Annotated in this window: 86 protein-coding genes and 16 pseudogenes (2 of these 102 running past the window's edge); 68 read left to right on the top strand and 34 right to left on the bottom strand. The window is 59.8% G+C overall.

Annotated elements, in window-relative coordinates; genetic code table 11:
• From JN279_RS35800 to JN279_RS35775, 6 genes are all read left to right on the top strand, one after another.
• A protein-coding gene (locus JN279_RS35800; protein WP_044549143.1) for a NodA family N-acyltransferase crosses the window boundary here: on the top strand, positions 1-343 show its 3' portion. The gene continues 251 nt to the left of window position 1, outside the view; 343 of the gene's 594 nt are visible here — the last part of the coding sequence; the start codon falls outside the window, past its left edge; its stop codon occupies positions 341-343.
• 127 nt (positions 344-470) lie between these two features.
• Complete coding sequence (gene nodC / locus JN279_RS35795; protein ID WP_010913821.1) at positions 471-1,745, top strand: chitooligosaccharide synthase NodC; 1,275 nt, start codon at positions 471-473, stop codon at positions 1,743-1,745.
• Positions 1,746-1,794: 49 nt separating this feature from the next.
• Positions 1,795-2,817, top strand: a complete 1,023-nt coding sequence (nodI, locus tag JN279_RS35790; RefSeq protein ID WP_010913822.1) for a nodulation factor ABC transporter ATP-binding protein NodI — start codon at positions 1,795-1,797, stop codon at positions 2,815-2,817.
• Between the two features lie 3 nt (positions 2,818-2,820).
• Complete coding sequence (locus JN279_RS35785; protein WP_202351507.1) at positions 2,821-3,609, top strand: ABC transporter permease; 789 nt, start codon at positions 2,821-2,823, stop codon at positions 3,607-3,609.
• A 303-nt stretch (positions 3,610-3,912) separates the two neighbouring features.
• Positions 3,913-5,934, top strand: a complete 2,022-nt coding sequence (locus JN279_RS35780; protein ID WP_202351506.1) for a carbamoyltransferase family protein — start codon at positions 3,913-3,915, stop codon at positions 5,932-5,934.
• A gap of 84 nt (positions 5,935-6,018) precedes the next feature.
• Positions 6,019-6,162: a nodulation protein NodZ gene (locus JN279_RS35775; protein WP_446720385.1), complete on the top strand. Its 144-nt coding sequence runs from the start codon at positions 6,019-6,021 to the stop codon at positions 6,160-6,162.
• Here the strand turns inward: JN279_RS35775 and JN279_RS39000 are convergent.
• The gene (locus tag JN279_RS39000; RefSeq protein WP_244748460.1) at positions 6,153-6,389 is read right to left on the bottom strand and encodes a DUF6398 domain-containing protein; all 237 of its coding nucleotides are present in this window, start codon (positions 6,387-6,389) and stop codon (positions 6,153-6,155) included. The two genes, JN279_RS35775 and JN279_RS39000, sit on opposite strands and share 10 nt — an antisense overlap.
• Positions 6,390-6,542, bottom strand: coding sequence for a PLP-dependent transferase (locus tag JN279_RS35770; RefSeq protein ID WP_244846079.1), 153 nt, complete (start codon positions 6,540-6,542; stop codon positions 6,390-6,392).
• A 318-nt stretch (positions 6,543-6,860) separates the two neighbouring features.
• On the opposite strand from JN279_RS35770, the gene pdxR reads away from it, so the two are divergent.
• Complete coding sequence (gene pdxR, locus JN279_RS35765; RefSeq protein ID WP_010913827.1) at positions 6,861-8,330, top strand: MocR-like pyridoxine biosynthesis transcription factor PdxR; 1,470 nt, start codon at positions 6,861-6,863, stop codon at positions 8,328-8,330.
• Positions 8,331-8,352: 22 nt separating this feature from the next.
• Here the strand turns inward: pdxR and JN279_RS35760 are convergent.
• Positions 8,353-8,513 (bottom strand): annotated as a pseudogene (locus tag JN279_RS35760) (LysR family transcriptional regulator); the annotation flags it as partial.
• Positions 8,514-8,842: 329 nt separating this feature from the next.
• Between JN279_RS35760 and nodB the strand changes: the two are divergent.
• The 4 genes from nodB (at position 8,843) to JN279_RS35740 (ending at position 12,369) form a co-directional block, all read left to right on the top strand.
• The gene (gene nodB, locus JN279_RS35755) at positions 8,843-9,502 is read left to right on the top strand and encodes a chitooligosaccharide deacetylase NodB (RefSeq protein WP_010913829.1); all 660 of its coding nucleotides are present in this window, start codon (positions 8,843-8,845) and stop codon (positions 9,500-9,502) included.
• A gap of 489 nt (positions 9,503-9,991) precedes the next feature.
• Positions 9,992-10,615, top strand: coding sequence for an FMN-binding negative transcriptional regulator (locus tag JN279_RS35750; RefSeq protein ID WP_010913831.1), 624 nt, complete (start codon positions 9,992-9,994; stop codon positions 10,613-10,615).
• Between the two features lie 27 nt (positions 10,616-10,642).
• Positions 10,643-11,293, top strand: coding sequence for a LysE family translocator (locus JN279_RS35745; protein WP_010913832.1), 651 nt, complete (start codon positions 10,643-10,645; stop codon positions 11,291-11,293).
• A gap of 263 nt (positions 11,294-11,556) precedes the next feature.
• A complete protein-coding gene (locus JN279_RS35740; RefSeq protein WP_162034361.1) occupies positions 11,557-12,369 on the top strand; it encodes a TIM barrel protein in 813 nt (270 codons plus the stop codon).
• Positions 12,370-12,383: 14 nt separating this feature from the next.
• Here the strand turns inward: JN279_RS35740 and JN279_RS35735 are convergent, their stop codons facing one another.
• Positions 12,384-13,328, bottom strand: coding sequence for a LysR family transcriptional regulator (locus JN279_RS35735; protein WP_010913834.1), 945 nt, complete (start codon positions 13,326-13,328; stop codon positions 12,384-12,386).
• 208 nt (positions 13,329-13,536) lie between these two features.
• Here JN279_RS35735 and JN279_RS35730 point away from each other — a divergent pair.
• Both JN279_RS35730 and nolL read left to right on the top strand, forming a co-directional pair.
• Positions 13,537-14,052: pseudogene (locus JN279_RS35730) on the top strand (hypothetical protein); the annotation flags it as partial.
• Positions 14,045-15,166: a nodulation factor fucose acetyltransferase NolL gene (gene nolL, locus JN279_RS35725; RefSeq protein WP_202351505.1), complete on the top strand. Its 1,122-nt coding sequence runs from the start codon at positions 14,045-14,047 to the stop codon at positions 15,164-15,166. The pseudogene JN279_RS35730 and the gene nolL, both read left to right, overlap by 8 nt.
• 35 nt (positions 15,167-15,201) lie before the next feature.
• On the opposite strand, the gene JN279_RS38475 is transcribed toward nolL, so the two are convergent.
• Positions 15,202-15,357, bottom strand: coding sequence for a hypothetical protein (locus JN279_RS38475; RefSeq protein WP_272481108.1), 156 nt, complete (start codon positions 15,355-15,357; stop codon positions 15,202-15,204).
• Positions 15,358-15,400: 43 nt separating this feature from the next.
• Between JN279_RS38475 and JN279_RS35715 the strand changes: the two genes are divergently transcribed.
• Together JN279_RS35715 and JN279_RS35710 are read left to right on the top strand one after the other, a co-directional pair.
• The gene (locus JN279_RS35715) at positions 15,401-16,306 is read left to right on the top strand and encodes a LysR family transcriptional regulator (RefSeq protein WP_010913836.1); all 906 of its coding nucleotides are present in this window, start codon (positions 15,401-15,403) and stop codon (positions 16,304-16,306) included.
• Between the two features lie 120 nt (positions 16,307-16,426).
• Positions 16,427-16,533, top strand: a pseudogene (locus JN279_RS35710) (nitrogen fixation protein NifQ); the annotation flags it as partial.
• A gap of 506 nt (positions 16,534-17,039) precedes the next feature.
• Here JN279_RS35710 and JN279_RS35705 read toward each other — a convergent pair.
• Together JN279_RS35705 and JN279_RS35700 are read right to left on the bottom strand one after the other, a co-directional pair.
• Positions 17,040-18,266: an MFS transporter gene (locus JN279_RS35705; protein WP_044549158.1), complete on the bottom strand. Its 1,227-nt coding sequence runs from the start codon at positions 18,264-18,266 to the stop codon at positions 17,040-17,042.
• 56 nt (positions 18,267-18,322) lie between these two features.
• Positions 18,323-18,713: pseudogene (locus tag JN279_RS35700) on the bottom strand (RNA polymerase factor sigma-54); the annotation flags it as partial.
• Positions 18,714-20,394: 1,681 nt separating this feature from the next.
• Between JN279_RS35700 and JN279_RS35695 the strand changes: the two are divergent.
• From JN279_RS35695 to rlxS, 5 genes are all read left to right on the top strand, one after another.
• A complete protein-coding gene (locus JN279_RS35695; RefSeq protein WP_202296074.1) occupies positions 20,395-20,718 on the top strand; it encodes a DUF736 domain-containing protein in 324 nt (107 codons plus the stop codon).
• A 162-nt stretch (positions 20,719-20,880) separates the two neighbouring features.
• Positions 20,881-21,150, top strand: coding sequence for a helix-turn-helix transcriptional regulator (locus tag JN279_RS35690; RefSeq protein WP_006328932.1), 270 nt, complete (start codon positions 20,881-20,883; stop codon positions 21,148-21,150).
• On the top strand, positions 21,147-21,695 hold the full coding sequence (locus JN279_RS35685; RefSeq protein WP_010913839.1) for a S26 family signal peptidase: 549 nt from the start codon (positions 21,147-21,149) through the stop codon (positions 21,693-21,695). Before JN279_RS35690 ends, JN279_RS35685 begins: the two co-directional genes overlap by 4 nt.
• Positions 21,683-22,366, top strand: a complete 684-nt coding sequence (locus tag JN279_RS35680) for a lytic transglycosylase domain-containing protein (protein ID WP_010913840.1) — start codon at positions 21,683-21,685, stop codon at positions 22,364-22,366. The genes JN279_RS35685 and JN279_RS35680 overlap by 13 nt, the downstream gene beginning before the upstream one ends.
• Positions 22,367-22,556: 190 nt before the next feature.
• Positions 22,557-24,527: a relaxase/mobilization nuclease RlxS gene (gene rlxS, locus JN279_RS35675; RefSeq protein ID WP_202351504.1), complete on the top strand. Its 1,971-nt coding sequence runs from the start codon at positions 22,557-22,559 to the stop codon at positions 24,525-24,527.
• Between the two features lie 49 nt (positions 24,528-24,576).
• Here rlxS and JN279_RS35670 read toward each other — a convergent pair whose 3' ends face one another.
• From JN279_RS35670 to JN279_RS35655, 4 genes are read right to left on the bottom strand one after another with little or no spacing between them, the layout of a single operon-like run.
• Positions 24,577-26,136, bottom strand: a complete 1,560-nt coding sequence (locus JN279_RS35670) for an E2 ligase fold family C protein (RefSeq protein ID WP_096453868.1) — start codon at positions 26,134-26,136, stop codon at positions 24,577-24,579.
• 3 nt (positions 26,137-26,139) lie between these two features.
• Entirely contained in the window at positions 26,140-26,616 is a 477-nt protein-coding gene (locus JN279_RS35665) for a Mov34/MPN/PAD-1 family protein (RefSeq protein WP_244420607.1), read from the bottom strand.
• An 8-nt stretch (positions 26,617-26,624) separates the two neighbouring features.
• The gene (locus JN279_RS35660) at positions 26,625-27,242 is read right to left on the bottom strand and encodes a putative metal-binding protein (RefSeq protein ID WP_010913845.1); all 618 of its coding nucleotides are present in this window, start codon (positions 27,240-27,242) and stop codon (positions 26,625-26,627) included.
• Positions 27,235-27,519 carry a DUF2604 domain-containing protein gene (locus JN279_RS35655; protein WP_044549170.1) on the bottom strand — a complete coding sequence of 95 codons (285 nt, stop codon included), beginning with the start codon at positions 27,517-27,519 and terminating at the stop codon, positions 27,235-27,237. Before JN279_RS35655 ends, JN279_RS35660 begins: the two co-directional genes overlap by 8 nt.
• 716 nt (positions 27,520-28,235) lie before the next feature.
• Between JN279_RS35655 and JN279_RS35650 the strand changes: the two genes are divergently transcribed.
• The 3 genes from JN279_RS35650 to JN279_RS35640 are packed head-to-tail and all read left to right on the top strand — an operon-like array spanning position 28,236 to position 31,735.
• Positions 28,236-29,834: a Mu transposase C-terminal domain-containing protein gene (locus tag JN279_RS35650; RefSeq protein ID WP_202351503.1), complete on the top strand. Its 1,599-nt coding sequence runs from the start codon at positions 28,236-28,238 to the stop codon at positions 29,832-29,834.
• Positions 29,831-30,709, top strand: a complete 879-nt coding sequence (locus tag JN279_RS35645) for a TniB family NTP-binding protein (RefSeq protein ID WP_202351502.1) — start codon at positions 29,831-29,833, stop codon at positions 30,707-30,709. Before JN279_RS35650 ends, JN279_RS35645 begins: the two co-directional genes overlap by 4 nt.
• 3 nt (positions 30,710-30,712) lie before the next feature.
• Complete coding sequence (locus JN279_RS35640) at positions 30,713-31,735, top strand: TniQ family protein (RefSeq protein WP_342216301.1); 1,023 nt, start codon at positions 30,713-30,715, stop codon at positions 31,733-31,735.
• On the opposite strand, the gene JN279_RS35635 is transcribed toward JN279_RS35640, so the two are convergent.
• The gene (locus JN279_RS35635) at positions 31,671-32,597 is read right to left on the bottom strand and encodes a recombinase family protein (protein WP_202351500.1); all 927 of its coding nucleotides are present in this window, start codon (positions 32,595-32,597) and stop codon (positions 31,671-31,673) included. The genes JN279_RS35640 and JN279_RS35635 overlap by 65 nt on opposite strands.
• A gap of 637 nt (positions 32,598-33,234) precedes the next feature.
• Between JN279_RS35635 and JN279_RS35630 the strand changes: the two genes are divergently transcribed.
• The 10 genes from JN279_RS35630 to JN279_RS35585 all read left to right on the top strand — a co-directional run bounded on the left by JN279_RS35630 (position 33,235) and on the right by JN279_RS35585 (position 42,637).
• Entirely contained in the window at positions 33,235-34,257 is a 1,023-nt protein-coding gene (locus tag JN279_RS35630) for a DUF1403 family protein (RefSeq protein WP_202351499.1), read from the top strand.
• Positions 34,258-34,262: 5 nt separating this feature from the next.
• A complete protein-coding gene (gene scpB, locus JN279_RS35625) occupies positions 34,263-34,970 on the top strand; it encodes an SMC-Scp complex subunit ScpB (RefSeq protein ID WP_202351498.1) in 708 nt (235 codons plus the stop codon).
• A gap of 613 nt (positions 34,971-35,583) precedes the next feature.
• A complete protein-coding gene (locus JN279_RS35620) occupies positions 35,584-38,079 on the top strand; it encodes an N-6 DNA methylase (RefSeq protein ID WP_202351497.1) in 2,496 nt (831 codons plus the stop codon).
• Complete coding sequence (locus JN279_RS35615; RefSeq protein ID WP_202351496.1) at positions 38,079-38,576, top strand: PIN domain-containing protein; 498 nt, start codon at positions 38,079-38,081, stop codon at positions 38,574-38,576. Before JN279_RS35620 ends, JN279_RS35615 begins: the two co-directional genes overlap by 1 nt.
• A gap of 209 nt (positions 38,577-38,785) precedes the next feature.
• A complete protein-coding gene (locus JN279_RS35610; RefSeq protein ID WP_202351495.1) occupies positions 38,786-39,397 on the top strand; it encodes a dTMP kinase in 612 nt (203 codons plus the stop codon).
• A gap of 81 nt (positions 39,398-39,478) precedes the next feature.
• Positions 39,479-39,820, top strand: a complete 342-nt coding sequence (locus tag JN279_RS35605; RefSeq protein ID WP_202351494.1) for a hypothetical protein — start codon at positions 39,479-39,481, stop codon at positions 39,818-39,820.
• Positions 39,817-40,191: a helix-turn-helix domain-containing protein gene (locus tag JN279_RS35600; RefSeq protein WP_202351493.1), complete on the top strand. Its 375-nt coding sequence runs from the start codon at positions 39,817-39,819 to the stop codon at positions 40,189-40,191. Before JN279_RS35605 ends, JN279_RS35600 begins: the two co-directional genes overlap by 4 nt.
• A 1-nt stretch (position 40,192) precedes the next feature.
• Positions 40,193-41,212 (top strand): protease inhibitor I42 family protein, encoded by a 1,020-nt coding sequence (locus JN279_RS35595; RefSeq protein WP_202351492.1) that lies wholly within the window; start codon positions 40,193-40,195, stop codon positions 41,210-41,212.
• Positions 41,212-41,889 (top strand): C1 family peptidase, encoded by a 678-nt coding sequence (locus tag JN279_RS35590; RefSeq protein ID WP_202351491.1) that lies wholly within the window; start codon positions 41,212-41,214, stop codon positions 41,887-41,889. The genes JN279_RS35595 and JN279_RS35590 overlap by 1 nt, the downstream gene beginning before the upstream one ends.
• Positions 41,861-42,637 (top strand): hypothetical protein, encoded by a 777-nt coding sequence (locus JN279_RS35585; protein WP_202351490.1) that lies wholly within the window; start codon positions 41,861-41,863, stop codon positions 42,635-42,637. Before JN279_RS35590 ends, JN279_RS35585 begins: the two co-directional genes overlap by 29 nt.
• On the opposite strand, the gene JN279_RS35580 is transcribed toward JN279_RS35585, so the two are convergent.
• Together JN279_RS35580 and JN279_RS35575 are read right to left on the bottom strand one after the other, a co-directional pair.
• Positions 42,638-43,306: a uracil-DNA glycosylase gene (locus tag JN279_RS35580; protein ID WP_202351489.1), complete on the bottom strand. Its 669-nt coding sequence runs from the start codon at positions 43,304-43,306 to the stop codon at positions 42,638-42,640.
• Positions 43,303-44,451, bottom strand: coding sequence for a nucleoside triphosphate pyrophosphohydrolase family protein (locus JN279_RS35575; RefSeq protein WP_202351488.1), 1,149 nt, complete (start codon positions 44,449-44,451; stop codon positions 43,303-43,305). The genes JN279_RS35580 and JN279_RS35575 overlap by 4 nt, the downstream gene beginning before the upstream one ends.
• A 129-nt stretch (positions 44,452-44,580) precedes the next feature.
• Here JN279_RS35575 and JN279_RS35570 point away from each other — a divergent pair, with 129 nt between their 5' ends.
• The 3 genes from JN279_RS35570 to JN279_RS35560 are packed head-to-tail and all read left to right on the top strand — an operon-like array spanning position 44,581 to position 48,187.
• Positions 44,581-45,714 carry a hypothetical protein gene (locus JN279_RS35570; RefSeq protein WP_202351487.1) on the top strand — a complete coding sequence of 378 codons (1,134 nt, stop codon included), beginning with the start codon at positions 44,581-44,583 and terminating at the stop codon, positions 45,712-45,714.
• Positions 45,711-46,856, top strand: a complete 1,146-nt coding sequence (locus tag JN279_RS35565; protein WP_202351486.1) for a caspase family protein — start codon at positions 45,711-45,713, stop codon at positions 46,854-46,856. The genes JN279_RS35570 and JN279_RS35565 overlap by 4 nt, the downstream gene beginning before the upstream one ends.
• Positions 46,853-48,187: a hypothetical protein gene (locus JN279_RS35560; RefSeq protein WP_202351485.1), complete on the top strand. Its 1,335-nt coding sequence runs from the start codon at positions 46,853-46,855 to the stop codon at positions 48,185-48,187. Before JN279_RS35565 ends, JN279_RS35560 begins: the two co-directional genes overlap by 4 nt.
• A gap of 554 nt (positions 48,188-48,741) precedes the next feature.
• Here JN279_RS35560 and JN279_RS35555 read toward each other — a convergent pair.
• The 8 genes and pseudogenes from JN279_RS35555 to JN279_RS35520 form a co-directional block, all read right to left on the bottom strand.
• A pseudogene (locus tag JN279_RS35555) lies at positions 48,742-48,918 on the bottom strand (transketolase family protein); the annotation flags it as partial.
• Positions 48,919-48,997: 79 nt separating this feature from the next.
• Positions 48,998-49,765, bottom strand: coding sequence for an IS21-like element helper ATPase IstB (istB, locus tag JN279_RS35550; protein ID WP_202351484.1), 768 nt, complete (start codon positions 49,763-49,765; stop codon positions 48,998-49,000).
• Positions 49,743-51,491, bottom strand: coding sequence for an IS21 family transposase (istA, locus tag JN279_RS35545; protein WP_202351483.1), 1,749 nt, complete (start codon positions 51,489-51,491; stop codon positions 49,743-49,745). Before istA ends, istB begins: the two co-directional genes overlap by 23 nt.
• A 143-nt stretch (positions 51,492-51,634) precedes the next feature.
• Positions 51,635-52,090: pseudogene (locus tag JN279_RS35540) on the bottom strand (transketolase family protein); the annotation flags it as partial.
• Positions 52,091-52,180: 90 nt separating this feature from the next.
• Entirely contained in the window at positions 52,181-52,861 is a 681-nt protein-coding gene (locus tag JN279_RS35535) for a plasmid pRiA4b ORF-3 family protein (RefSeq protein WP_096453902.1), read from the bottom strand.
• Between the two features lie 66 nt (positions 52,862-52,927).
• Positions 52,928-53,584 (bottom strand): annotated as a pseudogene (locus JN279_RS35530) (TniB family NTP-binding protein); the annotation flags it as partial.
• Between the two features lies 1 nt (position 53,585).
• A pseudogene (locus tag JN279_RS35525) lies at positions 53,586-55,233 on the bottom strand (transposase).
• A 113-nt stretch (positions 55,234-55,346) separates the two neighbouring features.
• Positions 55,347-55,969, bottom strand: a pseudogene (locus JN279_RS35520) (IS6 family transposase); the annotation flags it as partial.
• 390 nt (positions 55,970-56,359) lie between these two features.
• Between JN279_RS35520 and JN279_RS35515 the strand changes: the two are divergent.
• Positions 56,360-61,570 (top strand): Ulp1 family isopeptidase, encoded by a 5,211-nt coding sequence (locus JN279_RS35515; protein WP_446720439.1) that lies wholly within the window; start codon positions 56,360-56,362, stop codon positions 61,568-61,570.
• A gap of 46 nt (positions 61,571-61,616) precedes the next feature.
• Here JN279_RS35515 and JN279_RS35510 read toward each other — a convergent pair.
• Positions 61,617-62,182: pseudogene (locus JN279_RS35510) on the bottom strand (ISKra4 family transposase); the annotation flags it as partial.
• 6 nt (positions 62,183-62,188) lie between these two features.
• A pseudogene (locus JN279_RS35505) lies at positions 62,189-63,047 on the bottom strand (transposase); the annotation flags it as partial.
• 116 nt (positions 63,048-63,163) lie between these two features.
• Between JN279_RS35505 and JN279_RS35500 the strand changes: the two are divergent.
• The 10 genes from JN279_RS35500 (at position 63,164) to xopAD (ending at position 77,252) form a co-directional block, all read left to right on the top strand.
• Positions 63,164-63,439 (top strand): DUF4158 domain-containing protein, encoded by a 276-nt coding sequence (locus tag JN279_RS35500; RefSeq protein ID WP_010913953.1) that lies wholly within the window; start codon positions 63,164-63,166, stop codon positions 63,437-63,439.
• 99 nt (positions 63,440-63,538) lie between these two features.
• Complete coding sequence (locus tag JN279_RS35495; RefSeq protein ID WP_197535288.1) at positions 63,539-64,069, top strand: hypothetical protein; 531 nt, start codon at positions 63,539-63,541, stop codon at positions 64,067-64,069.
• Positions 63,960-66,020: a Tn3 family transposase gene (locus JN279_RS35490; protein ID WP_202351480.1), complete on the top strand. Its 2,061-nt coding sequence runs from the start codon at positions 63,960-63,962 to the stop codon at positions 66,018-66,020. Before JN279_RS35495 ends, JN279_RS35490 begins: the two co-directional genes overlap by 110 nt.
• Before the next feature lie 41 nt (positions 66,021-66,061).
• Positions 66,062-66,934, top strand: a complete 873-nt coding sequence (locus tag JN279_RS35485) for a tetratricopeptide repeat protein (RefSeq protein ID WP_202351479.1) — start codon at positions 66,062-66,064, stop codon at positions 66,932-66,934.
• Positions 66,935-67,108: 174 nt separating this feature from the next.
• Entirely contained in the window at positions 67,109-67,639 is a 531-nt protein-coding gene (locus JN279_RS35480; protein WP_202351478.1) for a recombinase family protein, read from the top strand.
• 10 nt (positions 67,640-67,649) lie between these two features.
• Positions 67,650-68,576, top strand: coding sequence for a hypothetical protein (locus tag JN279_RS38465; protein WP_010913958.1), 927 nt, complete (start codon positions 67,650-67,652; stop codon positions 68,574-68,576).
• Positions 68,577-68,665: 89 nt separating this feature from the next.
• Positions 68,666-69,013 (top strand): hypothetical protein, encoded by a 348-nt coding sequence (locus JN279_RS38460; protein WP_010913959.1) that lies wholly within the window; start codon positions 68,666-68,668, stop codon positions 69,011-69,013.
• A 23-nt stretch (positions 69,014-69,036) separates the two neighbouring features.
• Positions 69,037-69,363 carry a Ulp1 family isopeptidase gene (locus tag JN279_RS38455; protein WP_052292101.1) on the top strand — a complete coding sequence of 109 codons (327 nt, stop codon included), beginning with the start codon at positions 69,037-69,039 and terminating at the stop codon, positions 69,361-69,363.
• Positions 69,360-69,680 (top strand): helix-turn-helix domain-containing protein, encoded by a 321-nt coding sequence (locus JN279_RS35465; RefSeq protein WP_096453910.1) that lies wholly within the window; start codon positions 69,360-69,362, stop codon positions 69,678-69,680. Before JN279_RS38455 ends, JN279_RS35465 begins: the two co-directional genes overlap by 4 nt.
• A gap of 513 nt (positions 69,681-70,193) precedes the next feature.
• Positions 70,194-77,252 carry a XopAD/skwp family type III secretion system effector gene (gene xopAD, locus JN279_RS35460; RefSeq protein WP_244734301.1) on the top strand — a complete coding sequence of 2,353 codons (7,059 nt, stop codon included), beginning with the start codon at positions 70,194-70,196 and terminating at the stop codon, positions 77,250-77,252.
• 1,198 nt (positions 77,253-78,450) lie between these two features.
• On the opposite strand, the gene JN279_RS35455 is transcribed toward xopAD, so the two are convergent.
• Entirely contained in the window at positions 78,451-79,674 is a 1,224-nt protein-coding gene (locus tag JN279_RS35455; RefSeq protein WP_202351477.1) for an IS256 family transposase, read from the bottom strand.
• Between the two features lie 557 nt (positions 79,675-80,231).
• On the opposite strand from JN279_RS35455, the gene JN279_RS35450 reads away from it, so the two are divergent.
• The 3 genes from JN279_RS35450 to JN279_RS35440 are packed head-to-tail and all read left to right on the top strand — an operon-like array spanning position 80,232 to position 82,959.
• Positions 80,232-80,903 carry a winged helix-turn-helix domain-containing protein gene (locus tag JN279_RS35450; RefSeq protein WP_010913962.1) on the top strand — a complete coding sequence of 224 codons (672 nt, stop codon included), beginning with the start codon at positions 80,232-80,234 and terminating at the stop codon, positions 80,901-80,903.
• 44 nt (positions 80,904-80,947) lie between these two features.
• Positions 80,948-82,390: a type II and III secretion system protein family protein gene (locus tag JN279_RS35445; RefSeq protein WP_044551336.1), complete on the top strand. Its 1,443-nt coding sequence runs from the start codon at positions 80,948-80,950 to the stop codon at positions 82,388-82,390.
• Positions 82,391-82,398: 8 nt separating this feature from the next.
• Positions 82,399-82,959 (top strand): CpaD family pilus assembly lipoprotein, encoded by a 561-nt coding sequence (locus JN279_RS35440; protein ID WP_010913964.1) that lies wholly within the window; start codon positions 82,399-82,401, stop codon positions 82,957-82,959.
• A gap of 606 nt (positions 82,960-83,565) precedes the next feature.
• Here the strand turns inward: JN279_RS35440 and JN279_RS35435 are convergent.
• From JN279_RS35435 to JN279_RS35425, 3 genes and pseudogenes are all read right to left on the bottom strand, one after another.
• Positions 83,566-84,911: pseudogene (locus JN279_RS35435) on the bottom strand (IS5 family transposase).
• A 394-nt stretch (positions 84,912-85,305) separates the two neighbouring features.
• Positions 85,306-87,156 carry an HrpF/NolX family T3SS translocon protein gene (locus JN279_RS35430; RefSeq protein ID WP_202351476.1) on the bottom strand — a complete coding sequence of 617 codons (1,851 nt, stop codon included), beginning with the start codon at positions 87,154-87,156 and terminating at the stop codon, positions 85,306-85,308.
• Positions 87,157-87,353: 197 nt separating this feature from the next.
• The gene (locus tag JN279_RS35425; RefSeq protein WP_063825847.1) at positions 87,354-88,055 is read right to left on the bottom strand and encodes a hypothetical protein; all 702 of its coding nucleotides are present in this window, start codon (positions 88,053-88,055) and stop codon (positions 87,354-87,356) included.
• Between the two features lie 183 nt (positions 88,056-88,238).
• Between JN279_RS35425 and JN279_RS35420 the strand changes: the two genes are divergently transcribed.
• Both JN279_RS35420 and sctJ read left to right on the top strand, forming a co-directional pair.
• Entirely contained in the window at positions 88,239-88,742 is a 504-nt protein-coding gene (locus JN279_RS35420; RefSeq protein WP_010913967.1) for a nodulation protein NolB, read from the top strand.
• A gap of 9 nt (positions 88,743-88,751) precedes the next feature.
• On the top strand, positions 88,752-89,615 hold the full coding sequence (gene sctJ / locus JN279_RS35415) for a type III secretion system inner membrane ring lipoprotein SctJ (protein WP_044549206.1): 864 nt from the start codon (positions 88,752-88,754) through the stop codon (positions 89,613-89,615).
• Between the two features lie 193 nt (positions 89,616-89,808).
• Here sctJ and JN279_RS38775 read toward each other — a convergent pair whose 3' ends face one another.
• Positions 89,809-90,081, bottom strand: coding sequence for a hypothetical protein (locus JN279_RS38775; protein WP_157866081.1), 273 nt, complete (start codon positions 90,079-90,081; stop codon positions 89,809-89,811).
• A 170-nt stretch (positions 90,082-90,251) separates the two neighbouring features.
• On the opposite strand from JN279_RS38775, the gene sctL reads away from it, so the two are divergent.
• From sctL to JN279_RS35350, 12 genes are all read left to right on the top strand, one after another.
• The gene (gene sctL / locus JN279_RS35405; protein WP_010913970.1) at positions 90,252-90,875 is read left to right on the top strand and encodes a type III secretion system stator protein SctL; all 624 of its coding nucleotides are present in this window, start codon (positions 90,252-90,254) and stop codon (positions 90,873-90,875) included.
• Positions 90,872-92,230 (top strand): type III secretion system ATPase SctN, encoded by a 1,359-nt coding sequence (gene sctN, locus JN279_RS35400; RefSeq protein WP_096453929.1) that lies wholly within the window; start codon positions 90,872-90,874, stop codon positions 92,228-92,230. The genes sctL and sctN overlap by 4 nt, the downstream gene beginning before the upstream one ends.
• A complete protein-coding gene (locus tag JN279_RS35395) occupies positions 92,206-92,739 on the top strand; it encodes a hypothetical protein (RefSeq protein ID WP_010913972.1) in 534 nt (177 codons plus the stop codon). Before sctN ends, JN279_RS35395 begins: the two co-directional genes overlap by 25 nt.
• Positions 92,740-92,755: 16 nt before the next feature.
• Positions 92,756-93,832 (top strand): type III secretion system cytoplasmic ring protein SctQ, encoded by a 1,077-nt coding sequence (sctQ, locus tag JN279_RS35390; RefSeq protein WP_096453933.1) that lies wholly within the window; start codon positions 92,756-92,758, stop codon positions 93,830-93,832.
• Positions 93,825-94,490 (top strand): type III secretion system export apparatus subunit SctR, encoded by a 666-nt coding sequence (gene sctR, locus JN279_RS35385; protein WP_202351475.1) that lies wholly within the window; start codon positions 93,825-93,827, stop codon positions 94,488-94,490. Before sctQ ends, sctR begins: the two co-directional genes overlap by 8 nt.
• Before the next feature lie 29 nt (positions 94,491-94,519).
• A complete protein-coding gene (locus JN279_RS35380; protein WP_010913975.1) occupies positions 94,520-94,768 on the top strand; it encodes an EscS/YscS/HrcS family type III secretion system export apparatus protein in 249 nt (82 codons plus the stop codon).
• Positions 94,769-94,776: 8 nt separating this feature from the next.
• Positions 94,777-95,595: a type III secretion system export apparatus subunit SctT gene (gene sctT, locus JN279_RS35375; protein WP_010913976.1), complete on the top strand. Its 819-nt coding sequence runs from the start codon at positions 94,777-94,779 to the stop codon at positions 95,593-95,595.
• Positions 95,592-96,629, top strand: coding sequence for an EscU/YscU/HrcU family type III secretion system export apparatus switch protein (locus JN279_RS35370; RefSeq protein ID WP_010913977.1), 1,038 nt, complete (start codon positions 95,592-95,594; stop codon positions 96,627-96,629). Before sctT ends, JN279_RS35370 begins: the two co-directional genes overlap by 4 nt.
• A gap of 975 nt (positions 96,630-97,604) precedes the next feature.
• A complete protein-coding gene (locus tag JN279_RS35365; RefSeq protein ID WP_044551341.1) occupies positions 97,605-97,925 on the top strand; it encodes a hypothetical protein in 321 nt (106 codons plus the stop codon).
• Positions 97,926-98,317: 392 nt separating this feature from the next.
• The gene (locus JN279_RS35360; RefSeq protein WP_010913978.1) at positions 98,318-99,208 is read left to right on the top strand and encodes a SctD/MshK family protein; all 891 of its coding nucleotides are present in this window, start codon (positions 98,318-98,320) and stop codon (positions 99,206-99,208) included.
• 238 nt (positions 99,209-99,446) lie between these two features.
• The gene (gene sctV, locus JN279_RS35355; protein WP_202351474.1) at positions 99,447-101,492 is read left to right on the top strand and encodes a type III secretion system export apparatus subunit SctV; all 2,046 of its coding nucleotides are present in this window, start codon (positions 99,447-99,449) and stop codon (positions 101,490-101,492) included.
• Positions 101,493-101,552: 60 nt separating this feature from the next.
• Positions 101,553-102,050 (top strand): tetratricopeptide repeat protein, encoded by a 498-nt coding sequence (locus JN279_RS35350; RefSeq protein ID WP_010913980.1) that lies wholly within the window; start codon positions 101,553-101,555, stop codon positions 102,048-102,050.
• A gap of 110 nt (positions 102,051-102,160) precedes the next feature.
• Here the strand turns inward: JN279_RS35350 and JN279_RS35345 are convergent.
• Positions 102,161-102,435: pseudogene (locus JN279_RS35345) on the bottom strand (IS110 family transposase); the annotation flags it as partial.
• Here JN279_RS35345 and JN279_RS38995 point away from each other — a divergent pair.
• Positions 102,436-102,739, top strand: a pseudogene (locus tag JN279_RS38995) (transposase); the annotation flags it as partial. It abuts the pseudogene before it with no gap.
• A gap of 44 nt (positions 102,740-102,783) precedes the next feature.
• Here the strand turns inward: JN279_RS38995 and JN279_RS35335 are convergent.
• The 3 genes and pseudogenes from JN279_RS35335 to JN279_RS35325 form a co-directional block, all read right to left on the bottom strand.
• Positions 102,784-103,494, bottom strand: a complete 711-nt coding sequence (locus tag JN279_RS35335; RefSeq protein WP_202295920.1) for an IS6 family transposase — start codon at positions 103,492-103,494, stop codon at positions 102,784-102,786.
• Positions 103,495-103,642: 148 nt separating this feature from the next.
• A pseudogene (locus tag JN279_RS38990) lies at positions 103,643-103,793 on the bottom strand (IS6 family transposase); the annotation flags it as partial.
• A gap of 53 nt (positions 103,794-103,846) precedes the next feature.
• Positions 103,847-104,956 (bottom strand): annotated as a pseudogene (locus JN279_RS35325) (IS701 family transposase); the annotation flags it as partial.
• 1,352 nt (positions 104,957-106,308) lie between these two features.
• Between JN279_RS35325 and JN279_RS35320 the strand changes: the two are divergent.
• A complete protein-coding gene (locus tag JN279_RS35320; protein ID WP_446720384.1) occupies positions 106,309-108,684 on the top strand; it encodes a hypothetical protein in 2,376 nt (791 codons plus the stop codon).
• A 350-nt stretch (positions 108,685-109,034) separates the two neighbouring features.
• Here the strand turns inward: JN279_RS35320 and JN279_RS35315 are convergent, their stop codons facing one another.
• Complete coding sequence (locus tag JN279_RS35315) at positions 109,035-109,751, bottom strand: IS6 family transposase (protein ID WP_157866082.1); 717 nt, start codon at positions 109,749-109,751, stop codon at positions 109,035-109,037.
• An 806-nt stretch (positions 109,752-110,557) separates the two neighbouring features.
• Between JN279_RS35315 and JN279_RS35310 the strand changes: the two genes are divergently transcribed.
• Both JN279_RS35310 and JN279_RS35305 read left to right on the top strand, forming a co-directional pair.
• On the top strand, positions 110,558-110,836 hold the full coding sequence (locus tag JN279_RS35310; protein ID WP_202351473.1) for a hypothetical protein: 279 nt from the start codon (positions 110,558-110,560) through the stop codon (positions 110,834-110,836).
• On the top strand, positions 110,797-115,343 hold the 5' portion of the coding sequence (locus JN279_RS35305; protein WP_202353873.1) for a shikimate kinase. Its footprint extends 3,961 nt past the window's final position; the window shows 4,547 of its 8,508 coding nt (coding positions 1-4,547); it begins with the start codon at positions 110,797-110,799; the stop codon falls past the right edge of the window. The genes JN279_RS35310 and JN279_RS35305 overlap by 40 nt, the downstream gene beginning before the upstream one ends.

The following is a 115,343-nucleotide window of genomic DNA, read 5'->3' as shown; positions in this document are numbered from 1 at the left end:
TGTCGCTGAACTCGGTCTATACGGGGTGCGTCCGGATCTTGAGGGGCTGGGAATCGCCCATTCGATCAGCGTGATGTATCCGGTGCTGCAGCAGCTTGGCGTTCCATTCGCGTTCGGCTCGGTGCGGCCCGCGCTCCGGAACCATGTTTCGAGGTTCTGCCGCAAAGGCTTGGCGAACATTTTGTCGGGCGTTCGCGTGCGTTCAACCCACCCGGACGTGTACCTCGATCTGCCTCCCACGCGAGTCGACGACAACGTACTCGTCCTTGTGCTCCCAATTGGACGCTCAATGAGCGAGTGGCCGGCCGGCACTTTGATCGATCGGAACGGTCCAGAGCTATGAAGGACACCCGCTACGACGTCAGTCGGCGCGACCCGCCCCCATGGCGTTGATCGAGCTGATTCCAGCATTGGCCGCGGTTTTACTATCCGCCCGCTTCCCTCAAATTCACTGAAAAATCTGACATCTCATGAACCTATTTGCCTCAGCCAGTACTGTTGCCATCTGCTCTTACGCGCTGCTGTCGACCGTCTATAAAACCGCGCAGGTCTTTTATACCCTGCCTACAAACGTACCGCCGACCTCGGGCGACCCGCCCAGCGGTGAGCCTTGGCCGAGCGTCGATGTCATTATCCCGTGCTACAACGAGGCGCCTCGCACCCTCTCGGACTGCCTGGCTTCCATTGCAAGTCAGGACTACGCCGGCAAACTGCAGGTCTATGTTGTTGATGACGGTTCTGCAAACCGCGATGCCCTCGTGGGTGTACACGAGGAATACGCGGGCGACCCGAGGTTCAACTTCGTTGCGCTCCCAAAGAATGTCGGAAAGCGCAAGGCGCAGATTGCCGCCATTCGCCGCTCGTGCGGAGATTTGGTGCTGAATGTAGATTCGGACACGATACTCGCCCCGGACGTCATCACCAGGCTTGCGCTAAAGATGCAAGATCAAGCGGTCGGCGCCGCCATGGGCCAGTTGGCGGCTAGCAATCGCAGTGAAACTTGGCTGACGCGGTTGATCGACATGGAATACTGGCTCGCCTGCAACGAAGAGCGCGCAGCGCAGGCTCGGTTCGGTGCCGTCATGTGTTGCTGCGGTCCGTGTGCCATGTACCGGCGATCCGCGCTTGTTTCGCTGCTGGATCAGTACGAGACGCAGCGCTTTCGAGGGAAGCCGAGCGACTTCGGCGAGGACCGCCACCTTACGATCCTGATGCTGAAAGCAGGCTTTCGAACAGAGTATGTCCCGGAGGCCGTCGCGGCAACAGTCGTTCCCAACAGCATGGGTCCCTATCTGCGCCAACAGCTTCGCTGGGCCCGGAGCACTTTCCGTGACACGTTGCTGGCGTTCCAACTGCTGCGCGGCCTTAATATTTATCTCACATTGGACGTGATTGGCCAGAATATTGGCCCATTATTGCTCTCTTTGTCGATTCTGGCGGGGCTCGCGCAATTCGTAACGACAGGTACTGTGCCTTGGACGGCATGCCTGATGATTGCAGCCATGACTATAGTTCGCTGCAGCGTGGCAGCGTTTCGTGCGCGCCAACTTCGATTTCTCGGGTTCTCGCTCCACACACTCATCAACATCTTTCTCTTGCTACCTTTGAAAGCATACGCGCTGTGTACATTAAGCAACAGCGATTGGTTGTCGCGAAGCTCTGCGGCCAATGTGCAAGACACCGGCGACGCCCTTCCAAAGCCAAACCTGGTGGGATCTGACGCCGCTTACAGCGAACAGCAATAGTTACTTGATCGCAGGTAGAAGAGTTTTGAGCCAGGACCAGAAACATCAAGTGTTGAAGCGTAAGTTGGGCCCAGAGGATTTGCGGCGGCTCGAGACTCCTGCGATCGAACGGGAGTCTCACGGGCAAACAAGCGCGAAAAGCTCCGTGCCTGACTCTGCGTCAACCGTGGCAGTCGATTTTGCCGGCGTAACCAAGTCGTATGGGAACAAGATCGTTGTCGACGAACTGTCGTTCTCCGTTGCGTCGGGAGAGTGTTTCGGCCTCCTCGGACCAAACGGGGCGGGCAAAAGCACGATTGCGCGTATGCTCCTCGGCATGACATGCCCTGACGCGGGCACGATCACGGTGCTTGGCGTCCCGGTGCCGGCGCGCGCTCGGCTGGCACGCAGGGGCATTGGCGTGGTCCCGCAATTCGACAATCTTGACCAGGAATTCACCGTACGCGAGAACCTGCTGGTGTTCGGACGCTACTTCGGCATGAGCACACGTCAGAGCGAAGCGGTCATCCCGTCGCTTCTCGAGTTCGCTCGCCTCGAGCGCAAGGCGGATGCGCGCGTCTCGGAACTGTCCGGCGGCATGAAGCGATGCCTGACAATGGCGCGGGCGTTGATCAACGACCCCCAGCTCATTGTGATGGACGAGCCGACCACCGGCCTCGATCCGCACGCGCGCCACCTGATCTGGGAGCGGCTGCGCGCCCTGTTGGCACGCGGCAAGACGATTATCCTGACGACGCATTTCATGGAAGAGGCTGAGCGATTATGCGATCGGCTGTGCGTGCTCGAAAAGGGCCGCAACATCGCCGAAGGCGGCCCGCAGGCGCTGATCGACGAGCATATCGGATGCCAGGTCATGGAGATTTATGGCGGCGATCCGCACGAGTTGCTTTCGCTGGTCAAGCCACATTCCCAGCGCATCGAGGTCAGCGGCGAAACCCTTTATTGCTATGCGCCAGACCCTGACCAGGTGCGCACGCAACTGCAGGGGCGAGCAGGTCTGCGTCTTCTTCTGCGTCCAGCCAATCTCGAGGATGTTTTCTTGCGGCTGACCGGGCGCGAGATGGAGGAGTGAACGATGATTGAAGGTTTTGCGGCGGCGCTGCCGGCCAATGCGTGGAACTGGGTTGCGGTATGGCGACGCAACTATCTGGCATGGAAGAAAGTCGCACTCGTGTCGCTTCTCGGTAACCTCGCCGATCCTATGATCTACCTTTTCGGCCTAGGCACCGGCCTCGGCATAATGGTCGGCCGCGTCGACGGTGCGTCGTATATCGCCTTTTTGGCGGCCGGCATGGTCGCGGTAAGTGCGATGACCGCCTCTACCCTGGAAACATTGTACGCGGCTTTCGCTCGCATGCATTCTCAACGCACATGGGAAGCCATGTTGTATACGCACGTTACCCTCGGCGACATCGTTCTGGGTGAACTGGCGTGGGCAGCCACCAAGGCCTTCATGGCCGGTACGGCTATTACCATCGTCACCGCAACCTTGGGCTATGCCGCCTGGCCGTCCGTCCTCTATGCGCTGCCAATCATTGCTCTGACAGGGTGCGTATTTGCGAGCCTCGCGATGATCGTCACCGCACTTTCGCCCAGCTACGATTACTTCGTGTTTTACCAGACGCTTGTCCTCACACCTATGCTGTTCCTGTCGGGCGCCGTTTTCCCATTGAACCAGCTGCCTAGCGCCTTTCAGCAGATAGCGCGATGCATGCCGCTGTCACATGCGATCGACCTCATCCGTCCGGTTATGCTTGATCGCCCGATCAGCGGCATCGCCCTGCACGTCGGTGTGCTCGGCCTGTACGCGCTGTTGCCATTCTTCCTCTCGATGGCGCTGTTGCGCCGCCGACTAATGCGCTGACGAAAGAGAGTGAGATAAACAATGCGCTACGGACTTCGTGCTGCAAATAAAAACGACATCGCCAACGCAGATCGGCATCCAACCCAGGGTCTTCGTGGCATCCACTCAATCTCTCAACGTTATGGAACGCCCGGGACCTCGATCACAGGATCTCATGTTGATCCAGGCGTAAGAGAATTTCTTTGAGGTTGGTGATGTCTGACTGGCGTTCGCGGCGGCGAACGACAACGCAGCCTGTGTTTTTGATCAAACGGCCTTGAGACGGGCCAATTCAGTCTTCCTGTACGATAAACGGAGAGCGAGATGCTGTGTCTAGGATTGAGCGGCGGATTAGACAAAGTCTATGAAAACCGATTCCAGATTGCGAATACATTCATGCACGATGGCGCTGCGGTGCTCGTCCGAGACGGACAGGTCATCGCGGCCGTAGAAGAGGAGCGCCTCAATCGGATCAAGCACTCCAACAAGCTCCCAATCAGTTCGGTTCAATACTGTCTTTCAGCCGCTGGGGTTCAGCTCAGCGAAATCGATCATGTGGCGTACTACGCTACCGAAGCCTATTGCAACGCCATGCTCGAAAACATGCTTGCTTCCGAGCCCGACGCCTCCATTCCGTTGGATGCCAAATTTTTGGTGCAGCAGCTGTTGGCGCAGGAGTTCGGTAGCGAGCTCGACCCTTCGCGTATCTCATTCGTAAGTCATCATCAGGCGCACGCCGTGAGTGCTTTTGCAATGTCGGGCTTCGAGCAAAGTCTGATTTTCGCGATTGATGGCTCTGGTGATTTCCAGTCGGGTCTTGTGGCGGTAGGATCTGGTGCTGAAATTTCGCAACTCGCGACTTTCCCAGAGAACAATTCCCTTGGGCTATTTTATCTCGAGGTGATCCGGTATCTCGGCTACGGCTTGTTCGATGAATATAAGGTAATGGGGCTTGCCCCCTACGGCGATCCCGTTCCCTATCGCGAGCTTTTCGAGCAGTTCTATGAACTGTCTGCAAACGGCGAGTATCGCGTCCACCTGGACCGCATCGGTCCGACTTTGCTTCGCACCATTCAGGTCCGGCAAAAGGGAATGCCATTCACTCAGCAGCACAAAGATGTGAGTGCGTCGCTACAGGAAGCACTCGAACGCATCGTGTTTCACATTCTTCGGCATCATCGTGAGGCCACGGGGATGACGCGGCTGTGCCTGGCCGGTGGCGTTGCGCACAATTGCTCCATGAACGGCAAGCTGCTCTATTCAGGCCTTTTCGAAGACATCTTCGTGCAGCCCGCGTCGCATGACGCTGGCTGCGCATTGGGCGCTGCATTAATCGTGTCTGGTGAGCTGGGCCGCCCCGCGCCGCGTGCGCGACTGCAGGAGGTTTATTGGGGGCCGGATCTCGCGAGCGATCATGCTGTGGAAGAGGAACTAAAGGCATGGGCGGGGCACCTGGAGTTTGAACGCACTGAGGAGGTGGCGGATAGGGCAGCCGAGTGGATGGCCGGTGGCGCCGTGATCGGCTGGGTGCAAGGTCGTTCGGAGTTCGGGCCGCGCGCGCTCGGAAATCGCAGCATTCTTGCGGACCCCAGGCCCGCCACAAACAAGGACCGGATCAACGCCATGGTCAAGAAGCGGGAAGGGTATCGCCCGTTCGCCCCATCAGTGCTGGAGGAGGATGCGCGCGAATTTTTCGACCTCCCAGGCAGTGCGTGCGAATTTCCCTTCATGAATTTCGTGGTCCGTGTGCGCGACTCCAAGCGTGGTTTGCTCGGCGCCATCACGCACGTCGACGGTACGGCTCGGCTGCAAACAGTATCGCGCAAGGCCAGTCCGGCCTACTGGGACGTCATCAATGCCTTCAAGCAGCGCACTGGCATCCCAATTCTGCTCAACACGTCCTTTAACAACAATGCCGAGCCGATCGTGGATTCAGTTGCAGACTCGATTGCCACGTTCCTGACGACAGGGTTGGATGGACTTGTGGTCGGGCCGTTCCTCGTCAAAAAACGGGCCGCAACGCTGGAGGATTGGACTGCGCTCGCGGTTTCATTGCCGCCTTATGTATCCCTGTATAAGGTCCGCGCTCACACGGCGCTGGATCGCCAGGAGACCGTCTGCGAAATCCGAACGGATCACTCCAGCCGTGACGGTGTGCGTATTTCACCTGAATTGTTCGATCTGCTGACGCGAATCGAGGGCGAAGCCGTGCTCGCGGATCTCCTCGATACAATTACGCTGGATCAGGCCCAGCGCGAGGCTCTCACAGGAGAACTGCGACGGTTGTGGGAGCAGCGCCGCGTTCGGATGCGTCCCTCGCAAGCTGCTCGCGTCCATCAAAACTGATGCCAAAAGCTGGACGACAGATAACAGTTGCCGAAACACCGTTCTGTCCAAGCATCTTCATATGACTGTGCCCAGGCTGCGAGCATGCATAACGCCTATGGCAGTCGAGGATCAGTAATGGATTTGCTTGCCGGTGGCTCAAGACAGCACCAATTCGTCGTTTCTCGACGGCGGACCCGGTTCGGTGACTGCCTATGGTCTTCGGCATCAGCCTGGTGTTACGCATAGCGGACGGGACGTGCGAGCGGGCTGCGCCGCTCGCGGGATAAGGCGGCGGCCCTACGGCGCGCCAAGCCGGCATATTCGTCGTTGAGATGCTTTTGGCAAAATGCGTTGGTGAGGCGACGATCATGTCTTAGCGCGCCTTGACCCTTCGGCCCCCTCGTTGGCGATGCCCGACATCTCCTTTCGGGCAATCGCCTGATCGGGATGCGAGTCGAAGAAGGGGAGCTCACCTAACCCACGGCCGAATGCCCGTCGCGCACCTGCGCGATCGCAAGCGCCGTGGTGCTGTGCCATTCCATGCGAAGCGTGAGAGTCCTTTTCAGCCCGCGCAGAACCAGGAAGGAGGACATGGTCGAGAGCGCCGCGCCGGTGATGTAGCGCAAGCCCGTTTCGTACAGCGTGTGGAGGCTTCCGCGTCGCCGAGGATTGCGCCGCCAAGGCGGCGGCCTCATTCGCCGCAACACTTTCGATCGTAGGTCGAGCTCAGGAAGACGCGTGGTTGACCGGCATTGGGAAAACCAGCCGGATCGTAGCCGTGATGGATCGCGAGGGTAGCGAAGCCGAATTTGGCATCGTTCGCAGATGTGCCACTTTCCGGTCTTGGATTGCGGTCTCGGGCATCGGCTTCAGACGTGCCTTGGCTTTCGGAAGGAGTGGCTGCAAACTGGTTGATATGGAATGTCCAGTTGGCAGGAAAAGAAATGGTCCAGTCTCCAGGTCCCGGTGCTTCAACCCGCTCGCATGGCATGGGCGCGCGCCAGATCTACGAAGCGCTTCGCGAGCAGATCCTCAGAGGCGTTTACGGCACCGGAAGCCAGCTGCCGTCCTCCCGTGGTCTCGCCGAGGAACTTGGCGTCTCGCGAACGACCGTCACCGTCGCCTACGAGCAGCTGGCCGCGGAAGGTTTCATCGACATCCGTCAAGGCGCGCGCCCTCGTGTCGCATCCTCACTGCTGGGACATGAGCTGACCGCCAATCCCCCAAAACGGTTCGGCCCGGTTCACTTGTCAAGCTATGGCGAACGGCTGCGTGGTACTCCGCGCTGGCCGGATTACCTGCCGAACACGCTGAAGGTTGATTTCCGATATGGCGTCCTGGCGCCCTCAGATTTCCCCGCATCGGTTTGGAAGCGCGCGATGAACGCGGCGATGGCGCAGCGGCCGGCACGGCTCGCCTATGACGATCCGTGCGGTTCGAGCCGGCTCCGCCAAGCGCTTCAGGGCTATCTCTGGCGCGCCCGTACTGTGCGCTGCGACCCCGAGCAGATCGTCATCGTCAATGGTTCGCAGCAGGGCCTCGATCTCTGCGCGCGCCTGCTGCTCGACCCCGGGGACAGCTTCGTCATCGAGGACCCCTGCTACAGGATGGCGCGCCAGGTCTTTGCCAGTACAGGTGCCACGCCCGTTCCCGTCGAGGTTGACGATCACGGCATGCAAACGGAGCAACTGGCGGGGGTCGCGGCCCGGCTGGCCTATGTGACGCCCTCGCATCAGTTTCCGCTCGGCGGCGTCATGCCGATCCCGCGGCGGCATCAGCTTCTGGAATGGGCGCGGGAGCAGGGCGCCTATGTCATCGAGGACGACTACGACAGCGAATATCGCTACGATATCAGCCCCGTTCCCCCGCTGCATAGCCTCGAGGATCATGGGGCCGTCATCTACCTCGGCACCATCTCCAAGACGCTCTCGCCGATGCTGCGGATCGGTTATCTCGTCGTCCCGGCGGAATTCCTGCAGGTTTTCGAAACCGCCAAGCAGCTTGCCGACCGGCATTCTCCGATGGCGGGGCAGGAGTCATTGGCCTCTCTGATCGAGAGCGGTGGCTATGAAAGCCATGTGCGCCGCGTGCGCCGCATCAACGGCGAGCGCCGGGAGGCATTGCTGACCGCCCTGAAGCGGAGTTTTCAAGGTCGGATCGCCGTCCAGGGGGCAGAGGCTGGACTGCACGTCGTCATATGGTTCAACGACCTGCCGCGATCGCGTGAAACGGCGTTGGTCGAAGCTGCCCAATACGCGGGTCTGGGTCTGCACCCGATTTCGCCGCTTTATCATCGGCAGTCGGGAGCAGGCGAAGCCGACCGCGTCGGGCTTGTCATGGGCTATTCCGCCCTGAGCATCCGGCAGATCGAAAAAGGCGTCGAGATGCTGCGCGACGTCGTCGCTCGACTCTGAGACGCTGACGGTTCCGCACGCGGGTTAGAACGCATTCGCGGCCGCTCATCGTAAACAGTTCATCGTTGAAATAGTCGCGCGGCCGGGCGACGGCCGCGCTCATGGCCGGCTGACTAAGGTTGATGCTGCTGCCGCCGCCGTGAGGTTGCACGCGATCCAAGCCTTTGTCTCATCTATCCGCAACGTGGATGCTTGTCATCGAAACAATCGATTTTGCCGATTGTACAGAACGTCCCATAGGAAGAATTCAAGGATGCAGCCCTAAGGAGATTGTCGATGCGTGCGTTGGCTCCGAGGAGCATTTTCTGGTGTGTCCCTCCTGGTCTGCGCCGAACGTCAAGCGAGCCGATCCCCTTTTCGACCAGGTACATCGGTGATCGGCGCAAGCTGCATCGCGTCGGCTCTTCGCGACAAGCTCCCCCCGATAGCGTAGGCCCCTACCTCAAGGATCGGGGTTATGCCGATTGCGAATGGCCGACCGGTACAACAATTGACCGCAAGGGTTCGCAGCTATGAGACGTCTCGATGACAGATGGAAGGTGCAGAGTGAATGCGCTGACGGCACCGGGCGTCGAAGCGTTTATCTGACGTTTGACGACGGTCCCAATCCATGTTTCACACCACAGATACTCGATGTGCTGGCGCAAAATCGGGTGCCAGCGACATTCTTCGTCATTGGTGCTTACGCCGCAGAGCATCCGGAACTCATCCAGCGAATGATCGCAGAAGGGCATGAGGTAGGCAACCACACGATGTCTCATCCGGACCTGTCCAAATGCGGTTTGGGCGAAGTGCAACGTGAAGTATTTGAGGCGAACCAGGCCATCATGCTGGCATGCCCGCAGGCCTCGATCCGCTACATTCGCGCGCCATACGGCGCCTGGAGCGAAGAAGTGTTCACTGCCTCAGAGATCGCGGGGCTGGCGGCCCTTCATTGGTCGATCGACCCAAGAGACTGGTCGCGCCCCGGCACCGACGCGATCGTCGATGCAGTGCTCGCCTCGGTACGCCCCGGCGCAATCGTGCTCTTGCACGACGGATGCCCTCCCGACGAGTCGACACGGAGCACTCAAGCCAGTCTGCGCAACCAGACCGTTATGGCGCTGTCCAATCTGATTCCTGCATTAGATGCCTGCGGATATGAAATTCGCTCGCTTCCAGAACATCACTGAAATGCGAGATCCCACGGACCTGCTTTCCCAGCCAGTACCTGTGTGGTCTCGCTTATGAAGGCTTACAGGCCGTTTGCGCCCTGCGAACAAGCACTTCGTCGACATCGGACAAACTGGTCGGCTCCGACCGGTTGGCAAAGGGTAGTGTTGTCACCTGCTACAGTGAAAACCCGCGCAGGCTCTCGGCATGCCTAGCATCGCCGGTAGGTTCACTTTTCGACGATTGTTTGCATGTATGGTTCACTTTGCGTTGGATCAATTTCATTGGGCTTGCCGCAGGCTCACATAGCGACCAAGCGGGATCGCTGGCTGCGTCCAAAAGGTTTGGCAAGCAATTCGCATACCGTGACCGGCACCGGGGATTCCGGTGCCCTGATCCGGCGCGCGATGCCATCTTTCACCAACTGGACTACCTCAATAGCTTCTGACTGGCTGTTTCCAATAGGCCAGCTTGCCGATACCTGACTTGGTAACGCAAGGAGTTTCGCGATGTACATCCCTCCCGCTTTCCGCGACGACGACAAGGAATGCCTGCGCGCGACCATTCGCGCGGCGCTGCTGGCGAACTTCGTTACCGTCACGGCGGAAGGGCCGCTCGCAACGCCACTGCCCCTCTTCCTTGACGAGAGCGAGGGCGAGCACGGCGTGATCTACGGGCACCTGGCGAAGGCCAATCCCCAGTGCCGTGTTCCGCCGCTGGGCGACGGCTTGGCCATCTTCATGGGGCCGGACGCTTACGTGACGCCGGCATGGTATGCGACCAAGCGGGAAACCGGGAAGGTCGTCCCGACCTGGAATTACGTCGCCGTCCACGCCTATGGCCCGGTCGAGTTCTTCGAGGATGCGGGAAGATTGCTGGACGTCGTGAATCGGCTGACCGACCACCACGAGGGCGAGCGCGCCTCGCCTTGGGCGGTGTCGGACGCGCCGCCGGATTTTATACAGGCGCAACTCCGCGGAATCGTCGGCCTGCGCATGCCAATCACGAGGCTGGAGGGCAAGCGCAAAATGAGCCAGAACCGGAACGCGGCCGACCGCGCTGGCGTGGCGGCGGGCCTTGCGGCGAGCGAGCGGGCATCTGACCGCGACGTCGCCGCTCTCATCCCAAAATAATCATGAACTTCGTCGGAATCGACCATCATGCCAGAACTGACCCCACTCGCCCTGTACCTCGCCGCGGCCTCCGTGCTCGCCATCACCCCCGGTCCGGGCATCTTCTACGTTGCCGCGCGCACGCTCGCCGGTGGTCGTCGGGAAGGTATCGCTTCCAGCTTCGGCACGGGGTTGGGGGGCATGATCCACGTCCTCGCCGCAAGCTTAGGTGTTTCCGCGATCGTGCTCGAGAGCTCGGAACTGTTCTCCGCATTAAAGCTGTTCGGCGCGGTCTACCTCGTCTGGCTCGGCTTTCGCACCTTTCAAGCCGCCCGCCTCAAGGGAGCGACTGGCGGCGATGACGGCGCCGCAGTGGGTCCAGTCGGACCCCGGCGGGCGTTTCGTGAAGGGGTACTGGTCGAGGCGCTCAACCCGAAGACGGCAGTCTTTTTCCTCGCCTTCATTCCGCAGTTCGTGAATCCGAGCGCAGGGCTCGTAGCTCTGCAATTCGTGGTGCTTGGCTCCGTGTCCATTGCGCTCAACACGCTCGCCGACATCGTGGTTGCCGTCGTGGCCAGCGGCATTCAAGACGGCGCGGCAGCGCGTCCCGGGTTGATCCGCCGCCTGAGGGAGGCGTCAGGTGGCGCGATGATCGCGCTGGGCGTCGGCCTCGCTCTGGCGAAACACCCTGCTGCCTGACTTTGGCGGGTACCTTGCGGAAGCAGTTGGATGGCTGCGAGCGAGTTCGGTCATTGCACCTATTTAACCATGTCTCAGGAGGCGCGGCACCGCCGTTTGGGTGAACGTCGGCTCATAAATGAGAGAAAAACATAGCGTGAGAGAAACGTGAGTACGACTGCCTCGCCTCGCTCATGCCCATCATTTCGGACCTCGCGAATCAACGCACGGTAGAAGCCAGTCAGCCGAGAATGACGCCCGTTTCATGGAAGGAAAGCCAAGCCATGCGCGAAGCATCGCCCCGCTTTGCACTCGATTATTTGGCGACGCCCGGACTTGACGTCAGGGCACTTTTCGCTTTTGCCCGCGACCAGGGCCTAACCGATGTCCAGATCCGCAGCCAACCGGGCAGCAATGCTATTGCACGCGGCATGCCGGCGGCGGACGTCCGGTCTGCGGCCGCCGACACAGGCGTTGGGATTATTTCCGTCAATGCCCTCCAGCGCTTCAATGAGTGGACCCCCGCCCGCAGGGCCGAGGCGAGCAAGCTCGCCGATTATGCAGCGGCCTGCGGAGCCAAGACGCTCATGCTGGTGCCGGTCAACGATGGCTCCTGGCCCGCCAATGTCGAGCGCCGGGGCGATCTCCGCGTCGCCTTGAAGGCGCTCAAGCCGATCCTCCAGTCGCGCGGTCTGATCGGTCTCATCGAGCCGCTGGGCTTCCGGACCTGCTCGCTTCGATCGAAGAACGAAGCGGCTAAGGCCATTGCCGCCATTGATGGCCAATCCGTCTTCCGCCTCGTGCACGACACGTTCCACCACACGCTTGCCGGGGAGACGTTCTTCTCCTCCGAGCTGACCGGTCTCGTCCACATTTCAAGCGTGAACGATCCGATCCACTGGATTTACCCGGATCGCGTCTTAGTCGGTTCCGACAATGGCAGCCAGATCCGGGCGCTGCTTGATGGCGGCTATGGGGGGCCCTTCTCATTCGCACCGTTTGTCGATGCAGCCCACCCGCTGGACGACCTCGCAGGCGCACTTGCCGCGAGCGTCGCTCTCTTCCGACACGGGCTATTGACGCGAGTGCCGGCGTGAGACGCGGGAGTAAATTAGGGCTGCCTGGGGCGCCTTTTGGCGTCCCCCGGAGAAGTCATTCGAGACGCCTCCTGTAGCAATATCTCTCGCAGCCAGATGCTTGCCGGATCACTGTTGTGAAGGGCGGGCCATTGAACGGCCTCGGTGAACGTGGGTAGTGGCAGCGGAAGTTCGATGATCCGCAGGGGGAAGGTTTTTTTGAAATGCTGAACCAGCCGGAAGGGCATGGTCGCTATACGAGCTGTGCCTGAGACCATCGGCGGGATCATGCTAAAGGCCTGCACAACGATCTCGACACGTCTCTTGAGACCATGCTCAAGAAAAAACTGTTCCTCGATGGAGGGCTTCAGCGTCCGCCCGAACTTGACCGCAACGTGCCTCATCGACATGTATCTCTCGAATGTAAGCTGCCGTGGCAGCTGCTTGTTCGTGGAGCAGCCCACGCACACGAGCGTCTCGTCGAACAGCGCCGCTCTTGGATGGGCACTTGACATGAACAATTCTGGAAAAATCAGAAAATCGACGTCACCGCGCCGGAGAAGCTCATCGGGGTCGTCGTCGATAGGCAACAATTCGAAGCTGACGGCGGGTGCTTCGCGTGCAACCCGCTCCACGACCTTTTCAAAAAACACGAGTGTGGCGAAATCGGAAAGAATGATCCTGAAACGGCGATCGGATTGAGCCGGATTAAACGGATCCCAAGAGATAATCGAGCACTGGATTTGCAAGAGTGCGCTGCGAACTGCGGGGGCGAGTGTTTCCGCACGCGGGGTTAGAACACGTTCGCGGCCGCTCGTCGTAAACAGTTCATCGTTGAAATAGTCGCGCAGCCGGGCGACGGCCGCGCTCATGGCCGGCTGACTAAGGTTGATGCTGCTTGCCGCCGCCGTGAGGGTCCGCTCGGTCAGCAGTGCGTCGAGCACGACGAGAAGGTTCAGATCAAGGCCCTTGAAGCGCATGGCTTTCACTTATCCATAGCGTGGATGCTCGCGATCTAAACAATCGATTTTACCAAACTTCCAGGGCGCTGCATAGATGACCGCACTTGACATGCGCCCGATCACGCCACTGCTTCTGCAGCGTGTGCTGGGAAATGACTTGTAAGTAGCCGATCATGTCGAACTCTCCGCCTTCTTCCAAAAGGCCTATGGGCGACAGGGGCTTTCAGGCGGTTGTAGCTGGGCCGGTGCGGGGCCGAAGGTTCGCGCAATCGGCTCTGATGTGCACGGCGTAGCAGCTCACTAGGACCCGCTGCGCCATTTCTTCACGGTTGGCGAGGTTGATTTCTTGGTAGGCGAACTCGGACCGTACAGGATGCATCCGGATCTTGAGAGACTCGGAATGAATCATTCTATCCGCGTCATGCGTCCGGTGCTGCAGCAGCGTGGCATTCCATTCGCTTTTGGCATGGTTCGGCACCCGCTGCGAAACCATCTTGAGAGGTTCTGCAGAGACGGCCAGACGACCATAGTGCCGGGCGTTCGCATCGCCACACATGATCGCGACCGCCAATGCGCTCGAGGTTTGCGATCAGGCACTGGGATTTTGTCCGCTCGGTTGCAGCCAATCGGCCCTCCATACCACGCCGCGATCCGCGTGATTTTCGATCCTTTGCACCCCGCTCGCCGTGCCCAGAAACGGCAAGTAGCAACTGCAACAGATAGGCTGGAGTCTGATGCTTGATCACATAAGAGCCGGAGCGAAGGGACGCGGCTCGTGCCCAGCAGGGACAAACAACCGAGACCTAAGCTTTGATTTCGCCAAAGGCATACTCATTATTTTGGTGATAATTGGGCACTTGTTACAATATTTAATCTACCAGGGCACCGACGCTTTCTGGCTGTCGCCGTATTTCAAGTCGATCTACATGTTTCATATGCCTCTCTTTATGGCGATAAGCGGATATCTTTCTTCTGGGGCAATTTTGCGAAAATCGTTCACCCAGGGTGTCGGTGAGCGGGCAATGCAGCTAATACTGCCAATGCTTTTTTGGTGTATGTTGATCTGGACGCTAAAGTTCGTAGTGATTTTTCCTACGAAGAGTTTAACCGACACATTGCTGGACTTGTCGACGGAAGTTATTGGAACCTACTGGTTCATATGGGCGGCATTTATTTCGTTCATTCTGATTAGAGTTCTTACAAATTTCAACCGTCTATCGATATGGATCATAAGCGCATCTGCAATTGCGGTCGCATTCGCACCCATCACGTTATCAATAACCCCGTTGTTAAAATACACCTACCCATTTTATTGTTTAGGGTTCCTGTTTGCCCAGCCGATCGGATGGCAGAATGGCGTCATCTGGCGTTACAAATGGATTTTTGTTGTCTTACTTTCGATAGCGGCTTTCATATGCTTCCTCGGGTGGGGCAAGGAGACTTATGCCTACAATAATCTCGTTTTAATTCATGATGAACAGTCAGCTAAACAAGTTTTTCTGATGTTCTCTGGCTCTTTGGCGGCTTCTGCAGTAGCAATGCAGTCTATGTCCCAATGCTGGAGACTTGTCTATTCGACTAGAGTAGCTCGCTTTGTCGCGGTGCAGCTTGGTCAGAGCACGCTGCTGCTTTACCTGGTCCAGGGTGCCGTGTTTCGCCTCATGGATTTGATACAGTTTGGAGAAGTCTGGAATCTCACGACCAGAATCGCCTTCGCAACTGTGCTTGGAGTGGCGATTGTCGTCATAGCGATGGCAATTCGCAGTATTGCGCGCAACCTCGGATATGTGTCGCGGATCGTTGTCGGAGCGCCGCCACGCCCAAGTCTGCTCAAATCTCAATCTGTAATCAATTAGTCACGTGAAAAATTCGCATCTGTAATCGACATGTTTCATAGCTCCGGACCTATCCGATCGACTGTTGTACCGGTCGGCCATTCGCTCATCGGCCGCGCTATCCCCATAACTACGACGAGCACGTCCTCCACGCGCGCGGGCGGCAGGTCGGGACACAACACCTCTGAGTGGGACCGTAAACGAGCGCCCATAATGGTCACGATGACAAACAACCACGTTACGGACAGATGAGGCATGCGTTTCAAAGGCCTTGATCTGAACCTTCTCGTCGTGCTCGACGCACTGCTGACCGCGCGCAACCTCACGGCCGCGGCAAGCAGCATCAACCTTAGTCAGCCGGCTATGAGCGCGGCCGTCGCCCGGCTGCGCAACTATTTCAACGATGAACTGTTTACGATGAGCGGCCGCGAACGCGTTCTAACCCCGCGTGCGGAAACACTCGCCCCCGCTGTTCGTGGCGCACTCTTGCACATCCAATGCTCGATTATTTCTTGGGATCCGTTTAATCCGGCTCAATCCGATCGCCGCTTCAGGATCATTCTTTCCGATTTCGCCACACTCGTGTTTTTTGAAAAGGTCGTGGAGCGGGTTGCACGCGAAGCACCCGCCGTCAGCTTCGAATTGCGGCCGCTCGACAACGACCCCGATGAGCTTCTCCGGCGCGGTGACGTCGATTTTGTGATTCTTCCGGAATTTTTCATGTCGAGCGCCCATCCAAGAGCGGCGCTGTTCGACGAGACATTCGTGTGCGTGGGCTGCCCCACGAACAAGCAGTTGCCACGTCAGCTTACATTCGAGAGATACGTGTCGATGAAACACATTGCGTTCAGGGTCGGCGGTGCCCAGATGCCATCCATCGAGGAACAGTTTTTGCTTGAGCATGGTCTCAAGAGACGTGTTGAGATCGTCGTACAGGCCTTTAGCATGATCCCGCCGATGGTCTCAGGCACAGCTCGTATAGCGACCATGCCCTTCCGGCTGGTTCAGCATTTCAAAAAAACCTTCCCCTTGCGGATCATCGAACTTCCGCGGCCACTACCCACGTTCACCGAGGCCGTCCAATGGCCCACCCTCCACAACAGTGATCCGGCAAGCATCTGGATGCGGCAGATAATGTTGCAGGAGGCATCCCGCATGTGAAGTCGCGGGCACTCCTGGTCTCAGTCTAGATTTACTCAGCGCCTCATACGGGTGCGAACCGGCGTGCAAAATTGGGTCTGACGCACATTCGATGATTTTGCATGACGGCGTGCCACGTGTTTCCCCATGCTGGCAGCCGGCAACACCAAAAACATGAAGTGGAAGAAGTACTTTTACCGCAAGCTATGCGAGGCTGAAGGTTTTCGCCATGCGCCGCACCGAATTGCGGGGATACTGAGCGTGAGATAACTCGTCTCGTCCTCCTGCCGAATTCCGGTAAGCCGCCTTACCAAGGGCAGGCGGCGCTTGAGATTCCGCCGCTGGAAATCCGTCGCGCGGGGCTGTCGACGTTCAATCGCGGCTGGATCACAGTTGGTGAATACAACTACGATATCGCCGAACCATCCTCTATTTCGGGCCGAATCAGAAGCTGCGGGGCATGTTCGGCCCCGAGCTTCATGTAAGAAATCAGGCGCGCGATCCGCCCGATGCTCGCCGCAAGACAGAGCCGCATAGACCGCGTCGCCATGCCAGAGCGGTCGACGGACGAGGCGGTCCGGTTCGGTCCCGCACTCTTAGGTTCTCTCGTCGGCACCATCATTCGAAACGCCCCCGCCGGTCGAAATCGACCGGACAACAGCGTCCGATCACCCGAAGACGAGGCCTGCAACCGCCAAAAATCGTGCGTAGGATCGCACCGCGCGGCTGATGATTGCATCTTTCCCGCGCTGCGTCAGGTGGTCTGAGGTTCGCGCTTCGGGCCAAGCAAGAACACTGTCAGGGCGCCGAGGAACGAGGCAACGGCGCTGTAGGCAAGGGAACTGGCGACGCCGGCATTGTCCATCAGTAGTCCGCCGAAAATCGCGCCCGCTGCGATGGCTACCTGGAACGTTGCGGCCATCAGCCCACCGGCGCTTTCGGCCTGCTCGGGAGCGGCGTGCAGCACCATCCATGTCTGCAGTCCCACCGGCACCGCGCCGAAGGCAAAGCCCCATACTGTAACCGCAATCGCCGTGGCCCAAGCCGATGCTCCCAGCGTCAGCAGCGAGACAGTGGCCATCGCTATGAACAGGGGAGGCAGGGCCGCGGCTGCCTTGAGGCTGTGCTCGGCCAGGAATCCGCCGGCCAAATTGCCGAAGAAGCCGCCGATGCCAAAGACGAGCAACACCAGCGAGATCGTCTCGATATCAAGCGCGGGAAACTTCTCAAGGAAGGCGCGGATATAGGTGAAGCCGGCGAAGTGCCCGGAAGCGACCAGCAGGACGACCAACATCGCGACTTTGATCATCGGATTCTTGGCCACATCCAGCAGACTGCGGAAGCTGGCCACTCCAATCGGAGGCAGCCTCGGAATGGTTATGAGTTGCACTACCAGCGTAACGGCGCCGACGACCGCAGCGATCATGAAGGCGGTTCGCCATCCCCAGATATCGCCGACATAGGCGCCGATTGGAGCCGCGCAAACGGTAGCGCAGGTAACGCCGGTGAGGATGATCGACATGGCGCGCCGCAGGAGGTGACTTGGAACGAGCCGCATCGCCAGCGCTGCCGAAATCGACCAGAACCCTCCGAGTGCTATGCCGAGCACGACGCGGGCGGCCAGGAGAACCGGCAGCGACCCCGCGACGGCCGATAGAACGTTCGACAGGATCAGCAGCAGCGTCATCGCCCATATGACGATCCTGCGGTCCAGGGGCCTTGTGATGACGGCCATCGTCGGCGCCGAGATCGCCCCCACGATGGCGGTCGTTGTCAGCGCCTGTCCAACTGCACCCTCGGTGATAGAGAGATCATGCGCGAGCGGCGTCAGCACGCTGGCAGGCAGAAACTCTGCCGTCACAAGCCCAAAGGTGCCTAAGGCAAGCGAAATGACTGCACCCCATGCGGGACCAGACCGTTGATCTGGCTGTTTTGGGTCATGCAGAACTCCGTCCATGAAGCCCGTAGCGGATTCGGTCATCAACAGGGTCTCCAGTTTGGATGTGCTGCAAACTCGGGTTGCTGCGTTGACCCGCATTAACGCCAGAAGCGCCATTCCCTGCGGCATTGCACGGACGAGGGGATGTTCATCGCTTCGCGATATTTTGTGACGGTGCGGCGCGCAAATCGATGGCCCTTTCCTTGGGCCGGACGACGATGTCGTCGTCGGAAAGCGCGTCATCTTGCGATTCGTCGGCGATTGTCGCCTTGATCCGATGGCGGACAGCTTCGGGGGGGACCGCGCGTCGCCACCTTGGGAGGACGCGCTCGCGACGGTGAAAAAATACTTCAGTTCGAACACTTCGCGCGGGGTCTGCATGTATGTGTTCGACGTCACCCGGCTTACCGTCGCCTGATGCACTTTGATCGCGTCGGCGACAGTCCTGGGCCCGAGAGGCCGCACTTGGTCGATGCCGTGTTCCAAAAAAGGCATCCTCCTGGCGGAGGCGGGTAAGCGACAATTGGGCGAGCGCCACGGCTCCGTCAGTCTCGAACCAGCCATAGCAAATCAGATACCGGAGGAGGGACGTCTGGAGGGGACGTTCGGCGCAAACGTGCACGGTCTCCTTGGGCGCTTGTATGGAACTTCGCGTTTTTGCCATGGTTCTGTTCATAGCTTTCTACGTGCCTTGGTGGGCTCTAACGGATAACAGCAAGCGCTATGCCATTTCACTTGGGGGCACCGAATCGGACTATCTTTTGCCGAAGCCCTGTCGGCTTGAGCAGGGGCGCCGTGCATTGACCGAGACCGAGCGCGCCGCACAATCGCTTGGTCACCCGGACCGAGCAAAGGTGCTGTACTGTCGGAGTAGTCAGAACTTCCGCGCCGGCAAGGGAAGGCGAAAGCCGTTCCGGACGGGCCGAGCCGATGCATTGCCGCACGCCGGCATCGACCGCGTAAGGCTTTGTCTCTGGCGTGTAATTGCGTGCGCAGGCTGCGATCTGCGAAGACGCGGCCGTCGCGCCTACGATCGCGCTGTTGCTGCTCCCCCTGTCGAGGAAGGCCTTTGACACCTCCGAGCTCTTCAGCACGGCGCGCCGGTCTCCACGCCCTGAGGATCGAGTCCGGCTGGGCGTCACGGCGTTTGCGAGATTGAGATTCCTTGATTTGCTCCCTCGTGCGCGCCTATCCGAAAACATTGTTGTGTCCCGAAGGCTGACAAGAATGTCGCAAGCGCGACCAAAAGATCGCCACGGCCCACAGGGGCAATTGCGACCAGTGGCCTTCTTCGGAAATCGGGGGAGCAATACCCTTTCCTCGTCGACTTCGGACGCGGGCTCAGCCGTGCCCGCCGCGCCGCTAGGAACGACCTAACCTTGGCGGATGGCGGCTGGCCGATCACCCGGGTATGTCCGCGTCGATAAAAGAAAAGCGTCTGGTCTCAGCCAGGCGGACCTCGCGAAGGCCATCGGTATCAATTTGGTCGAATTCCTCGATCACGCCGAGACGATCGGTTTCGCTCCAATGGAACCAGCTGGCGCGGATTCGACCAAGTTCCCAACCGAAAACACACGAAACGCGGCGGCTTCCGACCGCCGATCAATGGGCCGAGGCCCGGTCGCTGTTACCCTCGAATGAGTCCGCCATGCCGAGGCGGCTCGTCGATAGCCGCGGGTTGGCGCCTCTCCGGGGCGCGTTGGCTGCACGTTCCGCCCCTTGGACCCCGCTTCCGGCAACAACATCCGGCCGCCAAAGCTCGCCCTTGTCAGTGCTCGATTACCACGCCGAGATGCCTGCTGGGGCTCCCGGTGCACGGGCACATTTATGATCCGGCACGGTGTTGAGCGTGCGGAACCCGCCGCACGCGTTCCGATCGCTTGTTGTGCTCACCCGATCACGCGACCTGTCCCCACACGTCTTGAGGACATTCCCCTGCGGCTGGCTCATTGACCTATGGGCGGTTCCAGCCCGCCCGAAACCCTCGCCACCAGCTTTTTTCCCCGCCGCATGACGCGGCTTCCTCGCGCCGCTTCGCTTCAAAAAAGCTGCCCGCTCGGGTCCTTCGCTGCCGCTGCGGCCCTGCCGGGTTCGGGCGGTCCGGACGCGCCCATCACGGTCCGCCATCGCAGGGGAATGGTCCCCGGCGACAGCAGAAGGAGACAGGAAAATGACCGCGATCGGTTACGTCAACAAGCAGGAAAACGGCAGCTACAAAGGCCAGCTCAGGACGCTCAGCGTCCGCGCCGACATCGACATCGTGCCCAATCGAAGCAAGTCCGCCGACAACCATCCCGACTTCCGGGTGCTGACGCAGGGCGTGGAGGTCGGCGCCGGCTGGATCCGAACCGGGGAGACTTCCGGCAACGACTATGTGAGCTTGTCCATCGCCGCACCGGAGTTCGGTCCCCGCAAGCTCTACGCCAATCTCGGCCGCGCCGCCGGCCAAGACGATCAAGACACCTACGCCCTCATCTGGAACCCGGCCGACTGACCGGCCGGCTCAAGCCCTCGCGCCGCAACTCGGCGCGGGGGTTCCCGCCGACGCTCGCCCGAAGGGGCGGCGAAAACTCCCACCCGACTCTTCGCCCGTCCCCAGGACGACCTCGCTCGCCGATCCTCGCGGTCGCTTGTCCGAAGCGAAACGAGGACCATCATGGACGACGAAAACGACCGCGCGGCCCGCGCCAAGAAGGGCAGTCCGTTTCTGAACACCGCGCAGGCTGCCTTCTATATCGGCCTGTCCCAGCGCACCCTGGAAAAGATGCGGCTGACCGGCGGCGGCCCGAAATACCGCAAGCACGGCCGCTATGTCCGCTACCACATCGACGAACTCGACGACTGGTCGAAAGGCCGCCCGCCAGAACCCGGCTCCGACGATGACAAGGGCGGGTCCGGCTCAGCCGACGAGGGAGCCCGCTCATGAGCCAGCGGCCTTCCATCCATCTGATCGGCAGCCGTTTGCGGCGCGTTCGGGCGCGCAACGCAATCGCCATCGCCGCGATTGGCCTGAGCCTGACAGGCTTCACGGCGCTCCCAAAGCCGTCTCCCTTGCTGGTCTGGAACGCCTCGGCTAGCGCGCCGGTCGGTCTCTATCGCGTTGGGTCTGGCACGCCTGCGCGCGGCGATCTTGTGCTCGCCCGCCCGCCTGGCTTCGTTGCCTATCTCGCCGACCAACGCGGCTATCTGCCTCGCAATATACCGCTGGTGAAGCGTCTCGCCGCGCTGCCGGACGAGCATGTCTGCGCCTTTAGTAATGCCATCATCATAGGCGGCGAGATCGTCGCCCGTCGGCTCAAAATCGACACGCAAGGCCGTCCGCTGCCCTGGTGGAACGGCTGCCGAGCGCTCGCCCATGACGAGGTTTTCCTGCTCGGCAACGAAAAAAATCACTCCTTCGACAGTCGCTATTTCGGGCCGGTGCCGGCCGAAAACATCATCGGGAGGCTGGTGCCGCTATGGACCGAGTGACCCTCCTGATGCTCGGCATGATCGCCGTCGCGCCATGCGCCTGTTCCGCCTCGACCGGCGCTGAGCCAGCCGTCATCTCCCAAAGTCCGCAGCTGCAACGATGGCAGCACTTCGTATCGGAAGCAAGCGCACGCTTCCACATTCCCCAGGCCTGGATTTGCGCCGTCATCGATGCCGAAAGCCGCGGCAAGACCGTCCTCGATGGCCGTCCCATCACCTCCCGCGCCGGCGCCATGGGTCTTATGCAGGTGATGCCCGGCACCTATCAGGAGATGCGCGTCGAGCACGGTCTGGGAGCCGACCCGCACGATCCGCGCGACAACATCTTGGCCGGAACCGCCTATCTCAGCGCCATGTATAAGCGTTTCGGATTCCCCGGCCTGTTTGCCGCCTACAACGCTGGACCCGAGCGCTATGAAGGCCATTTGAAGCTTCGAAGGCCGCTGCCGAAAGAGACCGTTGCCTATCTGAAACAGCTTGAGGCGACGGGGATTTCGGCGGCCGACATGAACGAATTCAAAGGCCAATCCACAACTTCAAAGGGGCGGAACGCTCCCTCCGGACGCTCTTTGTTCTTCCTTCGCGACGGTGTTCGCGCCGGTGAAACGAATGGCGGCCTTTTCGTGCCGCTCGGCAGGGATCGCGCGCGGAAAAAGAAGCACAATGGCTAGCGATGTTGAGGGCATCCGGGAGGGGCCAGGGACGCTTAAGGCGAGGGGCGCGTAAGGCAAGATAAAGGCACCGCCTCCATGAGGCGGCGAAGCCTTTGTCTGCACATCCTTTTTGCCGGAGGCTGCCGGCGGCGCCAGGAGGGTGGGCCAGCGAGACCCAGGTTTCGCTTGAATTTGCCCGGAGGCTGGTATGCAGGACGATGAGTTCAGGCCGAAGCTCGGCAAGATCGGCTCGCGCGGCTCGAAAGCAGGCAAGCGCTATGCCGGCCAGGTCAAGGCAGCGATCAACCGAGCCGGCGGCCGCCTCCAGCGCGGCGGTCGCTTCACGGGGAGCCGGACAGGCCGCGGCGGGGCGGCGGCCGCGCTGCTCAAGTCACGCGACCGGTATGCCGCCTTCCGGCAGCGGCGGGTGATGGTCAAGGCGCGGATAGTGAAGCTGGCCGGCAAGGGTGCGGACGGAGCGCGTGCGCATCTGCGCTACATCCAGCGCGATGGCGTCACCAGGGAAGGCGAACCCGGCAAACTCTATGGCCCCGGCAGGGATCGCATCGACAGTAAGGCCTTCGTCGATCGCGCGGATAGCGACCGGCATCAATTCCGCTTTATCGTCGCACCGGAAGACAGCATTGAGTATGACGACCTCAAGCCGCTGACGCGGCGGCTCATGGCGCAGATGGAGGAGGATCTCGGCACCAGGCTCGACTGGGTTGCCGTCGACCATTTCAACACCGGCCATCCGCACACCCATATCATTGTCCGCGGCAAGGATGATCGCGGCGAAAACCTCGTCATCGCGCGGGAGTATATTTCGAGCGGCATCCGCGAGCGGGCGGCCGAACTGGTGAGCCTCGACCTCGGTCCCCGTACCGACCGCGAGATTGAACAGCGCTTGCGCCAGGAAATGGAGCAGGAACGCTTCACCAGCATCGACCGGCAGCTGCTGCGCATGCGCGATGAGGACCGACTTGTTTCTACGGACGGCCGCGACGCCTTTCGCCAGGCGCTGCATCAAGGCCGTCTGCGCAAGCTCGAGCGGATGGGCTTAGCCGAGGAGGTCGACCCGGTCCGCTGGCGCCTGGATGATGAGCTGGAAGCCACGCTGCGCCGCACCAGCGAACGCGGCGACATCATCAAGACCATGCACCGCGAGCTGACTGGCAAGGGGCTCGCTCGCAGTGCCGCCGATTACCTTGTCCACGATCGACGTGAAGAGCCCTCCACACCGGTCGTCGGCCGCCTCGTCGCGCGCGGGCTCGCCGACGAAATCAACGATCGGCATTACCTCATCGTCGACGGCGTTGACGGCAAAAGCCATTGGATAGACATCGGCAAAGGCGAGTTGACAGAACCGACGCCCGACGGCTGCATCGTGCGTGTTACGTCTAGGGATACCAAGCCCAGGCAAGTCGACCGTACAATCGCCGACATCGCGACCGCACACGGCGGCCGTTACAGCGTCGATATGCACCTCAAGCATGATGCGTTCGCCACCGAAAGCTTTGCCGAGACGCATATCCGCCGGCTGGAGGCGATCCGGCGCTCCACCGGCGGCGTGGAGCGAGAGCCGAATGGCACCTGGATCATCGCGCCGGATCATCTCGATCGTGTCGCGGAATACGAGCGCCTGCGGGCCAGGGTCGAGCCTGTGATAGTCGAGAAGCTCTCATCAATGCCGCTGGAACGCCAAGTCAGCTTCGAAGGCGCCACCTGGCTCGACCGGAACCTGGTTGCCGAGAGACCGGAGCCGTTGCGCAACTCAGGCTTCGGGCATGAGGTGCGGGAGGCGCATGCCCGTCGGCGGCAGTGGCTGATCGCGCAAGGCCTCGCGCACGAAGAACAGGACCGGGTCGTCTATCGTGCCAACATGATTTCGATCCTGCGCCAGCGCGAGCTGAACCGTGTCGCCGGCCAGCTGTCGGATCAGCTCGGTCTCTCGTATGCCGAAGCGCAGCCTGGAGAACGAATAGAAGGCACGCTGCGCCGATCGGTCGAGCTTGCCAGCGGCAAATATGCCGTGATCGAGAAGTCGCGCGAGTTCACGCTCGTGCCATGGAGGCCGGTGCTTGATCGGTACATCGGAAAGGAGGTTTCCGGTGTGGCGCGTGGGGAGGCTATCTCATGGACCCTCGGACGGCAGAGGAGCGGACATGGGGTTTCGTAGTGGCGCGCACATCGCCGCCCGGCGGCAACGGAGACATTCGCGCGTCTGCTTAGGCGGCGGAGACATCGCTTAGCTGTACGATGCTCTTGCCGTATTTGCGCCTGTAAGCGGCAATGAAATCGTCATCGCTACAGATGCAGCGGCCGCTGGAATCCTTGGCCTTCGGATCGTGCAAGCGGGAGCCAAGTGGGCGCAGAAGATTCACCCGAGTGCTCGTCGTCGGGCCCACGGGAAAACCCGCGCTGTGTTTGACGAGCTCGGCGGCAAGCATAATCCCGGCAAGCGCTGACTGGAAGGCCATCGGAACCACGGTTCGAACGCGGCGACTTCCATCACTGAGCTGGAACACCAGACCGCCGCAGATAGCCTGCTGATAAAAGGAACGCAGGGGCTGGCCAACAAACGGGGCTAGCGGTTCAAACGGCACAGCCATCGCTGTAGCCACCCGAACTACAAAGTCGTTGGGAACTCCGGCATTGGTCTGCAGGAGCGTTTTCACCTGCTCGTGTGCTTCCGGTATTCCGAGTTCCTCGGCAATCAGCTGGTGCTCGTCCTTGGATTTCCCGGACGGCAGGTACATGCAACAAAGGCAAGCTTGGCCGTCATCGAACCCGTGCCGCGAGATGCCGAGGTCGTGCTCCTGCGTCCAGGCATTCGCGATCCATCGGGGCAGAGCACCTTGGACCGCCAGACGGTCGGCGGCGGTGTCAAGCGCCACACCCACTCGGTCGAAGACCCAGTCGCCGTGGCGCGCAACATATTCTGCCCACGTCAGCGGGTGCGCCTCGACCCCAATGGCCGTCGATCTAAGGGCGGTGGCTGCAAGAACCGCCTTGGACATGCCAATCTCCGCCTGGCCGGCCAATACGTAGCGCTGCAGGTTTGAGAGTTCGATTGCTTCGTGATCGATTACATGCAGACGACCCGTGAGACCGGGTTGTCTCGCTAGCGCCCAAAGCGAGCCATGGCCTATCGCACCGAGCCCAACGAGGTGCGTTTCGCCAAGGTCGACAGGTATGTCGATCGGGCCTGCCTCGCCGGCTTTGGTCTTGTCGTAGCTGTATAACGAGAGGTCGATGGTTTCGTCTAACTCGGCGCCGGTCAGCTGGGCGGCGAAGATGGTTCGAAAGACGTTGGCGGCGCCGAAGCAACTGGCGGCGCCAGCTCCATAGGGCAGCAAACTCGAGCCGGAGCCCACCGGGTCCGTACGCGACAGCTTTGCCGCCCAACCGTCCGATCCCATGAAAAAGGTCGGGCACCGGAGTGGTGGGCGCGTCACCCCTGCAACTACGCAGATGGTGGCAGACTTGCCGGAACGCCGGATGCCAACTTTTGGATTTATCGACTTTGCCAAGCGCTCCAGCGCTTGGGCTTGAAAGCTTGCCGCGCTGCCCAGCGGGAGTATCGCCAGAACTGGATAGAGCCTGGCGAGCAACCTCACCGCAAGATCTAGTGTCGCCTGGCCTTCGGCGCAGGAAGCGGCTTGATCGTCAAAGGCGACGGCCACGACCTGCTTTTCAAGAGCTGCTTTAAAGTCCTCCAGATGAAAATCGGCTAGGACCTGAGATGCCGCCGTGGCGGCGCGGTCGATGAAGTTAGCGAGTGCCATTGTTCAACTCGTTATTGTGATCATTCGCGACAGTGCCGCGGAAGGGAGCGCATTCCAGTTGGCTTTTCCGTCGAGCCGATAGGCGGCGACTCGAGCAAAATCGAAAGGCTCGCGGGCGAAATTCGGCACTACCAGCGACAGACACCCAACCGTGGTAGCAACCGCATAAGCATCGTCGGTCGTCGAATGGTAGGCTCGGCCCGGATGGCTATGGATCTGGGCCAAGAGTTTCAGGCCGCTATTGTAGAGCCAGACATTAAGCCGGTGCAGTTCCTCGGCCGGAACCATCACGCAAACACCATCGCCCGTCCGAATGTGACGCTGCGCCGGGAGCACGGTCTCTGTTACGGCAAAATGCTGGTCTTGCTGAACGCCGACCCAGAGCGCCATCCCCTCATTGCCTTCGCGACCAACCGAGCGCAGATGCGCATGCACAGTCGAGATGCAGTGGCGCGGGAGCGTCACGGTCGTTACATCCATCAAAACGCTCATTCCGGGATGGCGGATGGGGGTACTACCATCGCTCCCACTGAGATTTGGAACTGATACTGTATCTGCTCCACGGGGCCGGTCCCGTACTTGATGATCTTGTCCAGGATAAAGGCCAAACAGCCTTCGCCAGAACCCCGGTGGAGAAGCCATGAGTCACCTGAATGGGCTGGATTGTCGTGGTATTCCCGGACGCCTGCCATGCACAGGAATGGCGTATGTTCCGCACTGTTGGCCTGGAGGAAGTCCGCTAGCGACAGAGCTTTCTGCTGCATGAGGACCGAAATCATATCCGGTGGGGTTCCGGGTAGATGCGGTCGTCTGAGCATACTTAGCAGTAAATCCTTGCGGGCAACCGGCCGGCGGGTAAAGGGGTCGACGAAGACTACCGACGGAGGTCGGAGGTCGTAATTGGAGAAGTCGATCTCGACAGCTGCACCGATTATCTGTGGCCTTATCTTGGGCGGTGCGAAGATGAAGAAGGCAGTAGGGAATCTCGCCTCGATCAGGAAACAACCCTGAGCCCGGTAAGCGCCCGCTTGTGTTTGGAACCAGCCGATCTGCCGATCGAATTTCGCTCGCGAGACCGCAGGGTCCACAGTCTGGATTTCAGGCACCTGCTACACCCGCCTTCAGGCTGAGGAACAGGGTCACAATGTTCGCGAAACCGAAATCGCCAACTTTTTTGTCAACGTCGAGCAGGTTGCCGGCCTCATCCTTGAATTCCCAATTCTCGGCCGGCTGGGCGACGTTCTGCGTGTTCTCAAGGGCTTTGGCACGAACGACGTGAAGCGGCTGGTTGGGATTGGCTTCGACCTGCGTGGGCTGGCCGTTCACCACCACCGTGATCTCGATCTTGCCGCCGTGATCGCCCTTACCCGAATCCTTCGACATTTGTCCTACTCCTGTGGCTTGCCAACCGGCCCCAGGCGCTTGTGCCCACCTGCTAGTGAGACCGGCGATCTTCAATCGTCCACTCGGCGCCACGGGCCGCGAGTACGCAAAAGACAGGGGATAAGCTACCGAATCGGTGCTACCTTCTTTTATGCGTGACTTGAGCGGCAAGTAAACGGGCTGAAATTGCGCTTCACAACTATAATCGATTAGAGCAATACGAAAATATTGGCGATACACCTATTTCATGTGCTCTTTCACGCGCCTGCTCCACTGACAGCCCCCGTGCAAGTCCGCCTGCCGGTATGATTTCAGGTTCGATTGGGCGGGCGCTGTGACCGTTTGGCTGCGGCGGCTTCTAGCCGCTGCAATCTTGACGGAGGGTTTATCGAATAGGCAATCACGTGGAGCTTTAGAGCTGGTGATCCGAGCTCGGCCTATTCGAAAGGTGGCTCGGAAGCAGGTCGCCGTGACCAACTCCGGGGACCGGGATAGTCGCGACGAGAAGACGGGACTGTCCGGATTGACGTGAGTGGCTGCACCGAACCGTCGTCCGGGTGTGTTAGCTGACCGTTTTCCGTGAGACTTGCGATCATTTGTTTTCAATGGGTTAGCCGATTCAGATTTGATGAGACCGAGTCGGATTTGTTGAGACGGAACTGTCACGCGATTCAGTTATGGTGAGACTACCTTGATGCACCATTCGCGTGAAGACCATGCGACGCGATCAACTCGACGAACAGGAATGGCAGAATGTGCTCCGGCATGCGGACGTATTGCGGCGGTTGCCGCTGCGGCCCACAGCCGGCGAAGTCTCCGACGCCATGGCGGAACTGTCCATCAGCCGTGCGACCCTGTTCCGCTGGCTGAAGCGATACCGGACAGAGGAGCGCGCTGCCGCGCTTATTAGCCGGCAGTCGGGGCGGCGCAGCGGTATCGACGCCTTTGATCCGGCTCTGAAGACGATCGTCGATCGCAACATCACGACGTTCTACGCGACGCCGGAGAGGCCGACACTAACGCGGCTTTGGAAGCGGATCTCGTCCGATTGCCGGGCAGGACGGATGCCGCCGCCGTCAATCCGGCGGCTCAAGACCTATTTGGGTACGCTTGATGTCGAGGAGCTGACCCGCCGACGCGAGGGCAAGGCGCGGGCCGATGCGCAATTCCTGGCCCTGCCGGGCGAATTCTCCGCGCAGCATCCACTGCAGGTCGTCCAAATCGACCATACGAAGGTCGACGTGACGGTAGTCGATCCGATTGAACGACTACCCATCGGTCGACCGATCCTGACCATCGCGATCGACGTCTGCACGCGGATGGTGCTTGGTTTCTACCTTTCCCTGGAGGCGCCGTCGGTGACGTCGGTGGCGCTTTGCCTGACGCATGCGATCATCGACAAGACCCGCTGGTTGCAGGATCGCGGGATTTCCCTGGAATGGCCGGCAAGCGGCCTGCCGGGGTGCATCCATGTCGACAACGGCGCCGAATTTCACGCGCGCGCCTTCAAGCGTGGTTGCGACGACCACAACATCGTCGTCTCCTACCGGCCGCCGGGAACGCCCCGGTTTGGCGGACACATCGAGCGTCTGATCGGCACGATGATGGGAGCGGTGCATCTGCTGCCAGGCACACACTTCTCCAATGTTCTGGACCGTGGCGATTACGATCCCGAGGCGCGCGCCGTGATGACCATGCGCGAGCTCGAGACGTGGCTGGCGCTGGAAATCATCGCCTACCATTCCGACCTGCACCGTGGCATTGGCCGCCCACCCGTCGCCGCCTGGAACGAAGCCATATCCGCGCGTCCGCCGCGGCATGTGCACGATCCGCTGGCCTTCCTGATCGATTTCCTGCCGTTCGAGCCGCGTGTGCTGCGGCGAACTGGCATCCACCTCAACAACATCTGCTACTGGTCCGACGGTTTTGCGCCCTGGATCGGCCGATGCGACGAAATGGTGCTGGTCAAATATGACCCGCGGGATCTGCACCAGGTCTTCGTCAAGCTGGGCGGGAACTACCTGATGGCACCCACGCGCAATCCGGGACGACCGGCCATCACGTTGTGGGAGCAAAAGGCGGCACTGCGCGTGCAGCGTGCGCGCGGCCGCCGGGAGATCGATGAGGAGACGATCTTCCAGACGATCGCGGCGCAGCGAACTCTGGTCGAACAGGCGACGAAGGAAACCACGCAAACCCGCAGGCTGCGTGCGCGACGTGCCCATCTGCAAGCAAGACCGGAGATCCCGGCAAGCGCGCCGGCGGACGAGCCGGTGATCGCCTTGCCGCATTTCCCGGTGGAGGTATGGGAATGACGGCCTATCCGCACCTCGATCCCGCCGTTCAGGCCCATGCCGACCTACCCGATCGCGAGCGTATCGAGCATATCCGGGTGGACCGGTGGATCGACTATCCACGGGCCCGTCAGGCGCTCGACAAGCTCGAGGAACTGCTCCTGTTTCCCAAGCGCGCCCGCATGCCCAATCTGCTGATCTTCGGCGCCTCGGGGATGGGCAAGACGATGATCATCGAGAAGTTCGTGCGCGCCCATCCGCCCAGCTTCGACGAGAGCAGCGGGATCGATCACCGGCCCGTCATCGTCGTGCAGATGGTCGCTTCTCCCCACGAGGGACGCTTCTATCATCGCCTGCTTTCGGTGATCGGGGCACCGCCGCCGACACGCGCCACGCTCGGGCAGCTCGAAACACAGGCACTGCGACTGCTCCAGGAAATCGCGCCCCGCATGCTGATCATCGACGAGGTCCAGAACCTGATCGCCGGCACCTACCGCGAGCAGCGCCGGATGCTCAATCTGCTGCGCTTCCTCGGCAACGAGCTGCGGATTCCGCTGATCTGCCTCGGCTCGCACGAGGCGCGCGATGCGGTCCGGGGCGATGCCCACCTCAACAGCCGCTTCGAGCCCTACGGGCTGCCGCCCTGGCGTCACGACGCCGATTTCCAAGGGCTGATAGGCGGGCTTCTTTGGTCGTTGCCGCTGCGCCTTCCCTCGGAGCTGACAGACAGCGCGCTCAAGCGTCTCGTCGACGTCAACGGCGGCGTCACGTCATCGATCTTCCGGATGGTGATCGACCTTGCCACGGATGCGATCCTCACCGGAACTGAACGCATCACGCCGGCCGCGATCCTCGACCACCGTGTCGCCGCGCCTGCGACCGTCGCTGCGGCCTGAGCCGTGACAGGGGAGGGGAGGGTCCCTCTGCCGATCGTGCCGCCACCGTTTCAGGACGAGCGACTGAGTTCCTGGATGGAGCGGATCGCCGATGTCTATCAGGTTTCTCTCGACGGCCTGCAGGCCTATGTCGGGTGGGCACGACCCGCCCTGCAGCTCGAGAGCGAGCCCGTGCGGGCTGATATGGAGCGCATCGCAGCCGCGACGCGCAGTTCGGTCGAACGCCTGTTCGCCATGACCTTTCACGACGTGCCGCCGCGCTATCGCACCCTGCTTCGGCCGGCTTCCCGGGAGACTTGCCCTGTCTGCTCGCGCGGCATGCAAAGACCGCAACGGCTGAGAGCCTGGTCCTTCGCGTTTAGCTTCCGCTGCGATCGACACCGTCAGCCGCTATTCGGTTTCGAAACACGTGGGGCCTGCGCTCTGGGCGGTGATGAAGCGTCGGCCCAGCGGGGCGCGGAATTCCTCTATCGATGGGCAATGGGGAGGGATACCGCTGCGGTTCCCGTCGGCTCGGTTCTTTCGCTGCTGCTGTCGCCGTCGCGAAAAGCTTCGTCCCCGGCGCCGTGGGAGCTGGCGCGCCTGCCGCTTGCACATCAGCACGAGCCTTCCATTCTGTCCCGGCCCTGCCGGCGTCCGGCCCTCAGCATCTTGGTGCCGGAATTCGCGCTTGCGGTGCCGATCTATGATCAGCGCCTGCCCTCAACCATCGCCGATTTGCCGAATGCGCCATGGGCGGAGCGATACGCGCTTGCCCTCGGCGTTGCCCGCGTGCTGAAGAATCCGACCGACGCGGTCGTCCGCATCCTGGAGGTTTCCGATGAATTCGGCCGAAAGAAAGTGACGGCGCTGATCCACCGGTGGCCGGCCGCGATCCGCAACGCGGTCGGCCGTGCCGCGCAGCACCCGCGCCACACCAAAGCGAGAGGGGAGGGCAGCGCTACGTCGACGAGCGGCCGCTTCAACCGTCAGCGGGTTCGTGCACCGTCAAACCGAGACGCCTGGCGCGATCGAGCAGATGCTTGACTGACGAGGCCGCCCATTGCCAGCCGCCGCGCGGCGTCCGCTCGCGCATCGCCTCGAGCTGTGCGGCGATCGCCCGCAGACTGAGGTCTGGATCGGCAATCGCAATGCCAGCGACGAGCGTCATCAAGCGGTCTTCCGGCTGTCGTCGCGGCGCGCGCTGGACAAGCGCCGGATCCGCGAGGCCTTCGCGTACCAGGCGGTATACCGACCGGCGAAGGCGTTCCACCGTCCAGCTTTGCCCCTTGTGGTTCAGGACCCGGACGACATCGTCCCAGTTATGCTGCGGACGCAGCCGTCGCACGATAGGCAACCAGCTTTGCGCCGAGGCGATGAGATCGCCGACATAGACGCCGTCCCGGGCCGCGGCGACGGCGCGGATGCTTTCTGGGCGTCGTTCCCGCAGGCCAGGATTGCCAGGCAGTCGACCACGCGCTTTGGCCGCGGCAATTCCAGCCTTCGTGCGCTCGGCGATCAGTGCCCGCTCCAACTGGGCGACCGCGCCGAGCACCTGGAGCGAGAACATCCCCTGCGGCGTCGACGTGTCGATCGGGTCGCGCAGGGAGCGGAAATGCGCGCCGCGCTTTTCGAGCGTCTCGATCACCTCGAGAAGATGGCTGACCGATCGGGCGAGGCGGTCGAGCCTGACGACGACCAGAACGTCGCCGGCGCGGATCTCGCGCATCAGCTTGGTCAGCACCGGCCGCGAGCGCGATGCGCCCGATCCCTGTTCGTGCTGGATGACCGCGCAGCCGGCGTGCCGCAGTTCGTCGGCCTGTGCATCGGTAACCTGGTCCTCCGTCGAGACCCGCGCATAGCCGATGAGGCGGCGCGGTCTGGAAGCAGGGGAGGGGGCTTTGGCCATGGCGGGCTTTCGCGGGGTGTTTCACGGCCATTTGTACAATATCGACGGCTGTTATCAACCGGCCAGTTGCAGACGTGTTTTATCGAGCCTCGTAGACGCCCGCAGAGCGGCATTAGGGGGCTTGGACGCCCCACCGGGCGGAAAAGGTGCAAAATGGCGTCCTGCGCCAACTGAGGGCGAAAGCGCGTCAATTGGGCGGTTTAGGACCGACGCAGCATTCGGAGGCACCCTGGAGCTGGTGAGGTCCGCGGACTTGGCCCCCATTTGCCGCCCTTGGGTGGAGCGGATTTCATGAGACTACCTGCATTTGAATCGGAAATGGTGAGACTACGCGACAAAGCCAGGCGGCCGGCAATGATCATCAATACGGTTGGAAAATCAATTGCTTAAGAGAAAGCTGGTTCGTCGCCATGCAGGTAGTCTCACGAAAACCGATTCAAAAAGGCGGCGAGTCTCACGATTTCCGGTCAGCTGACAATGTAAATCATTAGCCAACTATCTTACTTGGGGTCGACGTCGTGAAAAGTTAAACGATTGATAATGCAACATTATTGTTCGTTTTGATGGCGCGACAAGTGCGGCGGATTCAACGCAAATCGATTGCCAAAAGCGCCGCCTTGATTCATGCTCATTCGCAATGATTCTGCGGCCCCAATCCCTCTCGCGCCATCCTGGTCCGCTCCCTGGAGCGCCAATCGCCACGCCGGCGGTCCTCGTCCCGACCTGGCTGCGCCGCGCCGTGGCCGAGGCGCAAACCGTTGCGGGCAAAGACGTCGCGGATATCGCACTCGTTGCCGGCGCCGCCATCGGCGCGCTCGATGCGGTGGTCCGCCGGCAGGAGCGATGGGCCGGCGCCTGGCGGCAGCGTCTGGCGCTTTCGGCGGCCGCGGCAACAGCGAGGCAGGCAGGCCGCGTCGAGGACGAGGCGGCCCTTCGCGACGCCGTGCTGCTCACCCGCCCGGGCGATTTTTTGTCCGTCGGTCCCGCCGGATCGATGCTGCTGGCTTGGCGCCGGCTGGCCGGCACGCCTGCCGAGAAACTGCTGACCGAGGCCAGCATCGGCGCGGTGCTGGATGACCTCGGTCTCCGCCGCGACGACGACGCAGTCAGCGACCTGGCGGACGATCTTAGACAGCTTTCCGCGGGCATCGGAATGGTCGGCATGCTGACCGGCGCGTTCACGGCTGCCGAAAGATATGGCTTCGCACGAACCTTTGGATACTGGCTCGCCGACGCCCTGCTGGCACAACGGCTCAGTTGGGCACATGCGGTGCCGTTGCTCGGCGCCGAGGCAGCCTTAGGGACAAGCGCCCGCCCGCGTCGATCGGCGGCCAGCTCTCTGGCGACAGGCATTGAGACAGATCCTGAGCGTGCCAAAACTCTGCTTGCCGCGCAGGCGCGGGCCGCGCTGCGCGCGATTGATCTTTCCGCTGAGCTCGAGCGCCGCGCGGACCGGCTGCTTGCGGTTGCGCCGAAACTCAGGGCCAAGGCGGCGGACGTCGTCGTGGAAAAGCTGCTCTCTGACGACGCGATCGTCGCCTCGGAACAAATCGCCGGCATGAGCGATCGCGGCCTGCGCCGCCTGTTCGACCGGCTGGTCGAGCTCGGTGCCGTGCGCGAATTGTCAGGCCGATCGACCTTCCGCATCTACGGGCTGTGAGAACGATGGCCCTGACAACGCGTGCAAACAGAGCGAAAGGCAGAACAGACGAAAGTCTGTTTGACCGGGAACTGGACCATCTGCCGCCGGATGCGCGTTGGCGCGAATGGATGCACCGCGTCGAAGCAACGATTTTTGCGGCCAGTGAACCGGTCGGCCGCGAAACGTTGGCTCGGATCGTCGGCAAGAGCTGCAGCATCGATCTTTTGATCGACGACATTCGCGAGGAATTGCGCGGCCGGCCCTACGACCTCGTCTCTGTCGCCGGCGGCTGGAAACACCTGACCCGGCCGGCCTATGCCGACGCCATCCGCAGTGCATTTGGCACAGCCGGCGGCGGCAACGGGCGTGCCGTAGACCTGACGCAGTCAGACGTGTTGGTGCTGATGTGCATCGCCTATTTCCAGCCGATCACCAGAGCCGAACTGTCGTCCTTCTTCGGCAAGGAAATTTCGCGCGACCTGATCGGCCATCTCCGCGGTGCTGGCCTGATCGCTTCCGGTCCGCGCAGCCCGACGCCCGGCGCGCCCTACACCTACGTGACGACAAAAGCGTTCCTGCTCGAGTTCGCCCTCGACACGCTGCGCGATCTGCCGGATTTCGGGGCATTGGAGGATGCCGGACTGCTGAGCAAGGAGAAGCTGCTGGCTGGTGACATCATGCCCGAGTTTTCCGGGAGCCAGCAGGAAGCCGGGGTTATGGCTGAAGACTAGCGATTGCCACAGCGCTGTGAAACGACGGCAGTGAGCTTTACGGAGCAGGGTCGGGTATGATACCCGTTCTCTAGGTCGGGCATCATACCCATACTTGGAGGCACATGCAGCTGGTTAGGTCTCGGGATGTTCCCGCTCTTACAGGGCTCACTGCCGACCAATTGCGGGAATGGACCGTTCGGCGAGGGCTGGTTCAGCCGGACGAGCCAGCACAGAAGCGGGGTAGAGAGGCGAAGTTTTCCTGGCAGACTCTGCTGGTACTTCGCATCGCCGTTGTGCTGCGCACCCGCTTCCACGTCGAACTCCAGGCCCATCGCGAGCTTCTTGCGTCGGCTCGCAGGTTGTTGGAAGGCTCCTCGTTCCCCGGACTTTGGGGAGGAACGCTCGCCATTTACGGCTTGACACGATGCGAGCTGCTGAACGCACGAACGACACCCTTGTCGGCGGAAGAGGATGCGATCCTACTTCGCCTCAACCGTCACTTAGAGGCACTCTCCCAAGGATTCGGGCTTATTGACCCGGTCTCGCAATTGCCTCTCTTCCCGGCGATTGGCCTCCGAGGTTCAGGCGAAAGCCTGCCCGTCGATCGCCGACGTGCAGAAGGGACACGCCGATGAACGCGCTACTCGCCATCGAGACCGAACTCCGCCAACTCGGTTACGCGTCAGACGCAGTCATCCGGGACTACGTCTTTGCTGACGTCCTCTCGACGGTCGGAGAGTCACGTCGTGTGGAACTGGCAGCGTTTACACAGACGCCCGAATCCTACCGATCTGCAGCCTTCGGGGTTGTAGTCGAAGAGGACGAGACATCATTGCTCGAGCGCCGCGCGCTTGGAGCGCCGATCCTGTTTTCGATCGGTCGGCAAGACATCGGTGTCTGGCGTGTCGGCGCGCAGGGCGCGCCCCGACTGCTCGAACGGGTGAGCTTCGCCGCTATTCCCGAGCTGTTCCAGCGGAATGCCGAGCGCTGGCGGCCGCAGGCCCTACATCGCGCAAAATCATTAGGCCCGACCCAGACGGCCTATCAGCTCGATTTCGTCGACCTTGGTCTACTGCCGGCCATCGAGCACGAAGTCGAAGACAAGCTCGATCGACTGCTGCGCCAGGTTGTAGACGAGCTGATGACTGGCCTGCATGGCGAGACACAAGAGAGAGTGTTCCGCACAACGTTCCGCTTGCTCGCAGCGAAGATCCTGCTCGATCGTGAGCATCCGGCGGCGATCACCTGGCGGGACGTGCCTGTAGATAAAGTCTTGGACGGCATCGAGAGTTACTACGGTCTCGGGCGGTTGCCGTCTGAGCCTCTCGGCGGCCTGCCGCGCCCGCCGACGGAGACGGCCTGGCAAACTCTGCTGCAGGCGATCAGCTTTAGGAACATCTCCTCGGACAGCTTGGCCTTCGTGTATGAGAATACGCTAGTGACCAAAGATACGCGTAGGCGGTTTGGGACGCATAGTACTCCTCGGCAGGTGGCGGAATATGTAATCAGTCGCCTCGACCTTAGCAGCTTCGAGCTTGATGGGCTTACCATCTTCGAACCGTTCACGGGAGCCGGTGCATTTCTTGTCGCAGCGCTACGCCATCTGCGCGACCTTTTACCTGAGGGACTTTCGGCCGAGGAGCGACACGCATTTCTAGTGCCACGGATCCGAGGCGCAGAGATCGATGCGTTCGCTTGCGAGGTGGCAACGCTGTCGCTGATCCTCGCGGACTATCCGAACGCGAACGGCTGGAAGATCGCCAACGAGGACCTGTTCAGGCCGACTGCACTCGCGCAGCAGATCGGATCGGCGAAAATCGTGCTGTGCAACCCGCCTTGGGAGGACTTCGACGGCGAAGAACGCTCCGAATATCCCGAGATGGCTGCGAAGTCCTTCTCGAAGCCAATGGCCGTCCTTCGAACCGTTTTGGACGCCGGGCCGGAAGGGATCGGATTCGTCTTGCCGCAGGGCTTTCTGCGGCAGCAGCAATATGTCCAACTTCGGCAGCTCATCGCTGAGCGTTACCAGCATATCGATCTGACTTCGCTCCCCGACCGCATTTTCCAACGCGCCGGATTCGAGACAGCTATCTTGATTGCCAGCGGACGGCGCGCCGAGGTTGCCCATGGGCCCACACGCTTGGTGTCAAGCGTAGTTTCCGATCGTGGCCGGCTCGACTTCCTAGCAACCGGAAAATTGACTACCGAGCGACGCAGAACCAAGGAAGTTCACTCGGGCGACCTGTGGATCGGAGAGCTCGACGAGCTGTGGGAATTGGCTGATCGCTTTCCGCGATTGGGCAAAATGGCCGAAGTATATCGCGGGCTGCAGTGGTTGAACCAAGGCAGCGCGATCTCCAAGTCGCCGCGCAAGGGTTTCACCCCAGGAGTGTATAAACCGGCAGATTCTCTGGCGCAATATTGCATGCACAACTTCATTTACCTCAACATGAGCCCCGAAGCCGCAATGTACCCGGGGCCACTCGGTCGACCGTGGGACCAACCCAAGGTTTTGGCCAACGTTGCTCGCCTTTCAAGGGGGCCTTGGCGGATGGCGGCCGCCTCCGACAGGTCCGGTCTCGTTGCCTCCCAAGGCTTCTTCGGCATTTGGCCCACGAGCGACAACCTTCCACTTGAAGCGTTGGAGGCCATCCTGAATGGGCCTCTCGCCAATGCTTTTATGACGGAGCGTGCGACCAATCAGCATTTTACCAATGCATCGCTAAAGTCGCTACCGATGCCTAAGAGGGCTCTCGATCAAGTGGTTGAGGCGGTGAAGCGCTATCGTGCGGCCTGCCGGACAGCAGATAAGGAAGTGTTGCGAGCCGTGGAGAGGGATGAACTCTTGAGCAAGCTTTTGATCGAGATTGATGCGGAGGTACTGAGGGCTTACGACCTGCCCCCACGCTTGGAGCGGCGTTTGCTCGAATTCTTCCGCGGTCATGAATACGAACGCCGTGTCGCCCACCCATTCCGAGGATGGCTGCCGGAGGACTTTACGGCGTACATGCCGCTGCATGAATACTTGGGTCCTCTAGTCGAACACAATCGCGGGGCTTGGGCGCTCGAGGCATTCACGCCGGCACCGGACGAGGAAGTAGAGACGCTTAGGCGGTACATCCACTAATGGACACCTATCTCCTCGACACCAACCTCGTGTCCGTCCTCTACGACGTGAGCCGACCGAACCACCAAACTGTTCGCGACGCGCTTGCAACCTTTGACGCCAACGCTCCGCAACTCGTCTCGGTTATTACGATGGGCGAGTTGCGCTTTGGTCTTGCTCTCTCGCGAGCCGCAGGCCGTCCGCTTGGCCATATCGAAGCGTGTATCGAGCGAACCGAGGAACATCCGTTGGCCGAAGTCGGTCGCCATACCGCCGAGGCGTTCGGATATGTTAAGTCGAGCGTCGCTCTCCAGCGTTTAGATATCCAACGGCGGCTGCCGCGTTGGGTCGAAGCTTGGTCGGATCGGGTGACTGGGCAAGTGCTCCAGATTGACGAAAACGACCTGTGGATCGCTGCTCAGGCGGTGGAGCGCAATCTGGTCGTGGTGACGTCCGACCCCGACTTCACTCATGTAATCGCACCTGCTGTACCCGAACTCCGCGTCCAGCTTGTATAACGGAGCTAAAATCACGGGGCCATCCTTCGGTACTCATCACCGCCCAGACCGCTTGACAGTCAAAGCCGCAAATCGCTGTGCCGGGCCATACCATCACCGCTGAGAAGGGAAGCCTCGGCCTGCGATGGTTGGCGTCTTTCCTAGCCTGAAGGTTTAATTAATTAGGACTGATTCTTCATTATCTAGTCGCAAAGTTGTAAGGGGGGCAAATGTCAGGAAAGTTGTTTTTTATCGAGGGTCCCGACGGAGTTGGCAAAACGACGACGATCGAACTCTTGAAGGTCGCCTTAGGGCAACGATCTGGCCGCTTTGAATTCTTGAGCTTTCCGGGGAAAGCTGAAGGCACCCTTGGCGCAGTCGTTTATCGTATTCACCACGACCCGGCGGCATTTAGAATAGGGACAATGAGCGAGCTTTCGAAGCAGGCGCTTCATATTGCCGCTCACCTTGATGCCATCGAACGGCTGATCGTGCCAGCGCTGCAATCCGGGACACATATCATCCTCGATCGTTTCTGGTGGTCGACGGTCGTCTATGGCGCGGCCGCCGGTGTGCATCAAGCCGGCTTGCGAACACTCGTGGAAGCCGAACGACTTGTCTGGGATAAGTTTCAGCCGGCACTCGCCATTCTTCTCGATCGGGATCGGCCAATCGATCGGGATGACGAGATCAGCAGTTGGTTGAAGCTGCGTGACGCTTACCGGAGTCTCGCACTCGAGGAGCGTTCTCATTATCCAGTGGAAATTGTCTCAAATATGCGCACACCCGGAGAAGCAGTTTCGGCGATCGTCGAGCTTATCGAAAGGACGGTGGAGGAATGATGTCCGATTTTCCGACATTGCCTGTTGGAAAAACGGACGAATTATGTTAGGCGTTGGTAACACCTCTTGGAGGACCGCGCCTTGCCAACCGATCCGAGTACCAAAGTCAAAGTTCCCCTCTATCCCCTCGAGCACGTTCAGGAAACGCTGCTTGCTGAGCTCATCAAGTCCGTCAAGGATCTGGCGGAATTTGAAGGGGTTCTTCTTCCAAAATCTCAAAACGAGCTGATCACAAAGGCGATCCATATCGATTCCCACACCGTGGTCGAAATTCTCTGCGTTCTTGATGAGGTGGTCGGCTTCGAGGTTGGGCAGGCAGCTGTACGACCTGGCGGGTATGAATCCATCCAGGAAGCTGTCGATGATGTAACAGCGCGCACGGCCAAGCTCTGGGATAAGCATTTTGATGGGGGGGTGGCATGAAAGACCCCGCCAACCACGAAAAAAAGCCGGACGAGGCCGAGCGCCTGGCCATCGCCGAAAAACTGCGTCAATCTAGGGAATATATCGGGCTTAGCCAGGACGAAGTCGCCAGCCGTCTTAATATTCCGCGGAGCGCTCTTTCCAACATTGAAACCGGCCAACGCAAGGTCGATGTTATTGAGCTTCGAAAACTCGCCACACTTTACCGGAGACCGGTAAGCTACTTCACGAACGACGCCGACCCATCGGACATTTCGGGCCCGGTGCGCCATTTGGCCCGCACTGCATCCAAGCTGTCATCAAACGACCTTGAGGAACTGAGCCGCTTCGCAGACTTTTTGAAGAGCCGCTCTTCGATCGAGGACGAGTAGGATGACAGCAATCGAAAACGCCATTCGAAAAGCGATGGCCGCCGCCGGTCGGCTACAGAACGATCTGGCGATTCGAGACAGGATCGAACGCGCCAACGGTGCTTTGAATGGCCAGATCGACGTTTTTGGCGTCATGGCACATCTCAACCTACCGCTCATCTTTCGCCCTTTGGAAGGTCTGCTCGGAGCATTCATGAGCGAGCCAGTTCCCGGAGTGCTTGTTACCACCAAGCGGCCACTCAGCGTGCAACGGTTCACCGCGGCTCACGAGCTCGGACATTTTTATCTCAAGCACAGGCCAAGCCTTGATGACGATTCGATCCTGCGCCGCAGCCCCTTTGCGGCTTCAAAGAATACAAATCTTCAAGAGGTAGAGGCGGATGCATTCGCCGCGTCATTTCTCCTGCCTCAATGGCTGGCACTCTTTCATTGTAAGCGACACGGCTGGACGAAGCCTGATCTTCCCCATCCTCGAATCGTCTATCAGCTGTCGCTGCGGGCCGGCACGAGCTACTCCGCTACCTGCTGGACGCTTGCCCGCTATAATTTGATCAGCCGTTCAGATGCAAAACGCCTTGCCGACATAGAGCCCAAGAGGATTAAAAAGGGCATCCTCGGCGACGTGGAGCCGACAGCATATTATGGTGATGTCTGGGAGCTAAGCGAGGCAGACAGAGGAGAAGTTCTTCACGGCGGCCCCAACGATCTTTTTGTGATGCGCCTGGAGGAGAACGCCGGCGCCGGCTATCTATGGCGTGTTGACGAGCTGACGCCGGATGCATTCGCGGTCAGGGAAGATGTCCGGGAGGTGACCGGGGAGGAGAACGCAGGGGGGCCTGTCGTTCGAAGGATCGTCGCGCAATCTGTGAGGCAGCAGCAAGGCACGATCCGGATGACGGAAGCGCGGCCTTGGCAGCCTGGCAGCGTTATCAATGACTATACGCTCGACGTAGATCTTAATGGCCCTGAAGTCGCGGGCTGGTCACGGGCGGAACGTCGTTTCCGACTGGAGGCTGCGTAATGTCGAGGCCGTCGCTCGCCCATGACCTGCGCAGCATGTTTGGAGAAGTGCGTGATCAGGGCGTGCGCCCAACATGCTTGGCTTTTGCTGTGAGCGATTGCCATGCGGCGGTTCGCGACGGGTGGGATCCACTTTCGGCCGAATTTGTCTTTTACCACGCGCAGAGGCGTGCAGGCCTGCTGCCGAACCAAGGTGCGCTGCTATTGCACATCCTTGAAGCGATCCGCGACGACGGACAGCCTCCCGAGACAAGCTGGCCCTATCTTGCAGACTTACCTGAGGACCTGAGCCATTGGGGGCCGCCGGTCGTCAAGACTAAATATTTTCGAAACTTCGAGCGCGGTCCGGGGTCTTTTGACGAGATCCTTGCGAATTTGCTGGGAGGATCTCCGACCGTAGTAGTGCTGTACATCGGCGAAGCATTCTACAACCCTGGCGGCCAAGGAATTGTCGCAGGCTATCCTGGCGAGAAAGATGTCACCCGTCATGCCGTTATCGCCGTAGGCGCTGGGATCGTGGGAGGGCGACGGGCTCTGCTCGTGCGCAATTCCTGGGGACTGTTCTGGGGTCTGAATGGCCATGCGTGGGTTACCGAGGATTACGTTTCACAGAGATTGCGCCGGATCGCGGTGCTGAAGGAGGAAGTCGGTGTATCTGCCCATCAAAACGCAGCCTAGCTGTGCGTCTGCTTGGCTCGCGGCCGTCACTGCCGTCAATTCGGCCAGCGGCAGCCACGATGCACAAAACGTTATCGTGGACGTCGCCAACCCGACAGTCATGAGCGACGCCGACCTAGAGGTTATCTCCCTTGTCGATGAGTACCTCCGGGAATACGACAGATATCCTGTAGAGACTGTCGCCAACACTATCTTTCCTCGCTCTCTATTCTTGAGACATAAGGCTCCCGCCTTCTATGACGTTTACCGAACCAAGGTTCTTCCGCGCATCAAAAAGGGCGATTGGGGACGATACTTCGATCGTATGATCACCTTTCCGCTGCAGAAAAAGGGAAAATACCTCAATCCCTTGGACGAAATGGTGACGAAAATGCGCGATCAAGTTGCATCCGGCAGGTGTTTCCGTAACGTCTACGAGATCACTATCTACGATCCCATCCGTGACGCCGGTCCCCTGATGAACAGACAGTGCCTGAGCTTCCTAAGCTTCAAGCTTACGGATGGGCCTGAGCGCAAGCTTCTGCTGACGGCGATGTACCGCAATCACTACTACATCGAACGGCTTCTGGGAAATCTCATAGGCCTCGGCCGCTTGATGAAATTCGTTGCAGACGAGGTGAAAGTCGACGTGGGAAGCCTGACGATCGTTTCGACCCATGCCGTAGTCGACTGCCCGTCGGACAGGGAAAGCCTGAGTGACCTCCTTGATGAGGCTCGAGCGACGGGAAGCCTGAGAGAGGCAGCCTGATCAGAGAAGATGCAGTTGTGTCTGGGGGACCGCTCTACCCCGAACGCTGTAAAACGTCTCCAGTGCACCTATGAATTCATTCTGTCCGCCGTAACTTGGATGCCGTACCGCTGTTGCGGCCAGATCAAGATCCGCGAGGGCGGACTGCGCATCGCGGCCGATTGCAACGAGATGTTTTGGTCTGAGGGCGGCGATCAGACTTTCAAGCAGGGGCTTGCAGGCAAGCCTCTCGCTTTTTGTATGGCAGCGGTTGGTCATCGGATCCCCTGCCGCATGAGGATGGAAAGGAAAGACGTTCCATAAAAAAATCGGCTGCTCGATCGATCTCAGCATCTGCCAGATGACCGTAGCCGTTCTCTCGGCAATCGGAGGTCCTTTCGTTGCTCTGTACAACGGCGCTGTGCCGAGCAAATCTGCGTGCCAATCGAGATGCAATTCATCAGTTAGCGCAAGTCCGGTGCGGCGACCACCTCGATAGCCAAGATCGCGGGCGATCCAGAATGAATGAACACCCCGCGCTAACGCGGCATCCAGAACCGCTTCGAGGTTCCTGCGCCGGATCGCCGGCGCTTCGTCGGTATCGAAATCTGGGCAAGCGTCAACATACGGATTGAACGCGTTTTCAAACCTGTACGAGGCAAGTTCTTCGACAAAGGCTGCAGCTTTCATGGCGCAAGTTCCTGCACGGTCATGCTCCGTTTGTCTAGATCAAGAACCAACCGTCCACGACGATGTTCCTTGAGATAACGGTAGGCCGAATTGCCCGTCAGGATAGCCTGTTCCCAAAGCCACAGAGGGCAAGTTTCGGACTCGAAGCCATGAACAAATCCCTTGACCGTCTTCAGCAAGTTTAGATCGACCTCGTCTCGGTTTTCAAAGAAGCCGTACTCCTTCGCACGCGAAAAAACGTAGGCTGCTACGCCTTCCTCAACGATGATCGCTCGTAGGCCGTCCTCGCCGTCGTCCACCTTGGTTTTGCTTTTCCGTTTCACCTTCAGAAGCGCCCGTGTCACCGGCGACCACCCCAGGACGGCTGCGTAAGCATAGTGGAACGCGTCATGGAAACGATAGAAATCTTCGACGATGTTATTGTCGGTAAGCCGGTCACCAATATTAACGCCGTTGCACCGCTGGTACACATAGGCTTTGTCGCCGCTCGGTCGTTCGAAGATCTCAATCTCCAGATGCCGTGGCAACTGCTCCTCCGGGAGGAAGTCGATGTCGAACAAAGCTGGCGGCGTCCGTTCGAGCGGCCATTTGTCTCGTGCCTTCAGAATATTGCGAACGGCGGCATCGCCCAATGTCACGCCAGCTTCGGTGGCGGCATCAATGAGATTTCGGAAAATGACCGACAACTTGCTGAGAAGTAACGGTCTGTCCGTTTTGGAAACAGCTTCGCCGTGCTCGTTGGCGAGATTTCCAACAGCGTTCGCGAGTTTCAGAAGGGTCCGTGAAACTTCGGGGGTCGGAAATGGGAGTCGAAGGCTAGGCTGCGGCTGTAACTGCGCGAAGGTAAGCGGCCCATCGCGAGAATGAAGGAAGTCCGTTGCCAGCTCTTCGAGCGAAATATCCGCCTGCGCCGCGATGATCGCCAGATACCAAAGCGCATCACCGAACTCCTCGATCACACCGCGTTCATACGAGTCGTATGCGTTAGCGTCTCGCTGCTTTTTCTTTACCTCGCTCAGGAGACTGCCGGTCTCTCCGAACAATCCAAGGATGGGCAAACCCAGACCGGTCGCCTTGCCGTGCGTTTTGTCTGTCGTCTTCGCAGCAGTCTGGTAATCATTCAGCGTAATCGTAGAAGCGTCCATCCCCGAATCCTCCCTATGATACGAGGGTGACAGACTATTCGTGAAATAGGAATCGGAGACTTTGAACTTGTAGGTGCTGTGGCTTGCTGGCCACAGGCTTTCAGGTTAATTGCAAAAGGGGGTGAGAGAATGGTGCAGGTCGTTTTTGTTCACGGCGTTGCCAACAGAAAATCAGACGCCGGTTTCGACGCGAATGTGGCGGTTCGGGATCGCCGGTTCAAGGAACTCGCGTTTTCGTCAGCGGACTTCACAATCCGCAATCCCTATTGGGGCGAGTTTGGCGCCGACCCTCAGTGGAAGTTGGCTTCGGTCCCGAACTTCGATGCCGATTACCAGGCACTTGGTAGTGGTGCCGCCTTGGCCCAAGGCGGTGGCTCTCAAATAGTTGAAGCCGCCCGAATCGATTTTGCCGCGGTGGTAGGGGCACTTTCCGTCGCTGCAATCTCGAACCCAAACGAGGCGCCCGCTCAGGATATTGAACTCTTTTGGATGAGAGTGGCCAGATATGCTGCAGCCCAGCCCAAGCCTGCATGGTTGGGCACCGTGACTGACGACGCACAGTTTTGCGATCGGCTGCGCAAAGAGGCCGAGGCTGGCGCCGCCATTCAAGCGCTGGGATTTCTCGATCAGGTGAAAGCCGCAGCCGACAAAATAAAGGGCAGCGCTTCCAATCTCGTCAACGGCCCGTTCGCCCGGGCTGGCCGGGAAAAGATCACGCCGGGTCTCGCTATCTTTATCGGGGATGTTTTTCGGTACCTGCGAGAAAACGACGCTCGCAATCAGATTCGTAAGACAGTTTCCGAGGCGATTGTTGCCGCGGGCAAACAGAGAAAACCTAACGAGCCATTCGTATTGGTCGGCCACAGCATGGGCGGCGTAATCCTTTATGACCTGCTCTCGAGCAGCGAAACTGTCGAGGGCTTTTCCGCAGCCATTGGGACGAAATTTGCCGTCGATCTCTTTCTTACCGTTGGCTCACAAGTCGCGCTTTTTGAGGAAATGAAGCTCTATGAGGCAAGCCGCTCCGAATTCTCGGGGCAATCCAGATCGGTACCGAGGCCAGAGGCGGTCAAGAACTGGTGGAATGCCTTTGACAAGATGGACGTGCTTTCCTTCATCACATCGCCGATTTTTGAAGGCGCCGAGGATTTCTCCGTTGATACGATCGCAGGCGTGCTTGACGCTCACGGGGCGTATTTTTCCAGCACGATGTTCTACGCCCGGCTCAACGCTCGTCTGAAGAATATAGGGCTTGCGCCGTGACGACAATCTACCTTCGGCTAGCTGACGCACCTCAGACCCACGCATTCATCATCGGATGTGGCCGCTTTCCGAGCCTCAGCGCCAACGGGTCGGCCGACAGGGTGGCGACGACCGCCGGTGCACGCGCTATCGTCCGCTTCCTCCTTGATCGGGCTGACAGCTTGATCGCCCCGCTAGGTTCGATCGAAGTGTTGTTGTCCGATCCGGCTCAACTCGCCGGCCAGGATACGCTCAGCCTGGGCATCGTGGATCACGATCCTCGGGCCGACGACGTCGTTCAGCCAGCCAACGAAGCCAATTATCACACGGCCGGGGATCGCTGGATCGGACGATGCCGCCCAGGCGATCATATGTTTTTTTATATTGCGTCGCACGGCGTGACCGACAGCGATACAACGGCCGTTGCCGTGTTGGAAGATATCCGCTCCATCAATCACAGGCCATGGGCGCAATCGATTAACATCACGCAGCTGGCGTCGGCGTTGCCAACTTTGCAAGCCGACGGCTGTTGGGTCTTTCTGGACGCCTGCCAGGAAGTCATTCCAGCTATATTTCAGCAAATCAACGGAGCGCAAAGCCCAGCTCTGATCACCCCCGATATTACCGCGCTTACTAGACGGCGGACAAGCTCGGTTTCGCTAGCCGGATCTAGGCTCGGCACCAGCGCTTGGGCTCCGACCGATGGAGCGCCGCCTTTCTTCACACAGGCCTTGATCGAAGGCTTAAGTGGAGCGAGCGTCGAATTCTCCAATCCCGACGGCTGGGTGGTGACCGGACAGCAAATCCTATTTACACTAGGCCGTATTGCAAATGCTGCCCTCAACAATACCGATCTGCAAACAGAGTCTCTTACGCAATTCAACAGGGATGTTAAGTTGCTGAGGGTACCACACCCGCAGATTCCCGTCGTCGTACGAACGGCGGTCGAAAGCCACATGATTGCCGCAGTGTCTGTCACGGCGAATGATGGAAACGGGCGGATTTTTACCAAGAACGACGCTGAGATGGCGTGGAGATTTCGTGTCGATCCCGATCTCACTCGTTACACAACCTCCGCGCAATTCCCAGGCGGGAGTCCCTCGTATCAAGATCAAGTCTTCACAGCCGCTCCTCCCGCCCAGATCGTGGAGCTCGTGGAATGATCGACGATCCTGATGTGCACAATGTCCGCATCGTCGGGCCAGCGCATGTCCCGTACCACTTCCGCTTAATTGGCATGAACCGTGAATTAAGCGGGGCAGATCTTCTGAGCAACAAAGACGGAGTTGCAGAGACGCAACTGCAGGCTGGGACATTCTTATGTTACGCGGAAGATCTCACGACAGGGGCCTTGACGACGACCAAAATCGACATTGTCGGCGGCTTGGACCCTTTTATCGTCGAACTAGGCGAGAAGCCGCTACGGACGACAGTAGCCTCTAATTTTCGACCAAGTCGCATTCAAGCGTATGAATCGTTCCGAACGGCCTCTGCGGTGCCAATCGACATCGACGAAGATCTTGTGCCAGTGGTCTCCCCCAACCTGGCTGAATATGCCGCTAAGCAATTTTCGAGCGCCACTACGCCGCTCACTTCACGTTTGGAAAAGCGGTTCTCGATTGGTCTTTCGATCGATCTTACTTCGGCTCGAAGGGGAGGGTGGCGCGCTTTTCAGCGAGTCGAGGGACTCCATCCGCGAAAGGACGGCAACCAGATCATCATCGATTTTGGCTCTCTAGCGTTTCGGCCTAAGGAGCGGCTGCGTTTGAGCGTCGGCATTGAAGGCGACCAAGTCTGGCAAGTTAACGTGCCGCTGTTCGAGACCGGCCTAAACGCAGAAATCGCATTAGTCAAATCCGGCTTCGGTCCAGAGCTTGCGTTGCGCTTGGTTGCACCGGATCCCAGCCTTTCGTTGGTACTTGCTGGTTCGAGCGGATCGTATCCAGGCGGCTTGGAAAGAATTTCCGGTTTCCAGTCGGATCGTCGAGGAAAGCTCGACGCCGACCCGTGGACAGACCTTTCTTGGGCTCTTGCCGATATCAGGGCGGGGGCTGTCCCTCGGCTGCCGGGTGAAGGGCCATGGCCTTGGAACAAATATGACCCGATAAGCGATGGGTATGTTGTGTGGGCATGGATGACTGCAGCAGGCGCCGCCAAAACCTCACTCAGTCTTGATCGGCGCTGCCTTAACACGTTGGTGCAAGCCCGCAAACTTGGGCGGCCCTATTTCTCGGCCACAAGTGAATTGGCGGTCGAAATGTTGGAAGCGCTGGCCCTGTCATCAAGTGATTCTGCAATCCGCGCGAATGCGAAGTACGAAGCCGCAATATGGACCCGCCGAGGAAAGACCAAACTCAAAGCCGGACCATTCTATGCGTGGGAGCGCCCAGAACGAAACCTGCAAGCTGGCAAACTGCCGACTGGGAACTACAGAACATTGGCTTCGGGCCGCCTTCGCAGTGATGCTTTGGAACTCGAAAAGGTTCTGGTATAGTCGAGAGCTGATCGTGGCTTCGGGATGGCGTTTCGAGACCTGATGTTCGAGCGAACGAAGCTCCCTAACTTCTATGGCTTTGAGCAAATGCGCCATATTTCGATGGGCTGCTCGCTGGGTCGTGACTCTAACAAAGAGCCGGGCTCGATGTTCACCGTCTGTGCCTCGAAAGTCGCATAAAAGGGCAGTGTGGAACTTCAGTGCTGCCTCGGCTGCCCTGCGCGCTCGACGATTTGGTCGATCTGTCATCGCCGAACTACAGCGGGGGCGGCCCCGTCCATAGCGTGCTGTCTTGCGATTGGTCGAGCTCGCCAAGAACATGCGAAGGGAGTACAAGACCGGGATGCGCGAGGGGAGCGTTGCTTCACGAGCCATGCTCGCCTGGCTGACGCGCGATCGCTTGCCGGAGAAAGCGTCGCAGGAGCGACGCGTCAGGGAGCATTCCCGGCGCTGACCATGCCGCGGATCGCCTTCACGCTAGAAACCGCGTTTCAGGGGCACATTGGCACCATAGGGTCAGACCCCAAGCCTGGTTACGCGTCAGGACCTCGTATCTATTTCACCCACTTGCGTACGCGGTGCACGATCTCTGATGTTGAGATCCCGTAGCGGTCGTGAAGTGTCGGTAGCGCGCCGGCGTCGAGAAATTCGTCGGGCAGTGCGATCTGGCGGAAGACAGGGGTCACGCCCTCGATCATCAGCAGGCCAGCGACACCTTCGCCCAACCCGCCCCCCGCGGGTCACTTCAAATTCCCCCGGGTAGGGTCAGTCAAACTCCCCCACCCGCAAGACAGGACAGAGGTGGATTTGTTAGTTTGACTTTGTTTCCCGGGCAAGGGCTTCAGCGGCTTCTTTGAGGCGATAGCTGCGTCCATCGAACTCAAGCAGATGGCAATGATGCATCAGCCGATCGAGTATCGTCGTGCTCATGGTGTTGTCTCGCAGATATGTCCCCCAGTCCTGCACGACCCGATTGGAGGTGACGATGACGCTGCGGCGCAGTTTGTAGCGCTGATGAATCAGGGTCTGCAGCCATGCGCCGGCGTCGTCGGGGATGGCGCGTGCGAGGAACAGATCGTCCAGCACGAGGAGATCGCAGTCGATGATTGTTCGCATCCGGGCCTCGCGGTGCGCGGGGGTGTTCAGAGCGTGGCGGTGGAAGAAGTCATCGGTCTCGAGATACTGGACCTTGTGGCTGTACAGGATCGCCTGATAGGCAATCGCCTTGGCGATGTGAGATTTCCCGGTGCCCGGTTTGCCGACCAGCAGCGCGTTCTCGCCGGCGGCAATGAACGCCAGTGTGTGAAGCTGGAAGCAAGTTTGGCGCGGCAATTTGGGATTGAAGGACCAGTCGAATTCGGCGAGCGTCAGTTTTTCATCGAGCCCGGATTGCTGATATCGCCGCTCGATAAGGCGGGATTGGCGACGATCCAGTTCGTCCTGCAGGATCAAGGAGAAGGTCTCGAGGAAGGGTTGGTTTGCGCCCTGCGCCTGCAGCACGCGCGTCTGCAGCGTGTCGCGGACGCCCGACAGGCGCAGCTGTCGCAGGCAGCGTTCAATTTCGGGTATGGTCATCATGGGGTTGGGTCTCCAGTTTGAGGTGAGAAGGGGTAACGGCAGCGCTCGTGGCGTCGAAGCTGGTCGGGGTTGCGCAGGCGCCACGAGCGCGGGTTGCAGAGGCGCGGTCGTCATCAGCCTCGGCCTGCCGGCCATTGTTGCCGGCATCGTGTCGCACAGCACGGCTGAAGAGGTCGCCATATTCCGTGGGGGCGCGGATCAGTGGATGATCCTGGGTGAGCTGCGATGCCGGCTGTGGGGCTTCTTCAACCTGTTGCAGCGCCTGCTCAAACAGCCGCTCGACAGTCGCGCGTACGTGCTTGTAACGGTAGATGCGGTTGCTGATGGCATGAGCACAGGCCTGCTCGACCAGCGGTGTCGGATACTTCCGGCTCAGCCCGACAATGCCCCACATCGCGCGCTGTCCGGGGCGTCCCTCGGCATCGAACATGTGTTGACACAGGGCCTTGGTTTGTGGGCCGATGCGACCCGCGTTCGCCAGCAGCACGGCGGTTTGCCGTGACGGATTGAACGGCCGTTCGTTGATCGGCAGGACGACAGAACCGGGGTGCGTCATCCGGGGATGAATCCGCAGCAGCGCATGGGTGTGGCGATCACGGATCTCGATCGTGGAAGTGTAGATGCGCACGACGACCTGACTGCCGATGGGCGCGGGCCGCGCGGCGTAATAGCTGCTGTCGACGCGTACGGTGGTGTCGTCGCAGACGGTCCGAACGACTTCAGTGAAGATGCGGAAGGGTGCGACAGGCAGCGGTCGCAGATGCGGCTTCTCCTCCTGGAACATGGCCTCGACCTGACGGCGAGTGCTGCCGTGGATGCGCTTGGAAGCCCAGTTCTCCTCCCAATGCCTCAAGAACTCGTTCTGGGCTTCCAGCGTCTCGAAGCGCCGTCCGGCCAGCGCGGTCCCCTGGGTATGTTGAATCGCATTCTCGACGCTCCCCTTCCGATTGGGGTCCGCCACGCGGGCCGGATCGGCGACGACGCCGTAATGAGCCAGCATCGCACTGTAGATCGGATTGAGCTCGGGCTCGTACAGATCGGGCTTGAGGACGCCTTCCTTCAGGTTGTCGAGCACCACATAACTGGCCACCCCGCCAAAATATCGAAATGCCTCTTCGTGAAGCTGCGCCCAGACTTGCTGGCTGGATTGCCAGACCACTCGTCGGAAGCTGCGCCGCGAATAGCGCAGCGTCATCACGAACAGGCGGGGACGACGGTACCGGCCGCTCTTGGGATCGATCGTCGGCGCGCCCTCGCCATAGTCGACCTGAGCCTCCTCGCCGGGGAGGAACTCAAGACGATCAAACTGCTTGGGATCGCTGTGTCGCAACGTGCGCACAAACCGCTTGACGCTTTGGTAGCTGGACGGAAAGCCAAACTGATCGACCAGGTCCTGGTAAATCGCCTGCGCATTTCGCTTCAGGCGGACCTGTTCTTCGATCCACGCCCGATGCAGTTCGCAGGCCGAGCGGGCCAGGCTGCTGGTGACCGTCGCTCCCGACACCCCAAAAGCCGGTGGTCGGGGTGGAGGAATTTGGTCCTCCGCGCTCGCCGAGCCGGTGGTCACTTCCCCGGGGGAATTTGCTTCCGCACCAGCCCGCTGCGCTCCGTAACGCCGAATCGTCTTGCGGTCGACACCCGTCAGCCTTTGAATCTCGCGCTGGCTGGTGTTGCGATCAAGTAATGTTAGTACGGTGCTTTGCAGATGTGCCTTCAAGACGTTCAACTCCCGGTCCCCTCGCTGTATGAGGGGATGAAAATAAACGTCCTGCCTTACCGGCTACCGCTGTTCAGTAGCGCTGCCGGTGATCATCAGGTGGGGGAGTTTCAAGTGACCATACCCGGGGGATTTTGACCGACCCACGGGGCGCCGATCATCGTGTGGTTCTCCGCAACGACCACCATCCGTCCAGCCCGGCGCGCGGCGGCAAGGATTGCGTCCGTATCGAGCGGCTTGATGGTCGGCACGTGCAGCACCGCGCAGTCGATGCGGTTCGCTTCAAGCGCCTTCGCGGCCTCCAGCACGCGCATGGTCATCAGCCCGCTGGAAATGAACAGCACATCCGCACCGTCGCGCAGCAGCCGCGCCTTGCCGATCTGGAATGTGTAATCATATTCGTCGAGCACGACGGGGACCTTGCCCCGCAACAGCCGCATGTAGACCGGCCCCTTGTAGTCCGCGATCGCCTCCGTGGCCTGTTCGATGTCGAGCGCGTCGCATGGATCGATGATCGTCAGGTTCGGCATGCCGCGGAAAATCGCGATGTCTTCCGTCGCCTGGTGGCTGGGGCCGTAGCCGGTGGTCAATCCCGGTAGCTGCGCGATCGGGCCTGCGGCCCCAGCCTTGACCGTCACTGCGCGCGGCAGCCAGAGCGAAATAGGTCGGGACGAGGAGATGGTCGCCAATCGGCCGAACTAGGAGATGGTCGAAATGAAGTAGGAGCTGGCTTGACAATCATCGCCCCATACAAGTGTAGCTCGGCCTTTGATCCGAAACAGCAATTCCTGTAATTCCCAAGCGCGGTCCGGATCATCGAGGACCGCAAGGGACCGGGTGTCGCCGATTTCCGTGATGAATTCCAATGCTGTGGCGAGATCCTCATGGAGGTCAGGCCCGAGCGCCTCGTCCCTCTGCCACATCCAGGCTTCCGGTCCACCACAATCCTCAGGCGGACAGTTGCCGTCGCCGCCCGTACACGCCGGATAGTGAGCTCCGGGTTTGACAGGCCGGCGCTGCTCTAGCCGGACCTCGTGCTCCCAAGGGAAGTTGAGGTCGTACTCGTACAGGAACCGGCTGCCGTTACGCAGTTGCAAATTGCCAAGTGGGATAGCCGGAAAGCGGGCACCCGCCTCCCACGAGCCGTACCGCACCGTGTGAATGACGAACTGGTAAAGGTGTATGCCTTCCCATCCCATCGCGACCTGAAGGACGCCATGAAACTCGCGTAGCGTCATCGTCGAGGGAACCTGAACCCTACGCCACACCATGGGGCTCACGTCCTTCAGCCAGATGCGGAATTGCAGGATGGAAATCTCATCCTCCGAGGCTGCCGCCTCTCCGGCAGTTTTCGTCGCTGCCCGTTTTGCCCTTTTCATATCCGCCGGCCCCGTCAAAATTCAACGGTGACGACATACTTCGTTCCAGCCCGCCCCACAAATCCTCATGCTCCCTTCGAGACTGTCGAGCAGCGCAAGAAGCTCCTCGTCATATTGCCATCGCGGTACTACCTGCAGATCGAAACGGGTCGCCATTTCCGCGGTCTGGTTGATGAAATCGTAGACGGCGACCTCCCCGATCAGAACCGGCGAAATGTCGAACTGGCGGCCGATTCTCCTCAGCAACGAAAGAACCGCCTCGACGTCGCGGGCCCTGCCACGCAGCGCATTGTGGAATTCGTCGAAGATCAGAATCCTCGGTTTCAGGCTGTCGAGCAGGTGGTCGATTTGCGCGGCCTTGCGACCGACATCCCGGCTGCTGCCGGTTGGAGCGCGCAGCGCCTGCAGGATGCTTTCGTAGAAATGGGCCAGGCCGGCGCCCTCGTGCGTCTGCACCACCCACACCCGCTGTTGCTCCGTCGCTCTCAGGTGCCCGACGGCAAACCGTTCGGCGATGATCGTCGTGCCATTGGCGTAGGGCCCGACCAGCATCAGCCCTTTGGTCCGCAGCGCTGGCGGCCGGGCCAGCAACGCGGTAAGACGTTCATGCGCCTGGATAGCAATCTGATGACCGATCCATCGCGGCGCCTGGATATAGGCGATCCGCTCTTCCACGCTGCGGTCGAGATACGGACGGACATGATCGAGCAGATGGTCAGCCACGTCACCAATCCTCGACCGGCAGTCGGCGTTTCCGGCGTGCGGGATGCTCGGCAGGCTCCGATGTCGCCGGACGCATCGCATCATAGGGCTTGGGCGCCTGGGTAGCGTGAGTCTTGCGCACGGCATTGCGCAGCTCGATTCTCGACGGCTTTTGTCGAGCGCCGATCTCCGCGATCTGCCGGCGCAGCGTCACCTTCTCAACATCCGTTCGCGCATTCGCGGCCCGCCGCCGCCAGCGGTCAGCGTCGTGTTCCCACAACGTCGTGGGAGCGACCGTTCCGTCGCGCCGCCCTACGGGTCGGAACTCACGGGTCTCCGGATCCAGGATGTAGATGTGACTGATGTCGCGAGGATCATATCGCAGATCGAGCTTGCCGAGCCGGTCGCGTTGCGGCACCAGTGCTCCCAGCCAGGGCGAGTAGTAGTCGAGCGCGAACATGCTGACACCTTGTGGCGACAGGCGCCTTTCAGATCCAGGCATGAATGACAGCAGGATCCGCAGGGGCTCATCGTCGAAGCAGGCAAGACCGCGCCTGCCGTTCCCATTCTGTCGCGGGTACCGTCAATGTCCGCGCGTTTTCCTGCAGGTTGTGGTCAATCACGGCGAGTGTGATGCATCGCTCGAGATCGGCGAAGCTGAGACGGGCTCGTCGCTCAGCAGGATATTGGTCGCGGTCCGCCACTGAGCGCCCGGTCGAACCGGGCTGCGTTGCAAGAACGGCGTTGAGTTTCCCGAGCAGCCTTTCGACCACGCCGCCCTGGTGGACGCGGCCGCGGTCCCGGTATCGGATGCGAATCCCATAGTCCTCGCACCCACGCCGGAAGGCGCTTCCTTTGAACTCCTTGGCGGAGTCGGTGACAAGCGATCGCGGTCGACCGAACATCGGCCATCCATGTTCGATGTCGCGCGCAGCCAACCACGGTTCCTTCGGACACATGGCCTGCGCCAGGCAGAGCGCGACCGACAGCGCCGACGGTTTTTCCAGGGTTAGGCAGAAGCCGAGAATGCAGCGCGTTGCCACGTCGGTGACGATCGTGAGATATGCCCGGCCGACAAAGGTTCCGTCGTCAACGACCTCCACGAAATTTATGTCGGTCGGCGTGTGATCGATCTGGCAGACATCGAGCGGGCGCGCCGCGTGGATGTATCCCGGCCGCGGCTTGAGCCGATGGAGGTGCTTTGGGTTCGCGGATCGCTTCTTGGCGATCTCCGCAGGACTGAACAGCATGGCTATGCGGCGGGCCATAGTGAGGTAGGACGGAGGAGCCAGGCCTGCCTCCTCGCAGCGGGCGCGGATCTCGGCCACGACAGGGGCGAGCGGCGGAGCCTCCAGCACCAGCCATTGCTTTCGCAGTGTTGCCGCGATGATCTTCTCGATGTCCTGCTCAAGACGCTTCTTCCGCGCTCCGTCGCGCCGGGGCAGAAGCGACGTCACCGTCCGATCGATATGGTAGCGCGCAAGCAGATTGTAGACCTGTCGAGTCGAGAGACGCAGCTCGGCGGCCGCGCGTACGATTGCCGCTCGGCGGAGACCCGACCCGTCGAGAATCCTGTCCAGTTCGCGCGCGATACGACGTGCGGCCAACCATGCTTCATCGGAGTATGACGCGGCGGTAGCCGGTTTTCGGTTGTGCAATAGGTTTGGCAAAATTGAGCAGCAGTGAAATCGTTAGCGAAGAATCGTGCCCTTCGTAGCGTCTAAACCTAAACAACACATGACATTTCGACGTTTGAAATCGGGAAGTAAAAGCGACAATCGTGGCGGGGAACGTTAAACAGGTTGGCGATCGGGTCGTGTACGGAAACGAAAGGCTGAAGATGTCGCGCTGACTTGAAGCGCTTCATGATCCTCTCCCGCCGCGGGCCGGGTTGATGAGAGTTCTCCGCCCGATTGTTCGGGCCCTGTGCGAGCGATGCTCGACGCTTGGCATGATCTCCCGCTTCGCCGCACCGTAGGATCGAAGCTTGTCGGTGATCATCACACGCGGCGAACGGCCTTGGCCTTCAGAAGCTTTCGCATCAAGCGCTTTGCCGCCTTGACATTGCGACGGCTTTGCACCGACACGTCGAGAACAAACCCGTCCTGATCAACGGCGCGCCAAAGCCAGTGTTTCTTTCCACCGATGGTGATGGCAACTTCATCGAGATGCCATGTGGCGCCGAGCTTGCCGGCCGATCACTTCCGGATATCATTTGGCAAAGTGTCTGCCAAATTTTTCAGCCCAAAGTCGCACGGTCTGGCGAGAGACGATGACGCCACGAGCTGCCGGCATATCCTCGACCATCCGCAGGCTGAGCGGAAACCGGAAATAGAGCCAAACGGCACGGGCAATCACCTGCGCCGGAAATCGGTGGCGACGATAATCACGGGAAAATCTGGTCATGCCGCCAGATCCCACATTTTGATCGATGCCCGGTTAACGTTACGGTGCCCGTCAGCTTGTCGTAAGCCAACCAGATGACACTGAAGGTTAAGCGCCCGTCTCGCGTATCCCGTCCCTTGGCGATCAGAAACTCCACTACAGGTGAACGGCTATGGGAATTTGCATCTCCAAATCCTCCGGATCGACTCGACATGCCACATATGACACGGAAGAGTCGCAAGGCAGACAGGCGCCCTCCCGGAGCCGGCACCCTTGACGGAAGCAGAGGAGGGATTCTCCGCAGAATCTCGACTCGATGAGCCGCTGCGCGGATTGGCGCAGGACTTTGACGATACAGTTTGATGCGAGGCTAGTGTGGACCAGCGAAAAATTACATCCCGTGTAACAGCTTTGCCGCAGGTGCAGGACGCCGGCTTGGAAGAGGGGCAAGCGGTCCAGGCCCGGCAAGTGGGCTTTGAGCAGCACCTTGCCGAGGCCCGGAGGCTGTTCGATCAAGCTGACGAGTCGCCAACCAATCCAGAGGAGCTTCTGCGACTGGAACAGGGGTTCCGCGAAGTGCTTCAGCGACGGCAGGATGATCAAGTGGCCCAGGCGCTCCGGCCGCTGTTCGATGATCGAGCTGACGAGCCGCCAGCCAATCCAGAGGAGCTTCTGCGACTGGAACAGGGGTTCCGCGAAGTGCTTCAGCGACGGCAGGATGATCAAGCCGTCTCGTCTTTTTTCAGCGACCCAGGGATGCCCACTGGACCGGGTGACCACAGCAGCATCGTGACGGACGCTTTCGCAGCGGCCGGCTCTGGGCACGCCGGAGTTGAGGCCGCCGCCCCGCCAGTCTTGGCTGCCAGCCAACAGCAGATCCGGCCCTCGCCGGATGCGCTTGACCAGGGCAACCACCTGCCACCCCAGGGGGGCATCATCAACAATGAACATTCGACGGCGCCGTTGCGGCCAGCGAAGAGGCAGAGGGCCGTGGATAGGCCGCAAGCCGTCGCCATTCAGCAGCAGCTGAGCGAAATCGGCAATTCAGGCGGCCGCGTGCCGATACAGCCCCCCACGCAGCAGTTGGGTGAATTGCCATTGCAAGGGGTACCGGTTCAAGGGACAGGGTCCGAACACATCGGAAGGCTGCATGCGGGGGCCGCGCCCTCAGCAAGGTCCGAGGCGCCCCCGGCTGCGATCGAGGACTCCATAAACGTTTCGTTCGCCGTCCCCAAAGGCTTTTCCCATGGGACTCAACGCGTCCCAGACGCGATGCTCCCTTTCTTGGACCGCCCTGGCCCCTTGCCGGATGCTGGCCAAGCGCGGCAAGCGGGCTTTGAGCAGCACGTGGCCGAGCCGCGCCGAGCCGACCCGGTTGCGAGTGGCGCCCGTGCTTCCCGCTATCACCATCTGTCCGACGAACACCGGGACCTTATTGATAGAGCGATCGCCCACTCCCAGGAAAAATATAGCGAGACCACGGCCCGAAAATACACGTTTGCACTTAGCCGGTTGGCGAATGATCTCAGCGCTCGTGGCCAAGCAATCGATCTAAGAAATCACAAATCCCTGGTCGATCACCTCGATGCTTTCTTTCCGAAAGACGTTGATATGAAGAGCGCTTTGAAGGCCCTGCGTGCGTATCATGAGCCGGGCTATTCAGCGACTGCTGGCGGCCCTGCTGCCAGCTATCCCCATCTGTCCGCCGAACACCGGGACGTTATTGACAAGGCGATCGACCGCGCTGCGGCTCAGCAAAACCAGAGCGCGGACACGCTGCGAATATACTCGAATGCGCTTCGCCGATTGGCGAATGATCTCGGCGCTCGTGGCCAAGCGACTGATCTAAAAAATCACCAATCCCTGGTCGATCACCTCGATACTTTCTTTCCGAATGACCAGAACATTAAAACGGCGTTGAACATCCTACGTGCGTATCATGATCCGGGCAATGCAGCGACTGGCTGGTGGCCAGCGGCGGTGCCGTCAAAGGCAGATGCGCGTATCCTGGAAAAATTAAGCAGTGACAGCGGGTTGGCCTTAAGCACCCGTGTCGTCTATGGTCGTCTTCTTCGCAGATTTTCTGAGGAGCTCGAGAGTCGGGGCCAGACGATCTCTGGGCTGGATCACAATTCGCGGACCGAACTCGCCGAGGCGTTGTTTCCAGGCAACAAGAAACTCCGCTTCGCGCTGCAGCGGGTTCACAATGCGGAGGTTCCCGAGGCCTTGCGGCCGCTGTTCGATAATCGAGCTGACAAGCCGCCAACCAATCCAGAGGAGCTTCTGCGACTGGAACAGGGGTTCCGCGAAGTGCTTCAGCAGCGGCAGGGTGATCAAGCCGCCTCGTCTTTGTTCGGCAACCCAGGGATGCCCGCTGGACCGGAGGATCCTAACAGAAGCGTGTCGGACGCTTTCGCAAGCTCTGGGCACGCCGGAGTTGAGGCCGCCGCCCCGCCAGTCTTGGCTGCCAGCCAACAGCAGATCCGGCCCTGGCCGGATGCGTTTGACCAAGGCAACCACCTGCCACCCGAGCGGGTGATCATCAACAATGAACATGACACAGCGCTGTTGCGGCCAGCGGAGAGGCAGAGGGCCCTGAATACGCCGCAAGCAGCCGCCATTCAGCAGCCGCTGAGCGAAATCGGCAATTCAGGCGGCCGCGTGCCGATGCAGCCCCCCACGCAGCAGTTGGGTGAATTGCCATTGGAAGGGGTACCGGTTCAACGGACAGGGTCCGAACACATCGGAAGGCTGCATGCGGAGGCCGCGCCCTCCGCAAGGGCTGAGGCACCCCCCGCTGCCATCGAGAACTCCATAAACGTCTCATTCGCCGTCCCCAAAGGCTTCTCCCATGGGACTCAACGCGTCCCAGACGCGATGCTCTCTTTCTTGGACCGCCCTGGCCCCTTGCCGGATGCTGGCCAAGCGCGGCAAGCGGGTTTTGAGCAGCACGTGGCCGAGCCGCGCCGAGCCGAACCTGTCGCGAGTGGCGCCCGTGCCACCGGCTATCGCCATTTGTCCGACGAACACCGCGACCTTATCGATAAGGCGATCGCCCACGCTGCGGCTCAGCAAAAATATAGCGAGAGCACGGTCCTAAAATACAGGTATGCACTTCGCCGATTGGCAAATGATCTCGGCGCTCGTGGCCAAGCGACTGATCTAAAAAATCACCAATCCCTGGTCGATCACCTCGATGCTTTCTTTCCGAAAAACGATGATATGAAGAGGGCGTTGAACGTCCTGCGTGCCTATCATGAGCCGGGCTATTCAGCGACTGTTGGTGCCCCGGCTAACCGCTATCCCCACTTGTCCGACGAACACCGGGACGTGATTGATAAGGCGATCGCCCATGCTGAGGCTCAGCAACACCATAGCGCGCCGACGCTCCGAATATACTCGAATGCGCTTCGCCGATTGGCGAATGATCTCGGTGCTCGTGGCCAAGCGACTGATCTAAAAAATCACCAATCCCTGGTCGATCACCTCAATACCTTCTTTCCGAAAGACACTGACATAAGGGATATAAGGCCGGCGTTGAACGTCCTGCGTGCGTATCATGAGCCGGGCTATTCAGCGACTGGCCGGTGGCCAGTGACGGTGCCTTCAAAGGCAGATGCGCATGTCTTGGAACAAGTGACCAGTGACAGCAGCTTGGCCCCAAGCACCCGTGTTGTCTATGGTCATAGTCTTCGCAGATTTTCTGAGGCGCTTGACAGGCGGGGCCGGACGATCTCTGGGCTGGATCATGATTCGCGGATCGAATTCGCCGAGGTGTTGTTTCCAGGCAACGATTATCTCCGCTGGGCGCTTGAACGGGTTCGCGATGCGAAGCCTGCGTCAGACAGGATCGTGGCGGACGCTTTGGCAGCGGCCGGCTCTGGGCACGCCGGAGTTGAGGCCGCCGCCCCGCCAGTCTTGGCTGCCAGCCAACAGCAGATCCGGCCCTGGCCGGATGCGCTTGACCAGGGCAACCTCCTGCCACCCGAGCGGTTCATCATCAACAATGAACATTCGACGGCGCCGTTGCGGCCGGCGGAGAGGCAGAGGGCCCTGAATACGCCGCAAGCCGCCGCCATTCAGCAGCAGCCGAGCGAAATCGGCAATTCAGGCGGCCGCATGCCGATGCAGCCCCCCATGCGGCAATTGGGTGAATTGCCATTGCAAGGGGTACCGGTTCAAGGGACAGGGTCCGAACACATCGGAAGGCTGCATGCGGGGGCCGCGCCCTCAGCAAGGTCCGAGGCGCCCCCGGCTGCGATCGAGGACTCCATAAATGTTTCGTTCGCCGTGCCCAAAGGCTTCTCCCATGGGACTCAACGCGTCCCAGAGGCGATGCTCTCTTCCTTGTACCATTATGGCCTCTTGCCGGACGCGGACAAGCCGGAATGGAACTACGAGATTAAAGGCCACGGCTACACCGCCCGGTGGCCAGAGGAGGGCAACGACGTTTGGCTCCTCCATCGCGGAGCGATAAGGGAAGCTGGAGCGGCAGCAGTACCGGCAAGGGCTCCGGGACCCGCCTTGCCAGCGACCGCCAGGCTCTCAGACACCCATCTCGGGGTTCCGTTGGTCGATCTGACCACCTCCTCCGATGCACACATCGAAGCCCTTCCGTCAGGCTCGTCCAATCTCCCCCGGGGGGCGGTGCTCGGGGCCACCCAACTGCTGGGCGACGAACATATCCAGAGGGATTACGAATTCCTCGAGCAGCAGCTGCAGCAGGCCGATCCAGCGCTCGCCGCCCGGACGCGGCTGGTCGATCCGTCGGTCTCCCATCTGCTGCGCCACATGGAGCAGCAAGACGCGCGAGGCACATTGCAGTCGATTTATAATCGAAACGCCGGCCCATCCGACTTCCTGTTCGTGCCAGTGAACGATGGGGTGGGTATTGACCGCGGCACCCATTGGTCGCTGCTCCTCGTAGATCGCCGCGATCCGGAAAGAGCGGTCGCCTATCACTACGACTCCATCCAGCAAAATGAACAGCGATACAACGACGCGCCTGCACGAAAGCTCGCTACAAGACTGGACGCGACCCTGGTAACACCCGACATGGCGCAGCAGAAAAACGCTGTTGACTGCGGCGTCTTCGTGGTGGACGGCACGCGCGAGCTGGTTCGTCGATTGGCGAACGAAGAGCGGCCAGACCAGCAGCTGCCGCTGCACCTCAACTACCTCGTCGCCGATCGGCAGGCGCTGCAAAACCGACTGAGAGAGGGGCGCTTGCCGTACGAGCTTGCCGCAAGCCCTGCCGAAGCTTTGGCAGCACCCGGGTCGCAGGTGCAACACGCCGCCTTGCAAGAGCAGCAAGCCAGACAGGTCGCGCCAGCGCCGTTGGAACGGCACTTGGGCAAGACGCGCGAGGCCGAGGACAAGCTGACGAGTACACTGGACAGGAGCAACCGCGTGAACAGCGGGGGCGTCGTCATCAACACTGAACGTTACACAGCGCCGTTGAGACCGGCGAAAAGGCAGAGGACTGACAATTCGCAAAGCCTCGCCATCGGGCGGCAGCCGAGCGAAGCAAACACAACGTCCATCGGCCAAGCCTCCGATCAAGCCCGAGCGGACCTAATGGCTTCCTCCAGAAGCAGAGAGCGCTCCGACGCGGGACGTTGAGCTCGATGGCTGGGATGAACCAGAACAGCTCTTTGCCGACGGAGAGGCTGATGCGATCTCCGGCCCGGTAGCTCTCGCCGTAATTGATCAGGCTGGCACTGTTGGAAGGCGATGTAGGCCTGGAACTCGCCGATTGGGGGTCAGGAACTTGCGCATGTTCGGCTAGCCTGTGTCGAGACTTTCCGCGTCGAGCTGCAGCTCGGCGATTTCGTCACAGATGCCATTTGATCCTGCGCAAGGTTGCAAGCAGGTCCTGTCCGGTCTGCTCGTCGTGGTTGTCGAGCCCTTGCGCGAACTGGCGAAAAACCGTGATGCGCATGGTGATATGGAACCAGTCGAGGACATGCTCGCGCCGGTGCGATCATTTCCGCGAGCGAGCGGACTTCTTCCCCCCGTCGGTGATTAAGGTAATATCCTGATTGGCCCGGACGCCCTGCTTCTTGAGATGGTCGAGAATGCGCCGTTGCAGCTCGCGATCATAGCCGTGGACGAAACCGATGTAGCGCGGAGCGCCGTCTTCAGGCAGCGAGCGGCCTACGATCAGCTCGAATTTTCTTCCGGTCGTCACGGTGGCGGATGTACTCGGGAACCGGGCAGGTTCATCCAGTCGCGCGGGCTGCCGTACATTGCGCGCTTGAGGGTCTTGAGGCGGTTGATCTGACCTTCGGCCTGTCCGTTGCTCCAGGGCAGCTCGATGGCGTTGTTGTCGGAATGATGTCGGAGTCGATTGCATCGTCGATCTAGGGGGCCAGTGTTTCCGACCTCCTGCTCCGAAGGATACCGTTGAAGCGCATTGCCAAGGCGTCGCATCTCGGCGAATGCGTCAGATCCCTGCTTCAGGGCATCGACTTTCCTTGCTTGTCGAGGCGTCAGCAGGCCTCTTGGCTTTATGTACAGCGCCGCGGCAACAACTGGCGAAATCGCGTGGCCGGTATCCGGATCTCGAACGGGTCCCGAGCTGATCGCCATCGAAGGAACATCATCGGCGCGCACTCTTTCGGCCCGCCGCCAAGCTCCCAGCAGTCGCTCCAGATTGGAGAAGCTGCCGGTGTAGCCGCGCTGCTTGACATCATGAAAAAGATGCCGTCCGCAGCGGTTCCCTTACTTCCAGCATTGGGCAAGGAACGTTTCAAAGCACCATGGTGATGTGGGGTTCAATGCTGCTCGCCGCCTATCTGGTAGGATAGACCCTCCTGGCGTAAGGACTATGCGCGAGACGGGCACGCCGGCGATGTGTCGCAGCGTCGACAATAGCGTCCTCGGACAGGATGGGTCTTGAAGCACGTCCACTAAGGCTCATCTGTTCCTCGATTGCCGTACGAAGATTCTGGACCAGATGAAACCGGTCGGCCACCTGGTGAGCCTGCGGTGCGCCTTCACGGACGGCCTGCGCATACAGGCGGCAGCGGTCTCGGCTGACGACCTCGACGGAGGGATGATTCCGCAGCCACCTGGCTGCGCTATCGACACTCCGATCATGGCCTAATCGGCCCCAAGCTGCGATTTTGGCCAAGTTGTGGAACGTTGCCGGAACAGATTGACCGGTATGGCGTCGGCGCTTGAGAATTCACTCTTGGAAGAGGGAGTGGATGTATGGGTTTGCGCGTTTCGCTCGAGGTGTTGACCGGGGCGTGGAGCCTCTCTTTTGCCGACATCGACTTTTTGAAGGTCAAGGCGGCCGGGTCGAGGCTTGGACTGGCGGTTCAACTGAAGTTCTTCGCCGCGAACGGATATTTCACCACCGCGGCGGCTGAGGCCCCCGATGACGCGGTTTCGTATCTGGCCGAGCAGCTTGGCGTCAGCAAGGCAGATCTCTGCCGGTATGATTTTTCGGGGCGTTCAGGGCGGCGCCATTGCGCCGAGATTTAGCGCCATCTTGGTTTCCGCCGGATGAAGCGGGCGGATCGAGCCGCACTTGCGAGCCGGATAGCGACGGAGCTTTGCCCTGGGGGAGCATCGGTCGCAGCGATGATGGAGGCTGTTTTTCTGTTGTGCCGGGATCGCAAGATTTTCGGTCCGTCGCGAAAGGAGATGGAGCGGATAGTGCGCTCCGAGCGGCAACGCTTTCTGGAATCCTTTCTTGGCGGTGTTGCGGATCGGCTTCGCCCGGAAACGGTCGCGCTGATGCAAACATCGCTGGCCGATCCAGATAGCCCGACCGGGTTCCATACGATCAAAGGAGATGCGGGTGCAGCCACGCTGGACAACATGCTTGCCCTGGCTGATCGGCTTGCCTTCATCAAGAAGCTGGATTTACCGCGGGATCTTCTATCCGCTGCCGGCAAGACCTGGATCGATCAGATCGTTCGGCGGGTCGGCGCCGAAAAAGCGTCGGAGATGCGCCGCCACGCCCCGAGGCGGCAACTGGGGCCTCCATACCGTTTTCCTGATGATGCGGGAAGCACAGATCATCGACGGCATGATCGACCTGCTGGTGGAGACCATCCACAAGATCGGGGTGCGTTCGAAGCGCAAGGTGGTGGGCGGCATCGCGCGTGACATCGAGAAGGTTTACGGCAAGGAGCGGCTGCTGGTCGATATCGCGGGTGCCGCGATCGAGGCGCCGGGTGGCCGGGTCTGCGATGTGATCTTTCCGGTAGCGGGCAAGGAGAAGCTTGCGGCGATCGTCAAGGAGCATCGGGCGAAGGGCACGCTCGAACGGCGCATCTACCAGGTTATGCGTGGATCCTATGCCGGTCACTATCGAAGAATCCTGCCGAAGCTTCTTTCGGTTCTGGAGTTTCGTTCGAACAATGCCGTGCATCGGCCCGTGCTTGGGGCGTTGGACTGGATCAGGCGGGCCTTCGAAACCGGTTGCCGCGTGGTGCCGCGGAACGGGGTGCCGATCGAAGGCGTCATTCCGCCGAAATGCCGCGGCGCGATCATCGGCAAGGACGGACGCATCAACCGGATCAGCTATGAACTGTGCGTGCTCAGTCAGTTGCGCGACCGCATCCGGGCCAAGGAAATCTGGGTGGTCGGGGCGGACCACTATCGCAATCCGGACGACGATCTGCCCAAGGATTTCGAGAGCCGACGGGCGGCCTACTACAACGCGCTCAACCTGACGTCGGATGCGCGAGCTTTCACGCGCAAAATCCAGGCCGAGCTTGAGCGGGAATTGCGGCTGCTGAATGCCGAACTCCCCCGCAACGACAAGGCACGCATTCTCTGGCGCGGCGAGAACCGCATCTCGATCACGCCGTTCCAGCCGCTGCCGGAACCGCAAGGCCTACGATCGGTCAAGGCCGAGATCGGCCGGCGTTGGCCGATGACGGAACTGCTGGATGTGTTGAAGGAGACGGCGCTCGACACCGGCTTTCTGGACGCCTTTGAAACGTCGGCTTCCCGTGTGGCGCTTTCGCGCGGTGCGCTCGACCGGCGTCTGATCCTGTGTCTTTACGGGCTGGGCACGAATGCCGGCCTGAAGCGCGTGGCGGCCGGATGCCCGGATGTCAGCTACGAGGAACTGCTTCATGTTGGCCGGCGCTTCATCCATCGGGATGCGCTGGAGGCGGCCTGCGGACGTGTTGCCAATGCGACGCTGGCAATCCGCAACACCGCCATCTGGGGCGAAGCCGGCACGGCTTGTGCCTCGGATTCCAAGAAATTCGGCGCCTGGGACGGCAACCTTATGACCGAATGGCATGTCCGCTATGGCGGTCACGGCGTGATGATCTACTGGCACGTCGAAAAGGGTTCAACCTGCGTCTTCTCGCAACTCAAGCGGTGCTCGTCCTCGGAAGTTGCTTCGATGATCAAGGGCGTGCTTCGGCATTGCACCGACATGGAGATCCAGCGGCAGTATGTCGACAGCCACGGCCAGAGCTCGATCGGCTTTGCCTTCTGCCATCTGCTCGGGTTTGAACTGGCGCCACGCCTTAAGGCGATCGCCCGGCAGACGCTGGCGCTGCCGCATCCAGGCCTGCGCGCTTGCCCAATCTGCTTCCCATTCTTTCCAGCGTCATCAACTGGGAGGAGATCGAGCAGAATGCACAGCGGGTTAGCCGATCCCGAAGCGATCCTGCGCCGCTTCGCCCGCGCCGAGGTGATGCACCCGACCTATAAGGCACTCGCCGAACTCGGCCGGGCGATCAAGACGATCTTCCTTTGCCGGTATTTGCGCCACGAGAAATTCCGCCGCGAAATCCACGAAGGCCTGAATGTGATCGAGAACTGGAACAGCGCCAACAGCTTCGTCTTCTTCGGCAAGGGTGGCGAGATCGCCTCGAACCGGCTCGATGAGCAGGAGATATCGGTGCTGGCCCTGCATCTGCTGCAGGCGTCGCTTGTCTATGTGAACACGCGCATGATGCAGTCGGTGTTGAGCGAGCCGAAATGGTCGGCGCGGCTAACGCCGGAGGATTATCGCGGCCTGACGCCGCTGATACGGGCACGTCAATCCTTATGGCCGCTTCAACCTCGACCTGAACAGCAGGATCGATTTTGAGCAGAAACAAGCGGCGTGAAGCATCGAAGGGAATGGTAGAAATGCCTGTATCGAAGAAGCCCCGAAAGAAGGCAGTGGCGAAATCCAAGAAGCCGGAAAATGACTATGCTCTGCCTCCGATGCCGGACCGGCGCGGCATGGAGGGGTTCATGGCAGGTCTTTTCGGCGGAGGGCGTGGGAGCGACCCGACGGACGCTGCGCAAGACATCATGTATGAGGCTTGGGAAGCAACCAGTCGCAGCAAGCGTATTACGCTGGCCCGGAAAGCGCTTAAAGTCTCGCCGTTGTGCGCCGACGCCTATGTGCTGTTGGCCGAAGAAGAGGCGGGGTCTGTCGAGGAAGTGCTGGACTATTACCAGAAGGGCGTCGCGGCGGGTGAAGAGGCGCTCGGCCCTGACGGGTTTGAGGAATATGCCGGTCGCTTCTGGGGTTTTCTCGAGACGCGCCCCTACATGCGGGCGCGGGCAGGTCTTGCCGCGGTACTCTGGCGGCTTGGTCAGTACCAGGAGGCCATCGACCATTATCAGTCAATGCTCAAGCTCAATCCGAATGACAATCAGGGCATCCGCTACGTGCTGGCCGGGCATTTGCTGGCGCGCGACGATATCAAGGCCCTGAGGAAGCTTCTCAAACAGCACGAAGACGATGGCGCTGCTGCATGGCTCTACACGCGGGCACTTCTTGCCTTTCGTGAAAACGATCCGGGCGCCGGCAAGCTTGCCGAGGAGGCCTGGCTCGCGCACAGCCATGTGCCTGGCGTCCTTTCCGGCAAGCAGCCTTTGGTTGCTTCCATCGACGGCTATATCACTTTGGGGGGGAGGATGAGGCAGCTGACTACGTCGACGAAAACGGCCAGGCCTGGCAGGCCACGCCCGGTGCAGTCGCGTGGCTGGCGGAGGTTACCAGAAAGCTGAAACCACGACGACGGCGTAACTGACCACCGGAACCGATGGGCGTGTTCTAATTTGGGTATACCCGGCCTGAACACCCCCCATGAACACGTCGCAACCGGAAAGCCTGTATATTTTGGGCTCAATCTTCGTTAATGAACAGAGCATCGCGCCGGCACACCCAAAATGAACAGTTGCATGACCCGCATCGGATACGCCCGCACCTCCACCCCTGACCAGAACCTCGCCGCGCAGATCGTCGCGCTCAAGGCCGCCGGCTGCGAGGTCATTCGCGAGGAGCAGAAGAGCGGCTCTACCCTGGAAGGCCGTCCGCAACTCAACACCATTCTCGACTTCATTCATGCTGGCGAGACGCTTGTCGTCACCCGGATTGACCGCCTGGCCAGATCGCTGCGCGACCTGCAGATGATCGTGGACAAGCTCAAGACGAAGGGCGCGCATCTCTCCGCGACAGAACAACCTGTCGATACGTCGACCGCCGCCGGTAAGGCCTTCTTTGACATGCTTGGTGTCTTTGCCGAGTTCGAGACCAATCTGCGGCGCGAGCGCCAGGCGGAGGGAATCGCTGCCGCCAAGAAGCGCGGCACATACAAGGGCCGGCCGCCGAAAATCGACCGCGACACGATCCAGCAAAGGCTTAAACAGGGTCAGGGCCCAACACAAATCGCCCGCGATCTCGGCGTCTCACGCGGTATGTCTATCAGGTGAGGAAGGGCAAATGACGAAGGGCAGGCTCATAACCCGTCTGACGCCAGCGACATGCGAAGAGATCCAGACCCGCATGCTCGAAGTCTGCCAGAAGATCGCTGAGGACCACGGCCTGGTCATCGAGGGCGCCGGATGGCGCGGCACGGATACCGGCTTCTTCTTCGAGCCCGTGTTCCGCGTCAGCATTCCCGCTTCCGACGGCACCGCATTCAATCTCGAAAAAGACAGGTTCGAGTTCTTGGCAGAGCACTTCGGATTGGCCCCTTCGGACTTCGGACGCGAGTTCCGCACCGGAAGCGAGCGATTCCGGATCACCGGCATCGATCCAAAGCGGCCACGCTACCCGATCTCCGCTGAGCGAATTCCCGACCGCAGAGGGTTCAAATTTGCCGCCGAAAACGTCGAGCAGATGCAAGCTCCCACCCCGTCGTTGTCCGCGCCGCAGCGCGGCGCACAGCCCAGCTCGTCGCAGGAGCTTCCCGCAACCCCAGCTACGCCGAGCTCGGGAGCTTGGGATGGGGACAGGCTTAGGGAGCAGACACAACAACCCGAGTCATCATCGTCAGCCGACGCTGCGGCGTCAAACATGTACGACCGCCTTGACCCAGTGCTTGATCCGAATGCGCTCACAGTGGCTAAGTTGAGCAGCGATGCGCAATCTGTGCTGGCGCCTGGCGTTGCTAGACCGCCTTCGTTCGTTGGGCCAGCAGGCCCCCCCGACCTACAGGACATCGGACCTATCGTCGGCAAGGGCTGGCGCCACGGCTCCCAACCGGCCTCGAAGATCCTGATCGAGGAGCTGGGTAAGATCAATCTGCTGCCGAACCAGTTCGGCCCAGCCCAGTTCGCGATCAACAGAGAGCACTACTCCGCCACGTTGGGTCGGGAGGGCGCAGGGACGTTCGCCTCATCCATCATGCTCGCTCCGGGCAGATAAATGAAGCTGGTCCGTCACGTCAGCCGCCGCGTCTGGAGGCCGGAGCACAGGTACCTGCCGGCTGGAGCACCGCGAGTGTTGGCTATCCGGTGCCATCCACCCCGAAGCTGCATGCTCATTATGCGCCCGCGCTTCCGAGCACATTCTCCGCTGATCAGATCGGGGCGTTGAAAGTCTCGTCCTCCGACCCGAGCGGGCGGACGCTCGGCGCCAGGGAATTCCTGGGCGATCAGCACATCCAAAGGGATTACGAGCTCCTGGGAGAGCAGTTGCAGGCGCGCGATCCAAATCTCGCTGCTCGGACGCGGCTTGTCGATCCCCTCATAGCCCATTATCATCTGCGCCTGGGCGAAGTGAGCGAGGCGCAGCGCGCATTTCGGCGCATCGTCCAAGATCCCAATCGTAATGACACCGCCACTTCCTGTTTCTGCCAGTGAGTGATGCTAGCCGTGCCGATCGTATGGCCCGCGGCACCCATTGGTCGCTGCTGCTCGTTGATCGCCGCAACCGGCAAAGCCCGGTTGCCTATCACTACGACTCCTACGAGGGAGGCAACGACCGCCAAGCTGCGATGCTCGCAACGCGGTTGGGCGCCAACCTGCAACAAGCGAGCATACGTCAGCAGGAGAACAAATTTGATTGTGGCGTTTTCGTCGTGGACGGCACCCGGGCCCTTATTGAACGATTGGTGAAGACGGACGGGCAACACATAGCAGATCTCAACGACCTCGTCCCCGATCGCCGGGATTTGCAAGGCCGACTCAGAAATTTTCCTGGCCGCGGTTGACGGCGACCAGAGCAGCTCTCGCGATCAGCGCTTGTCGCGGCGAGGCGGTCGCACGCAAGCAGGGCCAGCCATCTGGCTCGAAGCTCGACCCGCACGAACGCTTCATTCTTGGCCTGATTGAGGAGACGCCGGACATCACGCTTGCCGAGATCGCCGAGAGACTGGCGTCCGGGCACGGCGTGCGGGTTGTTCCTTCAACGGTGTGGATGTTCCTCGACAAGCGCGGCGTCACGTTCAAGACGTATGCCCGCCCGTCGGCAAGAGGTTTATTTCTGATGGCGGCTGGTCTGCATCAACGTATACGGCGTGTCGGCTGAGGGCCTGGGCCGGTAGCGCGACGCCGTTGCTGCGGAAGAATATTCTACACCGGCGCCCTTCCGAGCGAGAATAGCTTCGCCATCACGAGAAGTCCCGGCGGTACCGCCAGCGGCAAGTTCACGCGCCACTGGCGGGCAATCGCAGCAAAAGCCTTAGCATCTGTCGCCTCACTCTTCAAAGCCAAGCGGCACGGCTCTGCCAACCTTCGTCTTTGCCTCGTCAGAGCATATTCATCGTCACGCATCATCAGCGTGGCTTCGCCGAGGCTTGTCCACAGCGATCTCGCTCACCGCCGCAGCTGGCCCGAGATAGGGGCAGCTCCCGGACGTCTGGCGGAATAGGTGAACGCAATGCGACTCCAGATAGACCCAGGTCAGAGTCACGTCAGGTGAAGGGGATATGTTCGATCCCAGAGCGCGCAGGTTGGGCAGATCCGCGCTTTGCGGGTTGTGGAGGGCGCCGTGTGCGCCACGCATTGTAATCGGCGCGCATTTCTCGCCTGGAGACGGATTATGACGGGAGTTGACCGGCGTTTGAATGCGCCTAGCGGATCAGGCACGCACCGGGCTGAATCGGATCATGGCGGTGGTCAAAAAGGCTCGACCTTCAGTTCTGTCGTTCAGGGCTTGCGCTCTGAAGATCGAGAGTTAGGGGCATCCTCAGCTGAAAGGCCACCTTCGGCCAGCGATGTCCGGCGCCGCACGTCCGGCGATCCCTCCGTCAATAGGTGTGACGGCCAGCCCGTTTTTCGCGACTTGCCGCATCTGGGAGCGACAAATCGGCAAGAAAGTTCGTCGCGTTCCGGTGCAGAAGTCCGCAATGCCGATCAGTCCAGGAGTTCACAACAAAGTGGTCCTTCCTCGCGCAGGCAGCCCGTGTCGGGCCTGGATCGCAGACCAAAAAGGCGGCGCCTGGACGATGTCGCCGCGCAGAGCGTGCAAAGTGCAATCTCAGAAGAACAATCTAACAACGCACTACACGCCATTTGTTTTGCCCGTGACATTGAGGGGTTCTCGCGTGCAGTGGTGGAGCATGACAGACGGCTGCAAGGGGCGGGCGACGAGGTCCATGCAGCCTTCCTGCAAAAGGCCGCCGCCCAGTTCAAAGCTCAATTTGTCACATGCTTCGAGGACAATATCCGCCGCGGGCAATCATGGGGCTACGCCACCGCATGCAATACGGTGAGTCGTGAGGCTGGAGGTCAGGAAGGTGTGGAAGCTTGCAAGGCGATGGCAGCTCGGGTGTCGCAGCTTCCTAGTGCGTTAATGTGCGAAGTAGACCCCAAAGCCTTTTCGCTCTTTTCGGCATCGTTTGGTCGGCATCCGCAGTCGAGAACATGCCGAAATGGAACGATCAGAATCGCCGAATTTTGCCGCGATGAGGGCAGGACACTTGGCGTACTGCAAAGTCAAAGTCTGTCGTTGCTGGTGAACGGTTTCAGCAAGTGGCCGCAGCGGTCGGAAACTCGTGACGGTACGGAAGCCGTCGCCAGTGAGGTCCGTCGTCGCGAGGACCGCCGTTTCGGGCTCTCTGATTTTAGGGAGCAGCACCTGGCTAATCTGGTGAACGGTTTCAGCAAGTGGCCGGAAAAGGAGTGGTCCCGCCAAGCCACCGGAACGATTGCCGGTGAAGTCCTTCGCCGCCGTAACCTCGGGCTCTCAACTTTTAATCACCAGGACTTGGCCAACCTAGTGAACGGTTTCGGAAAGTGTGCCCAAGAGGAGGTCTGTTGCCAAGCCACAGTTGCGATCGCGGGCGAGGTCCTGCGCCGCGACCGCCGTGCCCGGCTCTCCGAATTCACCCACCAGGAACTGGCGAACCTGGTGCAAGGTTTCAGCAAATGGCCGGAAGAGCAGGCGTCCCGCGAAGCCGCCAGTGCGATGGCCGGTGAGGTCCTTGGTCGTAACCGGCGTGCCGGCGTCGCTGATCTTAATCCCCAGCACATGGCGACCCTTGTGAACGGTTTCAGTAAGTGGCCGATAGAGGAGCGGTGTCGCCAAGTCACCGGAGCGATTGCCGATGAGGTAGGTCGCCGCGCCGCCCGCGGCAGGTTCGGGCTCTCTGATTTTAATCATCAGGACTTAGCGAACCTCGTGAACGGTTTTAGGAAATGGCCGGAAGGGGCGGTCTACCGCCAAGCCACAGCCAATATCGCCACAGAAGTCTCTCGCCGCGCCGGCGAGCAAGGGCTGTCTCATTTTACTCCGCAGGAGCTGGCTAACCTAGTGAACGGGTTCGGCAAATGCCCGGACGATGCCGACTATCATCACGCCACAGTCGCGATCGCCAGTGAGGTCATCCGCCGCCGCGCCCAACTCTCTGCTTTCAGTCATCAGCACTTGGCAAACTTGGTGAACGGTTTCAGTAAGTGGCCACAACAGGCGGACTGTCGCGATGCAACACTGGCGATCGCCAGCGAGGTCTTTCAACGCGACGACCAGTTCTCTCATCTTACTCAGCAGGCACTTGCGACATTGGCGAACGGTTTTAGCAAGTGGCCGGAAGAGGCGGCGTCTCGCCAGGCAACAGTCGCCATCGCCGGGGAGGTCACCCGCCGCGCCGGGCGCGGCGAGTTCGGGCTCTCTGATTTCAATGACCAGGACCTGGCGAACCTGGTGAACGGATTCGGCAAGTGGCCGGAAGCGGCGTCGACTCAGCAAGCCACAATCGCTATAGCCAGCGAGGTCCTTCGCCGAGGCACCCGACTCCGTGACTTTACTCACCAGCACCTAGCTAATCTGGTGAACGGTTTCAGCAAGTGGCCGGACGGGGCGGACTGTCGCGACGCCGCGATCGCCATCGCCGGTGAGGTCATTCGCCGCGGCGCCCGACTCTGTGAGTTTAGTCACCAGCACCTATCTAATCTGGTGAACGGTTTCAGCAAGTGGCCGGTCGGGGAGGACTGTCGCAGAGCCGCGATCGCAATCGCCGGGGAAGCCCGTCAGCGCCAGCTCTCCGATTTCGCTCCGCAGGGAGTGGCGACCTTGATGAACGGCTTCACCAAGTGGCCGGAAGAGTCGGCGTGCCAGCAGTCCACGATGGACATCGCGCGCAGATTGGGTGCTCGAGAGCTACGATTCGGTGTGTTCACGACAGCTCAGCTAAGTATTCTCGCCAATGCTTTGTCGCGAATGATCATGAAGGCAGAAGACACTGGGGATATTACGGACGCGGCTCTGCCGAAGGATCGCTTGCACAAGCTCGCTCATTACCTGCACTATGATGATGATCGCCTGGCGCAGGCTGACGTTCTAGACATCACAACCGTTTTCAAGGCACTTGGTAAGGCTCGGCTGTCTGATGATCTCGGTTTGCTCGCACCGACAGGCTTGAACCGCCTCTCGGAATTGCGTCAAGCCCCTGATTTTACGACCCACAACGATCTGGAAACCATGGCTAATCTGTGTGCATCTCTGCTGCCGCTGGCTCGCAGCCCACAGAGGCCGCTGCGCTCGCACCGCACGCAGGCCCTCAATCTGCTCAACGACCTCCAATCCGTGCTCGAGCAGAAGATCGAGGCGCATCTGAACGCAAGCGATGCCGAGCGGACCCGTGGACCGCTTGCCAGCCGCCGCCCCGCTTTATCGATCTATCAGACGCTTAAGGCCCGTGCGGTCCTGGAGAGACTATTCAGGTCACCGTATGTCGAGGGCAAGAGGTCCGACTTGCGGGTGAGGCAGCAAGCGCTGGAGCGCAAGACGAAGGAGATCCTGGACAGCACGCGCGGCCTCATTGAAAGCGACCTTTCCAGCATGAGCTGGAACCTGATCGCGCAGATCGAGGCGGAGAATCCAGTGGATGCGCTGGACTTTTTCATAGAGCAGGATGCGGCGACGATCCAGGGGCAACATCCAGCATCGGTCTTCGACGTGTATCAGGTCCTGCGAACCATGGATCACGAGCCAAGACCGCCGCAGGGTGACGCAGGACTGATGCAGTTGCCGGTAGTTGACATGCAGGGACGGCCGGTGGCCACCGAGCCGGAGAGACGGTATTCGATATTTCAGCGCCTGACTGCCGGGGCTTTGCCAGTCGTTGCGGTCCAGATGCCAGGAACGCCGAGCGCCTTCATGCTGGCGCGTACGGTGAACGTCAACGGTGTGCCATACCGCATGGACCTGTTCGGAGGCAGCAAGTTAAAGCCGCCGCGATTGACCGTGTCTCAGATTGCGGCCCGTGCTCCAGGCGAGCTAGCTAAGCTTTCCGGGGGAAAGCTGCTGGCGATTCCGTATGTCGATACCGCACCGGGCACCGCCTTCGAGCAGCTGTCTCGGACTTGGGCCCCTTTCAAGGAGGCCTATTATTATACCCAGCGCAGGGGTTTTGCGGCGCCACCGGCGATCAAGGGCCTGGGAGTTCACGACTACGCGCTGGAAGGCGCCTTCAAACTGTCGCTGCTGCCGGACCGTCCCGCCAACCAGGAGCATCCCTTCAAGCTGAGGGGGCCGGACGGTCCCATTGCATTGCGACCGCATGACGGCTGCGGTTTCATCAGGGCCTCGCTAGCCAACCTTATGCCAGCTGTATGTCGCGCCGGCGAGCAGGGTCCTGATCAGATGTCTGCCTTTGGTGAGGGAAGGAAATCATCCCTGCCAGTCTCGGCGCTGCAACACTATCCGCGCTGCGACCAAGTGGCGGATGAGGTCCGTGAAAAGGCCACGGCCTGGCTCGAGAGCCAACAAGAGCCAACGTTGACCACCGAAGAGCTGTTTAGAACGGTGACGGCCGGACACATCGATGGTCCCGGCGCGGTTGCCGTACCCTCCAACGATGAGTGTCTCCATGTGCCGACGCTGAAGAGCGAAACATTGACGGGGACGAGCGGCGTGCTGGTCGGGCGCTCGCCCTACGATAAGCCGAACCTGCGCCCGTTTGCCGCCGAGCGGGTCAAGTTGGCCGTCGACGGCGATCCGACCGCTGTATTTCTCGATAACTGCACGGCCATTCAATACAGCTTCAATGTCGCCCAGAAGTCGGGGAGGGAACTGGCCGCCGACGATCCGACTTTCTTTGCCAAAGGCATCCTGATCGTTGTACCGGATAAGATGTGGCCGGCCGCCTACGCCGACCGTGCGCTAATCATGTCTGCCGAGGACGTCAAATGCCATGCGAGCTGGACCACGAGCAAGGACCGCGTCAAGGTGGACACGACGGTCGACTGCCTCGGCATCCTGCAGGCGACCGAGGTGTTTGCCCCGGGCTCGTTGGTTGCCGTCCCAACTGGTGAACAGAAGAAACTTGACGGCGACTTCGACGGAGACAGCCTCGTCATCGTCGGCGACCGGCCACAGCTTTACGAGCATGTCAGGCAATTCGATCAAGAGGAGCAAGCTCGCGGATTGCGCTCGCTCAAGCCGCCAAAGTCGCACACGCCGGCGATTGAGGATGGTCGCTACAAGTTCGGGCGCGCCAGCCAGATCCTCGCCGCCACGCGCAATGTTCTGGAAATCTATACTTGTCTGCAGCGAGACTTTCTCGCTCAATCCCATGAAGCCCGACAGTGGTTTGCCGAGCGTGCCATCTTCGGCACGTACGAAGGCATTCACCAAGAGCTCAAGCGAGACATCCGAGGCGTGTTGGAGCAGGAACAGGTCAGTGCTCAGAACGTCCAGGAGACGCTTGAAAAGGCGCGGCACGACATCCAACTGGCAGACCATCCGGTCGCGCGCGAGATTGCTGAGTTGCTCCACGCTGAGCTCGAGACGTGGGCCGCGAGGCTGGATGAGCAAGCTCTGCCCGAACAACTCCTGCCCGAAACAGTCGTCAGCCTGAGCGAGGCACCACTCGCGATGAGCCAACCGCTTTGCGAGCTGTTCCCGGAGCTGGCGGAGATCTATTCGGCAACGGCTCAGCCACGCGACCGCGTCCAGCTTCTTGTCGACCGTTACCCTACGCGCATTGCCCCGCGACCGGATGGATACAATCCACACGACCTCGTGCGGAGTGCAAAGAATCTCCTGAGCCTCGGTATCAAAGTCGGAACTGACGCATATAAATCGGACACTGGGGCCCACATCTTTATGTTCAAGAGCAGGCAACTTCGGCGCCTGCTGCAACAAACACCAGGCTCGAAATCGGTGCCCTACACCAAGAGCATTGCGGCTACCCTCAACCAGGGTCGGTTTGATGTCGATGCCACATTGCAGGATCTTCAGGACAATCCGACGCTGGCGGCTTCAGTTATGCAAGCTTCGATCAAACTTGCTGCCGAGCGAGGCTTTCTGCCTCAACCCTCGGCTCGAGGGGCTTCTGCCGATGATTCAGCCACGACGATGACCTTGACTCCCGAGCTGGCCGTACAGCGAGCTCAAATGGAGGCTTGCCGCGCCCGAGCCGAAGAGAAGGACATCACCCCGATGGTAATCTCGGTTGCCGAAGCCCTCAGGAGAGCCGATATCAACGTGAAGATGCCCCATCTCGCTGAGCGTTTGAGATCGGAAAGCTCGATGACAGGCCAGCTCACCGGGATACAGGCCCCGTTTGAAGCCGGCGCCCAGCTGATCAACAACGCTGTACGCCACTGCTTCCAACTCCCTGATAGAGATTTTACCCGTGCCTTCAAGAAAGCCATTATAGCCTTCGACGAGAGCGGGCATTCTGAGGTCAGCACGACCAACTGGTTCAGGACGCGATCGCCGACCTTCGTCGGCATCAAGACCGTGCTCGCCACGCCGGGGGGCTACCGCTTCGAGGTGGAGTTCCACACTGCAGACAGCTACAAGACCAAGATTTACAATCACGACACCTACAAGGAGCTGCAGAAGCTGCAGGAGCTGCAGCGAGAGAGCCAAGATCCACTGGATCAGTCTATAGCCGAGCAACTCTTGGAGCGCGTGCGACAGGCCTGCAACAAGGTCATCATCCCTCACGAGGCCATAGAGATCCCCCACTGGGAAGCCCACGCCGATAGCACAGTTGGTGCCAGCCTACGTCGTCGGTTGCAAGTCGCCCCGCCGAGACGAACGGAGCGCTCCCCGATCGCAACAGAGATTCTTGGCGCGTTGGGCGCGCGATCGATCGTGCTCGTCGGCGTGAAAGGCGCAGGGAAATCCAGTTTGGGCCGTGCACTCGCCAAACGACTAGGAATGAGGTTCGTCGATTCCGATAGAAAAATCGAGGCGAAGACCGGCAAGTCCGTAGCTAAGATCGTCGCTGAGGATGGGGAGGCCTATTTCAGAGATCTTGAGGTGAATGAGATCAGGCAGTCACTCGAACTGGGGTCGGCGGTGCTCGCAACCGGCGGTGAAGCGTTCATGATCGAGGAGATCCGGCATTATGTCGGGGAGAAAGCCGTCTCGATCTGGCTCAATACCAGCGAGGACGTGATCAGGCGGAACCTGAGAGATAACATCAGAGGCCCAAAGGTGCAGACCGCCGACCAAGCCCAGACCATCACAGACCTGATGCATGTGCGGAATCCAATCTATACACTTGCCGATCTCACGATTGCCCCGCAGCATGAGCGGGATCTCAAGAACGCGAATGCTTGCCTGACCGCGCTGCACGCCTATGTTTGCGGTGGGGGCAGGGCGGTACCCAAGCTCGTGACCTCATCCGGGGTCGTACCATGACGGCCCCGTTCAACTCGGCCGCGTGCGGAAACGGGAAAGACGCTGATCCAGCAGACCCCTTGGTGATCTCCAGCGCCTCCGCTCACTGAAATCGGCACCGTGGAGCATATGATAGCTGAACGTCCCGGCAAAGATCAGAGGAACCTACCTCAGACACCCGCCCGAAATCGGCGAGCAGATTGTCTGTCAACCCATGGACATCGCGAAAGTCTTGACCAGCTGACTGGTCGGCATGAGCAGCAAACGCCACGTCCGGCCACAAAATCAACGGCGGCCGTCAGAAGGTCGCCGAGTGGATGTGGCACGAACTCGGCGTCATCGACCTGCGCGAATGACCGCTATCGCATTTGTCCCAAGCCCGACCACGGCCGAGATGAAGCCGCGCCACAGGGTTGATGCTAGACGGGCGCCGATCAGTGCCGCAATTCAGCCGGGCAAGCCTGGGCAACGTTTAGGTGCGGCGAGATAATGTCGGATGGGAGCCGTTTGGTTTCCAGCGCATCTTGCGGCCATCCAGTAGGCGAGCGTCTCTCAGCGAGATTATGTGGCGGAGCCGCCCTGGAGCGCGAGGTGTTCTGCGGAGAGGAGAATGGAACCGATACTGATCGGAAACTTTTGGCAACGAGTCTGCACCAATCCGAAATGCCGGCGCGACGCTCCCTTATTTGCCGCACCCGAGTTGGTGCGCGACGAGGCGGTGCGCGGACGGCATCATTCCCCAGCATCTATCATCCCGAGCGGTGATAATCGGCTGCAATTTCGTGGTCAAGAATCGAGGCCAGTGTCAGCAACTCGGCCGTCACCTCCTGATGGCCAAGAAGGGAGATGCTCTCGGCCGCCCACCCAACCGCCGCTATAGGCTTGGCCCTGTCGACCGCCGCAATATCCACAACGTTCTGGATGGGCGTGCAATACGCCGGTGCCTACTCGGTATCGTGCAGCTTTACAACAGGCCGAGTCGAGAACCTGACCAAAAACCGTGTCAGCTTGCTCTTGAGGCCGTTGCACCTGATTGCCAGGGAAAACCGACGGTTGGTTCGATCCGACACTGACCTGTGTGATTGGGGGCTTGGGTTACGAGCCGGTGCCGGACTGAACCGTCTCCGAGGACGACGGTTATCTCGTGGCACATTGGGGCACGTGGCGGCGTGCCAATCGGGACTGTCAGGAATTCCGTGTGCGGGCGGGCTGTTGAACATTATGCAGCCATTGCCCTGATGAAGCGCTCGCCGAAGATGACGGCGAACTGGGCCTTGGCCATGGTCCACTCACGTGGCGGCATTTTCCACTCTTTCTCGGATCGGTTCAAGATCAGATAGAGCAGCTTGGTCGCCGCGTCGTCGCTGGGGAAATGGCCCCTGGCCCTGACAGCCCGTCGAAGTTTCGAGTTCAACGCCTCTATTGAGTTCGTCGTGTAGATGATCCGGCGGACGTCGTCAGGGAACGCGAAGAATGGAATGACCTCGCCCCAGGCGCGCCGCCAGCTCTGGCCGATGGCGGGATAGCGCAGGCCCCAGGGGCCGGCCTCGAACGCCGCCAGCGCCTTTTCGGCGGCATCGGCATCGACGGCGCGGTAGATTTCCTTGAGTGCGCCGGCGAGGCTCTTGCGGTCTTTCCAGGACACGAAGTCCATCGAGTTGCGCAGCAGATGGACTATGCACGTCTGGACGATCGCCTCCGGGAACACAGCGGTGATCGCGTCCGGGAAGCCTTTCAGGCCATCGACGACGGCCAGAAGGATATCCTCCGTGCCGCGGTTCTTGAGTTCGTTCATCACCCGCAGCCAGAACTTGGCGCCTTCATTCTGCTCGAGCCACAGGCCCAGAACCTCCTTTGCACCATCGGCGCGCACGCCCAGGGCGATGTGGATGGCCTTGTTGCGGACCATCCCTTCATCGCGGATCTTGACCCGGATCGCATCGAAGAAGACCAGCGGGTAAATCGGATCGAGCGGCCTTTGCTGCCAAGTGGCGACTTCGTCGAGCACGGCGTCCGTCACCGTTGAGATCAGGTCCGCAGACACATCGATGCCGTACAGATCGCGCAGGTGCCCGGTGATCTCCCGGGTGCTCATGCCGCGCGCGTACATCGATACGATCTTGTCATCAAAGCCGGGAAAACGGCGCTGGTACTTGGCGATCAGCTGCGGATCGAAACTCGACTGGCGGTCACGCGGAACATCGATCTCCAGCTTGCCGGTCTCAGTCGTCACCGTCTTGCGACCATAGCCGTTACGCGTATTGCCAGCGTCTTCGCCGCTGGCAAGGTGATGATCCATCTCCGCGTTCAGCGCGCGCTCGGTCAGAGCCTTCTTCAGCGAATCCAGCAGGCCGCCTTGTTCGAACGCAGCACTGGCTGCCCCGCCTGCCAGCAACTGGTCGAGAAGATCATTCGGTATCGCAGGTTCTTTGCGTCGGGTCATAGTGGGAATCCTTTTTACCCATTATGCCCGCCCGCACACGGAATTCCTGACAGTCCCTGCCAATCGCCCCAGGTGTCGCAGAAGCGGTCAACGATTGCACTTCATGGTCAGGCGGACCTGATTTGAGGCTGAAACCAGGGAGGCGTCGGTACCAAGCATCAGCCTCACAGTGCGATCTGGGGGGTGAATATGCGGACAATCCAGGATGTGGATTGCTTACATCCGAACAATCGATTTGCTCAAGTCGCTTGTCGAAAGCTAACCCCTACGGGTCATGGAATTATGGGCTCTGGAGGGCAATGTCGCTTGGCGAATGCAGGGGCCGCCACATCGGCAGGATGCGCAGACGAATTGAAGGCGGAGTGGCATCTTGGCCTGCCCAAACGACGCTTCAGCCCATCACAGGTTCTACCTCGCCTACTACAGGCGTACGGCTCGCATGATCCTGCGACTAGCCGTCCCAAAGAGGATTACGAACACTGCGACGCGTTGCGCGACTTCTGCTTTCGCCGTCTCAACAGTCTCGGTGACCTGTCCTACCATTAATAGGAGATGAAATGCGAACGCTATTCGTTGACCACCATGCGGATCTTACGCGAGCGGTGGGAGTTGCACTCGGCGATAGCGGTTTCGCCGTTGATGTTGTTCCCACACTGGAACAAGCATCGAGTGCATTTTCTTGCGCCAGCTACGAAATTCTCCTGCTGGAGCTGGTTCTGCCGGATGGCGATGGCTTGGATTGGCTGAAGCAGCTAAGGGGTGAGGGACATTCAGTTCCTGCTCTCATTTTGAGTGACGTCGACGATCTTGAGAAGCGAATTGCGATTTTCAACGGTGGTGCGGACGATTTTCTGCTCAAGCCAGTGTATACTAATGAGCTCATTGCCAGAATGAGAGCCGTTCTGCGGCGGTCGACTCAGATGACTGCCCCGATCATTGTATTTGGCAATCTCCACTTCGATCCGATCGGCCGACAGGTTTCCGTTGCTGGTTATCCACTGACGGTCGCACGCCGTGAATTATGTATTTTAGAGCATCTGCTCAACCGTGCAGGCCGCATCGTGCCGCGTTCGCAGTTGGAAGATCACCTCTATTCGTTCAACGATGAAGTATCGGCCAACGCGCTTGAAGTCGGAATCTATCGCTTACGTCGATATCTGAGCAGTTCAAACGCAACGCCACGGATAAAAACGGTGCGTGGCATTGGTTACATTCTTGAATGTGACTAGCGCGACATTCGTATAGTTGGCTGAATTTGAAAGAAAAGACCGCCTTGAAAATCATTACAACTCATTCTGACACCGATCGGCGGCCCCCGCACATCGTTTGCCCGAGACCTGCTACTGTTTCTCCTTACTTGGGGCGCCTTCTCTGTGCGCTCATTCTGGCATATCCAGTTTCTGCCCCGGCCGAAAACATGCAGGATCAAGGGGCGCCGCGTGCCGCTTCCAATAGCATCGACGGCACGCTGAACCTTTCCTCTTCGCTCGGCAAGACGGTTCATTTGCCCGCGCCTGCCACGACCATCTTTGTTGCTGACCCGACGATCGCTGATTATCAGGCAGCCTCAAATACAACGATCTTCGTCTTCGGGAAGAAATCCGGGCGGACCAGCCTGTTCGCCTTGGACGATAAGGGCGAGGCTCTCGCCGCGCTGCGAATTGTCGTTACGCAACCGATCGAGGAATTGCGCGCCATGTTGATGGATCAGGTTGGCGACTCTTCAATCCAGGTGAGCTATACGCCGCGCGGCGCAATCCTTAGCGGTACAGCGCCCAATGCGGAGGTCGCCGACACCGCAAAAAGGGTCACTGAGCAGTATCTCGGGGACGGTGCGCAAGTCGTCAACAACATTAAGGTCGCTGGGTCCTTACAAGTTAATCTCAGTGTGCGCGTAGCGGAGGTCTCCCGTAGCGCCATGAAGGCACTCGGCGTTAACCTGTCCGCCTTTGGTCAAATCGACAATTTCAGAGTGGGCTTGTTAAGCGGCGGAGGCACTGGCTCTGGTGCAGCGCAGGGTGGTGGCACAGCAGGAATCGGATTCAACAACGGTGCCGTCAACATCGGCGCGGTTCTAGACGCGCTCGCCAAGGAGCACATAGCTTCCGTGTTGGCTGAGCCGAATCTCACCGCGATGTCCGGTGAAACTGCCAGCTTTCTCGCAGGTGGCGAATTTCCCATTCCTGTCCTGCAGGAAAACAAGCAAGTGTCGGTTGAATTCCGTCACTTCGGCGTCAGCCTGGAATTCGTGCCGACCGTTCTCAACAACAACCGGATCAACATTCACGTAAAGCCGGAGGTCAGTGAACTATCGTCCCAAGGTGCCGTTCAAATCAATGGTATTTCCGTGCCGGCAGTTTCCACGCGCCGAGCCGACACAGTCGTCGAACTCGCCAGTGGGCAGAGCTTTGCAATTGGCGGTCTGATCAGGCGCAACGTGAACAATAATGTCAGTGCGTTTCCCTGGCTCGGCGAAATGCCGATTCTTGGCGCTCTGTTTCGTTCCTCCTCGTTTCAAAAAGAAGAATCAGAACTTATAATTCTGGTTACGCCTTACATCGTAAAACCAGGCTCCAGCCCCAACCAGATGAGCGCACCCACGGACCGGATGGCGCCGGCTTTGGACGATCCGCCGGCAGATCCGCCGCGAGGCCGCGCTGCTGCCCGCACCGGCGCGCCCGGGGCCAAGCGCGGTCGCGGCTTCATAATTCAATAGGTGATCGAATGACTTTGCGGATCAAAGTTCTCCTGGTCGCCCTGACAGCCAGCGCAAGTGGCTGCACAAGCACTGTGCCGATCTATGTCGAGCCCCCTGCGCCAATCCTTATCCGGCCGGAGACCACCGTGCTGATATTAAAGAGCCTCCGCGCTTCCGAACGGCAGCGTTTGCGTGTTTTCCTTGACAGGACCAGTAGCGGCCGCCGCGATGCCCTTCACCTCCTTATCTGGGGCTCGTCCCGGCTCAGCGCAGAGGTGGTGCATCAGGCCAGGCAGATGGGTATAGACACTTACAACATCCATTTGCTCGACCAACACGATGGCGGCGCAGTCCAAGTAGAAGCAATTGTGTATCATGCCCGCCCACCTGCCTGTCCGTCGTATTCTTTACTCAGTGACAAATCCTTCGAAAAGCCCCTTGGCTGTTCGACACGACGTAACCTAGCTGCAATGGTCAACGATCCGCGCGATTTGCTCGACAACCAGGCTGTCGAGCCGAGCGATGGCGAGCGTGCGGCCATACCAGTTGCCACATACAGGACGTTCGGGGCGGGCAAAGGTCAATGACATGGGTCGTATGTTTTAGCTTGGTAGAGCACGGCGCCGCCTCCAGTCTGTAACATTGCCGTTGCTTCGGATCTGGTGGTGAGCGCGGCCGTCACAATACACGACCGTGACCTGAACAAGATAGGGGTGTCCCTCACCTCTCCGGGGTGCCCGGTGGCGCTGCGCTCATGACGTTGCCTCGCTGAGCGGCGTTCTTCATTTGCGAGGTTAAAGGCGCACGTCACGCGACGGCGGCGTGGCTCAAGTGGCCAAGCGAGCTTGATCTTGGCGGTCGTGTCGACAAAGCTGGCGGCTGTGTCGCTGCGCTCCACCGGCCCATGTTGCGGCCCGGTGGTCCCTATGACCACCGGAGAAGCAGTGGGGGACGGGCGCTGCGCCAACTGGCCAGCACGACCGCTCTGGGTTGATACTGTTGAAAAAGTCCGGCGCACCGCAAAGTCCCCACCGATATTAGAATCCAGTTCCAACCCGGCGCATTGCATGGAATCAGGATTCAATTTTGGGGTCTCCGCGGAACGCCATCCTACGAAAGCGCCACGGGCGACCGCGACGCGGACTTTTTCAACAATATCGGTTTTTTCTAGTCGACCGTGAACAATCCGGGCCCTAAGCGGCGACCGACTTCGGCCGAAGTTGAAGCAGGGCGATCAAGAGCGACAAAAAATCCTTCAGCCACCTGAGCAGGAGGGAGAAGTTGTAGCCGGCGGCGGCCAGGATGGCGTTGAGGGCGTCGCCCTGGCGGCCGGCGAGGTAATTGCGGCCCATCCGGTGCTCGGCCTTGATGTGGCCGATGACGGGCTCGACCGCCGCCCGCCGCCGCATCTGGCGCTTGATGGCTGGGGTGACGCGGCGCTTCTGGCCGGCGGTGAAGACCCTGAACTTGTGGCTCTGCGGTGCGTTGTGGCCGCGATAGCCGGCGTCGGCGAGGATGCGGCCGATCGCGTTGCCGATGGTCTTTTCCATGTCGGGGATGACGCTTGCCAGCGTGTGGCCGTCATAGGGATTGCCGGCAGTGCTTTTGCATGCAGGGCGAACTTGCCACCCTTGGAGCGCTTCAGCGTGGTGGCCACCGACACCTTCACCCCGAACTCGTAGGGCATATGCGCCTTGCCCTTGCCGATGCATTCTACCTCGTGTGCGTACGGGCTGTAGATCTTGCGGCCGCGCTGGCGCTGGCGTTGCTCGAGAACGGTGGTCGCCTGGTAGAGCGGCCATTTGAAGAGCGCATCCAGTTCCGTATCGCCGGCGATCTGGCGGGAGATGTCGCGAAGGGTCCGGCCGAGATAGGTCTTGAGCCTGCGCAGCGCCTTGTTCGCCCGCTTGAACTGCTTGGCGTGCGCATAACGCTGGTGCTTGATCAGCGCCAGCTTGCCGACCCGCACATAGGTCTGGCGCAAATTGAGACCGGTCTTCTTGGCCAGCCGCACCAGCCGTTCGCGTGCCCGGTGGATGAGCTTGGCGTCGGTCGGGAACATCACGTTCTTCGGCTGCACGGTCGTGTCGACGATGACCTGGCGCGTGTCGGCCGGCTTCATCGCCCCGGTCTTGACCGCTAGGCTGAGGCTCTCCTGCAACAGCGCCACGATCCGCTCTTCGCCCATACGGCTGCGCCAACGCGTCATCGAGGAGCGGTCAAACGGCAGCGTATGGCAAAAGAACGTCTCGCCGGTGAGATACTGGAAGTAAGGGTTCTCCACCCAGCGCTCGCACAGCACCTCATCCGACAGGTTGAAGGTGTGCTTGAGGATCGCCAGCCCCGCCATCAGCCGGGTCGGCAGCGGCGGCATGCCGGAGCCGTCCGAATAGACGGCGCCGAAACGCTCCTCCAGCACCGGCCAGTCGATCGCCTGCGCCAGCCGCACCAGCTCGTGCTTCATGTTGATGATCTGATCGAGCCTGGAGCGGAACAGATCCTGCTCTCTCGTCTCGCGCTTCTCGCGTGGCTTGGACATTCGCCGTCCCCTCGATTCGCCGCCGCCGAACCGAGTGAATCACGCTCCGCAGCACAAGGGAATCGCAAAACCAAATTGCAGGAAAACAGCGCTCATAAACCGCCAATCCTGCAATTCCAAAGCCGCTATCCGCCTCAATCAACATGCCAGATCAATGGCTTGTTGATAGTTCACGGTCGACTTTCTAGCCGTTCTCAGTTCTCACCTTCTCCTCTCAGGCTAAGTGTGAAAACGACCTCAAGGCCGAAGGATGAGCGGATTAAGCCCGGGCCTGCTGCGACCTAACCACGATCCTCAAGGCACGCCTGCCAAATCGCCTTGCGGAAAGGCAAAGGTTCCCCACAAGGTGATTGATAGGCTAGTGAAGCGTGCGAAGGAAGTCGCACATTTGTTGTCAGGCCACTTTCTGGAGTATTGGCACCATCGGGCTGAGGAGGCCGGCCGCTTGCATAGTGTCGGCCGGAAGGCATGCTTGCAGGTTGGACAAATAGTCTTCTGCATAGCTTTTCGCCATGGAAATCGGCAGATCGATCCCGGCCGTGGCGGCCTCTTCCAACGCCGTCTTCACCAGCCCGTTGCGAATCGCAAGCTTGACCTCGGGACCCGCGACAAGGCTGAGCGCCTGCGCTCCGATATTGATGCCAGCGTCTAGCAGCGCCTGCTTCATATTGCCTCCGGTAATGGCTGTGCGGACAAGATTTGCCGCTTGCGCCTCGAACGCGAGCGTCATCGACACGGCATCGGCCACTTGGCCCACGACCGGAATGAAGCTCAACAGACCCACCGCCGTCGCAGCCCAATCAGCCACTGTCGAGGACACCTTGAGCACGTCGTCGACTGTGTGGATGAAGGCCCCGCCGTTCTTTTTGGCCGACTTGGTATCCGGCTGGTCCGCCCGGCCCGTCATCATGTCCGAGACGGCGTCCTGTTCCGCAGCAGTTTCGGGCGCATGGGTCTTTGGCTGCTGAACGGCTCGGTTTGCAGACGACATGCCGTTGTAGAAGTGGCCAAAATCTTTGTTGCTGATATTGCCGGAATCAACCGTGTGTCCGCCGCCGAAATCGAAGAACGAATTGTGGGTCTTGTAGCCCGTAATCGAATTGTTTAGAAGGCTGAAGAGCAGATGATCCGATAACAGCTGCGATGCCGCCTGCTTTACTCTCGGATCTAGGCTCTTGTCTTGCGCCATGCTTGCGAGCTTGTCACGAGTCAGGACACCGCTCCCAAAGAATTTTTGCTGGTTGCTGTTGATCGTCTTAAGGGTATTCAGCTCGGTTTGCGTGAGGCTCATCGAAGATGAAGCGACTTGGAGAAAATCCTCTTTATGGACTTTGTCTATCGAGCCACCGTACAACCGCTTCCATTCATTCGGGTGACTGACAAAGTACTGAGCCGCCGCAATGACCTGTGGCGGACATTTGCCAGTTTTCGCGTCGCCGTCGACGATCTGCTTGAAATAAGTCAGACTCAGGTTCTTGGGCAGGTTTTCGGAGTACCGGTAAAGCTCGCGCATCGCATCGTTCAAGGTCATAACCGACGGCTGCGCACTTCCAGTACTATCGGATGGGATGTAGTTCTGCGCGTAGCTTTGCGCCTGCTGGCCCTGAAATGCGGCAACTTGTGAGTGATGGCGAGAGAACTCGGACAAATCCTTGGCCGTGATCTTACCGCCACAGCGGCCATCGCCCTGCGAGCCGATCGCATAAAAAAGCTCTGGATCCTGCTGCAATCCCTCAATCGCCGCTTTCAGATCCGGTGGCGTAGAGGGATCATTGGCTTTATCCGTCAGCGATTGCCAACTAAGCGGGCATAGGTCCTTGTGACGGTTCAGCACTGCGACAATCTGCAACTCGGCTTGGGACAGTGAGCCGCCGTTCCACGTAATTCTCTCGCTTTTTATAGGCGCTTGCGCAATGGGAGGGAGGGCGACCGCAGGCTGCGGGCCTTGATCCGTTGCTTCGATGGCTGCCCTCATGCTTGGCGGCAGCAGATCCAATGGGTTCTTGCGCAATTCTTCAAACGAGGATGCGACATCGGGCAACAGCGACTCCGATGTGTTCCGGCACAATTCCTTCATCGACGGGAAGGGGCTGGCGTCGTCTTCGTGCAGGTGAAGGGAGAGCATCGCCTCGAATGACGATGCGTTTTGCTGTGCCTTTTCCAACGAAGATGTCAGATTCAGGCTGCTGTACTGGAGAATATCCTGGCTACTGAAAACGTTGCTTGTATTATTATTGACGGACATTGTGTCTCCTCAAAAATGAAATTGCAATCCCCCACGCCAGATCCATGTGCAATACCAGCACAATGACCGGAGATATCGCTGAAGCTGGCGGTTGCCACCATGAGCGGTTTAGCTTTCGGTAAACTGACGAGTTCAGAGGAATTCACAATTTGGGGTGGCCGCGGTGTTGTTTTGTCCCGAAGCTGCGACCGCAGATATCATTTTTGGCGTGGCTCTGGCTTCCCGCCAACGCCATCCTGCTGCGGCACGTCGGACGAATAAGCGGCTTCAGGCAATCCGTTGCGGACGACCATGGTGGAGGAACCCCGAAACAATGTCAGGACCGATTCGCTTGTCGGCGTTTCATGGACGCGCGGCTGCCCCTGTGCCTCTGCGACAAGACCATTGAAAGTCTGCTCCACGAGCGCGGTGAAGCGCGGCGGACCGGAAACCAAAACGAGGCCATCTCCCGGCGCGGGTCTCACGACGTAGCGGTCATCGGAGATCTCAAGCTTGTCTAGGGCACCCTTAAACGTATCGAAGCGGATCGAAGTCAGCACAAGCATGCGGGTTTGTGATTCTTTTGCGGCTGACACGTAGAGGACAAGCCCATCATAATACCATTGGAGACCGTACATATTGGCCAAACGGTCGAGGAACTCGCGCGGTGGCAAATCCGGCATACTCCCGCGGATCCGCCCCTTCACCTCGGCGCTAATGTTGACTCGGATATTAAGGTTGTTGCCGAATTGCTGCAGCGCCTCAGAAATATCCTGATCGAGAACCGTATATCTGTACGGCGTCTTGGAGAGGGATAAGGGGACGCCGAGAGTTCCGTTGGTTCCGGCGGAGAGAAAAAAACCGGCACACAGAAGTCTCAAAACGTGTGGGCGGACGGATCGGATGAGCGCTCTCAACATTGCGCACTGATACACTAGAGTCTGAAATTTGCACAAGTGACCTAGGCGCCAGCATATCCTCTAGATACTAACCAGGCTCCGTCAGTCAGCTTGTCGTCAGCTCGGCCACCTAGACGTTGACCTGATAACGAATGACGAAGGGCCGAGTTCGCTCCGGTCAAAGAGGAAGCTATCGGGTCTTTCATGATGATCCCTATCACGTCGATCACTGCCACTTTAACGGACTGTCTGGCCAGGGCCGGGTCACCGTCGTTCAGCGAGCAAGCCCAGTTTGAGCGCGCTTTGGCGCACGCGGCCGACTCGCTGAAAAACGATGCCGCATCGGCGCCATCGAGGGTGCCAGTTCCTCCGGCGATGGCTCTTCAACGCGCGGCTACGCAGATGAGTCCCTTGGGGGACCGCGTGTTGCAGACGATTTCTGCGATGTACCCAGACCGTGCTGTTAATTCGGCTGCGCTCGACCAGCAGGTAGGCCTTTTCAAGGGCGCTCTACCTAGGCCGCAGAAGCTTCCTGCCGAAGGTGATGCGGGAACCGGAACGTCAGGCGTTCCGCAAGGACGGCATGATTTCGAAACAATGATTGCTGGTCTGCGGGATATGTACAATGGCGTCACTCAGGTTGCGCTTGTTTCCAAAGGTGTCAGCGGCATCACCTCATCTGTAAATAAACTTCTAAAGGAAGGCTGAACCGCGCACATGATTGGCTTAGCCCAGGAAATCATGCCTGGCACGTGCGGTCGGAGGTCACTTCGCCTTATCGTGCTGCCACTCCTCGTGGCCCTCGGCGGTTGCAAGGTGGATCTCTACACGCAACTGCAGGAGCGCGAGGCGAATGAAATGCTCGCCCTTCTGATGGACAACGGAGTTCATGCGGTTCGGGTCGCTGCCAAGGATGGGACTAGCACGGTCCAGGTTGACGAAAAGCTGCTCGCTTACTCAATCGACCTCCTGAATGGCAAGGGATTGCCGCGCCAGTCATTCAAGAACCTCGGAGAGATTTTCCAAGGATCAGGCCTCATTGCCTCGCCGACCGAGGAACGTGCCCGTTATGTTTATGCGCTCAGCGAAGAGTTGTCCCGCACGATCAGCGATATCGATGGCGTATTCTCTGTACGTGTCCACGTAGTTCTGCCGCATAACGACCTTTTGCGAGCAGGCGCCACGCCATCCTCGGCTTCGGTCTTTATCAGGCACGACGCCAAAGCAGATCTCTCGGTTCTGCTGCCGAAGATAAAGATGCTCGTGGCCGACAGCATCGAAGGGTTGTCCTACGACAAGGTCGAAGTGGTTTTGGTGTCGGTGGAGCGTTCCGCGCCTGAGCAACGGTCCGTGCCGGCGACTGTTTTGGCCCAAGCGTCCAGGCCCGTTCCAGCGCCACTTTTGGCCAGCTTAACCGGTATTGCCGCAGCTGTGTTCGCAGTGGCGTGCTATCTCTTAGTCACCGGTCTTAGCCGCCGGCGCAAGCAGTCAGCGGGCGAAGTTCCCAAGCTCGAGCGGCGGTCGGGTGTTTCCGCACTCGATGCCATTCGCAAAAAGACACCGGCGATAGCGCCTCAGTGACATGTCAATGCCAATGCCGATACTGACCGCCCAACCTGATGGTTCGTTCCAATTGCCTTCCTTGGGTCGGAGCGAGCTTGCTGCTTCGGCCCATCCTACCCGTCTTGGCGCGCGTCTTGATCCGGCGTTATCGGCTGCTACGTTGGCTCAGTTGCAGAAGTGTCCCAGACTGCAGCGAAGACTAACAGAATTGTTACTCGACAATGATTCGAAGTCGAATGATGTTGAGCGGGGGCTGGACCTTCTGCGCGGTAATGATCCGCTTCGGGCTGCCCTCCTTGCAGGTAGTGCATGGCATGCCCGATCGCTGCTTAAGCTTGTCTCTCAGCCTGACCTCACAGTGCTCATTCAACGTATCGGCGCTGATGCCCATGCGTTTGGAATCCGACATCTGGCGCATGCCATTGCGGACAGATTGATCGCGGATCCGGGAAAACTCGCGCACCAAATTGAACACGATGGACACGCCTGTCTTGGTGCCTGGCTCCATCACAGTCCAGTGATGGAGCGCAACCGCGTGCTCCTACGCTTGCCTGTAGGAACCGCCGCCGACAATCCAGAGCCTAAGCACGGGAACGCCGCAGGCCAGTTGTTGTCGCTTGTGGTACGCCATTTTGAGGCGGAGAACCCGCCGATATGACAGCCGATATTTCCGTGGCGCCGGCAGCGCCGCAGATGCGCCCATTGGGGCCACTGATACCGGCGAGCGAGCTCGAAATCTGGGATAATGCCGCAAAAGCGTGTGCCGCCGCAGAACGGCATCAGCAGCACGTACGCAGTTGGGCACGCGCGGCGTATCAGCGTGAGTTGGCGCGCGGCCATACCGAGGGCCTGAATGCAGGCGCGGAGGAAATGGCGGCGCTGATTTCGCAGGCGGTTGCCGAAGTCGCACGACGAAAGGCGGTTCTGGAGCAGCAATTGCCGCAGCTCGTGCTTGAGATACTAAGCGAGCTTCTAGGAGCGTTCGATCCGGGCGAACTGTTGGTCATGGCTGTTCGCCACGCCATTGAGCGCCAATACAGCGGCGCGGAAGTCTGCCTCCATGTGTATCCGACGCAAGTGGACATGCTTGCGCGAGAGTTTGCGGGATGGGACGGCCAGGATGGTCGGCCAAGGGTTCGGATCAAACCGGATCCGACGTTATCGCCGCGACGCTGCGTGCTGTGGAGCGAGTACGGCAATGTCGATCTGGGGCTTGATGCGCAGATGCGCGCGTTGCGTCTCGGCTTCGGGTCGCTTTCTGAAAAAGGCGAACTGTGACAACGCAGGTATCAGAACATAATCACGACGATGCGATCTGCCCTGTCGATCCGGCGATCTCGTCTTTGAGAGCTACGGCAAAGGGGATCGACACGCGCGTCGTGCGCGGCAGGATCACGCGGGCTGTCGGCACACTGGTCCATGCCGTCCTGCCAGACACTCGTATTGGAGAACTTTGCCTCCTACAGGACCCACGAACCGGACTGTCGCTGGAAGCTGAGGTGATCGGCCTGTTGGATGATGGCGTATTGCTGACGCCGATCGGCGACCTGGTCGGCCTCTCCAGCCGCGCGGAAGTCGTGGCCACTGGACGAATGCGTGAAGTACCCGTCGGCAACGATTTACTTGGCCGGGTGATTGACAGTCGCTGCCGTCCATTGGACGGCAAAGGCCAAATCGAGACCACAGAAACTCGGCCGCTGCACGGCAGAGCTCCAAATCCAATGACAAGGCGCATGATTGAACGGCCCTTGCCCCTTGGGGTGCGTGTTCTGGATGGTCTCCTGACGTGCGGCGAGGGCCAGCGGATCGGGATTTACGGCGAGCCAGGTGGTGGCAAGTCGACCTTATTGTCACAGATCGTAAAAGGTGCCGCCGCTGACGTTGTCATAGTCGCATTGATAGGCGAACGAGGACGTGAAGTTCGTGAATTCATCGAGAGGCATCTCGGGGAAGAGGGCCTTCGCCGTGCCGTCGTTGTTGTTGAAACGTCCGACCGCTCGGCTGTTGAGCGGGCGCAATGTGCTCCGATGGCGACAGCGCTCGCGGAATATTTTCGCGAACAAGGGCTACGCGTTGCTCTCATGCTGGACTCGCTGACACGCTTCTGCCGCGCCATGCGTGAAATAGGCCTTGCTGCGGGCGAGCCGCCGACGCGACGGGGCTTCCCTCCTTCCGTTTTCAGCATGCTGCCAGGCCTGCTTGAGCGCGCCGGCATGAGTGAGCGTGGCTCAATCACGGCGTTCTATACCGTGCTTGTAGAAGGCGATGGCACAGGGGATCCAATCGCTGAAGAGTCGCGCGGCATTCTCGATGGCCATGTCGTGCTCTCGCGCGCTATTGCGGCGCGATCGCATTTCCCCGCTATCGATGTACTACAGAGTCGCAGCCGCGTGATGGATGCGGTCGTTTCGCGGACACATCGCAAGGCGGCATCCTTCTTTCGTGAACTCCTTTCCCGGCATGCCGAGACCGAGTTCTTGATCAACGTCGGAGAATACAAGCAAGGCGGCGATCCCCTGACGGACCGGGCTGTCGAGTCAATAGACGAACTGAGGGAGTTTTTGCGCCAGAGCGAAGACGAGATCTCAGGGTTTGAGGAAACGGTCGCATGGATGTCGCGTCTGACCGCGTAAATCATGTTCAGGCTTCCAGGTTACGGGTCTTGAAGGAAATGCAAGAGCGTCGTGCCCTTAGTGAGCTGTCCAAGAAGGAAGCCGAGCGCCGTATGGCCACCTTAGCCGCACAGAATGCCTCCCGAGAGCTTGCCATGGCACAACAACATTGCGCAACGGCGGAAGCAGCGCTCTACCAGGAGCTGATGACTCTCGAAAACTTGTCTAACGCCGCGCTTGACCGGCACCACCTGCATGTTGAGCGGCTTGCAACTGAAATCACACGCCGACGGCAGATGCTTGGTAATGCGCGAATCGCCCAAGAAAAGGCGGAGACAGCGGCGTCCGAGACGAGGGACCTATGGGTCGCATGTTCGGCGGCTACGCACAAATGGCGCCAGATCGAGGACGACGTCGGGCGCGCCGTCGAGATCCATTCGGAGGCCGCAGGCGAGATCGAGGCCGACGATGAGATACTGCTTCGATTTGGCAGGGGACCGCTTTCCCAGGTCGCGAAACGGATTCGATAACCTGCAGGTCCTCCGAATGACAGAACGGTGCAGCTTTTTGGCAGCCGCTTTGGTGAGCCCCCCTCTATTGGAACCAGCGCTGACACTGTCCCACGAGGTCGCCTCGTGGCTCAATGACACTGCGGCTTCGCGCGGACCGTTTCAGACCCGGATCAACGACGTGCCACTGTCGGTGCGTGTGGCAGGGCTAGTCTGGCAGGAGAATTTTGCCGCCATTCCAATGCTCGACTGCATTTGTAGGGTCGGAGCTGAGACGGTCGTGCTGTCGATATCGCGGTCGCTCGTAGAGGGGCTCATCGCAACAGTGCAGAATGGGCTGACTTTCCCTTCCGAGCCAACGGCTTCACTCATTGTTGAACTTGCACTTGAGCCACTTATTGCTCGACTGGAGTATAGGACTCAGCTGAACGTGCAGCTCGTGCGCGTGTTTGAAGCCGCGACACTGGCTCCTTATCTCGAACTGGATATCGACTTCGGCCCGGTCAGTGGCAAGGGTCGTCTGTTCCTGTTCTCGCCTCTCGATGGCTTGGTGCCGTCTGCGTTTCGTGCTCTGGGCGAACTGTTTGGCCAGTTACCGCGACAGCCGCGCGGATTACTTTCAGACCTCCCGATCGTGGTTGCAGGAGAGATCGGCACGCTGCACGTTCCTGCGGCGATTCTTCGAAAAGCATGTGCCGGTGATGCTCTGTTGCCGGACCTGGCGCCGTTCGGCCGGGGCGAGATCGCCCTATCTTTGGGCCAGTTGTGGGCCAGCGCCGATCTTGAGGGCGACCAGCTAGTCCTGCACGGGCCTTTCCGCCCGCGTTCCTATTCTTTGGAGAATGCGCATATGACACAACTTGGATCGCAACTAGGGCCGACGGAGGATCTCGACGATGTCGAGATCATGCTTGTCTTTGAATGCGGTCGCTGGCCTATTCCTCTAGGGGAATTAAGAAGTGCCGGCGAAGGGCATATTTTCGAACTTGGACGGCCGATTCAGGATCCGGTCGATATACTTGCCAACGGTCAGTGTATCGGGCGTGGCGACATCGTGCGCATTGGAGATACGCTGGGCATCAGGCTCCGTGGCCGGTTGGGATGCAATGACTGAGCTCCAGCCGCCAATCCTGGCGCTTCTCGCAGTTACCGCCGGACTGGGTCTGCTGGTTTTAGTGGTCGTCACGACCACGGCCTTTGTAAAGGTATCGGTTGTTCTTTTCCTCGTGCGCAATGCGCTCGGGACTCAGACGATACCACCTAACATAGCGCTGTACGCTGTCGCATTGATCCTCACCATGTTTCTTAGCGCGCCCGTTGTTGAACAGACCTATGATCGGATGACCGATCCGAAGCTACATTATCAGACGTTCGACGACTGGGTAAGCGCCGCCAAATCCGGGAGCGAGCCCCTGCGTGATCATCTTAAGAAGTTCACAAATGAGGAGCAGCGACAGTTTTTCCTCTCGTCTACCGAAAAAGTCTGGCCAGCGGAAATGCGTGCCAAAGCCACAGTTGATGATTTGTCCATTCTGGTTCCATCTTTTCTAATTTCAGAGCTAAAGCGCGCGTTTGAGATCGGATTTATTCTTTATCTTCCTTTCATCGTTATTGATCTTATTGTGACGACAATTTTGATGGCGATGGGCATGTCTATGGTATCCCCGACGCTTATATCTGTCCCTTTCAAACTCTTCGTGTTCGTCGCTATTGATGGCTGGTCGAAATTGATGCACGGGCTTGTGTTGAGTTACACGATACCGGGAGGTTGATTATAGCTGAATCCAGTATTGTCACTCTTATGAGCCAATCGTTGGTGGTATTCATGATCTGGATTCTGCCGCCGCTCATTGCATCGGTGGTCGTTGGCTTGGTCATTGGCATCATCCAGGCGGCAACACAGATCCAGGATGAAAGTTTGCCACTAACCGTCAAGCTTCTGGTTGTTGTCGCGGTTATTGGTTTGTTTGCTCCTGTGCTGAGCGCCCCGCTGATAGAGCTAACCGACCAGATCTTTACCGAGTTTCCCGCCATGACACTTAGCTACTAGTCTCCGCCATGTATGCGTCACCGGCCGAGATTCAGATCCTCATGCATACGGCTATCGAACTCGTCGTAGCAGCCGGTCTTGGCGCAGCGCGCGCGATAGGCATTATGATGATCCTACCAGTATTTACACGTTCTCAGACCGATGGCCTGATCCGCGGCTGCCTGGCTGTCGGCTTCGGATTACCATGTCTGGCACATGTCAGCGACGCGTTGCAGGCGCTGGATCCTGAAACACGTCTGATTGAGGTAGCTCTGCTCGGATTGAAGGAAGTTCTTGTCGGCGCACTACTTGGCACCTTCCTTGGCATTCCCTTATGGGGACTTCAGGCGGCCGGTGAGTTTATCGACAACCAACGCGGCGTCACCAACCCGTCCGCCCCGACCGACCCCGCGACGAATAGTCAGGCTTCCGCCATGGGAGTCTTTCTCGGGATCACTGCGATTGCCATCTTCGTCGCATCAGGGGGGCTGGAAACGTTGATCGGCGCCCTTTATGGCAGCTATTTGATCTGGCCCGTGTATAAGTTTTATCCTACATTGAGCACGCAAGGAGCAATGGAGGTGTTAGGGCTCCTCGACCAGATTATGCGCACGGCGTTATTGGTGTCAGGGCCCGTCGTGTTCTTTATGACGCTGATTGATGTATCCTTTATGCTACTGCGTCGCTTTGCGCCGCAATTCAAATTGACCCAACTGTCCCCGGCGATCAAGAATCTTGTCTTTCCGATTCTCATGGTTACATACGCTGGCTATCTCGTAGAGGGTATGAAACTGGAGATCACACAAGCGAATGGCGCGCTCGAGTGGTTCGATAGATTGCTGAAATGAGCGACTCGAGCGAAGAGAAGACACACGCCGCCACCCCCAAAAAGCTAAACGATGCACGCAAAAAAGGGCAGCTGCCACATAGCTCCGATTTCGTTCGCGCGGTCGGCACTTGCGCTGGTCTCGGATACCTTTGGCTAAGAGGCAGCGCGATCGAAGACAAATGCCGCGAAGCGCTACTATTTGTCGACAAGCTGCAGAACCTGCCATTTGACTTCGCGGTCCGGCAGGCGCTGGTTGTGCTTGCCGAACTCACCTTGGCAACTGTTGGCCCGCTGCTTGGAACGCTTGTCGCGGCGGTGCTTTTGGCAAGCATATTAGCCAATGGTGGATTTGTTTTCTCTCTCGAGCCAATGACGCCCAACTTCGATAAAATTAATCCTTTTCAAGGGCTGAAGCGCTTGGCGTCTGCGCGTTCGATGGTCGAACTCGGGAAGACGCTGTTTAAAGTATTCGTTCTCGGCGCAACCTTTTCCTTTTGCCTTCTCGGCATGTGGAAGACGATGGTCTATCTGCCGTTCTGCGGCATGGGCTGTTTGGGCCTTGTCGTTACGGGGGCAAAACTGCTGATCGGAATTGGCGCCGGCGCACTTCTGGCCGCTGGCCTGATCGATCTCCTGGTGCAGCGTGCGTTGTTTCTGCGCGAAATGAGGATGACCAAGACTGAAGTCACGCGCGAGCTGAAGGATCAGCAAGGGGCGCCAGAGTTGAAGAGTGAACGACGTCGCATTCGTGACGAGTCAGCTGACGAACCTCCCCTCGGTGTGCATCACGCCACGCTGATCTTCAAAGGAACGGCGATACTGATCGGTCTGCGTTACGTCCGCGGTGAAACCGGGGTGCCCGTCCTGGTTTGCCGCGCCGATGGCGAGCGGGCTTCACACCTGCTTAGCGAGGCGCGAGCGCTACGTCTTGAAATTGTCGACAACGATGTCCTAGCGCATCAGCTCATCGGCAAAACGCAACTGGGCAGACCCATTCCCATGCAATATTTCGAGCCCGTGGCGAGAGCACTCTTCGCCGCAGGATTGGCCTAGCCCTGGGGCCTCTGTGGCCGCCCCGTAACACAAGAGGGCTAGTGCCATTTTGGACGTGATCGGAGTGCGGTCTTCCGTGAGGCCTTTATGTGTAACATTCCTAGCCTGAAAAATTCGTGGGAGTCGGCGGGTTTCATGCAAGACGTTGAACGCATGATTTGGTTGCTCACGCCGATCCGCGCCATTTCACGGAGACCACTTAAGCTGCCGCTGAGCGGTTTGTCATTTGTGGTCGGCAAGCGCGGCGGCGCATGTGGCATGCAGAGCTTTGGAGCGGACAGACGCCGGCCGTGCTGACCCGAGCTGCCTCTGCGGTTTTCCGAGCTCTGATCGGCTGAATTAACGCACAATCCGCCGGGGAGCCACGCCCTTGGATCTCGCTGGATTCGGCGGCGAGCCTGAGCTCCCTCGGTGCAAAAAGGAGGAGCAGCAGCTGAACGCGGGAGCGCATCACCGCACCCAGGTCACACGACCAAGTTCGCACTTTTCCGGCCCGCGATGAATGGGAACGACCTTTCTCCTCAATTTGACAGCACGGCGGGCGTCATCAGCAGCGTTTGCCGGATGTTAGTGAGATCGCCGGGAAGTGCAATTGCGCCGTCGAGGCTGCCGCTCGCTTTGGCGCAGGTCGGTAGCAGAAGACGGTCCGGGCAAGGCGGGGCTCGGGAGTTCGCCTCCCGCGCCCTCAGCCCGCCACCGTGGGAAAGTTGGGAAATGATGATGTCGCAGCAACGAAGCCTCGGAATTTACCGCTACGTTCGAAGAATGTCAGGCCTCCTGTCAGGCGCTATTCCTTTGGCAGAAGCGCAGTACCCACTTTTCACCACTTTGCAGGAGGCCGAACCCTGCTCGATCATTATTTTCCGGTAGCCCGCTTTTTGTCCAGACTCGTCAGGTTCTCGAAAGCTCCTGCTCGTAGCCTGATGAGATTATCTTTAGGCGTCGGCGCCAATGGAACGCATGCAGGAGTACTTGATGGCCGCAGCAATTGGGAGTGGATTTGGCAACATTTCCTTAGCTCGCAGGGGGCATGGAGATCCGAAAAGCCAACCAGAGCAACCTGACAAGCCGGGTAGCGGGAATGATGACCCTAACAAACCGGGTAGCGGGAACAATGACCCAAACAAGCCGGTTGGCGGGAAAGATCCTGTGGACGGTCAGACTATCTCTGGGGATGATCAGCAAGCTCTAGCCGAAGCGTTCGACACGGTTCTCCACTCCGTTGCGCTAACTATTTTGAACGATGCCATGGCTGATGCCGACGAGGCTATTGCAGAAACTGAAGAGGATGCCTGACGTGGATGGTCTGCGTCAGGATGTGTGTGCCGTGCTGACGGGCGCGGTTTGAACAGAAGGAAAACGTTATGAGTAAAGCAGGTACTGGCACCAGTGCGGCTGGCACTGGGACTTCGGTGGCTACAGACGTAGGTACCAGAGTCGCGGGGAAAGCCGCTTTCGAGGCGCAAATCGCGGATCTAACGGCGGCTAGCTTGGAGGCTACGGCTAGGAGTATACAGCTGCGCACCGTTACGACCAACCTCAACACAATCAAGAAAGCGGCCGACGAGCGCGTTCAGTAGGTTCGGAAGCAGGGGTTCCCGATCGCGTCGCCAGGTGGCGCGATGTGGAACCGAAATGAGCCGCACGGCAATTGCCGTGCGGCTTCTCTCTTGTTCGGGAGAACATCCTTGAATGACGCCGTTTCTCTTGATTTCGAAGTTCTGTCGGGGCTCTATTGCGGGCTGACGGGTAAGACTGCTCTCGAAACGAGCTTAATCGGCTGCGGCTTAGACGCCGATATGATCTTCGTCGAGCAAGGATTGGCACCGCATCATTTTCGTATAACGCTCCTTGGCAACTCGATCGAGGTCGAGGCGCTTGCGGCCGGACTCAGCATCAAGGGTAAGCGGAATATCGCCGCGGGCGAGTGCGTTGTGGTGCCACTTCCTGTCGTCGTTCTCGCAGGCGAGATGTCCATTCTTTGGTCCGTGCAGGATGAAGTGACAAGTGGTCCGATAGGCATACCACGCCTCTCGATGCGTGTTCTGGCCACGGTGATAGTCAGCTCTCTAGCGGTCGGTATGCTCTCAGCCTTTTTTTCCTATAATGGGGACGGTGGTGCATCGAGACCCAATTCACCCAGTGCCGATCATGAGTCGAAGCGGACCAACCACCGCGCCGACGACCAGATTGCGGAGGCAGCGGCTAAAGAGCTGCAGGAGGAAGTCGATAGAGCGGGCCTACTCAATGTTAAGGTCGGCTCGGCAAAGGACACTGTGACGGCGGAGGGTACCGTCACGTCTGAATCGGTCATCAGTTGGCGGAAGCTCCAGCAGTGGTTCGATCATCGCACCAAGGGCGCCCTGACACTGGTCAATGGAGTGCTCATAAAAGACGAAAAGGCGCCATCCGCAATCGCAGTTGAAGCCGTTTGGCGTGGCCCGCAACCGTATCTTGTCATAGGTGGTGAGAAGTATTTTGTTGGCGCCGTTCTGGATGATGGATGGACGGTCGACAGGATCGAGGACGGTCGTGTGCTGCTGAGCCGTAATGGCCGCCTTGCTGCTCTCCCGTATTAGTCCGCAGGCCCTATCAAGCAGAATTGCGTGGTCAGCTACCATTCTGCCGCGCCCAGTACCACAACAAACCTGGACAGAGTGAAAACTTGCTGACCACCCAGCTTCGCGCATTCGGGCTCTCATGCCACAGCCTGCTGCTCGCGGGCTGCCCAATGAGGGACTTGGCCCTCGGACTTCGAATGCTACGCTTCACTGCGTAGCAGCAGAATAATTCTCAAGCGACCGTAAAGGGGCCTAGATGGCCAACGTCCTGCGTAAGTTCATCAACCGTTCGCCGGCCAACCCGGACCTGATGGTCGCGTTGATGCTGCTTCTGGCTATCGCTATGATGGTCATGCCTATCCCGATCGTGGTGGTCGACGCGCTGATAGGATTCAATATGGGACTGGCCATCCTGCTGATGATGGTTGCCCTGTATGTCAGTACTCCACTTGATCTTTCCTCTTTGCCCGGCATCATTTTGCTTTCCACGGTGTTCCGCCTGGCGCTCACCGTCGCAACGACGCGCCTGATCCTGGCCGAGGGGGAGGCAGGCGCCATCATCCATACGTTCGGCGATTTCGTGATCTCGGGCAATATCGTGGTCGGTTTCGTCATATTTCTGGTCGTCACCATGGTACAATTCATGGTCCTCGCGAAGGGCGCCGAACGCGTGGCCGAAGTGGCGGCGCGCTTCACGCTCGACGCTCTGCCGGGTAAGCAAATGGCGGTCGACGCAGAGCTACGCAACGGCCACATCGATGCCAACGAATCCCGCAGGCGACGCGCCGCATTGGAGAAGGAAAGCCAACTTTACGGCGCGATGGATGGCGCGATGAAGTTTGTGAAGGGCGATTCCATCGCCGGACTGGTGGTTATCTTCATCAACATGCTGGGTGGGATATCGATCGGCCTGCTCTCGAAGGGCATGTCCTTCGGCGATGTGCTGCATCACTATACTCTGCTAACGATAGGCGATGCATTGATATCGCAGATTCCGGCCCTGCTGCTATCAATTACAGCGGCGACCGTCGTCACTCGTGTCACGGGGGCGGCGAGGGTCAACCTTGGTACCGAAATAGTGAATCAGATCACTGCCAGCAAGCGACCAGTGCGGGTCGCAGCTTGCGTCCTGGTTTTGATGGGGTTCGTTCCTGGCTTCCCCCTGCCCGTCTTTTTGGTGTTGGCCGCAATCTTCGCCGCGATAAGCTTTGTGAAGGGCGATGTTGTCGATACCACAAGTGCAGGGGACACTCAAAAACAAACCGCGCCCGCGCAGGAATGTCCGATCGCTTTCTTCCTTGCGCCAGACCTGATGCATGCGATTGAACAAGTCGAATTGCAGCAGGAGATTGCACGCGTTTCGCAACTACTTTCAGCCGATCTTGGCATTGTCGTTCCCCCCATCCCTGTCACTGTCGACCAGCAGTTGCTGGAGTCTCAGTTTCGAATAGATATCGAGGGGGTGCCAGTTGAACAGGGTGTGTTTGATCCGAGCCAGCTGATGCTCAAAGACGATGTGGCGAACATCGAATCGAGCGGTATCCCGTATCGGCGTGATCCAAAAACGGACAGACTCGTGGCCGACCAAAGCCATGCACCGGCTCTCAAGAGTGCCGGCATCACACATTACGGTCCTGGCGAATTCCTCGCCTTGCGCCTCCATACAGCGTTGACCCGTTTCGCACCCCGATTGATCGGTATTCAAGAGACCCGACAATTGATAGGCCGAATGGAGAAGGACTATTCTGATCTGGTCAAGGAGGTGCTGCGCACGACGCCAATACCTCGGATTGCGGATGTGCTGCGCCGGCTCCTGGATGAAGGAATCCCGATCCGCCACACCCGCCTTCTCTTAGAAGGATTGGCGGAATGGAGCGAACGTGAGCCAAACGTTGCCCTGCTCACGGAATATATTCGTTCTGGTTTGAAGCGTCAGATCTGTCACCGCTATGCCAACACAGAGGGCATCGTGCCCGCCTTGGTCGTCGAACGCCAGAGTGAGGATGTGATGCGCAATGCAGTTCGAGATTCGGCTGCAGGACCCCACCTCGTACTAGAGGACCGGCAAAGCGAAGCGCTGCTGTCACAGGTACGTCAGATCCTTTCGAACACAGCACCGGGTCAGACCCGCCCTGTCGTTTTAACCTCAACGGACATCCGACGCTTCGTCCGCGGCTTTTTCACCAGAAACGGGATCGATGTTGCCGTGCTGTCTTATCAAGATATCGCCTCCGACTTTACAGTTAAACCCGCCGGGTCCGTCAAATTCCCGCATGGATTGATCAGTGAGCTGTCAGAGTAAACCCAATCCGTTTGCCATCGAATGAACGTGATAGCACTCTATGATAATTGGAAACCAAGCATGAATTCACACCAGAATACAGACGGCCGAGCATTTAGGAACTCACTTTTCTTCTCTGTACTCGCCATGCTGCCTCTCGGCGGTTGCGCCAGCTTGGACAAGCCTGCTCTTTCAGTGAGGGAGACGTCATCCCCAGAGCTGCTCAACGCCAACCAAATCGACCCGGCTATGCGAGAACGCATTTTGAGCGCGGTCGGCCAGGATGCACAAGAGCGGGCTCTGCGGGATGAGTTGACGCAGCACCCAGACAATGTCGATGCGGCGATCCGTCTTACGAATGCTTTGGTCGCGCAGAAGCGTCCGCATGAGGCGCTTCAGGTACTGGACAGGCTCTTGGTTGCAGCCCCAGGAAATTTGCGCGCATTGAACGCGAAGGGAGTGATCTTGGACCTTGAGGGGCGGCATGACGCGGCACAGGTGCTGTATCGGCAAGCTCTCGAGACAGAGCCTGGGAATCAGATGGTGCAGCACAATCTCGACCTGTCGCTTGCGTTTTAAAGGAAGTCCGGACCTGAGTGCGTTGGCGCGGTCGCGCTAGCTGTGCACATGCACCGCCCGACACACCTTGGTCAGCGACCGGTTATTTCCAGCACCTCGGCTTCAGCGCCGGCCAGCTCCTGCACACGACCGGCGATGGTGGTTCGCGACCGCGTGCCCAGTTGATACAGGCCTCCCGCAGGATCGTCCGGACCATATTCTCGATGCTGCGCATTTCGTTCAGCACCGGGTGGCGGTGAACGAGGAGAGAACGCCAGAGCCGGCATTGCCAGCTCTTGACATGCACCGGCTGGCCTTCGGCGCGCAATCCGTCGTGAGGCCAGGCCGTCAGCGAGCACGCTTCCAGGTTGACGCGCTCCAGCGGGAGCCCGACTTTGGGCAGCGCGATGCGGGCAAGAAGATCAAAGGCAAGAAGCGGCATATTCTCGTCAATACCAAGGTCTCCTGATGCACGCCCTCGTTCATGCCGCCGACATCCAGGACTGCGATGGCGGCGTGATGGTGATGGCGAAGCTGTTCGGACTCGATCCCTTCCTGTTCAAGCTCTACGCCGGTGGCGGCCATTCCAGGGCCCGGAGTTCCAAAAGGGGCTGAGGAAGACAAATTCAATTTCGAATCGCACCAGGGCGCTCGCCTTCCTCAAGCTGGCCTCCATTCGCCTCATGGTCGGAAGGCTTCGGGCACTGTAAAGTTATCAGCGGATTGATGCAGCGATAGCTGGCCAGGACGGCTGTCACGCTGCGGCGAGACACGCGATTTTGTTCCAGATTTGCATGGCGGCGTTACGCAGGTCTCGATGTTGAGCCGATGACAGCGTATTGCGGGGAAAGTGGAACAGGTTGGCAATCGGATCATGGATGGAAACGAACCGCTGAAGCTGGCGTGCCGACTTGAAGCGTTTCATGGTCCTTTCGCGTCGTCGGGTCGGCTGGTGCGAATTTTCCGCTCGATTATTGAGGCCTTTGTGCGACCGGTGTTCGACACCGGGCATGAGGTCGCGCCTGGCGGCATCATAGGACCGGAGCTTGTCGGTGATCATGACTCGTGGTGTCCGCCCTTGAGCCTTCAGCAACTTGCGCATCAGACGCTTTGCCGCCTTGGCATTTCGGCGGCTTTGCACCAGCACTTCGAGGACGAAGCCGTCCTGATCGACGGCACGCCAGAGCCACTGCTTCTTGCCATTGATGGCCACCACACATTCGTCGAGATGCCATTTGTCGCCCAGGCAGCCGGCTGACCGTCGCTTGATCTCCCGGGCGAAATGCCGCCCGAATTTCTCCGCCCAGCTTCGAATGGTCTGATGCGTGACGATGATGCCGCGGGCCGCCAACATGTCCATGCGCAGGCTGAGCGGAAAGCGAAAGTAGAGCCATACCGCGTGCGCAATGATCTCGGCGGGAAAGCGGTGGCAACGATAAAGCGGATCACGAGCAACTTCTGATATGGCCCATGTTCGCACATCTTCATCAGCCGTCGGTTAACTTTACGGTGCCCGGCTACCTCATCAAGATGCCAGACATCGTCTTTCGATGGCGCCTTGCGGCGCAGGCGACGTGCATAATCGGGACTGTGCTTCTTTCCCCAGCGGCGGATGGTCTCGTAGGAGACGACGATCCCCCGCTCCAGCAGCATTTCTTCAACATCGCGCAGGCTCAGCCCGAACCGGTAATAAAGCCAGACGGCATGAGCAACGATTTCGATCGGGAAGCGATGGTTCTTGTAGGTGGCGCATGCTTCGACCATGCCAACCTGACTTATCGTCAAACCGTTAAGCCAAAATCAATGTGACAGCACCCCTGCTTGAGTTCCTGATAGTCCCGCTCGATCCGCCATCGCATCTTGGCCTGATCGACGAGGTCGGCAAGCCTGGTCTTTCCAGGCAAGGTCGAGAGCCAGTACTTAGTTGGCTCGACTTCACCGTCCGGCCATTCGATCAGGAACCATTCCTCAGCGTGGGGGACGGAGCGCCAGTAGTCGCGATGGGCCGGCCGAACCCGCACGGCGGCAAAGCGTGAGGCAAGCGACGCCTTGGAGCCCTCGCGCCAAGTAACCATGTGCCAGGCGTCCTCGGGCAGCGCTTGCGCCAGTTCCTTGGCTGAGACCGGCGCATGTTCAGCCTGCCGCCGAACGCGCGAGGGCGGGCGTCCGCGTCCGCTCCACGGCTTCGGCGGCAATGGTTGCGTGCCGGGCGACCACAGGCGGATCGAGGACTGGACCCCGACGACATAGGTCAAGCCCACCTTTGTCAGCCCGGTGCGGAAGGCGGTGTCGTTGCCGTAACCGGCATCGGCCAGCACCACGCCCCGTGAGACGCCGGCCTCCAGCGCCGCCCGAATCTGCGCGAGGGCGATTTCGGGCTTGGTGCGGAAGACCACATTCTCCGGCACGCCTGTCTTGGCCCGCCGGTCAGGGTCGTTCGCCCAGCTTTCCGGCAGATAGAGCTGATAGGCAATCGGCAGGCTCGCCTGCTCGGTGGCAACCGACAGAGAGACCGCGACCTGGCAGTTGTCCTGCTTGCCGAGCTGCCCGCAATACTGCCGTGCAACCCCAACCGAATGCTTGCCTTTCTTGGGAAAGCCGGTGTCGTCGACGATCCAAGCACGGATCTGCCCCTGACGCTCAAGCGCTGGCAGCACCTGTTCCCGCACGCGGCTCAGCACGGCATCATCCGACCAATCCGCCTTCGCTACGAAATGATGCAGCGACTGGTGCGCCGCCTGGACACGCCCAGGCTCCACCCGTGCCGCCATCGGCTCGACGCTTTTGCGCTCGCGCGGCAAAAGCAGCCCGGTGCAATAGGCCTTCAGCGGCGCCACCCGGTCAGCATGACCCAATACCGAGGCCAGCGTCTCGACATAGGCCGCAAAACGCGATTCACTCGTTTCGATTCCGTCCTGGAGATCCATCGCTCCCTCCATATGAAGCACGAATCGCCATTCTCGCAATCAGTCGTTAACGAAACTTACGACACAGTAAGACTAGGGGCCAGTTTGTAGAGTGCCGGATCGGCGTCTCTTAAAGAGAACACGGTTGTGCCCCTGACCGCAGGCTCTTGCGTGATTAGGGGAATCACATCGTCGACCGCCTCTGGAAACGCGTCTCCCGTGGCCCGTAGCATCTGAACCAACTTGAAGTTGGCCCTCGGCGTTTGGAGTTCGGCGTCAAGTGGCCAGGTGCCGCGAAACACCGGCCCAACAACTTCGCGCCAGGTCTTGAGCTTCTCTGCGGGCGCCTCCGACTTCCATCTCAATGGCGAAGCGGTGCCCGACCTGCCAGAGGGCATTGGACCCTATGCGGCGCAGTGCTGCTCTGGCCTCTACAGGTGCCCCTTCCGCGTGGGGCCGACCAGGCATGGATGGATCAGCGCCGGGGCCTCGCCGGCCTTCACCGTCCGAGACTACAGGGAGCGATCAGCGTTCGGCCGGGCGGAGTTGGTCAGGTTACGCAGCCCGGGCGAGCGCGGATCGCGCTTGGCCGCTGATCGGTGATGACGCGCGGTTCTTGTCTCGATTTGGAAACCCGCCACGAGAAACGCTTGGCCGGCCAGTAGGTCGATGGTTGCGCCCGCCATCATCATCGTGCGCAACAGTCGACAGGGCGGCATTCCCGACAGCACGCCCGCATCATCCGAAAGTTAATTCCGATCCGTGATGCGCTGCGCGAGTGCCGAAGGCGAGGGAATTCGACGACCCCCGAGAGAAAAAGCGAACGCAGTATGTGCATCGCCCCGCCGGAACTAGCTTACAGCGCGTCAGCTCACCGTCAGCTCGTTCGAGTAGCTCTCTTCGAGAGAGACCTAACAACTCAAAATCATATTAAAGACTTCCGCCAAAAAGGGAACGAATGCCATGTACGGTCGGAAAAGTGGCTCATCCGAAAGCTCCAACCAAGCTAACGACCCGGTACGGTCAAAGGGCAGCGACGGCTTTGGCAAGCACTTGCGCACATGGCGCCGCCTGGTCTCAATGCGAGTTCGTCTCCAGCGCCGGCACGCCCGTACTCGCTAGTTTCGCGGCCTCCTATCGTGGAGATCGACAGGTCTTCGTGTGTTTTGCATTGGGTTCAGGCTGGACCGGCGCGGCAGGGTCGATCCGGGCTGGCCATGACGACTGACGAAAACATGCCGCTGGTTCTCAGACGTCATGCCACCTGTCATCTGGGCGATTGCACTTACCCGCCAGAGCCCTGATGCACTACGGCTGACACATCAGCCCCAATCCACAGACAGCGCGTTCTCGTCTATATCGGAGATGAAAAAATGACGGGCATTGGCCGATCTGGAAAATCGCGCATTGGAGATGCTGGAGCCGGATCGAGCAGTTCGCGCTCGCAATCAGGTCTTGCCTCCGGGGAAGGCAGCCAAGGGTTCGGTTCCGTCCTGGAGCGGATGCGCTCTGAGGGAGGTAAAGGTTCACCCTCGGCTGGCGCTGCGCGAGGTGCCCATGATGACCTTGGCGGCAAATCTTCAGGCCCTTCCGTTCCCCCACATCGAATCCCGGCGGCTGCGCCACGTGCAGCCGCCGGGCCACGTGCGGCCGGTTCGCGGAGGCGCAGTGTTTCCTCAACGTCGGATGGTGAAGCCCTGGCGCCGGTCGCCAGCCAGCCGTCAACTTCGGGTGTGACAGTCCCCAGTTCCTCGTCAGGCGAAGTCATCAACGAGACAAAGCGACGAATGTGCTCGCTGATTGACGAAATCCAAGTTCTCGAAGAGAAGAGCCTGCATAGCGGAAAACCGATGGAGGGCTTCCGAGACGAGCTTGATCAGCTCGCTAATGCGGGCGCAGAACTTCTGGAATGCTACGCGAGCCTGCCCAAGGATGAGGCGCGCAGCACTCTGTCCGACGATGATGTGCGTCACTACCGCGCCGACGTGATTCATCGGGCGGACAGTGCCGACGAGCTGGCCCATACGATCTTCAAGAAGGAGGAACAGAACCGGAAGCGGATGGAGGACATTCTCCACAACTTGGTCAAATCCAATGCCACCCTCGACCAGCTGAGCCGATCGGCTCCCAGTATGGCGAAGTATCCCGTGGCCTGCGTGGAGCGTTGGGACAAGAAAGTACAGCGCCACGAATTGATGCGGGCCGTCTGCGTCGCGACAGCCGACTTACCAAGCTCAACAGCCGAGATGCGGCGGGAAGAAGAGGCCGCGCTGCGGCTGCACTCGGGCTGGGTTGTCAATTCAAAGATAATGCAGCTGCAATCGCGGATCAATCTCGCGCAGGTCAACATGGCCCCGCAGGCGATCATGCTCGAAGCACCCATCAGGGAACTCCTCATCGGTGACAACGGGCAAACGCGTCTGCTGGGTAACTTCATCGGCGAGGTTTTTCCGGCATTCGTCTCGACGGCCGAAGCTGTACTGAGGAAGGAAGGGCGCCCGCTCGACGCGGAACACTGCGCCGTTCTGGAAGGAGTTGTGGAGCGGCTTGCGGATTTTGCGTCGGCCTCGCACTCCGTGGTTGACAGGCTAAGGGATCACCAAGCAGGTGCTGGCCTCCCATTGGAACTGTTGACCCGGATCGTGGACGACGCCTGGATCGCTTCGGACGAGGTTACGGACCTCCTCGCACTGCAGCCGAAGCCGCCAGCCCCTGACCTGACGGCCGACGCTGCCGCTGCGATGCCGACTGGAACTGCCGGCAAGACTATGGTGGCCGAAAGCACTACAGCGCCCAGAAAAAAAGGAAAAGACAAGAGCAAGCAGGCCGCTGGCGCCGGGAGTTCGGCGGCCGGGCGGCCGGAGCCGCAAGTCGCTGCGGCCGTCAGCGACCCTGCGCCAGCAGCCAAGGTGCTCGTACGCACGGATTTAGGTACGAAGAAGCTCGTGAGTGCAGAGGAGGCGCAGAACAGTGCGTCGTCCGCGGCAGCACGCTTGGCGATCTTGCAAAATCCAACGACGGGGGAGAACACGAAGTCACTAGTCGCACGGTCGACCGAACTTTTGAAGTTCGATTTGCCTGCTCAGCAAAGTTTGATCTCCCGAGCGCGCTCCGGGAAGCCCGAGGACGTCGAACACGCCGTCGGCCTCGTGGTCCAGCGCCTGCAAACGCAGGCTGTCGAGATGGAGCCCTGCCTCCCAGCGTTGGAGGCGTCTCGTCTCTCCAAGGAGGGAAAGATGGACGACGTGCACCGACTAACGGTTCAGTTCAGGGACATGTTGGCCAATGTGCGGGGATTGGCTAAAGCTTGGGACGAACAAAAGCCTGATATGATCATGGATTGCATGAAGAGGTACCCATTTCCCTCGCAAAACCACCTTGAGCAGTTGCGGTCGGCCCGGGAGTTGACGCCTGCAGATCCCCCGTGCGCGTTGAACCCAGAGCCGAGCAATCTGTTCGAGATTAGGCTGCAGCCCAAGGCGCTGAGCAACCGTACACTACCGAGTCCAATGTGGGTGCACATCCACACGACACGAAAGATATATGCGCAGCAGTTGGCAACGCTGGACAGCGCCGAGTTCGCCGCTTGCCACGTCAAGTCCAATGAACAGCGCGGCCATAATCGGCAGTGGCAGACCTCCCGGGCTAAGAAGGGTTACGACAACGCAATCCACCGCGGCAAGCTCACCCCGGCGTTCTGTAAGTCCTTGTTGAGCGACCGGGCCGATATGCGAAATGGGCCGGCGTAACATCGGCATTTTGTGGATTCCAACCAGCTTAGTAGACAGAGGCGCAATCTGGGAAACCCCTGGCAGAGCGGCAGTGGCCTGGATCGCAGGTGTGGCTGATTCTCGCGATGGCCGGCATCGAGCATGCTGCTCTAGGGTTTTGGGTACTGCCCGACAACCTGACGACCCGACAGCACGCCTGCATCACCCGAAAGTTTTTCCAAATCCGCGATGTGGTGCACTAGACGTTATGACCGTGGTCTGAGGAGCGGCCCGCCCTTAGACTTTGCAGCTGTTAAGCAAACGGGGGTTGCTTCGGCACTGTAAAGTTATCAGCGGATTGATGCAGCGATAGCTGGCCGGGACGGCTGTCACGCTGCGGCGAGACACGCGATTTTGTTCCAGATTTGCATGGCGGCGTTACGCAGGTCTCGATGTTGAGCCGATGACAGCGTATTGCGGGGAAAGTGGAACAGGTTGGCAATCGGATCATGGATGGAAACGAACCGCTGAAGCTGGCGTGCCGACTTGAAGCGTTTCATGGTCCTTTCGCGTCGTCGGGTCGGCTGGTGCGAATTTTCCGCTCGATTATTGAGGCCTTTGTGCGACCGGTGTTCGACACCGGGCATGAGGTCGCGCCTGGCGGCATCATAGGACCGGAGCTTGTCGGTGATCATGACTCGTGGTGTCCGCCCTTGAGCCTTTAGCAACTTGCGCATCAGACGCTTTGCCGCCTTGGCATTTCGGCGGCTTTGCACCAGCACTTCGAGGACCAAGCCGTCCTGATCGACGGCACGCCAGAGCCACTGCTTCTTGCCATTGATGGCCACCACACATTCGTCGAGATGCCATTTGTCGCCCAGGCAGCCGGCTGACCGTCGCTTGATCTCCCGGGCGAAATGCCGCCCGAATTTCTCCGCCCAGCTTCGAATGGTCTGATGCGTGACGATGATGCCGCGGGCCGCCAACATGTCCTCAACCATGCGCAGGCTGAGCGGAAAGCGAAAGTAGAGCCATACCGCGTGCGCAATGATCTCGGCGGGAAAGCGGTGGCAACGATAAAGCGGATCACGAGCAACTTCTGACATGCCCCATGTTCGCACATCTTCATCAGCCGTGGTTAACTTTACGGTGCCATACTACGCCATGCTGCAAGAACCAGCCATAGCCGCGTGACTCAAACCAAATGGCCTTCGCCAAACCCGGGACGGTTCTGAAACTCTCCGTCAGCTAATCGTCAGCCAAGCGATCTATCTAGACCTGCCGTGCCTAACCGGCCCGACGCTAACGGAAAGATAGTAGTGCAAATCCTAGTATAGCGAATTGGTGGCCCGTCCGATGCACACTACACGCGCATTGGCGAAGCTGACGAGGCGTGATTTCACTCATCAAAGCCTTCATACGCTAGGGCTCAGCGACATCAGCCCCAACAGCATAGGCAACACATCCTCGCCTATATCGGAGACGGAATATGACGGGCGTGAACCGATCTGGGAGATCGCGGACTGAAAAGAGAGTCGGCAGGACGGGGGAGGCGAGCAGTTCGCGCTCGCAATCAAGTCTTGCGCCTGGGGCAGGCAGCCAGTCGTTCGATACCGTCGTGGAGCAGATGCGCTCTGTGGAGATAAATAGAAGGACGCCCGCCGTGCCAATGGAGCGCGGTGCCGATGACGCCCTGCACGACAGGCCGTCCGGCCCCTCCGTTGGTATACACGGAACCCTGGACGCTGCGCGGCATGCCGCCGCCGCGCCACGTGCAGCCGGTCCGCGGCGGCGCAGTGTTCCGTCAATGTTGGAGGGTGAAACCCTGGCCCCGGTCGCCAGCCAGCCGCCAACTTCGGGTGTGGCAGCGCCCATTTGCTTGTCAGGCGACGAAATCAAGGAAAAGCGACGAATGGACAGTCTGCTTACGCTAGTGGGCATGCGCTTTAACGCGGCCAGGCAAGACCCGGGCGATGAAAAGCTGCTCGATCAGGTCATCAATGCAGGCTCAGCAGCTCTGCACCACTACAAGAGCCTATCCCCGGCTTTGGCGCGGACCATTGTGGACGACAACCAGTTGATTACCTGCCGCTACCTCGTGTGGGATGCGGTGCAAGAATATAGCCGCCTTGCCGAACCGACTATCCACAAATTGCAAAAAAAAAAGCTGAGGAAGAAGCGATCGGGCTGACTCAATCCACGGCTACCCCGGAGAGTGTGGTGGAGGCGCATGCGGCCTGCGTGAAATGGTGGGAAAAGAAGGTAGGGCACTGCGAACGGGGGCGAGCCGCCTGGCGCGCCACTGCCAGCTTGCCAAGTGCAACAGCCAAGATGCGGCAGGAAGAAGAGGCCACGCTGCGGCTGGCAACCGGCTCGGTAATGCATAGCAAGCTCGTGTATCTGCAATCTCGGATCGATCTCGCGCGGGCGAAGATTGAGCCGCAGGCGAGCACGTTCGACGCACCCGTCAGGGAAATCCTCATGGTTGAGAATGGGCGAGTGCGTCTGCTGGAAGCCTTCAGCGGGGACGTTTTACCGGCATTCCTTTCGACACAGAACGCTGTTCTGAGCAGCGGTGGGCACCCACTCGACGCAGATCACTGCGCCGTTTTGGAAGGAGTCATCGAGCGGCTTTCGGAGTTTGCGTCCGAGTTGCAAGTCATCCGGACCAACCTAAACGATCACCAAACAAGTGCCGACCTCCCATTGGAACTGTTGAGCCAGATCGTGGAAGGCGCGTGGATCGTCGGGCACGAGGTCATGCACTTGCTGGAACTGCAGCCGAAGCCGCCAGCCGTTGCACTGCCGCCCGACGCTGGCGCTGCGATACCAGCCGAAACTGCCGGCAAGTCTCGAGTGGCCAAAGGCACTCTGGCACTGCAGCCGAAGGCGCCAGCGCTCATTGCCTCGCCGGCCGACGCTGGCGCTACGATACAGATCGACACTGTCGGCAAGTCTCCAGTGGCCAAAGGCACTCTGGCACTGCAGCCGAACTGGCCAGCGAACATAGCACCACCAGCCGATATGGGCGCTGGAATACCGGCCGACACTGCCGGCAAGGCTGCGGTGGCAGGCGCCGCAGCGCGTAGGAAGCGGAAAGGCAAGGGCAAGCCGGCCGTTGGCGCCGGGAGTTCAGCCCCCGGGCGGGCGTCGCAAGTCGCTGCCGTCGACAGCGACACGGCGCCAGCAGACAAGGTTCTAGTGCTCTCGGATATGGGTACGAAGCTTGTGAGCGCGGAGGAGGCGCGTGCGAGTGCGTCGGCGGGCGCACAGTCGGCAAAGCAGGCGCCGCCGTCCATGGAAGCACTGACGCAAGAGCGCCAGGTGAAACCCGAGGACGCCCGCTACGTCGCGGAAACCGTGGTCGAGCGCCTGCAGACGCAGCCCGCCGAGATGCGGGCCTGTCCGGCCGCGTTGGATGAGCCTCGTCGACCAGGCCTGCTTGCGCCTGCACAGGTGCCCGAAGTGCAAGACAAAACAGTCCGGCTCAAAGGAATGTTGAACCAGGCGCAGGAACTGGCCAAAGCTCTGAACTCGCAATCAAGTCATGCCCCTGGGCAATCCAGCCAATCGTCCGATGCCGGCGTGGAGCGGACGCACTCTGGGCCCCAAGATAGAATGTCCTATGCTCGCGTCGTGCGAGGGGCCGACGAAGCCCTTGGCGACAAATCTGCCGATTACTCCATAGCTCCCCGCGGAGCCCTTGCAGGTTCGCGAGGCGCAACCAGTGGGCCGCGGCATGGTTCTCCCCAAGGTCGGCACGGCGAAGCGATGGGTAGGCAAGAAAGCTCTTTGCGTTTAGAGAGGTCCTGGCTCGGCGATCAAGAACCGAGTAGGTCGCAACCGGACACGCTCGCACGCCATGACCAAAGCCAGTCCAGGCCGGTTGCAGGACCGGAACGGCGGCGTTTCGACCATGTAGCTGCACAGAGCTTCGACGATGCACTACTTAATGACGCTTTGCACAAAATTTTCTTCGCACACGACATCAATGAATTCTCATACGCTGTGGTGGAGAACGACAAGAGGCTGCAGAGTCAGGCGCATCGGGCAACATTCCTACGAAAGGCCGCTTCCGAGTTCACCCGTCACTTTGTTCCAAGATGGGAGGACGATGTCCGCGCCGGCAATACCTGGGGGTTCGCCACCTCATGCAACGCGACGAGCCGGGAGCCTGGAGGTCAGGCAGGCATGGAAGCTTGCAGGGCCATGGCAGCTCAGGTGTCGAGGCTCGGCAGGGCGCTGAACGATGTCGAAAGCAAAACGCTTTCGCTGTTCGTATTGTCGTTCAGTCGACATCCCCGATTGGCGGAATGTCGCAATGGAATGATCACAATCGCCAAGCTGTTTCATGAGCAACCCGGAGCGCTGTCGGAGCTCAACGGTCAAAGTCTCGCTCTGCTGGTCAACGGATTCAGCAAGTGGCCGGAACAGGAGAACGCTCGTAAGGCCACGGTAGCAGTTGCCGCCGAGATTCGCCGCCGCCCTGCCGGGCTCTCTGATTTTGATCCGCAGAACCTGGGTAACGTTGTGAACGGGTTGAGCAAGTGGCCGCTAGAGGAGGAGTGTTGCGGCGTTATCGATGCAATCGCCGGGAAGGTCTGTGGCCGCGCCGGTGAAAAAGCCGGCCTGTCTGGGTTTAATTCGCAGGCATTCGCAAACCTGGTGAACGGGTTCAGCAAGGCGCGGGAACCGGGGAACTCACATCAGGCGACCATTGTCATAGCCGATGCGGTCTGTCGCCTCGCCGATGAAATTGTCATAGCCGATTCGATCGGTCGCCTCGCCGATGAAAAAGCCGGCCGGACTGGGTGGTATCCGCAGGCGTTGGCGAATTTGGTGAACGGCTTCAGCAAGTGGCCTTTGGACTGCCGCGGCGCTATAGTTGCGATCGCGCGTCAGGTCGCTGGCGGGGCCGGCAAGCTGCCTGTGTTTGATGCGCAGGCATTGGCGAACCTGGTGAACGGGTTCAGCAAGTGGCCAGAGGACTGCCGCGGCGCTACAATTGCAATCGCCGCTGAAGTCTGTCGCCTCGCGGACCTCCCAAAGGCCGGGCTTTCTGGTTTCGATCCGCAGCACCTGGCGAACCTGGTGAACGGCTTCAGCAAATTGCAAGCGGCGGAGTGCTCACGCGCCACCGTTGCAATCGCCGGTGAAGTCTGTCACCGCGCCGGCCGCCGCAAGGGGCTTTCTGATTTTGATGTGCAGCACCTGGCGAACCTGGTGAAGGGCTTCAGCAAGTGGCCGCAAGAGGTGAATTTGGGTTACGCCACCAATGTGGTCGCCGGCGAGGTGCTTCGCTGCGCCGAGCCACTCTCTGAATTTCTTCCGCTGCACCTGGCGAGCCTAGTGAACGGCTTCAGCAAGTGGCCGCGATGGGAAAACTCACATCAAGCCACAGTTGCGATCGCCGGTGAGGTCCGTCACCGCGCCGACCAGCTGTCTGGGTTCGAACCGCAGGAGCTGGCAAACCTGGTGAACGGTTTCAGCAAATGGCCCGAGGACTGCCGTGGCGCCATCGTTGCGATCGCCCGGGCGGTGCCTCGCCGCGCCGGCCGGCTGTCGGGATTTAATGGGCAGGATCTGGCGAACCTGGTGAACGGTTTCAGCAAGTGGCCTTTGGACTGCCGCGAGGCCATGGTTGCGATCGCCCGGGCGGTGCCTCGCCGCGCCGGCCGGCTGTCGGGATTCAATGGGCAGGATCTGGCGAACCTGGTAAACGGCTTCAGTAAATGGCCGCAAGAGGAGAACTCACGTCAGGCCACCGTTGCGATCGCTGGTGAGGTGCTTCGCAGCACAAACCCGCCCCCTGACTTTAGCTCGCAGTACCTCGCGAACCTGGTGAACGGCTTCAGCAAATGGCCGGAAGAGGAGGCCTTACGTCAAGCCGCCGCGGCGATTGCTGGTGAGGTGATTCGCAGCGCTAACCGGCTCCCTGATTTTACCTCGCAGCACCTGGCGAACCTGGTGAACGGCTTTAGCAAGTGGCCGCAGGAGGAGAAATCACGTCAGGCCACCGCGGCGATCGCCGGTGAGGTGCTTCGCGGTGCCGAGCGACTCTCCGGGGTTAATCCGCAGCAACTGGCAAATCTGCTCAACGGCTTCGACAGGTTTGCGGAAGAAGAGGCGTGCAGCCAGGCGATTTTGGAGATCGCGCGCAGACTCGGCCAGGCGGGTCAACCATTCCGTCATTTTGCCGCGCCCGGGCTCTCCAGTATCGCCAACAGTTTGGCGCGGGGGATCCTCAGGAGCGAGGACGCCGGAGAGATTGCAGAGGCCGCTCTGCTGAAAGATCGGCTGCACAAACTGGCTCATTATCTTCATTATGCCAGTGATCGTCTGGAGGAGGCCGACGCGGTGGGCGTCACGAGCATCTTGAAGGCGTTGGCCAAGGCTCAATTGTATGATGATCTCGGTTCGCTCGCAGGAGCAGGTTTAAATCGGCTCGCGGAATTGCATCGTGCCCCTGGCTTTGCCCATGAGAATAACCTCGAAACCATGGGCAATCTGTGCGCCGCTCTGCTGCCGCTGGCTCGCAGTCCGCGCAAGCAGCTGCTTTGGCACCGGCGGCCGGCTCTGAACTTGCTGAACGATATTCAACCGATCGTGGAGCACAAGATCGAAGCCCATCTCAGGGCAAGCGATGCCGAGCGGGCCCGCGGGCCGTACTCGACCCGTTGTCTGGCCCTGTCGATTTA

This window comes from Mesorhizobium sp. 113-1-2 (genome assembly GCF_016756475.1).
Lineage (GTDB): Bacteria > Pseudomonadota > Alphaproteobacteria > Rhizobiales > Rhizobiaceae > Mesorhizobium > Mesorhizobium loti_C.
This window is presented reverse-complemented; position numbering and strand designations above follow the sequence as displayed.

Coding starts and splice junctions, on each gene's coding strand:
- nodC (WP_010913821.1), top strand. CDS start 471: ATGAACCTATTTGCCTCAGCCAGTACTGTTGCCATCTGCTCTTACGCG.
- JN279_RS35785 (WP_202351507.1), top strand. CDS start 2,821: ATGATTGAAGGTTTTGCGGCGGCGCTGCCGGCCAATGCGTGGAACTGG.
- JN279_RS35780 (WP_202351506.1), top strand. CDS start 3,913: ATGCTGTGTCTAGGATTGAGCGGCGGATTAGACAAAGTCTATGAAAAC.
- JN279_RS35775 (WP_446720385.1), top strand. CDS start 6,019: ATGCATAACGCCTATGGCAGTCGAGGATCAGTAATGGATTTGCTTGCC.
- pdxR (WP_010913827.1), top strand. CDS start 6,861: ATGGTCCAGTCTCCAGGTCCCGGTGCTTCAACCCGCTCGCATGGCATG.
- nodB (WP_010913829.1), top strand. CDS start 8,843: ATGAGACGTCTCGATGACAGATGGAAGGTGCAGAGTGAATGCGCTGAC.
- JN279_RS35750 (WP_010913831.1), top strand. CDS start 9,992: ATGTACATCCCTCCCGCTTTCCGCGACGACGACAAGGAATGCCTGCGC.
- JN279_RS35745 (WP_010913832.1), top strand. CDS start 10,643: ATGCCAGAACTGACCCCACTCGCCCTGTACCTCGCCGCGGCCTCCGTG.
- JN279_RS35740 (WP_162034361.1), top strand. CDS start 11,557: ATGCGCGAAGCATCGCCCCGCTTTGCACTCGATTATTTGGCGACGCCC.
- JN279_RS35735 (WP_010913834.1), bottom strand. CDS start 13,328: ATGCGCTTCAAGGGCCTTGATCTGAACCTTCTCGTCGTGCTCGACGCA.
- nolL (WP_202351505.1), top strand. CDS start 14,045: ATGCTTGATCACATAAGAGCCGGAGCGAAGGGACGCGGCTCGTGCCCA.
- JN279_RS38475 (WP_272481108.1), bottom strand. CDS start 15,357: ATGGGCGCTCGTTTACGGTCCCACTCAGAGGTGTTGTGTCCCGACCTG.
- JN279_RS35715 (WP_010913836.1), top strand. CDS start 15,401: ATGCGTTTCAAAGGCCTTGATCTGAACCTTCTCGTCGTGCTCGACGCA.
- JN279_RS35705 (WP_044549158.1), bottom strand. CDS start 18,266: ATGACCGAATCCGCTACGGGCTTCATGGACGGAGTTCTGCATGACCCA.
- JN279_RS35695 (WP_202296074.1), top strand. CDS start 20,395: ATGACCGCGATCGGTTACGTCAACAAGCAGGAAAACGGCAGCTACAAA.
- JN279_RS35690 (WP_006328932.1), top strand. CDS start 20,881: ATGGACGACGAAAACGACCGCGCGGCCCGCGCCAAGAAGGGCAGTCCG.
- JN279_RS35685 (WP_010913839.1), top strand. CDS start 21,147: ATGAGCCAGCGGCCTTCCATCCATCTGATCGGCAGCCGTTTGCGGCGC.
- JN279_RS35680 (WP_010913840.1), top strand. CDS start 21,683: ATGGACCGAGTGACCCTCCTGATGCTCGGCATGATCGCCGTCGCGCCA.
- rlxS (WP_202351504.1), top strand. CDS start 22,557: ATGCAGGACGATGAGTTCAGGCCGAAGCTCGGCAAGATCGGCTCGCGC.
- JN279_RS35670 (WP_096453868.1), bottom strand. CDS start 26,136: ATGGCACTCGCTAACTTCATCGACCGCGCCGCCACGGCGGCATCTCAG.
- JN279_RS35665 (WP_244420607.1), bottom strand. CDS start 26,616: ATGGATGTAACGACCGTGACGCTCCCGCGCCACTGCATCTCGACTGTG.
- JN279_RS35655 (WP_044549170.1), bottom strand. CDS start 27,519: ATGTCGAAGGATTCGGGTAAGGGCGATCACGGCGGCAAGATCGAGATC.
- JN279_RS35650 (WP_202351503.1), top strand. CDS start 28,236: ATGCGACGCGATCAACTCGACGAACAGGAATGGCAGAATGTGCTCCGG.
- JN279_RS35645 (WP_202351502.1), top strand. CDS start 29,831: ATGACGGCCTATCCGCACCTCGATCCCGCCGTTCAGGCCCATGCCGAC.
- JN279_RS35635 (WP_202351500.1), bottom strand. CDS start 32,597: ATGGCCAAAGCCCCCTCCCCTGCTTCCAGACCGCGCCGCCTCATCGGC.
- JN279_RS35630 (WP_202351499.1), top strand. CDS start 33,235: ATGATTCTGCGGCCCCAATCCCTCTCGCGCCATCCTGGTCCGCTCCCT.
- scpB (WP_202351498.1), top strand. CDS start 34,263: ATGGCCCTGACAACGCGTGCAAACAGAGCGAAAGGCAGAACAGACGAA.
- JN279_RS35620 (WP_202351497.1), top strand. CDS start 35,584: ATGAACGCGCTACTCGCCATCGAGACCGAACTCCGCCAACTCGGTTAC.
- JN279_RS35615 (WP_202351496.1), top strand. CDS start 38,079: ATGGACACCTATCTCCTCGACACCAACCTCGTGTCCGTCCTCTACGAC.
- JN279_RS35610 (WP_202351495.1), top strand. CDS start 38,786: ATGTCAGGAAAGTTGTTTTTTATCGAGGGTCCCGACGGAGTTGGCAAA.
- JN279_RS35600 (WP_202351493.1), top strand. CDS start 39,817: ATGAAAGACCCCGCCAACCACGAAAAAAAGCCGGACGAGGCCGAGCGC.
- JN279_RS35595 (WP_202351492.1), top strand. CDS start 40,193: ATGACAGCAATCGAAAACGCCATTCGAAAAGCGATGGCCGCCGCCGGT.
- JN279_RS35590 (WP_202351491.1), top strand. CDS start 41,212: ATGTCGAGGCCGTCGCTCGCCCATGACCTGCGCAGCATGTTTGGAGAA.
- JN279_RS35580 (WP_202351489.1), bottom strand. CDS start 43,306: ATGAAAGCTGCAGCCTTTGTCGAAGAACTTGCCTCGTACAGGTTTGAA.
- JN279_RS35575 (WP_202351488.1), bottom strand. CDS start 44,451: ATGGACGCTTCTACGATTACGCTGAATGATTACCAGACTGCTGCGAAG.
- JN279_RS35570 (WP_202351487.1), top strand. CDS start 44,581: ATGGTGCAGGTCGTTTTTGTTCACGGCGTTGCCAACAGAAAATCAGAC.
- JN279_RS35560 (WP_202351485.1), top strand. CDS start 46,853: ATGATCGACGATCCTGATGTGCACAATGTCCGCATCGTCGGGCCAGCG.
- istB (WP_202351484.1), bottom strand. CDS start 49,765: ATGATGACCATACCCGAAATTGAACGCTGCCTGCGACAGCTGCGCCTG.
- JN279_RS35535 (WP_096453902.1), bottom strand. CDS start 52,861: ATGAAAAGGGCAAAACGGGCAGCGACGAAAACTGCCGGAGAGGCGGCA.
- JN279_RS35500 (WP_010913953.1), top strand. CDS start 63,164: ATGGGTTTGCGCGTTTCGCTCGAGGTGTTGACCGGGGCGTGGAGCCTC.
- JN279_RS35495 (WP_197535288.1), top strand. CDS start 63,539: ATGATGGAGGCTGTTTTTCTGTTGTGCCGGGATCGCAAGATTTTCGGT.
- JN279_RS35490 (WP_202351480.1), top strand. CDS start 63,960: ATGATGCGGGAAGCACAGATCATCGACGGCATGATCGACCTGCTGGTG.
- JN279_RS35485 (WP_202351479.1), top strand. CDS start 66,062: ATGCCTGTATCGAAGAAGCCCCGAAAGAAGGCAGTGGCGAAATCCAAG.
- JN279_RS35480 (WP_202351478.1), top strand. CDS start 67,109: ATGACCCGCATCGGATACGCCCGCACCTCCACCCCTGACCAGAACCTC.
- JN279_RS38465 (WP_010913958.1), top strand. CDS start 67,650: ATGACGAAGGGCAGGCTCATAACCCGTCTGACGCCAGCGACATGCGAA.
- JN279_RS38455 (WP_052292101.1), top strand. CDS start 69,037: ATGGCCCGCGGCACCCATTGGTCGCTGCTGCTCGTTGATCGCCGCAAC.
- xopAD (WP_244734301.1), top strand. CDS start 70,194: ATGACGGGAGTTGACCGGCGTTTGAATGCGCCTAGCGGATCAGGCACG.
- JN279_RS35455 (WP_202351477.1), bottom strand. CDS start 79,674: ATGACCCGACGCAAAGAACCTGCGATACCGAATGATCTTCTCGACCAG.
- JN279_RS35450 (WP_010913962.1), top strand. CDS start 80,232: ATGCGAACGCTATTCGTTGACCACCATGCGGATCTTACGCGAGCGGTG.
- JN279_RS35440 (WP_010913964.1), top strand. CDS start 82,399: ATGACTTTGCGGATCAAAGTTCTCCTGGTCGCCCTGACAGCCAGCGCA.
- JN279_RS35430 (WP_202351476.1), bottom strand. CDS start 87,156: ATGTCCGTCAATAATAATACAAGCAACGTTTTCAGTAGCCAGGATATT.
- JN279_RS35425 (WP_063825847.1), bottom strand. CDS start 88,055: ATGTTGAGAGCGCTCATCCGATCCGTCCGCCCACACGTTTTGAGACTT.
- JN279_RS35420 (WP_010913967.1), top strand. CDS start 88,239: ATGATGATCCCTATCACGTCGATCACTGCCACTTTAACGGACTGTCTG.
- sctJ (WP_044549206.1), top strand. CDS start 88,752: ATGATTGGCTTAGCCCAGGAAATCATGCCTGGCACGTGCGGTCGGAGG.
- sctL (WP_010913970.1), top strand. CDS start 90,252: ATGACAGCCGATATTTCCGTGGCGCCGGCAGCGCCGCAGATGCGCCCA.
- JN279_RS35395 (WP_010913972.1), top strand. CDS start 92,206: ATGGATGTCGCGTCTGACCGCGTAAATCATGTTCAGGCTTCCAGGTTA.
- sctQ (WP_096453933.1), top strand. CDS start 92,756: ATGACAGAACGGTGCAGCTTTTTGGCAGCCGCTTTGGTGAGCCCCCCT.
- sctR (WP_202351475.1), top strand. CDS start 93,825: ATGACTGAGCTCCAGCCGCCAATCCTGGCGCTTCTCGCAGTTACCGCC.
- JN279_RS35380 (WP_010913975.1), top strand. CDS start 94,520: ATGAGCCAATCGTTGGTGGTATTCATGATCTGGATTCTGCCGCCGCTC.
- sctT (WP_010913976.1), top strand. CDS start 94,777: ATGTATGCGTCACCGGCCGAGATTCAGATCCTCATGCATACGGCTATC.
- JN279_RS35370 (WP_010913977.1), top strand. CDS start 95,592: ATGAGCGACTCGAGCGAAGAGAAGACACACGCCGCCACCCCCAAAAAG.
- JN279_RS35365 (WP_044551341.1), top strand. CDS start 97,605: ATGGCCGCAGCAATTGGGAGTGGATTTGGCAACATTTCCTTAGCTCGC.
- sctV (WP_202351474.1), top strand. CDS start 99,447: ATGGCCAACGTCCTGCGTAAGTTCATCAACCGTTCGCCGGCCAACCCG.
- JN279_RS35350 (WP_010913980.1), top strand. CDS start 101,553: ATGAATTCACACCAGAATACAGACGGCCGAGCATTTAGGAACTCACTT.
- JN279_RS35320 (WP_446720384.1), top strand. CDS start 106,309: ATGACGGGCATTGGCCGATCTGGAAAATCGCGCATTGGAGATGCTGGA.
- JN279_RS35315 (WP_157866082.1), bottom strand. CDS start 109,751: ATGTCAGAAGTTGCTCGTGATCCGCTTTATCGTTGCCACCGCTTTCCC.
- JN279_RS35310 (WP_202351473.1), top strand. CDS start 110,558: ATGGACAGTCTGCTTACGCTAGTGGGCATGCGCTTTAACGCGGCCAGG.